This window comes from Pseudomonas sp. NPDC087358 (assembly GCF_044900785.1).
Taxonomy (GTDB): Bacteria; Pseudomonadota; Gammaproteobacteria; order Pseudomonadales; family Pseudomonadaceae; genus Aquipseudomonas.
The window spans coordinates 409,264-517,295 of sequence record NZ_JBJDOA010000003.1 but is presented as its reverse complement, the minus strand read 5'-3'; the positions used below and the strand labels follow the sequence as shown (position 1 = coordinate 517,295).

Genomic DNA, 108,032 nt, shown 5'->3' with positions numbered 1-108,032 from the left:
GTCATGCAGATGCTTTTGATTCTGCCCGCAGGGCGTAGGAGCAAGCTTGCTCGCGATCTGCCGCGCAGCGGCAGCCAGGCCATTCACCTGCGCCGCATCAGGAATACTCTGCTCACCAAATTGACTACCGCTTCGCGGCAGATCGTCGACAAGTCGGACTCCCACGGGCTACGCCCAGAAGCGATGGGTTATTCACTATGAATCTGCCGGGGTCATGCACGCGCTTTGGGTTGTTCACGGCTGAATCTGCCGGGGTCATGCACATGCTTTGGGTTATTCACTGCAAAATCTATGGGGGTCATGCAGATGCTTTTGATTCTGCCCGCAGGGCGTAGGAGCAAGCTTGCTCGCGATCTGCCGCGCAGCGGCAGCCAGGCCATTCACCTGCGCCGCCTCAGGGATACTCTGCTCAACGAATTGACTACCGCTTCGCGGCAGATCGTCGACAAGTCGCACTCCCACGGGCTACGCCCAGAAGCGATGGGTATTCACTGCTAAACCTGCCAGGGTCATGCACGCGCTTTGGGTTATTCACTGCTGAATCTGCCGGGGTCATCCCTGACAGGGGTCGCGATCAACCTCGCGGTCGGGTTGAAGGCAACGGCGGTTGCGGTTTCACCCCGGAGGAATCGTCGCCAGCATGCCGATGCCGATGGTGATGGCCAGGAAGCCCAGCAGGAAAATCGTCATCTTGGCCATGAGGCCTCCTCTCAACGACAGGTTGGCGGTGCAGATCAATGCACCTCGCACTCGCACTCTGACCAGCCTGGGTTGAAGGCTGGGACTGCGGAGCATTGTGCGGCCGTGGGCTGTTCCAATACAGCGCCAGGTTTGGCTAAAAAATACGGATCAGATGGGTCAGACGCGCTCGCACCCTTGCGCTTGAGCGCAGCGCGGCACCGGGGAGCGACGGCTCGACTGGGGAAACAGAACGCCTCCATTCGGAGGCGTTTTGTTGTACAGCGACAAAAAGCTGGCTTAGCTTGCAGCGACGTCGAATCTGTCCAGGTTCATGACTTTGGTCCAGGCGGCGACGAAGTCCTTGACGAATTTCTCGTGCGCGTCCGCGCTGCCATAGACCTCGGTCAACGCCCGAAGCTGGGCGTGGGAGCCGAACACCAGATCGACCCGGGTGCCCGTCCACTTGACCTCGCCGGTCTTGCGATCGCGCGCTTCAAAGGTGTCGTTGGCCGCCGAAGCGGCTTTCCATTCCACGCTCATGTCCAGCAGGTTCTTGAAGAAGTCGTTGGTCAACGCTTCGGGGCGCTGGGTGAAAACCCCGTGCCTGCTCTGTCCGACGTTGGTGTTCAAGACCCGCATGCCGCCCAGCAGCACCGTCATTTCGGGGGCAGTCAGGGTCAGCAGTTGCGCCTTGTCGATCAGCAGTTTCTCGGCCGAGACCTTGTATTGGCCCTTGAGGTAATTACGGAAACCGTCGGCGATTGGCTCCAGAAAGCCAAACGATTCGACGTCGGTCTGCTCCTGCGATGCATCCGCTCGCCCCGGCGTGAACGGCACGCTCAGGCTCTGGCCGGCATTTCTTGCCGCCTGTTCGACGCCTGCGTTGCCGGCGAGGACGATCAGGTCGGCCAGCGAAATCTTCTTGCCGCCGGTCTGACCGCCGTTGAACTGCCCCTGAATGCTCTCCAAGGTCTGCAGCACACTGCCCAGTTGTTGAGGCTGATTGGCAGCCCAGTCCTTCTGTGGAGCAAGCCGCAGCCGCCCGCCGTTGGCGCCGCCGCGCTTGTCAGAACCGCGGAAGGTGGAAGCCGCCGCCCATGCCGTGGAGACCAGTTGCGAGACGGACAGACCCGACTCGAGAATCTTGCCCTTGAGCGCCGCCAGGTCGCTGTCATCGACCAGCTGATGATCGACATCGGGCAGCGGGTCTTGCCAAAGCAGTTCTTCACCTGGCATTTCCGGCCCCAGATAACGCGCCAGCGGGCCCATGTCGCGGTGAGTCAGCTTGAACCAGGCCCGGGCGAAGGCGTCAGTCAACTGCTCGGGGTTGGCCAGAAAGCGTCTGGAAATCTGCTCGTAGGCCGGGTCGAAGCGCAGCGCCAGGTCGGAGGTCAGCATGCGCGGCTCCTGTCGTCTGGCCGCATCATGGGCGTGCGGAATCTTGCCTGCACCCTCGCCGTTTTTCGGCTTCCATTGATTGGCGCCGGCCGGGCTCTTGCTCAGTTCCCAGTCGAAGCCGAACAGGTTTTCCAGGTATTCGTTGCTCCATTGGGTGGGCGTCGAAGTCCAGGTCACCTCCAGACCGCTGGTGATGGTATCGCCGCCCTTGCCGGTGCCGAATCTGTTGCGCCAGCCAAGACCCTGCTCCTCCAGGCCCGCCGCTTCCGGTTCCGGCCCGACGTTGTCGGCAGGGCCTGCGCCGTGGGTCTTGCCGAAGGCGTGTCCACCGGCGATCAGCGCCACGGTCTCCTCATCGTTCATGGCCATGCGGCCAAAGGTTTCACGGATATCCCTGGCCGAGGCGGCAGGATCGGGGTTGCCTTCAGGGCCTTCCGGATTGACGTAGATCAGCCCCATCTGCACCGCTGCCAGGGGGTTTTCCAGATTGCGCTCGCCGCCTTCGGTACGGCTGTGCTCTTCGCCGTGTTTGGCCGGCTCAGCCACCAGATCGCCTTGGCCCGGCTGCTCCATGTCCTTGTGCGCACCGTAGCGTTCCTCGCCACCGAGCCAGGTGGTTTCCGCGCCCCAGTAAATATCTTCGTCAGGCTCCCAGACGTCCGCACGCCCGCCGGAAAAACCGAAGGTCTTGAAGCCCATGGACTCCAGTGCGACGTTGCCGGTGAGGACGATCAGATCGGCCCAGGAAATCTTGCGCCCGTACTTCTGCTTGACCGGCCAGATCAGCCGCCGGGCCTTGTCCAGGCTGACGTTGTCGGGCCAGCTGTTGAGTGGCGCGAAGCGTTGCTGCCCTGCACCTGCACCACCACGCCCGTCAGCGGTTCGATAGGTCCCGGCACTGTGCCAGGCCATGCGCACGAAAAACGGCCCGTAATGGCCGAAGTCCGCCGGCCACCAGTCCTGGGACCGGGTCATCACGTCCAGCAGGTCCTTCTTCACCGCTTCAAAGTCCAGGCTCTTGAACTCCTTGGCGTAGTCGAAGCCTTCGTCCATCGGATCGGACAGCGTCGAATGCTGATGGAGGATTTTCAGGTTCAGTTGGTTCGGCCACCAGTCGCGGTTCGTCGTGCCGCCGCCAGCAGCGTGGTTGAACGGGCATTTCGATTCAGTTGACATGCTTGATCTACCTTTGGTCGTGTACATCCGGCCGTTCCGCCGCGTGGCGCGGCAGACAGCAATGAGTAAACTCAGGAGCGCAGGGTGCGGGACTTGCCGCATGATCGAAGCGATCACACCGGCGGGATGAAACTCTGGGTATCGGCAGTCGAACGGCCGGCCCCGGAGTCCACGGCGGGCACTGTGAGCTTGAGCTCATTCTTATTTCCTTGTCAGGTTGCAACTGCACGGCCTTGGCCGACGCCAGATCAAGACTAGTCGGCTTCGGCCAGAGGTCTAATAGTCAGAGCATTGCCTGGCGATAGAGTCACTCTGTCAGCCGGACGCAGGCCAGGCGCGCCGCCAGCCGACACGCCGCTGTCACGCTGTGCATCGCTCGGCTCTGCTAACCTGCCTGACCCGAACAGCCACCGGACTGTCCCGCAATGCTTAATATTCGCGTCATGACGATGGACGATTACGACGCAGTCCTCGCACTCATGAGCAAGACCCCTGGTATCTCCTTGCGCGACGCCGATTCGCGCCAGGCCACTGCTCGATACCTGGAGCGCAATCCCGACATGAGTTTCGTCGCCGAGTCTGGCTCGGGCCTCTGCGCCTGCGTGATGTGCGGGCACGATGGCCGTCGAGGCTATCTGCAGCATCTGCTGGTATCGCCTGAGTTCCGGCGGCAAGGCATCGCCAGGGCACTGGTCATGCGCTGCCTGTCGAAGCTGGAGGCACTGGGCATCCACAAATGCCACCTCGATGTGCTGAAAACCAACGACGCCGCCGCGCGCTATTGGCAACGCCAGGGCTGGCAACTGCGCGAGGATATCGATCGCTACTCATTTACCCGGCCGGGTAACGCCAACGCCTGAGCGACCTGCTGGTCAACGTCTGAAGGTTCAAGCGTCGCAGTTTCAGACTTTTGCGCAGACCTGAGCCGCGGTTTCGACCAGCAACTGACGGAACCATTGATGCGCCGGGTCGTTGCGATAGCGCACGTGCCAGGCGATGTCGACCGGGAAGGTGCCAAGATCGACCGGTGACGCCAGCACCTTGAGCCGCGGATCCCTGGCGATCTGATCGCAGATCAGCCGCGGCAGCGTGGCGCAGTAATCGGTGACCGCGATGATTTCCGGCACCGCCAGAAAATGCGTCACGGAAATCGCCAGTTCGCGTCGCAATCCTTGCCGTTCGAGGGACTGGAACAGCCCCACTCTGAGGCGACCCGGGGGCAGGACGTTAACGTGGCGCAGCTGTTCGTACTGCTCACGGGAAATGCTGTCGGCGATATCCGGATGGTCGATGCGCACCACGCAGGCGAGCCCATCGTCCATCAGATGCCCAACGATCAGGTTGTCGGGCGGATCGACCATGCGCCCCAGGGCCATGTCGGTCGCGCCCGAGCTCACCCCGGTCTCAGCCACGTCGGTGCCGAACGGGGTCAGCGACACTTTTATGCCCGGAGCCAGTTGCCCGAGGCGGGCAATGACACTGGGCATGAGCACGATTTCGACGTAGCTGTTGGGGGCGATGGTGAACTGTCGGGTCGAGGTCGCCGGATCGAAATGTTGCTGCCCAAGGATGACTTCATCCAGTCGGGCCAGGGTCTGGGCGATGACCGGGGCGATTTCCTCGGCCAGTTGTGTGGGTTTGATGCCGTAGCGCTCACGGATGAACAGCGGATCCTGCAGCGTGTCGCGCAAGCGGTTGAGCGCATTCGACAGCGCTGGCTGCGTGATGCCCAGGCGCACGGCGGCACGCGTGACACTGCGCTCCTCCATCAGGGCGATGAAGACCGGCAGCAGATTGAGGTCGTATCGCATACTTATAACGCTCTGTGAATATCTGCAATCAGACAAATAAATTTCTTGAATATCTGGGCGTGGCGCAAAGTTAGCCCATCCACAGGGATTCACCAAGTCCCTTGCCGCATCAGCCCCTACCTGAGGAATTTGTCATGAGCATCAAGCACGTCCTGTTCATCCTGACCAATGCCGCGCAAATCGGCCCGAACCAGCGTCCTACCGGGTATTTCTTTCCCGAGGTGGCTCACCCTTACGATGTGTTCGCCCAGGCCGGGGTGGCGGTCGAATACGCTTCGCTGCTCGGTGGTACGCCACCGGAAGACGGCTACGACGAAAGCGATCCTGCGCAACTGGCGTTCCGCAACAGCGCTGCCATCCGGCGCATGAGCCGCAGCCGTAAATTGTCCGAGGTCGACGTGCTGGATTACGACGCGGTGTTCTTCCCCGGCGGCCTGGGTCCGATGGTTGACCTCGCCCACAATCCCGAAATCAAGGCGGCGGTTGAACGCGCCTGGAATGGCGGCAAGATCGTGGCGGCGGTATGCCACGGTCCAGTGGCATTGCTCGGTGCCACGCTTGACGACGGCAGCGCACTGATCAGTGGCCGCAAGCTGACCGGCTTCTCCGACGACGAGGAAATCGGCTACGCCCAGGCAGACGTCCCGTTCTTGCTGGAGACTGCCTTGCGCGCCGAGGGCGCCGAGTATTCGTCGGCCGATGCCTGGCAGGTGAAGGTCGTGGTCGATGGCCGCCTGATGACTGGCCAGAACCCGGCCTCAGCCGGTCCGCTGGCCGAGGCCATGGTCCAGGCGTTAGGCTGAGATCACACCCATGCCCGCCTGATGGCTGCAGTCACTCCTGCGGTCCTCAGGCCGGGGCCTGCTCTACGCGCGCGTCGTGCGTTCAGCTCTCATCGAGGAGACCAATATGTCCGCTTATGTCATTTTCATCCGCGAAAACACCCTTGATCCTGCGCAAATGCAGGAATACGCAAACCAGGCGCCGGCCGCCCGCACCGGTCACGACATCACCCGCCTGGCTTTCTATGGCGAGTTCGAGGCACTGGAAGGTCCATCGGCCGAAGGCGTGGCCATCCTGCGCTTTCCCGACATGGACGCGGCCCGCGCCTGGTATCACAGCCCTGCCTATCAGCAGGCGCGTGAGCATCGCCTCAAGGGTGCCGACTACCGGATGCTGCTGGTCGAGGGTAGCGACGTCTCGCCAGCCTGAGCGTGATGAGCAACGGCAGTGAGGCCTGCCCAGCATCGCCGGCGAGTTGAGCTGTAAAGCCAATGTTCAGCTCGCTGTTCAGAGCACCTTGAGCACGATTTTGCCGACGTGCTCACCCTCCTCCATCCGTCGATGAGCGCCAGCAGCCTCGGCCAGCGGGAACACCCGGTCAATGATGGGCAAACAATGCCCCTGGTCGAGCAACGGCCAGACATAGGCTTTGAGCGCCTGGGCGATCTCGGCTTTTTCCTGCGCGCTGCGCGACCGCATCATGGAACCTGTGACCGACGCTTGCTTGTCGATCAGCGCTGGCAGGCTGAAGTCCTTCACCGAGCTGCCGCCCAGGAAACCGATGATCACCAGACGCCCACGTCGCGCCAGTGCACTGACGTTGCCGTTGAAGTAGCTGCCGCCCATGATGTCGAGGATTGCATCCACCCCCTTGTTCTCGGTCTTGCGGGCGATGACCTCGGCGAAATCAGCCTCGCGGTAGTTGATCGCTTCGCCGCCCAGGGCGCGGATCTGCTCGCATTTATGATCGCTGCCCGCCGTGGCGAACGCTCTGATGCCCAACGCCTTGCACAACATCAATGCGGTGGTCCCGATGCCGCTGGTGCCGCCATGGATCAGCACCGTAGCGCCCTCGCGCGCCTGACCGAGTTCGAACAGATTGGCCCACACGGTAAAGAACGTCTCCGGGATCCCCGCCGCATGGATCATGTCGACACCTTGCGGAATCGGCAGCGTCTGGGTCGCAGGCACGGCGCAATACTCGGCATAGCCGCCGCCGTTGGCCAGCGCGCAGACCTTGTCACCGACCTTGAACCCGGAAACCGCCGCACCCATCGCCACCACTTCGCCCGCAACTTCCAGACCGGGCACCGGGCTCATGCCGGGTTTCATCGGGTATTTGCCCGTGCGCTGGATCACGTCGGGGCGATTGATACCGGCAGCATGCACCTTGATCAACACCTCCTGGTCAGCCGGTTGCGGGACTGCGGTTTGTGCCAATTGCAGGACCTCTGGCCCACCCGGCCGGGTAATCTCGATGTAGTTCATACGGTTCTGCGCATTCATGGCTGCAACCCTCATGGCAAATATAGGTACAGCCTGTGACAACGCCCTGCCCAGGGCATTCCGGGAAATTCGCCGGGGCGTGGGGGCGCGCGGATCGCGTTGCCAGGGATTGCTTTCGTTTCGCGCCAGTTCGTCTGGCAGATTTGAAAGCTGTCGGCACTTTCAAGAAGCCGGCGTGCTGGCGAACGCGGTGGGTCAGTTCTGATAACCGTTGCTGACAGTCCGCGTTCGCCACGGTCGCACAGCTCCAGCAGCTCGCACGGCGATATCTCATCGTTCCCGCGTCTGTCCATTGCGGCTCGGCCCGCAGGGCTTGGGAGCCTGGTTTGCCGGCGAGCGGCCGGGCACCGGCAGCACCCTTAGAGGCCTTTGCCCGTTGCCGCCAGCCGGCATTTCTGCTGGGATGCAGCATTGATTATTGGAAAAGAGCGATCAGCATGACTTCGTACAAGGAACTCTTGGACATCGGAGAAGATTTCGAATCCTTCGTCGGCCACGGCCTGCCAGCGGAAATCAGCGCCATCCGTACCCTGCAGGCCAGGCTGGCCGAGCCTGAGGTCATCAGCGCGGTCAGCCAGCAGCGACTGGGCGCAGTCCGGCGCCGTTATCACCTGCTGGTGGCCGGGGAAATGTGGTGCCCGGATTGCCAGATCAACATCACCGTCATGGACTACCTGCAACGCAGCCAGCCGAATATCGATCTGGCAATCATCACCAGGGGCCGCGCCGAAAATCAGCTGGAACAACGCCTGACCCTGGAGCGCATTCCGATCCCGTTGGTGGTGGTGCTCGATGAGCAGTTTCAGCCGGTCGGGCGTTTCGTCGAACAACCGCAACAGGTCGCTCTGGGAGGAGATGCCGTCAAACCCGATTACCGGGCAGGCAAGTATCTGGAAAGCACCGTGCAAGAATTGCTGGATATTTTCGAAGCGTGCCAGGCGCAGACTTGAAATACCCCCCCGCTCGCCCCTTTGCTCAGTGAATACGCCGTCTGGAGCCATGAATTTTCTTCAACGCGCTTGTGTTTTCCAGCCAGTGAGCCTAACTGCTTAGTGTGCGAAGCCGACAAGCGACTCGCGTCTTAATCACCGCGCAACGCTCAGGAGATTTTGACATGGCTACTGCAATTTCACTGGCCCCACTGCTGCGTCAATCGGTGGGGTTTGACCGCTTCAACGAACTGTTGGAGACGGCGCTGCACAGCGAAACAGCGACCTGCTACCCACCTCACAACATTGAACGATACGGCGAAGATCATTACCGGATCGTCGTCGCCGCCGCGGGGCTCACAGCGGACGACCTGAACCTGCAAGTCGATAAAGGCGTGCTGACGGTCTGCGCAGGCGAACGGCAAGGCGACGCGGGTGCGACCTACCTTTACCAGGGCATTGCCCACGGCGCGTTCCGTCTGGTGTTTCATCTGGCCGAGCCCATTGAAGTGCAAGGGGCGACCTTCGAAAACGGCTTGCTGATCATCTTTCTGCTGCGGGTCGTGCCCGAAGCCGCCAAGGCCCGACGGATCATTATCAGTCCAGCGGGCGGACCCGATCGACGGCAGCTCAATCGGCACTGAGCCGGCGGTCCCTGAGCAGGCGTCGTTCGACGGGGTGGCGCTGTGGATGTCAGACGGCCAGGTTGCGGCAAAGCTCGATGGAACTCACCGGAGAATTTCAAGCCATATACCTGTACCCCTCTGGAACACTGCTCAGGCAGAGGGCAGGCACAGACAGCCAACCGTTGTCTCTTGGAATCCACTCGCTGACAGGTGATGCATTGAATACCTTTATCCCGCTGGAAAAACTCGATGACATTAATTTGGAAGATTATTTTGAAGTTTGGCTGACGAACTCCGAACGCTGGCCGCAAGACCCTGAGATTGATAAACGTGAATGTCTGTGGCGCTCGCGGCGGGTGCTCACTGGCGACGTGGAAATCGATGCGGCCTTTTTCCAGAACCTGGCCAAGCTCTGGCTTAAAGTTGACGATCTGCAGGATAAAGCCGCCGTCAAAATCATCGAGGACGCACTCATCGCACGGCTCGAGGAATTGCAGATTCCCGGTGATTTTTTCCCCGGGGAAACCCAGAGAGTCCCCAGCGAGGACAAGCACACCGATCTGAGAAGCTGATCCCGGGAATGCCAGTGGCAGCGGATGATTTCGGCTGCCATCGCCGCACTGCGACGCTGCGTTACCCGTCGGAGTCGGTCATTGGCCCAAGGCTTCCAGAAAGTCCGATGAGGGGACGAAGAATAACGTCCCGCTGACCGCCTTGCTGAAGTCCAGCAGCCGGTCATAGTTACCCGCAGGCCGGCCAACGAACATGTTCTCGAGCATCTGCTCAAGAGACTCCGGCGAGCGCGCGTAGCCAATGAAATAAGTGCCGAATTCACCCGACCCCGGGCGACCGAAAGGCATGTTGTCGCGCAGGATCTTCACCTCTTTGCCGTCTTTTTCAATCACCGTCAGCGCACTGTGGGAATTGCTCGGTTTCACCGACTCGTCAAGTTCGATGTCCGACAGCTTTTTGCGGCCAATGACACGCTCCTGGGCCTCCACCGTCAGGCTGTTCCAGGCGCTCATGTCATGCAGGTACTTTTGCACGATCACATAACTGCCACCGGCAAAGGTCGGGTCTTCGTCGCCTACGATCGTGGCATCGACGGCACGTTGTCCCACCGGGTTTTCAGTGCCGTCGACGAAGCCGACCATGCTGCGCAAGTCGAAATTGCGAAAGCCGTGGACTTCATCGATCACCACTACCGCCGCGCCCAAGGGCAGGAGCAACTGCGTGGCCAGCTCGAAGCACAAATCCATTCGGTCGGCACGGATATGCATCAGGATATCCCCGGGCGTGGCGACGGCCCGGCGCCCTTCTACTCCGAACTCGCGAAAGCTGTGCAACGATGCCGGACGCGTGCTGCCGAACAGCGAATCCCATGCATTGAAGCTGAAACCACACACGCAGGACAGATTACCGTCCGGCACGCGCTTGCCGACTGATCGAACCCGCCCGGCAACATCGGCGCACCAGGCTTTGACCTTTTCGACGTTGTCATCACCTGGGGCAATCGTCGCCACCATGAAAATCGCGCTGCTGGTAACGGGCGTATCGATGCCTTGTGGGTAGGGGGTGTTTTTCATCATGAGCCGACAAGATCCTTCGCGATTCGAGGAAAAGCTGAGCGAGCAAACCGATGCTGCGCCGCAATGGGGACTTACGGCGCGCAGCAGATCCTGAAATACGTCGCTCAGTCCAGATCGGACGCCTGATGGCGTTCGGGCACTTGCTGGTCCTCGTCACCCCAGGTGCGGTTGACCCGCAGACCACGGATGACCGCCGGGCGATTGGCGATTTCCTCGGCCCAGCGCTGCACGTGGGTGTACGCCTCGGCGGCCAGGAACTCGGCGGCCGAATACACATTATTGCGCACCAACTGACCGTACCAGGACCAGACGGCAATGTCGGCGATGGAGTAGCTGTCACTGCCCAGGTAACGGCTTTCGGCCAGGCGGCGATCCAGGACATCGAGCTGACGCTTGGCTTCCATGGTGTAGCGGTTGATCGCGTATTCGATTTTTTCCGGCGCGTAGGCGTAGAAGTGCCCGAAGCCACCGCCCAGTAATGGCGCCGCGCCCATCTGCCAGAACAGCCAGTTCAGGGTTTCGGTGCGGCCGGCCGCGTCGGTGGGCAGAAACTCGCCAAACTTTTGCGCCAGGTACAGCAGGATCGAACCGGATTCGAACACGCGAATCGGCGGCTCGACACTGCGATCCAGCAGCGCCGGAATCTTGGAATTGGGGTTGATGTCGACAAAACCACTGGAAAACTGATCGCCTTCGCCGATGCGGATCAGCCACGCATCGTATTCGGCGTCCTTGTGCCCGAGTGCCAACAGCTCCTCGAACAGGATGGAGACCTTCACACCGTTGGGCGTGGCCAGCGAATAGAGCTGGAACGGATGCTTGCCGACCGGCAGCGTTTTCTCATGAGTAGGACCTGCAACCGGACGGTTGATGCTTGCGAACTGGCCGCCAGATGCGGCGTCGTTTTTCCAGACCTTGGGGGGAACATAAGCTGCTTTAGTCACGAAACGAACCTCTTGGTGGGTCATTACGGGCGATCACTGCAATCACCCGTAGCGCAGTGAGACGTAGGGTGGTCAGGATGAGACCGGGCGCGAGTCAGAGCGGTTCAGAGTATGTGTTTACCGGGCGGCGGCTCAAGCAGATTTCAATCACAGGTCCGGTGCTGGCCGGGCATCGCAGTCGCGACTCACAAGCCAAGCTGCGTCTGGATCGCCGCCTTGTCGATGATCGAAAGCACATTGCCGATACGCCCGGCGCTGAACTCGTAGAACACGTTTTCGCTAAACCTGACCCGCCTGCCATTGACCGGCAGGCCGAACAGCTCGCTCACGGGCGTGCAGTCGAAGCAAAGCCGGGCGGCGATATGCGGCGGTTCGGCCACCAGCAGATCGATGACGAAGCGCAGATCGGGAATGGCCCGAAAATCGTGCTCGAGCATTTCCCGGTAACCGGCCAGTCCGATGAGTCGGCCGTTGTAACGGACCTCCTGATCAACGAACTGCCCCAGCGCTGGCCAGTCCTGGCGGTTCAGACAATCGATATAACCGCGATACAGATCGCAGAGTTGTTGAGGGTTCACGAGCGCACTCCTGCAGCGGCATCGGCAAATCCGGGTATGGGCCTGTCAACTTAGTTCAAGCTCGACACGCGTGCCACCTGGGCAGCGCCAGGGCGTCCCGGCGGCGCACGGTCACGCTTAAGAACCTGCGCCAAGCGGCGGCGCCCCAGCCCCCCCAGCGTCTATTATTACCAATCACACAACAGTGTTTATCCCGCCGCTCAGAGGACAATTTGCCGCAGGCAAAGCAATTTTTGCTATCGTTGCACAATTAACTAACTGGTTAATTATGCTGTCGACATTCCCCGAATCCGGCGGAATTGCCGACTGACATCCTGAATAACCGTCCTCCCCACCACCGTTGAGCGTTCGCACACTGCTCAGCGTCAGCAGGATCACGCAACATGACTACGTCTCGACCTACGGCATCCGCCAGTCGCTGGCCCATCTGGGTCGTCGCCCTCGGCGTGCTGGTATTTGGATTACTTTTCGCAGCGGGTGGCGGTTATCTCGTCACGCTGGGTGGCAGCTGGTACTTCCTGCTTGCCGGTCTTGGCTTGATCGCATCGGCGGTTCTGTTGTTCAAGCGACGCGTGGCCGGTGCCTGGCTGTTCACGGCGGTGATGGTACTGAGCCTGATCTGGGCGCTGGTCGATGCCGGACTGGTGTTCTGGCCGCTGGTGTCGCGCCTGTTCGCCCTGGCGGTGCTGAGCCTGTTGGTGGCGCTGGTGTACCCGACCCTGCGCAAGGCCAATGGCCTGGCCGGTGGTCGTGGCGGCTACGTCGTGAGCGCTGTGCTGGCCATTGCCATGGTCGCCGGCTTCTGGGGCATGTTCCAGCCTCACGCCTCGGTCGCCCCGACCGGTGACGGTCCGGCGCTGACCAAGGTCGATCCGGCCAAGGCGCAAAAGGACTGGGCACACTACGGTAACGACGAAGGCGGCAGCCGCTTCGCCGCCCTGGATCAGATCAACCGCGACAACGTTGCCAAGCTGGTGCCGGTCTGGACCTATCACACCGGCGATATCGCCATCAGTGACGGCAACGGTGCCGAAGATCAGATGACCCCGCTGCAAGTCGGCGACAAGGTGTTCATCTGCACCCCGCACAACAACGTCATCGCGCTGGACGCCGACACCGGCAAGCAGTTGTGGAAAAACCAGATCAACGCCAAGTCGGCGGTCTGGCAGCGTTGCCGTGGCCTGGCGTACTTTGACGCCACTGCTGCCGTGGCCTCCCCGACCGATGGCAGCACCCCTGCGGCACCGGTGACCTTGCCGGCCGGCGCCAATTGCCAGCGCCGCCTGCTGACCAACACCATCGATGCGCGGCTGATTGCGGTCGACGCCGACACTGGCGAGTTCTGCCAGGGCTTTGGCAACAATGGCCAGGTGGACCTCAAGGCCGGTCTGGGCAAGGTTCCTGATTCCTACTATCAGCTGTCGTCCGCTCCGTTGATGGCCGGCACCACGGTGGTCGTCGGTGGCCGAGTCGCCGACAACGTGCAGACCGACATGCCCGGTGGCGTGATCCGCGGCTTCGACGTGGTCACAGGTGCAATGCGCTGGGCGTTCGACCCGGGCAATCCCGAGGACAAAAAGGCCCCCGCCGACGGCACCACCTACGTGCGCAGCACGCCCAACAGCTGGGCGCCGATGTCCTACGATCCGTCGATGAACACGGTATTTCTGCCGATGGGCAGCTCGTCGACCGACATTTATGGGGTGGAACGCACCCAGCTCGATCACACCTATGGCGCCTCGGTGCTGGCATTGAACGCGACCACCGGCGTGCAGAAGTGGGTTTATCAGACCGTGCACAACGACCTGTGGGACTTCGACCTGCCGATGCAGCCGAGCCTGATGGATTTCACCAAAGCCGACGGCAGCAAGGTCCCGGCGGTGGTGATCGGCACCAAGGCCGGTCAGATCTACGTGCTGGATCGCCACACCGGTCAGCCGCTGACCGAGGTCAAGGAAGTACCGGTCAAGGCCTCCAACATCCCCAACGAGCCCTACTCGCCAACCCAGCCCAAATCGGTAGGCATGCCGCAGATCGGTGCCCAGACCCTGACCGAGTCTGACATGTGGGGCGCCACGCCGTTTGACCAGTTGCTGTGCCGCATCTCGTTCAAGAAGATGCGTTACGACGGCTTGTACACAGCGCCAGGCAGCGACATCTCGCTGAGCTTCCCCGGGTCGCTGGGCGGTATGAACTGGGGCAGCCTGTCGACTGATCCGGTACACGGCTTCATCTTCGTCAACGACATGCGCCTGGGTCTGTGGAGCCAGATGGTGCCGCAACAGAAAGATGCGGTAAGCGCCGCTGGCGGCGAAGCACTGAACACCGGCATGGGCGCGGTGCCCCTCAAAGGCACGCCTTATGCGGTGAACAAGAACCGCTTCCTGTCAGTGGCGGGTATCCCTTGTCAGGCACCGCCGTTCGGCACCCTGACCGCCATCGACATGAAGACCCGGAAAATCGCCTGGCAGGTGCCGGTCGGTACCGTGCAGGACACCGGTCCCATGGGCATCAAGATGCACCTGCAGCTGCCTATCGGCATGCCGACCCTCGGTGGCACCCTGTCCACCCAAGGCGGCCTGGTGTTCATCGCCGGTACCCAGGACTACTACCTGCGCGCGTTCAACAGCGCCAATGGCGAAGAAGCCTGGAAAGCCCGCCTGCCAGTAGGCAGCCAGGGTGGTCCGATGACATTTGTCTCGCCCAAGACCGGCAAGCAGTACATCGTCATCACCGCTGGCGGCGCACGCCAGTCGGCTGACCGTGGCGATTACGTGATCGCGTACGCACTGCCCGACGGCAAGTAAGCCGGCCACAGAAAAAACCCGCTGTCACCTTTTGCGTGGCAGCGGGTTTTTTTCTGGGCGGACTGCATGCAGGATCAAGAGAAGAGCAAGGTCGACAGCCGGTGACCTCAGTTGCCCGCCACCTGGGCCACTTCACCGGAAGTCACCAGCGCCTTGAGCGACATGTCGAACTGCTTGAGGGCATTGATCTGCAGATCGCGCTGCTGGTCAATCTGTGCGGCAATCTCAGGGGCAGCCTTGTCGTGGACCCAGACCGAGGTCAGTTCCTTGGCGCCCAGGCCTTCGGCCTTGCCGATGTATTGCAGGTTCGAATCATAGAACTTGGCGACGAAACGCGCTTCGACCTGGCTGTTGCGCTGAGTGACCAGGCGGTTGTAGGTGTCGAGCATCACCACCACATCGGGCCGCGCCTGCATCAACGCATCGAGGTTGTCGTAGACGGTGACCGAGGCGAACTCTTTCTTCAGCGAACCTTCAAGCCAGTCGATCGCCAGTTTCGGATCGGAGCTGTTGATGAAGGCATCACGGATACGAGAATCCAGTGCACCGTTCTTCACGCCTTTGAGTGCAACCGAGTGGTAATGCTCAAGGTATTGAAGCGTGGCAACGGTGTTTTCACTGTAGAGCACACCGACAGATTGAGAACGCTTCAAGGCAAAGCCGCTGTCAGCAACCGGCATGAAGTGGCAAGACTGTTCTCTGGAAACGTAGTCCGAGGCGTACGCCGGAACAGCGGCGGCAGTTGCGCCAGTCAGCACAGCGACAAGAGCCAGCAAAGTTGAAATTCTCATCGCGCACTTCCTTTCTAAAGCCAGTTCGGTATGGCTCTATCCTGCTCCTTTGCCGGGAAAAAAGAACTCTCGATGGATGATGTTAACTATCGATTTCGCGAATGGTATGTAGGCGAAGAAAGTCTGTTGCGTTTTCCTGAATAAACCCGACTTTCAATATGCATATCCGGACTAAATCACCAGGCATAGTGATCGATGACCTGGCGAACTTTATGCAGCGCTTGATCAAGCGCCGGCAATGGCAGCGACCCCAGCGCAAGGCGAATCGCGTGGGGGGCCGGACTTGAAACAGCAAAGGGCTCAGCGGTTGACACTGCGATATCCAGTGCCAGCAACGCCACCGCCACCTGATCGGCGCGCACCTCTTCGGGCAACGGCAGCCAGAGAAAGTAGGACGCCGGATGGCCAATGGCATTCAGCCCCTCCAGCACTTTGCGGGCCAAGGCCTGGCGGGTCATCGCATCCTCGCGCTTGTGCGCCTCCAGGCGTGCGACCGTGCCATCTTCGATCCAGCCACAGAGCAATGCCGTCATCACCCCCGCTGTGTTCCAGGTGGTCGCTCTGATCGCACGTTCGATCGCAGGCACCCAGGGCACGGGCGCCACCACATAGCCCACCCGCAACCCGGTGGCGACATTCTTGGAAAACCCCGAGACGTACACCGTCAGCTCTGGCGCCAGCACCGTGAGCGGCACAGCAGGTTTGTCGGCGAGAAACGCATAGGCTGCATCCTCGATCAGCATCAGCCCATGTGCTCGAGCGATGCCCACCAGACGCTGGCGCCAGGCCAGGTCCATGACCCAGCCCATGGGATTGTGCAGGGTCGGCATCGCATAGACCGCCTTGATCCGCCGTTTGCGACAGAGCTTTTCCAGGCCGTCCAGATCAGGTCCATGCTCCGTCAGCGGGATAGCCACCAATTCCAGGCGCTGCGCCTGGGCGAGCACCTTGAACCCGGAATAGGTCAGCGCGTCCACCGCCACCACATCCCCCGGCTTTAGCAGCGCCATGACGGTAGTGGCCAGCCCATGCTGGGCACCGCTGACGATCAACACCTGTTCGGCCTGTACCGATAGCCCGCGATCCAGCAGATGCCGGGCAATGCAGACGCGTTCATGGCCGCGCCCGGCGTGCGGCTGGTAGCGCAACAACGCCTCCAGATCCCCCGACAACGCCAGCTGGCGTAGCCCGCTGCGCAACAACTCGGCCTGACCCGGTAACGACGGGTAATTGAAGTTCAGGTCCAGCACGCCCGCGGCCGTCGCCTGCTGGTCGACGCCATGACTCAAGGGCAGCGCAGTCTCCCGAACGAAGGTGCCGCGCCCGGTTTCGCCGCTGATCAGGCCCATCGCCTCAAGCTCGGCATACACCCGGGAGGCGGTCACCAGCGCCAGTCCCTGCTGCTCGGCCAGTTGTCGGTGGGTGGGCAGCCGCGTACCCGGGGGCAGCACGCCTGAGGCGATGTCACCGGCCAAGATGTCGACGATGGACTTGTAACGGGCACGGGGCATGGGCGATGTATCCATGACAATTTTTTGATTGTATTGATTCTGCGCCTCAGGATTGCGCTGATACAACACGCGATTGCTCGACGCGAAAAACCTGCGCAGCGAGCCTTGCCGATCAGCCAGCCATCAGCCTTGAGTCTTGCGCAATGGAACATGCATCGAACCTGCAACACCGCAGCACGGAAAAAACCTTCAGCGGCTGGATCAACGGCCTGATCGGCGTGCTGATCTTCAGCGGCTCGCTACCGGCCACGCGCATCGCCGTCCAGGAGTTCACACCGGTGTTCCTGACGGTCGCCCGCGCCTCGATTGCCGGCGCCGTAGCGTTGTGCCTGCTGGTGCTGCTCAAGGAAAAACGACCGACGAAACAACAGCTGCTGCCGCTCCTGATCGTCGCCATGGGCGTGGTCGTCGGCTTTCCCCTGCTGACCGCGCTGGCCCTGCAATACGTGACTTCGGCGCATTCGATCGTCTTCGTCGGTTTGCTGCCGCTGGCGACCGCCGCCTTTGCCGTACTGCGCGGTGGCGAGCGGCCTGGCCCGGTGTTCTGGGTGTTCTCGACACTTGGCAGCGCACTGGTGGTGGGCTTTGCCGTGGCGCAAGGGCTGAGCGCATCGGCCAGCGGGGACCTGTTGATGTTGCTGGCGATTGTTGTCTGCGGCCTGGGTTACGCCGAAGGGGCCAGGCTCTCGAGAACACTCGGCGGCTGGCAGGTGATCTGCTGGGCGCTGGTACTGGCGCTACCGGTGATGCTGGCGCTGAGCGGGCTCACTGCGCCGACGTCATTGGCGCCCGTCACGTTGCCCGCGTGGATCAGCCTGGGCTACGTGTCACTGTTCAGCATGCTGATCGGCTTTGTCTTCTGGTATCGCGGGCTGGTTCAGGGCGGCATTGCTGCGGTGGGCCAGTTGCAACTGCTGCAACCCTTCTTTGGTCTGGCGCTTGCCGCGACCTTGCTGCACGAGCCGGTCAGCCCCGGCATGCTGCTGGTGACTGTCGCCGTCATTCTGTGTGTCGCCGGGGCGCGGCGGTTTTCTCGCTGATCGCTGCGCTACCTGTGCTCAACCGGACAGCACGGCGGTCGGGCGCCGTGCATAGACCACCAGTCCGCTCAGGCAGATCAGCACCATGCCCAGCACCGATGACATGACGGGGTAGCCACCAAACAGCAGCACACCATAGCCTGCCGCGAAGACAATTTGCAGATAGCCCAACGGTGCCAGCACGGACGAGGAAGCATAGCGATAGGAAGTAGAGATCAGAAAGTGCGCCGACAGGCCCAGGCTGCCGAGAACCACCAGCAACAGCCACTGAGTGGCGCTGGGGGTCGCCCAGTAGAACGGCACCACCAGGCTCAGAATCAAGGTACTGAACACCCCGACATAGAAGCTGCACACCGATGGGCTGTCAGTTTCACCGGCCAGTTGTGTCAGCAGTTGATAGATCGCAAAAAAGAATGCGGTCGCTAGGGGAAACAGCATCCACAGGGAAAACCCGTCGCTGCCGGGATTGATCACCACCAGGACCCCGACAAAACCGACGATCACCGACAGCCACTGCAAGCGGTCGGCCTTGATGCCGAATAACAGCGGCGACAGGAGGGTGACGAAGGCCGGAGCAAGAAACACCAGTGCCGTGGACTCGGCCAGCGGCACATGGGTCAGGCCAAACAGAAACGTCAGACTGTCGCACAGCAGGACCACGGCTCGCAGCAGATGCAGCCATGGGCGTCTGGTGTGAAAGATCTTCTCGCGCCTGTTGCGCAGGCTCACCGTGGTCACGATCAAGGTGTGGACCAGGTAACGCGCCCAGGCAACGAAGATCACCGGCAGAGAAAGGATCAGGGTCTTGGAAATGGCATCGTGACTGGCGAATGCCAGGGCAACGCTGGCCATCAACCACATACCGATGACATGACTGCGTGCGCGGGTTGAAGAATTCATCGGGCCGCCCGGTGAGAGGAAGGTTGTCTGCAGGATCTGCGAAGTACACCACAGCAGCGTCCCGGATCCAACGCCCTGCCCGTACCCTGCACAGGACGAGGCTGAATCAGAGCATTGCATCCCTTGCACGCCCCCTTTAGCAGCGCGGTTTGTCGGCGGTGACGCACTCGCCATCGCCGCCGGCAACCGGACTGCTAAAGGCCAGGTTCAGGACCCGACACAAGGCTCACTCACGGGTTGCGGCTGACCCGCCAGACCTTGTTGCCGACATCGTCGGCTACCAGCAACGCGCCCTGACGATCGAGAATAACGCCCACCGGACGCCCCTGGGCTTCGCCTTCGGCATTCAGGAAACCGGTGAGGAAGTCCATGGGGACACCGGACGGCTGGCCATCCTTGAAGCCGATGAACACCACCTTGTACCCCGCTTGCGGGTTGCGGTTCCATGAGCCGTGCTCGCCGATGAAGACCCCGTTGGCAAAGTTTTCCGGCATCCCGCGGGCGTCGGAGAAGGTCAGGCCCAAGGGGGCGACGTGGGTGCCCAACGCGTAATCCGGGGCAATGGCCTTGGCCACCTGGTCAGGCCGGGGCGGCTGCACGCGGCTGTCGACGTGGTTGCCGTAATAACTCCACGGCCAGCCGTAGAAAGCGCCGTCCTTGACCGATGTCAGGTAGTCGGGCACCAGGTCGCTGCCGATTTCATCGCGCTCGTTGACCACCGTCCACAGCTCGCTGCTACCTGGCTTCCAGACCAGGCCGTTGGGGTTGCGCAGACCGCTGGCGAACAGACGCTTCTGGCCACTTTTGGCGTCGACCTCCCAGATCGCTGCACGGCCCTCTTCGGCTTGCAGCCCGTTTTCGCCAACATTGCTGTTGGAACCCACCGTCACGTACAGCTTGCTGCCATCACTGTTGGCGACGATGTTCTTGGTCCAGTGATGGTTGATCCCGGCCGGCAGGTCGGTGACTTTCACCGGCGTGGCGCTGATCCGGGTCTGGCCTTCGCTGTACGGCACTTTCACCACCGAGTCGGCGTTGGCGATGTACAGCTCGTTGCCCACCAGCGCCATGCCAAAGGGTGAGGTCAGGCCACTGATGAACACCGTCTGCACTTCGGCCTTGCCGTCGCCGTCGGCATCGCGCAGCAAGGTGATGCGATTGGCACTCGGTGCTTCGGCGCCGACCCGGCTCATGACGATGCCCGATGCCGTGCGCTTGATCCACGCCATCAGCCCGGTTCCACCATCGGTGGTGCCTTCGGGTTTGGCCGGGGTGTTGCTCTCGGCGACCAGCACGTCGCCATTAGGCAGGCTGTACAACCAGCGCGGATGTTGCAGGTTGTCCGCCAGCGCCTGCACCTTGAAGCCGTCCGGCGCCTTGGGCGTATCGCTGCCACTCCAGCCCACCGCCTTGGAGACCTTCAGGGTCGGAATCAGGGAACTGCTCGGTTCAGGCAATTGCGGATGGGGTCCGACCCCCGCCTGAAACGGCAACTTGGAAGATTCACCACAGGCGCTGAGCAACGCGGCAGCGGACATCAGCAGTGCAAATCGGCGCAACACAATCATCGGTGTACCTCACGACGGCCATCCATGGGCCAGTTTCTGGATATACAAAGTCTGCCGAAGTATCGCCATGTCGCTTAACAGCAAACAGCACAGGGGGCACAAATGACATTTGTTCTGCAGGCACGAATCTACCGACCGCGCCAGTCGCGAAAGGGTTCACTCAGGGGCTGGATCTGCGGGACTCACTGGCCATGACTCAGCTTGCGACTCAATAACGCCTCCCTGAGCAATCGGGCCGCCGGCGAGTCGGGCACACTTTTGCGCGAAACCAGCTCGTAGGGTTCGCTGCGCGAGGTGATCGGCAACGCCAACGTGGTGGTGAAGCCATACGCAGAACAGAAATTGGCGACATCCGTGGACACCAGCGCCACCAGGCTCGGATTTTCCTGAAGCAACGACAAGGTGGCGAACGCCGATGTGGTTTCCAGCAGGTGCACCGGGAAGCGCTGGTCAGCCTCGTGGAATTCGCGCTCCAGCAACAGACGCATCGGCATGTTGGCGCGGTACACGACCCAGCGGTAATCGGCGAGGTCCTTGAGCGTCAGCCGTCTGGCGTAGGCAAACGGATGCTTGGTGCTGGCGATGACGGCCAGGGTTTCATCGACCAGCACCGCACTCTCATACAGATAAGGCGTGGTGCTGACCGTGGTGCGACAGATCGCCAGGTCCAGCCTGCCAGCATCCAGTTGCGCGAGCAGCGCGGCGCTGGTGTCCTCGACGATCTCCACCGACATCTGCGGGTTGTCGGCGATCACACGACTGATCGCGGTGGTCAGCAGCGGCACGGCACCCATGATGGTGCCCACCGACACCCGACCACCCTGCCCGCTCATGATGCCGTTGAGCTCCTCGCGCAGGTGCGCAAGGTCGGTCTGGATCAGCCGCGCGTAGCGGATCACCGAGCGGCCGGCATCGTTGGGCTCAAGCCCACGGTTGGTCCGGGTGAACAACGAGGTGCCAAAGGTGGTTTCGATTTCCTGCAGCGCTTTGCTCGCGCCCGGCTGGGTCAACGCCACCTGTCTGGCCGCGCCCAGCAGCGACCGGTGCTCGTCCAGGGCGATCAGCAGACGCAGCTGTTTGACGTGCAGGCGGGACATGATCGAGTTGAGGGATGGGGTCATCTGGATTAACTAAAAGTTATAGGGGTATCGAAAGTCGTCAGTATCGGACGTGTTCATTGCGGACCTATAGTCAGCCCCACAACCAGGCAATGCAATGGGTTTGCACGCCGGGACGAGGTCCTCGCAGCGCTGACCGATTGTGACAATAACAATCCTGTATAACTTGTGGTGAAGCATGTCTCTGATCAATTACGTAACCAAGATCCAGTTCGGCTATGACAGCCTGCAGACCCTCGCCGACGAAACCGCACGTGCCGGGATCAAGCGCCCGCTGATCGTCACCGACGCAGGCGTGCGCCGGGCCGGCATTGTCGACAAGGTCATCGCCGCCCTGGGCGTCAGCACCCCACCGGCGATCTTCGACGCCACCCCACCCAACCCCAACGAAAGCGCGGTGCGTGCCGCGGTTGCGCAGTACCTGAGCGCCGAATGCGACGGCATCATTGCCGTCGGCGGCGGCTCGTCGATCGACCTGGCCAAGGGCGTTGCGGTGTGCGCCACCCACGACGGTCCTTTGCAGAGTTTTGCCGTGATCGAGGGCGGCCTTGAGCGGATCACCGCCGCTACCGCGCCCTTGATTGCCATTCCCACCACTGCCGGCACCGGCAGCGAAGTCGGACGCGGTGCGATTCTTATCCTCGACGACGGCCGCAAGGTCGGAGTGATCTCGCCTCATGTGATCCCCCGCGTGGCCATCTGCGATCCGGAACTGACCCTCGGCCTGCCGTCGATGCTGACCGCCGCCACAGGAATGGACGCCATCGCCCACTGCATCGAAACCTTCATGGCCCCGGCTTTCAATCCGGCGGCAGACGGTATTGCCCTCGATGGTCTGTGGCGCGCCTGGCAGCACATCGAGCGCGCCACCGCAGAACCGGGCGACCGCGAAGCGCGGCTGAACATGATGAGTGCGTCGATGCAAGGCGCGCTGGCCTTCCAGAAAGGCCTGGGGTGCGTGCACAGCCTGTCCCACGCGTTGGGCGGGATCAATCCAACGCTGCACCACGGCACCTTGAACGCGATCTTTTTGCCGGCGGTTGTGCAGTTCAATGCCGACTCGCCGAGCGTGCGCGATGAACGCAAGCTCGAACGCCTGCGCCACGCCATGGGCCTTGCCGGGGATGCCGACATCGGTGCGGCCATCGAAGACATGACCCGACGCCTGGGCCTGCCGACCCGCCTGAGCGACATCGGTGTCGATGAAAGCCTGTTCGCCGGGATCGTCGAGGGTGCGCTGCACGATCACAGCCACAAGACCAACCCGCGCGAAGCCTCACCCGCCGACTACCGGTCGATGCTCGCGCAATCGCTGTAACGGCCGCACGACACACCCCACGCCTGACCACAATAATAAAACAGGAGGCACCGTCATCGGCGCATCGGCTCAGGCCGGGCGACGATGGCTGACCCAAGATGAAGCCCACCGTCCTTATCGAACGGCAAGACTCGATTGCCATCGTCACCCTGAGCAACCCGGAAAAGATGAACGCGCTGACCCTGTCCATGTGGCAGGACCTGCGTGACGTCATGACCGAGGTGTCCGCTGATCTCGACCTGCGCTGCGTGGTGTTGCGCGGCGCTGGCGAGCAGGCGTTTGCCGCAGGCGCCGACGTCAGCGAATTCCCGATTGTGCGTGGCGACACCGCCCAGGCGCGAAGTTATGCCGACGTGACCTCGGCCGCCATGCGCGCTATTGCCGAATGCACCCACCCGGTGATCGCCATGATCCATGGTGTCTGCGTCGGCGGCGGGCTGGAAATTGCCGCCTTGTGCGACCTGCGCATCTGCGGTGAGTCCAGCCGTTTCGGCGCACCGGTCGGCAAGCTCGGGCTGGTGATGTCCTACGACGAAATGGCCGGACTGGTCGCGCTGGCCGGACGCTCCACCACCCTGGAAATCCTTCTGGAAGGTCGCATCCTCGATGCCGCCGACGCCTACGTCAAACAGCTGGTGACCCGCGTGGTGGCCGACGATCACGTTGAAAACGAGAGCCTGGCCTGCGCCCGACGCATTTGCGCCGGCGCACCGCTGGTTGCCCGCTGGCACCGTCAGGCGGCACGGCAACTGGAAGCCGGCAGAGCGCCCAGCGCCGAGCAGATCGACACCAGTTACTTCTGCTACGACAGCGAAGACTTTCACACTGGCCTGAGTGCTTTCATCGATAAAGCCCGGCCACAGTTCAAGGGGAAATGACATGGGACCGTTGACAGGAATGCGCGTGGTTGAACTGGCTCACATCATGTCCGGGCCGGTGTGCGGCATGATGCTGGCCGACATGGGTGCCGATGTGGTGAAGGTCGAGAAAGTGCCCGATGGCGACGACTCGCGGCGCTTCTCGCCGATCATGGACAGCGGCGAATCGGCAGCCTTCATGGTGGTCAATCGCAACAAACGCGGCATCGGCCTGAACCTCAAGACCGAGGGTGGCCGCGATGTCCTTCGCCGCCTGCTGCAGGACGCCGACGTGGTCACGGAAAACTACCGCGCCGGGACCATGGAGAAATTCGGCCTGGGGTACGACACCCTCAAAACCCTCAACCCGGGACTGATCTACTGCGCGATTTCCGGCTACGGGCGCAGCGGGCCGTTTGGTGACAAGGGCGGTTTCGACCTGATCGCCCAGGGCATGAGCGGCATGATGAGCATGACCGGTGAAGCCGGACGCGAGCCGGTCAAGGCCGGATCGCCGGTGGCCGACATCAATTCCGGGATCCTCGCCGCCTTGGGCATCTGCGCCGCTTATGCCGCCAAGCAACGGACCGGACTGGGGCAGATGGTCGACACCTCACTGTTCGAAGCCGGGCTGCAACAGATGTACTGGCCGGCGGCGTCCTACTTTGCCGACGGCACCATCCTGCCGAAAATGGGTTCGGCCAACTCCACCAGCGCGCCGTATCAGGTGTTCCGCACCGCGGACGGCTGGATCAACATCGGCGCGGCCAACCAGGCCAACTACGAACGCCTGGTCGAAGCCCTGGCAGTGCCGCAACTCAAGGCTGACCCGCGTTTCGCCAGCAACGCCCTGCGCCTGCAGCACCGCCCGGCGCTGGTGGAAATTCTCAACGAGGTGCTGGTCGCCCGCACCACCGATCAGTGGATGGTGCTGTTCGATGGCCTCGGCCTGCCCGCAGGTCCTGTGCTGGACATCGCTGCCGCCGTCGCCCATCCGCAAACCCTGGCGCGCGGCATGGTGGTGGAAACCGACCATCCCACCGAAGGCCGGGTGCGCGGCATGGGCCTGCCGATTCACTTCTCCGACATGGACCAGAGCCAGGACAAGCCTGTCAGCCGCCCCGCTCCGCTGCTGGGCGAGCACACCCGCGAGGTGCTCAGGGAGAGTGGTTACGCCGAGGACCAAATCAACGAGTTGATCAGCAGCCAGGCCGTGCTCGCGCGCAGTGCCTGAGCGGCGGGTGTCAGTCGCCGTCGATCACCCGGACAGATCATCAAAACAAGAACAACAAGGTGAACATCATGAGTCGCATCCTGACCGAAGGCGTAAGCCGCCGTTCATTCCTGATCTCGGCCGGCGCGGCCACAGGCGGGGCGTTCGCCGCCAGCCTGTTGCCGTCGTGGGCCTTTGCCGCCACCAAGCCCATCGTGCTGCGCTACACCAGCAGCCTGCCCGACACCCATCCGCTGAACCAGCAGATGAAAGCCGCCTCGCAGGCGATCGGCAGCGAGACCAATGGCGCCGTCGACCTGCAGGTGTACGCCAACGCCTCGATGGGCGGCGACACCGACATGTTGTCCCAGGTCCGCGCCGGCGCGGTGGACTTCATCCCCTTGCCCGGCGCGATCCTGTCGACGCTGGTGCCGATGATGTCGATCGAAAGCATGCCGTTCGCATTCAAGGACTACGACAGCGTGTGGGCCGCCCTTGACGGCAAGCTGGGTGAGCACGTACGCGCCCAGACCGCGAAGACCGGACTGATCGCCATGGACAAGGTGTGGAATAACGGCTTCCGCCAGATCACCAGCTCGACCCGTCCGATCAACACGCCCCAGGATCTTGCCGGGTTCAAACTGCGGGTATTGGTCAGCCCGTTGTGGACCTCGATGTTCAGCGCCCTGGGCGCCTCGCCGACCGGCATCAGCATCAATGAAACCTATTCTGCCTTGCAGACCAAAGTGGTCGATGGCCAGGAAAACCCACTGGTGGTGGTTGAGTCGGCGCGCTTCTACGAGGTGCAGAAGTTCTGCTCGATGACCGACCACATCTGGGGTGGGTTCTGGATGCTCGCCTCGGGCAAGACCTGGCCGAAGCTGCCCGCCGACGTGCAGGAAATCGTCGCCCGGCAGATCAACGCCGCAGCGCTGGTGCAACGCCAGCAAGTGATCGACCTCAATGCCAGCCTGGAACCTGCGTTGACTGCCAAGGGGGTGACCTTCAACAGGGTCGACCGCTCGCTGTTCCGCAACGAGCTGCAGAAAAAGGGTTTCTACGCCCAGTGGAAGAACAAGTACGGCGATGAGGCCTGGGCCCTGCTTGAACAATACGCAGGTCAACTGTCCTGAGCCGGAGGCATGGTCATGAAAAACGAGATCCCCGTGGCACCGCTGTCTGTGCCCAAGCTGTCCATGACGAACAGTAGTCGCGCTGAAGGACTCAGCCCGCGCCACGCCATTTTCCGTCTGGGGCGTGCCCTGGACACTGTCCTGCGCTGGACCACCGAAGGCAGCGCCGCGCTGCTGGTGGTGGTCGAAGTGGTCCTGCTGTTCGGCAACGTGTTTTGCCGCTACGCGCTCAACCAGCCAATTGTCTGGGGGGATGAAATGGCCTCGCTGCTGTTCCTCTGGCTGGCGATGCTGGGCTCGGTGGTGGCCATGCGCCGAGGCGAGCACATGCGCCTGACGTCGTTCATTGCCCACTTGCCTGCGCCCAAACGCGCCTTCGTCGACACCTTCGGCGCGGTGATCGTCATCACCTTCATCGTCATGCTGTTTTCCCCGGCGTGGGAATACGTCAGTGACGAATGGATCATCACCACCGCTGCACTGGAGATTCCCAACGCGCTGCGCGTCTCGGCGATCGCCGTGGGGCTGAGCCTGATGCTGATGACCTGCGTGGCGCGGCTGATGACTACCGCGCGGCTGATCGATTTCGTGGTGTCGGTGGCCATTCTCGGCTCGGTGGCGGCGCTGTTGTGGAGCGCTGAAGGTGTCATGCAGCTGATGGGTAACTGGAACCTGATCGTCTTCTTCCTGGTTGGCGTGATGACCATGATCGTCATGGGCGTGCCGATCATGGTGGCGTTCGGGCTGGCGACTGTCGCCTACCTGTCGACCATGACTGATACACCGCTGACGCTGGTCGTCGGGCGGATGGACGAGGGCATGGCGAGCCTGATTCTGCTGGCGATTCCGCTGTTCGTGTTCCTCGGTGCGTTGATCGAGGCCATGGGCATGGCCCGGGCCATGATCGCCTTTCTCTGCTCGCTGATCGGTCATGTCCGCGGTGGACTGTCCTACGTCCTGATTGGCGCCATCTACCTGATTTCCGGCATTTCCGGCTCCAAGGCCGCCGACATGGCAGCCATCGCCCCGGCACTGTTTCCAGAAATGAAGAAGCGCGGCGAGGATGAAAACGAATTGGTGGCGATGCTCAACGCGTCCGGCGCCATGTCCGAAACCATCCCGCCAAGCCTGGTACTGATCACCATCGGTTCGGTGACCGGCGTGTCGATTTCCGCGCTGTTTACCGGCGGTTTCATGCCCGCGGTGGTCGGAGCCATCGCCATGGCGGCGGTGGTCTGGTGGAAGAACCGCAAGCGTGATGCCTGCGAGGTCAAGCGCGCCAGCGTCCGGCAGATCGGTCGTTCATTGCTGATCGCCCTGCCCGCCCTGGCCCTGCCGTTCGTGATTCGTACAGCGGTGGTCGAAGGCGTGGCCACCGCCACGGAAGTGGCCGCCATCGGCGTGGCGTACACCTTCGTTGCCGGCCTGCTGTGTTACCGCTGCTTCGACTGGCGCCGGCTGTACCCGATTCTGGTCAGCACCGCATCGTTGTCGGGCTCGATCCTGATCATCATCGGCAGCGCCACGGCCATGGCCTGGGCCCTGACACAGTCAGGCTTCTCCCATCAGCTGGCACAACTGATGTCAACGGTACCCGGCGGCGCCCTGGGTTTTCTGATCATCTCGGCTTTGGCCTTCATTGTCCTGGGCAGCTTCCTGGAAGGAATTCCGGCCATCGTGCTGTTCGGCCCGCTGCTGTTTCCGATCGCCCGAGCGATGGGTATCAACGACGTGCACTACGCCATGGTCGCGATCTTCGCCATGGGTCTGGGCCTGTTCGCCCCGCCCTTCGGTGTGGGCTTCTACGCGGCCTGCGCCATTGCCAAGGTCGACCCTACAGGCGCCATGCGCCGGGTCTGGCCGTACCTGGGCGCGCTGGTACTGGCCCTGGGCGTGCTGATCGCCGTGCCCTGGGTGTCCATCGGCTTTTTGCCGACGCGTTGAACCCCAGCTGACTTTCAATGCCGCTGGACACTGGCTCGGCGGCTCACGCTCCATTCATTGCGCAAGAGGTTGCCCATGAACTTCTCCACCCTGAACACCGGCGATTACACCGAGCGCCAATTGACCGTCGACCGCGAACGCACCATCTCGTTTCTCGGCGAAGACCTGCGCATTTACGCAACGCCACGGCTGGTGGATGACATCGAACAGACGTGCCTGGACTACCTGCTGAACTTCCTCGACGAGGGTGAGAACAGCGTGGGAGCGGCGGTCGACATCCGCCATGTCGGCGCCACGTTGTCGGGCATGTCGGTCAGCATCGTCGCCAGCGTCACGCGGATCGAGGGGCGTAGCGTGACCTTCAATATCGAAGTCCGCGACGAGGTCGAGTTGGTGGCCACCGCGGCCCACACCCGCGTGGTGATCAATGTCGCCAAGTTGCGTGCGCGGGTGCAGGCAAAAGCGGCGTCGGCGCTGACGAGTGATGCCCAAGACGTCGCCCTGAGCACCGCGCGTCTGGCGACGTCACGTTGAAGCAGGGAGCCGGCGCCATGATTACCCTGCATCAACACAACGGTCTGCCCAGCCTGGCGCCTGAAGGTGCGCTGCCGGTTGTCGATGCCCACCATCATCTGTGGGATCTGTCGGCCGGTCGCTACCCGTGGTTACAGGATGATTATCACCACGAGTTTTTCCTCGGCGACTACCGCTCGCTGTGCCAGGATTTCTTGCCGCAACAGTTTCTTGCCCTGACCCGCCAGCAACGGCTGATCGGCACTGTGCATGTCGAAGCCGAGCGCGCGCGCGACCAACAGCTGGCCGAAACGTTATGGCTGGAACAGGTGCATGCCCGCTTCGGTTTCCCCAACGCCATCGTTGCCCACGCCTGGTTCGATCGCGACGACAGCGAGCAGATGCTCGCCGCCCAGGCGGCGCGGCCATTGGTCCGCGGCATCCGCTCAAAGCCGGTGACTGCGCCCTCGCCAGAGGAATCGCTGCGCGGCGTACCCGGGACGATGCAAGACCACAAGTGGCTTGAAGGCTTTTCTCGCCTTGAGCATTACGGCTTGTCCTGGGATTTGCGCGTCCCGCCCTGGCACCTGATCGAAGCGGCAGCAGTGGCTGCGATGTTTCCCAATATCCAGATCGCCCTGAACCACACAGGGTTCGCCTGGGATCGCAGCGAAACCGGCATGCGTCGCTGGCGCAAAGGACTGGAGGCGCTGGCATCGCAGCCTAACGTGCACATCAAACTGTCCGAATTCGGCCTCAAGGACTCGCCATGGCGCTATGAAGACAACCGCGTGGTGGTCAGCCACGCGCTGGAAACCTTCGGCCCAGAGCGTTGCATGTTTGCCAGCAACTTCCCGGTCGCCGGACTGCGTGCCTCCTATGACACGATTGCCAACGGCGTGGCGCAGATGCTCGAACCCTGGGGCCGGGCAGTGCAGGAAGCGGTATTTGCGGGCAATGCCCAACGCTTTTACCGCCTGCAACTGCCGGCGTCTGGAGCGTCGGCATGACTGACTTGGCCATCGACTGGCGCGCACGCTTTCTCGCCAGCGGCGACGACGCTGATCTGCCCATCATCGACCCTCATCAGCATTACTTCGACATCGAGCAGCACTACTACCCGTGGCTCAATGACCGGCCATTGCGCGCCTTTCGCTATGGCGATTACAGCTCCATCTGTCGCAACTTCCTGCCCGCCGATTACCGGCGCGCCGCGGGTCGCCATCGAATTGTCCAGACCGTGGTCATAGAGGGTGAATGGGACCCGGCGAGCCCGGCCAGCGAAATGCGCTTCATCGAAACGCTGGCAGCCGAGGAGTCGACCCTGGCGGCGATGGTCGGCCAGGCCTGGCTGGATCGTGAAGACGCTGCCCAACTCTTGCGTCACTACGGCGCCCATCCGTTGCTGCGCGGCGTTCGCCACAAACCGACGGTGACCGAGCGTAACCGCTGGCGCGATGACTTCGCCGCGGCCGGGTCCATGCGCGATCCGCGTTGGCGCGACGGCTATGCACTGCTCGGCGACAACGATCTGCACTTCGAGCTGCAAGCCCCTTGGTGGCATCTGGCGGAAGCCGCCGAGCTGGCGCGCGATTTCCCTGACGTGACCATCGTGCTCAACCACACAGGGCTGCCCTCGGACCGCTCTGCCGAAGGCCTGGCCGGATGGCGTCAGGCGCTGGCGACCCTGGCCGGCGAGCCCAATGTGGCGCTGAAGATCTCCGGGATCTGCATTCCCGGTCAACCGTGGCCGATCGCGTCGAACCGAAGCATCGTCAATGACGCCATTGCCATCTTTGACCTCAGCCGCTGTGCGTTTGCCAGCAACTCCCCGGTGGACGGCGTGGTGAACGGCATGAGCGAAATCTATGACGGTTTCAAGACCATCGTCGGCGACAGGCCAGTGCTTGAGCGTCTGGCGCTTTTCCATGACAACGCCCGGCGTATTTACCGACTGCCCTGAGCGTTCTCATCTACCTGTCCACATGCCTGCCCGCCGCTGCATCGGGCCCTTGAAGGAGTACTTATGTTTGAAGTTTCAGGTCACAACTACATCGCCGGCACCCGCTCGGCCCAAGGTTCGCTCACCCTGCCGAGCCATGACGCCAGCAGCGGCGAGGCCCTGCCCTATGGGTTTCACGCGGCCACGACCAACGAGGTGAACCAGGCGGCACAGGCAGCGGCGAGCGCCTACCCGGTGCTGCGCAACCTGCCTGCCGAGCGTCGCGCGCAGTTCCTCGATGCCATCGCCATGGAGCTGGATGCGTTGGACGAGGCGTTCATCGCGCTGGTCTGCCGTGAAACCGCATTACCCGCCGCACGGATCCAGGGCGAGCGCGCGCGCACCAGCAGTCAGATGCGTTTGTTTGCCCAGACGCTGCGTCGCGGCGATTTCCATGGCGCCCGCATTGACCGCGCCCAGCCCGATCGTCAGCCGCTGCCACGTGCCGATCTGCGTCAATACCGCATCGGTCTGGGACCGGTGGCGGTGTTTGGCGCCAGCAATTTTCCGCTGGCGTTCTCCACGGCCGGGGGCGACACCGCAGCCGCCCTGGCTGCCGGCTGCCCGGTGGTGTTCAAGGCGCACAGTGGGCACATGGCGACCGCTGACTACGTCGCCGACGCTATCGTGCGTGCCGCCGAAAAAACCGCAATGCCCAAAGGCGTTTTCAACATGCTCTACGGCAGCGTCGGCGAGGCATTGGTCAAGCATCCGGCGATTCAAGCGGTAGGTTTTACCGGCTCGCTGCGCGGCGGTCGCGCACTGTGCGACATGGCAGCCGCGCGCCCGCAACCGATCCCGGTGTTCGCCGAGATGAGCAGCATCAACCCGGTGTTGTTGATGCCAGAAGCGCTGAAGTCACGCGGCGACAGGATTGCCGCCGAGCTGACAGCATCGGTGGTCCTGGGTGCCGGTCAGTTCTGCACCCGTCCGGGCCTGGTAATCGGTGTTCGCTCGCCTGAATTCACTGCCTTCCAGCTACGTTTCGCGCAACTGATGAACGAGCAGGCGGCGCAGACCATGCTCAACAGCGGCGCCCTGAAAAACTACTGCCACGGCCTGGAAAACCTGGCGGCCCATCCAGGCCTGACGCACCTGGCTGGCGCCAAACAACAAGGCAACCAGGCTCGGCCCCAATTGTTCAAGGCCGATGTGAATCTGCTGCTTACAGGCGATGAATTGCTGCAGGAGGAAGTGTTCGGCCCCACCACGATCCTCGTCGAGGTGAACGACAAGGCCCAACTGATACAGGCGCTGCACGGCCTGCGCGGTCAACTCACCGCGACCTTGATCGTTGAGGACACTGAACTCACTGATCTGGGTGAGGTGCTCGCCTTGCTGGAGCAGAAAGTCGGCCGGGTGCTGTTCAACGGCTATCCGACAGGCGTCGAGGTGTGTGAGGCGATGGTCCATGGTGGGCCTTATCCTGCGACCTCGGATGCCCGCGGTACCTCGGTCGGCACGTTGGCCATCGACCGCTTTCTGCGCCCGGTCTGCTATCAGAACTGCCCGGACGCCCTGCTGCCTGACGCGCTGAAAAACAGCAATCCGCTGGAGATCGCCCGCTTGCTGGACGGTGTCAGCAGCCGCGCGGCGTTATAAACCGCACAACCCTTTGGCAGTGAGCTTGCTGGCGAATGCCAACGGTCAGAGACGTATTTTCAACTCAGGCCCACGTCAGCAAGCCGGCTCGCCAGGGAAACTCATGATCGACCGAACCAGCCCCGCGCCTGTTGCGAATCAGGCGCTGGATGCGTTCGCCCCGAATGTCGTCGCACCTACCCTTAAAACAAAAACAGAGGAAGTTCCATGCTCGTCAAACCACGCCCGCTACCCCGTCTGATGCTCGTACTCGGTGGGGCGCTGCTGCTCAACTCGGTCAACCTGCCACTGGCCGCTGCCAACACCTTACCCGCCGCGACGCCGGCGCCCATGCAATGCGCAACCGAGTCCACCCCGCGTTACAACAAAACCCCGACCGGTTTTCTGATGGTCCTGCGCCAGGGCGACAATGCCTTCAAGGAACTGAGCAGACTGGCCATCGCCGAGAAGATCCCCAGCGCTTCGATCAGCGGCATTGGTTTTGGCAACGTGAAGTTCGGGTTCTGGAACAAGGACAGAAAGGATTTCGACACCCGGGTCTACAGCAACATGGAGATGGCCAGCATCACCGGCTCGCTGGCGTGGAAAAACGATCAGCCGTCCATCCACATGCACGGCGTGGCAGGCGATGCGTCGTTTCAGGCCTACGGCGGGCATATTCTGGATTTTGACGTGACCACCGGCTCCATGGAACTGACCGTAATCGTGCACCCCAAACGCCTGGAGCGCGGCATCGATCCGTGTATCGGCGCCAACGTGCTCGGGCTCTGACCGACCAGGCTGCCCGGGTCTGGACATCGCCGTCGCGGTCCGGGCGCCGCTTGGTCTTATTCGCACGGCGCCTTGGGCCGTTCGCCATGCCGCAAGGCTGTGTCGGACTGCAATCACGGGCCTGGGCTCAGGAACACAAGCCGACTTCCTCGGGTCTGCTGTCAATGAGGACGGCACATGACTCTTTTCGATCGACGACACTTCATTAAAGGTGCACTGGTTTTCGGCGCGGGTGCCATTGCGCTGCCGACCGGTTTCGCCAGGGCGGACAGAATGCGAACTCCACAGACACGCTTGCTGCAACGCAACGACTGGGTGCCGAACAACCCGCGCCTGCCGGTGCTGCATTACACCGATGTGATCAACGAGGGCGACGTCGCTTCGGCGATGGAAGCGCTGTTCACGCAAAACGGCTGGAAGCCGGCATGGCGCGATGGCGTGTTTGACTATCACCACTATCACTCGACTGCCCATGAAGTACTCGGCTTCGCCGCAGGCAGCGCACGCCTGATGCTGGGCGGGCCGGGTGGGCATGAGGTGACGGTCAACAAGGGCGACGTGGTGCTGCTGCCCACCGGCACCGGCCATTGCCGCCTCTGGGCAAGCGAGGACTTGCTGGTGGTCGGCGGTTATCCGCCTGACCAGCCATGGGACATCTGCCGCCAGGCGCCCAGCGCGGCGATGCTCAAGCGCATGGCCGCGCTGCCGTTTCCGGAAACCGACCCGGTGAGCGGAAGACAACCGCCGTTGACCCAATACTGGCCGGTGGGGTGAGAATCGATTGGTAGGCAACGCATCACCAATCCAGCGTGATCCGGCTTTCGAACACCCGCTCCTGCCCCGTCAGCGGATCGATGAATCGCAGCCCCTGGGCCAACAGTTTCAAGGGCTTGTCATACTCATCCAGCGCATCCTTGATCACATCCGGATAAAAAGGATCGTTGCAGATAGCCGCGCCCAGCGCGGCCATGTGCACTCGCAACTGGTGTTTCTTGCCCGTCACCGGATAAAGCCCGTAGCGCCACAGATCGGCAGTGCGCTCACGTACCTCGATCCGCGTTTCGGTGTTGCTCGGCCCTTCGCCTTCCTGCATGCGAAAAAACGGCTCGCCATCGATCAGCCGGCTTTTATGCACGCGGGGGAAGTCCAGGTCAGGCAAAGGACGGGCGATGGCTTCATAGCACTTGTCGATCTTCCGGGTCGGAAACAGTTGCTGATAGGCCGAACGGCTCTGCTTGTTCGCTGAAAACAGCACCAGGCCTGCGGTATGACGATCAATGCGATGCAGCGGCACCAGGTCCGGGTTATCCAGCGTGCGGATCAGGCGCCGCAGCAGTGTCTGCTCGATATATTCCCCAGCCGGGGTCACCGGCAGAAAATGCGGTTTATCGGCGACCACCAGGTGTTCGTCGGCGTAGAGAATCGTCTCCTGTACCGGTATCGGCGTCTCGTTGGGCACCTCGCGAAAATAGTGGATGCGCAACCCCTCGCGATACGCCAGATCCACTTGGATCGGCTGCCCCTCGCCGTCCAGCACCCGGCCACGGGCGATACGGTCAAGCCATTGCTGGCGGCTGATGGCGCTGAAGCGCTCGCACAGACAATCGAGCACGGTCAGCCAGGGGCCAGGCGGCAGATACAAGGTACTGGCCTGATGATGGGCGGGGGTGAAAGCGGATTCGGACATGGGCAACTCAGGATCGGCAATGGCGGATGCGAACAGCGGCGCGATTATCGCTCAGCGTCGCCGCCCTGTGCGAACAAAGGCGGCTGCGATGTGATTGCAATGGCGACGACGGCCGTCACCTTCGTTCTCAACTGCCCACTGATCCCGATAGCAGCACCGCTTGGCGGCGGCGAAGTCCCTGAGCTACTGGCAAGCTGAAGTGTTGCGCAAGCGACTGGCACTCCAGCGCGTGACGATTTGCCGCAGCGTTTAGATGTACCAGTTGTCAGACATCTACATGACAGCAGTAGATGCGGAAAATGATTTGTTCTAAAATGTTTCCAAATCGGCAAGCAGGCGCGAAACCGAACGCACATGAAGCTTTTCATGAGCAACCTCGAAAACGCCTGCCAGACCTGAACTCATAAAAAGAAAGCCCGTCCTCGACGGGCTTTTTTCGTTTTCAGCGTTTGTACCGCGCGTCAGGCGCGATTGCCGGGACTTTCACGTCGGCACCCAAGGCTCAAGTATCCGAAGTCTTGCACTGCCCACGACAGATTTTCTCTTTCAAACTTTGAGGTTACGCCATGCTCGGTCAACTGTTTCAATGGATCAAACGCCTGTCCACCGGTACCTCCGCCGAGAACGACGAAAGCTATTCGCAGTCGTTCTCCGACGAAGAGCGCGATGTCGGTCGCTGGACCTTCATGTCGGTGTTCATCGTTTTCACCCTGAGCCTGTATGTCGTCGCCGGCCTTGGCTACTACGCCAAAGTCCACGTCTGGGACGGCATGAGCGATGCGCAGAAAGAAGCAGTGGCCAAGGCGATGGTGGTGGACACTCAGTATCTCTGAGCGACAGGTTCGAGGCCGGATTCAAGCGTAAGTCGACGGGTCTCAGGCGGCTAGTCGCGCAAGAACATCACCACCTGATCGGTGTCGAACGGCCAGTCCAGTTCGGCACCGGTGTCCGTGCGTCGCAACACCGGAATGCGCAGGCCATAGGCCTCACTCATGGCCACGCTCTCTGCGATATCGATCAGTTCGATCAACAGGCCATGCTCCACCAGGGGCATCAGTTCGGCCTCGGCGACTTCACACAAATGACAACCCAGGGTGCCGAGCAGTTGGCATTCCGGTGGCATGACGTGGCCCTCTGATCACGGGTTTTCTGCGCTGTGCGGTGTGCCAGTTTATGCCCGCCCGGAAATCGCGTCGAGCCTGAAACGCCGTCTGGAAAAATCGTTGGAACGGTCAAGCACCGGTTTCTCGAAACAGCGATAGCCGACCCAGCCGTAACACAGGACTGCCACCAGCATCAGCATCGAGAACAGTGCGTTGTCCAGCAGGCTGTCTGGCCGGTTGCCGAGGATCTGCCAGGCGCGCCCGACGACGCCCAGCACCAGCAAATGCGAGAGATACACCGTGTAGGACATATCCCCGACTGCCACCAGAAACGCTGGCATGCGTATGTGCCTGCGCCGCTCGAGCAGCGCCAGGCCGAAGATCAGCGTGCCGAATACCGCCGCCACGGCGACCATTCGCAGCATGCCCTGCTCATCGAATAGCCGGTAGTAGCCGATCAACCCGATACCCGGCAGCAACGCCGCAAGCAACGCTGCGCAAATCACCGGGGTCGCAATCCGCGCGCTGTGGCGACTGTAAAACAGCAACGCCAACGCCACACCGGCGATGAACTCCAGCGCGTACGGGTGCAGCATGATCTTCAGCGCCGAGTTGTAATCCTGCCAATCGGCAAGGCTGTTGAACAGCAGCAGGATCACCGCCCACCCCGCCAGAAACGCCGGCAGCCAACGCTCGCGAAAAGCCATCAGGCCGGTGAACACCAGGTAAAACCACAACTCGAAAAGCAGCGACCAGGCCACCATCACCAGCAGCACGCGATCGTTGGGCAGCAACAACAAGGACATCAGCAGATTGGACGAGCCGTGACTGCTGTTGACCATGCTCGGCTGGACCAGCACCACCGCCAGCGTCAGCAGGTAGTACAGCCAGTAGGTGGGATAGATCCGCGACACACGGTTGAACACAAACCGCTTGGATTCGGCACGGCTCTGAAAACGTTCGCGGCTGACGATCACCATCACAAAGCCACTGATGATGAAGAACAGGTCGACGCCCAGCTGGAAGAAATCCACAAGCGGCGGCAGCAGGACGTCGCCGCCGGAATATTTGTGCTCCACCGCGCTCATGTGGAACAGCACCACACCCAGCACGGCCAGCCCCCTCAAACCCTGCAGGGAATAGATACGCTCCATCGACCGCTCCTACAGCAGACGCCATCACCGGGATCGCGACAAAATCAGGAATATCGGGGGATGTGCATCCGCAAGCGCTGCCGCCGGCCATGCCTGCCCGTTCGCCGATAAGCATAGCCAAGTGCGTCCATTGCGCTTCAGTCGTGGCTGACGGCACCGATCTTGTGGATCGACAGGTCGGCGCCGTAATACTCCTGCTCCTGGCTCAAGCGCAGCCCCAGGCACAGCTTGATCGCGCCATACACGGCAAAACCGCCGGCCAGCGCGACCAGCACGCCCAGGGCGCTGCCGATCAACTGACTGATCAGGCTGACCCCGCCCATGCCGCCCCAGGCGGTCTGGCCGAAGATACCGCAGGCGATCCCGCCCCAGACCCCGCACAAGCCATGCAACGGCCAGACACCCAGCACGTCGTCGATTTTCCAGCGCACCTGCGCTGCGGTAAAGCACCAGACGAACAGCGCCCCGGCGATGATGCCGGTGACCAGCGCACCCACCGGATGCATCAGGTCGGAGCCGGCGCATACCGCCACCAGCCCGGCCAGCGGGCCATTGTGCAGAAAGCCCGGGTCATTGCGCCCCACAAGCAGCGCCGCAACGGTGCCCCCGACCATGGCCATCAACGAATTGACCGCCACCAGTCCGCTGACCCCATCGAGGGTCTGGGCGCTCATGACGTTGAACCCGAACCAGCCAACGATGAGGATCCAGGAGCCGAGCGCGAGAAACGGAATACTCGACGGCGGATAAGCCACCAACTTGCCGTCGCGATAACGGCCGTTACGTGCGCCCAGCAGCGTCACTGCCGCCAGCGCCAGCCAGCCACCCATGGCGTGCACTACCACCGATCCTGCGAAGTCATGAAAGCGTGCGCCAAAGGTGTTCAGCAGCCAGGCCTGCAACCCGAAGTTGCCGTTCCACACCATGCCCTCGAAGAACGGATAGACAAACGCCACGATCAGCACCGTCGCGCACAGTTGCGGGGCGAAGCGTGCGCGCTCGGCGATGCCGCCGGAAATAATGGCCGGGATCGCGGCGGCAAAGGTCAGCAGAAAGAAAAACTTCACCAGCCCATATCCATGATCGGCAGCGATCACCGCTGCTGGCTGGAGAAAACTGACCCCGTAGGAAATCCAGTAACCGACGAAAAAGTACGCCAGGGTCGAGACGGCGAAATCGCTGAGGATTTTCGATAACGCATTGACCTGGTTTTTCTGCCGGACCGTGCCGACCTCCAGGAAAGCGAAACCGGCGTGCATGGCCAGGACCATGACTGCGCCGATCAGAATAAACAGGGTATTGGAGCTATGGACCAGGGTGTCCACCGCGCTTTGCACATTTTCCATCGAGAGGCAGGCCTGCAAGTCATGAAAAGCACCAAAGCAAGACAAGACTTCAGCCCGTTCGCAAAAACAGCACCATCGAGGCGCAAAGCGAAACCGCCGCGACCTGTTTTGGCGCACGACGATAGGCAGAAATATTGAAAGCCGGGGCGCAGTTCTCGGTTTTATGGTTTGGGATCAAGGTCTGGGCTTATCGGCCGACCTTCGCGCTCTGCATTGGAGCGCTACACCTCCCTGGCGCACCATCACAAAGCAAAAGCTGTACCAGGCCGACCGCACACACTTTGCAGCAATTGGAATGAACCTTCGGTAATGAGCCATACTCGAAAAACCAATTGCCACTTAGACGGAGAACACCAATGGCTCGCCCAACCGCAGAGAAAGCCCAGGATATTTTGATGGCAGACTTCCAGACACTGGTTGCCGACACGGAAAAGCTACTGGCACACACGGCATCTCTGGCCGGTGAACAAGCTGACGAGCTGCGCGGTCAGATCAACGAAAGCCTGGTGCGCGCCCGCGAGACCCTTTCGCTGGCAGAAGAAACCCTGCGTGAACGCGGCAAGGAGGCGGTGGTTGCAACGGAAGAATACGTTCAGAACAACCCGTGGCAGTCGGTGGGTATTGCAGCTGGCGTTGGCTTCCTGCTGGGCTTGCTGGCAACAAGGCGCTGATCGATATGACGTCGGGAACAGGTCCATCCGAGACCGATAACAGCTCTTCGCCGCGTCGCCTGGGAGCCGCATTTCTGGGTCTGTTGCACAGCCATGTCGAATTGTTCGGCATCGAGCTGCAGGAACAGAAAGCGCGGACCGTCAGCCTGTTGCTGTTCGCCGGGCTGGCGCTGGTGTTTGCGCTGCTGCTTCTGATCGGGCTTTCCGCGCTGCTGCTGGTACTGGTGTGGGACAGCTATCGCCTCACCGGGATCATCGGCCTGTGTGGGTTCTACACCTTGGCGGCGTTGTTTTGCGCACTGCGTCTGAAGGCCGCGATCTTCGACGAGTCCTCCCCCTTCCATTCAACGCTGGAAGAACTGGCCAACGACCGCGAGCGACTGATGCCATGAGTACCCCTGATTCGCCCCAGACCCATAATCGTCGCGAACTGCGCAAGGCGCTGATCCGTCTGCGCATGGAGATGCACCGCCAGGAGATTCGTCACGAGTCAGCGCAGCTGATGCGCCCGCTGCACCGCATGCGCGGGATGGCCCATGACCTGCCCGGTTCGCTGGGGATCAAGCACGCGCCGTTGTGGGGTGTCGGCGCTGTTTCTCTGCTGGGTTTCCTCACCGGTAAAGGCGCTCGCAGCAAACGCACCGGCAATATCGGCCGACTGATCAAACTCAGCGCCAGCGTCTTGCCGCTGATCAGACTGGTCATGCAAGGGGCGTCCCGCCGGCCCTGAGATGGCCATTTGGCTGCATTCTTGCAACAAACCTGCGCCGTGCCTTTTTCCAATGGTTCACATTGGTCCAGGGCGCGGCGTTTGCGTTTGATAATCATGCCAATAACCAATTGAGGAGGCCATGTGATCGATGGGCAACCGCTAGCTTGTTTTCAGCCGTTCATCGATACCGCCACGGGGCGTATTGCCGGAGTAGAAGCGCTGGGACGTCTGCGTCAGGAAGATGGTCGACTGCAGTCGGTCGGGCCGCTGTTTGCCGACCCCAGGAGACCGGCTGCCGAACTGCGCCGCCTGGATCGACTGATCCGCGACGATGCTCTGGGACGCCTGCATGAGGCCCCCGCCGACTGGTTCCTGAGCCTGAATATTTCTCCACGCTGGATCAGCCGCCTCAGGCCGGGCCAGCCGCTGCCCAGCCTCAAGCAATTACAGGAACACGGAATTGCCCCGCAGCGGATCGTCTTCGAGATCACGGAACTGGGCGGCGACAGCCAGCGCCTGAGCGATGTCGTGGCGCGTTATCGGCAGGCCGGCGCGCGAATTGCGATCGACGATTTTGGCGCCGGTTATTCGCAACTGGACCGGGTCCTGGCGCTGCAACCGGACATCCTCAAGCTCGATATGCGCCTGTTCCAGGCAGCTGCCCGTGGAGGGCCGAGCAGCGATGTGGTCAAGGCCCTGGCACAGATGGCTGAAAAGACCGGCTGCTGGATCATTGCCGAGGGCGTGGAAACCGAAGCAGAGCTGGATTTCGCGCTCGAATGTGGTTCGCGCTACGTTCAGGGCTTCCTCTTTGCCCAGGCGGAACGAGATTTTTTCGCCGCCAACGCGTTCGTCGAGCGCTTTGCCAGGCTGCGTGATCGCTACGTAATGCAGAAGGTCGACGAGCGTGAGCGGCTGATGAACCTGCGCAAGCGCCTGAGCCAACTCATGCTTGGCCTGCAGACCTGGGCCGAAAGCAATGCGCCGCTGAGCGATCTGCCGAAAGTGCAGGACTACCCCTGGCTGCTGCGCTTCTACCAATGCGATCGACATGGCACGCAGCTCACGCCCAACCTTGAATGGCGCAATGGGGAATGGATCGCCGACACCCGCTACCTGGGTCACAACTGGTCGTGGCGCCCGTACTTCTATCACTTGCTCGCCGAGGGCTGGCATGAGCGTCGTCTGACGCTGTCCAACACCTACCGCGATGCCACCAGCAATCAGTATTGCCTGACGGCGGGGCAGTTCTTCGACAACGGCCAGCGGCTGCTGTTGATCGACGTCGATGCCGTCGGTTTTTGATTCACTCGCCCGACCATCTTGTGCTTGCAGCCCGGTTGACGAACCGGGAAGCTAGTCCGGTAATCACCCGATGGAGTACCGGCCTTGGATTGGCAAACCCTGCTTACCCGCGAGCGCCTTGGCAAGACCCTGCACAGCCCTGAAGAGCTGGGCCGCAGCCCTTTTCACAAGGACCACGACCGAATCATTTTCTCAGGGGCATTCCGGCGCCTGGGACGCAAGACCCAGGTCCACCCGGTGACCAGCAACGATCATATTCATACCCGCCTGACCCACTCGCTGGAAGTCAGCTGCGTAGGCCGCTCGCTGGGCATGCGTGTCGGCGAGACCTTGCGCAGCGCCCTGCCCGACTGGTGCGACCCGGCGGATCTGGGCATGGTCGTGCAATCGGCCTGCCTGGCGCACGACATCGGCAATCCGCCGTTCGGGCATTCCGGCGAAGACGCCATCCGCAACTGGTTCAAGCAGGCCGCAGGGCGTGGCTGGCTCGACGGCATGAGCGAGGTCGAGCGCAACGACTTCCTCAATTTCGAAGGCAACGCTCAGGGGTTTCGCGTCCTGACCCAGCTGGAATATCACCAGTTCGAAGGCGGTACCCGGCTGACCTATGCGACCCTTGGCACCTATCTCAAGTACCCGTGGACAGCTCGGCATGCCGACTCCCTGGGCTACAAGAAACACAAGTTCGGCTGCTACCAGAGCGAGCTGCCGATCCTTGAGCAGATCGCCCAGAAACTCGGGCTGCCACAACTGGAGGAACAGCGTTGGGCCCGGCATCCATTGGTGTACCTGATGGAAGCGGCCGATGACATCTGTTACGCGCTGATCGACCTTGAGGACGGGCTGGAGATGGATCTGCTCAGCTATCCGGAGGTCGAATCCCTGCTGCTGGGGCTGGTGGGCGATGACTTGCCTGAGACCTATCGCCAACTGGGGCCAGGCGACTCACGACGACGCAAACTGGCCATCCTGCGCGGCAAGGCCATCGAACACCTGACCAATGCCGCCGCCCGCGCTTTCGTCGAACAACAGGACGCCTTGCTGGCCGGCACGCTACAGGGGGATCTGGTCGAACACATGCACGGCCCGGCCAAGCGCTGCGTGCTGAACGCCAAGGACATGGCGCGCAAGAAGATCTTCCAGGACAAACGCAAGACCCTCCACGAGATTGGCGCCTACACCACCCTGGAGATCCTCTTGAACGCCTTCTGCGGGGCGGCTCTGGAGCAGTTCGGCGGCCACACCCCCTCGTTCAAGAGCCGCCGCATCCTCGACCTGCTGGGCAATAACGCACCCGATCCGCAATGGCCGCTGCATACCTCGTTTCTGCGCGTCATCGATTTCATTGCCGGCATGACCGACAGCTATGCCAGCGAGATGGCTCGGGAAATGACGGGGCACTCAAGCCCGGTGTAGAGGCGTCAGTCCCAGGCAAAAGCCCGAAATCCGTCAGGAGCTCGGGCTTTTCTTTTCATGCATTCCGGAAAAGAAAACCGGAGCTTCAGAAACGTCCTACCCGCTATCCAGAAATAACCTATCGCCGCCCTCCTACCTCTACCGAATAATCCGCCAGCTCGACAACACTCACCAGCCCGCATCCTCACCAGCCTGCAACGTCTTGCCCACACAGGCTCGAGGCGCGCACGACGCGCTGCCGATGGCCCATCCGCCCCTCATCGCCCAATCTGGAAACCTCGATGTTCAGACAAAAGCTTCGCATCCTGCTGGTAGAGGATCACCCGTTCCAACTCATCGCCGTGCAGATCCTGCTCAATAACCACGGCCTCTATCTGCTGACGCCGGCAATGACCGCGGCGGAGGCCATCAGCGCCCTTGAGCGCAGCGCCGAGCCCTATGACCTGCTGCTGTGCGATCAGCGTCTGCCGGATATGGGCGGTGTCGAACTGATCGAACTGGCAAGCCAGCGCGGGTTGATCCGCCAGGCTGTGCTGTTCAGCGGCCTGGACACGGCCCAATTGCTCGACATCGAGCGCCGGGCCCGACATAGAGGGCTTCCATTACTCGGTTGCCTGAACAAGCCCCTGAACACCCTGGAGCTTTTGCGCCTGGTCACGCCGAACGAGTGAACTCTGATATCCGACCCCTACTCTGACTTGTCGGCGAACAAATAACGAGGGCGTTTCACCGCCCGGTTATCACACTCGCAACTCGCTCGGCCGCATGGAAAAACTTCAAAGGTTTAACTACGTAGCCTGAACCTTACTCAACCGTAGGACTATTCCCATTCGAAATAAACGCCTTCCTCTTGATAACTTTTCTCACAGCGGCGAGCCTCGACTTTTTTAAACATTTATGAACTTCCTGGGCATTGACGTACGTCAATACGCTAATTTTTGTAGGATTTTTCCTATATATGGCCGCGAGCCCCTTCTGTTCATGCGCGCCTTCGAGCATCTGAGATAAGGTGCGCGCTTTCTTCGCAGCCTGTTATGGATTGAATTATGAACTCAGTTTTTATCATCGACGATCATCCGGTCATTCGCCTGGCCATCCGAATGCTGCTGGAAAATGAAAATTACGAGATCGTCGGTGAGACCGATAACGGTGTGGATGCGATGCAAATGGTGCGCGAATGCATGCCGGACCTGATCATCCTCGACATCAGCATCCCCAAGCTTGACGGGCTCGAAGTCCTGGCCCGCTTCAACGCGATGAATCTGCCCTCCAAGATTCTGGTGCTGACGGCGCAGGCGCCGAGCCTGTTTGCCATTCGTTGCATGCAGTCGGGTGCGGCCGGATATGTGTGCAAGCAGGAAGACCTCAGCGAACTTGTCAGCTCGGTCAAAGCAGTATTATCCGGCTACAATTATTTCCCGAGCCAGGCCCTCGGAGCACCCAGCGGACAAGACGGCGACCCGAACGAACTCGAGCGCTTCAAACTGGTCAATGATCGGGAACTGATGGTATTGCAATTATTTGCTCAAGGGCGAACAAACAAGGAAATCGCCAAGGGCATGTTTCTCAGCAACAAGACCGTGAGCACTTACAAGACTCGCTTAATGCAGAAACTGAAAGCCAAGACTCTGGTAGAACTTATCGAGATGGCAAAACGCAATTCGTTAGTGTGAGAGATAGGATGTCGAAGGCGTTAAGGGACTATTGGATAGCCGCCGTACTTGTTTGCCTGAGTAGCACCGTGCGGGCCGAGTCGCCGGCGGCCGAGCGTTACAACCTGCTCAGCCGCTCCAATCCGGCGCATATGGACGTGACCCTGGACCGCAGTCAATGGCAGTGGGTACGCAACCGGCGCGAGCTGATTCTGGGGACGTCCGCCCCGGACTATCCCCCTTTCGACATGACCCTCACCGGTCATGACTACGAAGGCTTCACCGCCGACTATGCCGGCATGCTGGCGCGGGCGCTGGATCTGCCGATCAGGGTCCTGCGCTATGAAACCCGAAGCCAGGCCATAGACGCGCTGATCAGAGGTGACATCGACCTGCTGGGCAGTGCCAACGGCTACGAAGCAGCCGCTCAGAACCTCAAGCTCTCGGCGCCCTATGCGATCGATCAGCCGGTGCTGGTGACACGTGTGGGGGAACCGCGCCTGGTGACCGACGGCCTCGACGACCTGCGCCTGAGCATGGCCTATCACTATCTTCCCCCTGATGAAATCAGCGCGCTGTACCCCAAGGCCCGCCTGCAGACCTTCCCTTCGTTTCAGAGCGCAATCAACGCCGTGGCCTTCAATCAGGCCGACGTCTTCCTGGGCGACGCGATTTCCACCCATTACGTCATCAGCAAGGGCTACCTGAACAATGTGCAGATGGCCAACTTCGGCAAGCACGAACCAAACGGCTTCAGCTTCGCGATGCGCGCGGACAACACCGAGTTGCTCGATATCGTCAACCTGATCCTCAAGGGCATCCCGATCGAGGAACGCATCGCCATTTCCAAACGCTGGGGCGCGGGCTCGGACCTGATGCTCACGGATCAGAAACTGCAACTGACTCAACGCGAGGAACGCTGGATCGCCCAGCATCCAACGGTGCGGGTGGTGATCAACGACGCCTACGCACCGTTGACGTTTTTCGATGCCAGCGGGAATTTTCGAGGGGTCACCGCCGATCTGCTGGACCTGATCAGGTTACGCACCGGCTTGCGCTTTGAAGTCAGCCATGCACCCGGCATGGGCGACATGATGAACCGGCTTGCCCAGGGCCAGGCCGACCTGATCGGCGCGATGATCCCCAGCGACGAGCGGGAGAACCGCTTCAGCTTCAGTCGTCCGTACATGGACAATGCCTTTGTGCTGGTCACCCGCAAACAGACTTCCAGCCCCTCCAACCTCGACCAGCTGGAGGGTAAGCGCGTGGCCCTGACCCTCGGCAGCCCGGTCCTGTCGTACCTCAGACAAGCCCACCCGAGCATCTACCCGGTAGAAGTCGACAACCCGGCCCAGGCTTTGGACATGCTCGCCCACGGACGTGTGGAAGGGGCAATCACCTCACTGTTCAGCGCGAGTTATTTCCTCTCATCGCGCGCGCTGCACGACGCCTTGCAAATGCGCGTCACGGTGGGCCAGGTGCCTGCACGTATCGCCATGGCCACTTCGCGCAATGCCACGGAACTGACTGCCATCATCGACAAGGCCTTGTCGAGCATCGCCCCGGAAGATCTGGCCGTGATCAACAACCGCTGGCGCACCTACATGCCGACCGGGCGCGGTGCCTGGAAAGACTACCAGTTGCTGGTGTACCAGATCATCGTCGGTGCGGGGCTGTTGCTGCTCGGCTCACTGGCCTGGAACGCCTGGATGCGCCGTCAGATCAAGCAACGTGAACGCGCAGAGCGGGCCTTGAGCGACCAGTTCGAGTTCATGAGTGCGCTGGTCAACGGCACGCCTCACCCGATCTACGTGCGTGACTGCGACGGCTTGCTGCAGATCTGCAATGACAGCTACCTGACCGCCTTCTCCGCCCGGCGCGAGGACGTGATCGGCAAGAGCATTCTCGACAGTGCGCTGAGCGACCCGCAGGAGGCACGGCAGTACGTCGACGATTACCGGGAGGTGATGGCCAGCGACACGCCGCTGATCCTCGACCGCTCGCTGCGTATCGGCGACCAGTCCCTGACCATCTATCACTGGATCCTGCCGTTTCGCGATTCGCTGGGCCAGGTCCAAGGCATCATTGGTGGCTGGATCGACATCAGTGACCGGCGCCAGTTGATCGAAGACCTGCAGTCGGCCAAACAACAGGCCGACGACGCCAACCGCGCCAAGAGCACCTTCCTGGCCACCATGAGCCACGAAATCCGGACCCCGATGAACGCCGTGATCGGCATGCTCGAACTGGCCCTCAAGCGCGCGGATCAGGGCCAGCTCGATCGTCCGGCCATCGAGGTGGCGTACAGCTCTGCCAAGGATCTGCTCGAACTGATCGGCGATATTCTCGACATCGCCCGAATCGAATCGGGGCGGCTGGCCCTGAGTCCGGAGCGGGCCAACCTGCGTCAACTGGTGGAGTCGGTGGTCAGGGTGTTCGACGGCCTTGCCCGGCAAAAGAGTCTGGCCTTGCAACTGGAGCTGGACAGCCGGATCAACATCGACGTGTTGATCGACCCGCTGCGGTTCAAACAGATCCTCTCCAACCTGATCAGCAACGCCATCAAGTTCACTCAGCAAGGACAGGTGCGTATCAGCCTGCAAGCCGAGGATTCGGCCAATGAGCAGCAGATCAGGCTGCAAGTGGTGATTCAGGACAGCGGGATTGGCATCACCGAGGACGACCAGGCGCGCCTGTTTGCGCCATTCGCCCAGGCCGACAACAGCGGACAGCTGGCCCGGACCGGCGCCGGCCTGGGCCTGGTGATCTGCCGTAGCCTGTGCGAGATGATGGGCGGGACGCTGACCCTGGACAGCCAGCCTGGTGAAGGCACTCGAGTGCAAATGCTGTTCGAGCTGACGTCCCTGGACCCCGTGGCCAACCTTCCGGCGCCTCGTGACGCCGCTGATCAGCACACGGCGACCCTGGATATCCTGGTCGTCGACGACCATCCGGCCAACCGCTTGCTCTTGTGCCAGCAACTGGAATTCCTGGGGCATCGATGCGTCGTTGCCGAACAGGGTGCCCAGGGTCTTGAGCACTGGTTGGCGGGTCACTTCGATCTGGTGATCGTCGATTGCAACATGCCCGTGATGAATGGCTACAACCTGACCCGGGCCATACGCGCCCATGAGGGCGAGCACGCACAACAGCCCTGCACCGTGCTGGGGTTCACCGCCAACGCCCAGCCCGAAGAAAAACAGCGCTGTCGCGAGGCGGGGATGGATGATTGTCTGTTCAAGCCGATCAGCCTGACGGCACTCAATGACAAGCTTTCGCGCATCGGCACTCGGCAACACCGCGCAGCTCAGCCCAAGGACAGCGCTCTTTTCGACATGGGCAGCATCGTGACCCTGACCGGGAACCGTCCGGAAATGATCCAGCAACTGATCGGCCAGTTGATCAACAGCAGCCGGGACGATGCCAGGGAGCTGGCGCAGACGAGCGCACGGGGAAACCGACAGGACATTCTCGACATCGCCCACAAGATCAAGGGCGCGGCACGGATCATCAGCGCCAGCGAAGTCATCGGCCTGTGCGAGCTGCTCGAACAGGCCTGTGAGGAGGATGCCCCGGCCACGGTGACGGTCGGCTATGCGCAGGCACTGCAAGCGGCCATGGCCGCGCTGGAGCAGAAGCTGCTGCGCCACCGGCAACCGCCGGTGTAGCTTCTGCCAAACCCGCTTATCAATGCTCAGAAACAAAAAAGGGAAGCGGGCTCAATGCGCGCTTCCCTTCTTGCAACTCGACGGCACTCAGGCAGTCGGGTTGATTGCCTTTTCCGGGTACCAGGCGTCCATCAGCGGGCTGACTTCAGCCTTGATCACTTCATCACGCGCCTTCAACCAGCTTTCGACGGTTGCGCGCTGCTCTTCGGTGACCGAACCACGTTTGACGGAGCAGACCAGACCGTAGTCATCGCCGCCGACGTAGTCCAGGCCATTGGCATCCATAGCGTCGGTCAGGAAAGCGTCGAGGAAAGCGTCGATCGCCGCGTCGTCCAGGTCTTCCTTGAACTCCAGGTTCAGTTCGAAGCCCAGCTCCTGGAATTCATCCACGCAGAGCTTTTTGCGCAGACGGCGGGAACGGTTAGTCGCCATGAAAACAATCCTCAAAAGTAAATATCGGCCGGCACTCTACCAGCTTGGGCGCCCAAAAGCCCGAAAACCGCGCAGCCGTCCGGCGACGGTGTACAGAAAAATGCGGTTTATGGGGCCAATCGGAGAAAATTTGCAAAAAATAGCGCTGTTTGACGGCCGTCCCCCGGCGCAAGTCACGAAAGCTTGGGGCATAATGCCGCTTTGGCAAAAGGCCTGGTTTGTCAGCCCGCAGGCGAAATTTTTGGGCTGTTTTCACGTCGTGAGGGAATCCATCCCCTCTCTGTTCCCCCTCTTTTTGCAGTAGGGTTTTATTGAATGATCAAGTCTTTGCGTCCGCTGTTTTTTGCCACCCTGCTATTGCCGATCTCATTGTCTGTTGCCGCAGCACCCATCAACACCGCCTTGCCTCCCAAGATCCAGGAAGCCATCAAGGCCAGTAAGCTGGATAACAATGCCCTGTCTCTGGTCATGCTGCCGGTGACCGGTCCCGGTACACCCACGGTCTTCAACGCTGACGTTTCGGTCAACCCCGCCTCCACCATGAAGCTGGTCACCACTTACGCGGCCCTGGAAATGCTCGGCCCGACCCACCAGTGGAAAACCGAGTTCTACACCGACGGCACCCTGAGCAACGGCGTGTTGCGCGGCAACCTGTACCTCAAGGGTGGCGGCGACCCGAAGCTGAACATGGAGAAGCTCTGGCTGCTGATGCGCGATCTGCGGGCCAACGGCGTGCAGCAGGTCACCGGCGATCTGGTGCTCGACCGCAGCCATTTCATCCAGCCGCAGCTGCCGGTGTTCGACGATGATGGCAACGACAAGAACAAGCCGTTCCTGGTTCGTCCCGACTCATTGATGGTCAACCTCAAGGCCCTGCGCTTCGTGACCCGCAATGACGGCGGCAAGATTCTGGTTTCCGTAGAACCACCGATTGCCGCGATTCACATCAACAATCAGGTCAAGGCGCTGTCGTCGAACAAATGCACGGGCGATGTGCTGTACAACCCTGTTCCCGAAGCCGACGGCGGCATCACCGTGACCGTATCCGGGCAATTGGGTGATGGCTGCAACTCGCAGACCTATCTGTCACTGCTCGATCACCCGACCTACACCGCTGGCGCCGTGCGCGCCATCTGGCAGGAACTGGGCGGCACCATTCTGGGCAAGGACCGGCTGGATGTGGTACCGGGCAGCGCCAAGCTGCTGGCCAAGGCCTACTCGCCGGATCTTGCGGAAATCATTCGCGACATCAACAAATTCAGTAACAACACCATGGCTCAGCAACTGTTCCTGAGCCTGGGCTCGGAATTTCGCAACGAAGCCGATGGCGACGATGCCAAGGCGGCGCAACGGGTGATCCGTCAGTGGCTGGCGAAAAAAGGCATCACCGCGCCGCACCTGGTCATGGAAAACGGCTCGGGCCTGTCCCGCGCTGAACGCGTCAGTGCCCGGGAGATGGCGCAGATGCTCCAGGCAGCATGGAACAGCCCGTACCAGGCCGAGTTCATGAGCTCGTTGCCGCTGGCGGGCATGGACGGCACCATGCGCAAGCGCCTCAAGCGCACAGCCTTGCGCGGCGAAGCCCACATCAAGACCGGCACCCTGAACACCGTGCGCGCCATCGCCGGTTTCAGCCGCGACAGCAATGGCAACACCTGGGTGGTGGTTGCGATCCTCAACGACCCTCGCCCATGGGGCGCCTCCTCGATCCTCGATGAAGTGCTGGTGAACATGTACAACCAGCCGAAGCTGGCCAACACCACCGTTTCATTGCAGCCATAGCTATCGCGGCACTTGCGCGCTGTCGCCTATCGCGGCACGCGCAGTTGACCTGCAGACAGCCTCTGCGTCAGTGCGGCAAATGCCCTGCCTCCGTCTTCGCTATACCCTGCCCCCTGCCTTGCGCGACCTGCATTTCTGACAGACTCGTCATCATCGTCGGTCGCGGACGGCGCTATGCTGTGGACTCGAAACGACCCCAGAGGACAGCGACCGCCATGAACAAGACAACAGGCAAGCGACTGCGCAACACCTTGCTGATTTCCAGCCTGCTCGCTTCGGCGTTGATGCTCGCCGGGCCGTCACAGGCCGACGATGTCAAGCCAACCCGGGTGCGCGGCGCGATCACGGCAGTCGAAGGCGATCTGCTTAAGGTCCACAGCAATCGCGGTGAAGACCTGCAGATCAACCTGACCAAGGACACCCAGGTGCGCGGCGTGACCCTGGCGCAGGTGTCCGAAATAAAGCCGGGAAGCTACATCGGCTCGGCCGCTGTTGCGCAGCCTGACGGCACGCTCAAGGCGCTGGAGGTCCACGTGTTCCCGCCGCAGATGGCTGGCACTGGCGACGGGCATCGCGCTTTCGATCTGGGCAAGGACAGCACCATGACCAACGGTTCAGTGGGTGACCTGGTGACGAGCAACGGCCGCACCATCACCGTGAACTACAAGGGCGGGCAGAAGAAAATCCTGATCCCCGATGACGTCCCTATCGTCAATCTGGTGCCGGGCGATCGCAGCCTGCTCCAGCCCGGGGTCAAAGTCGTGCTACAGGCGCAGAAAGCCGCAGACGGCAGCCTCAGCGCGCAGTCGATTTCTGCTGGGGAAAATGGCCTGACACCGCCGATGTGAGCGGCGCGCCATCTGACGCGCCCGCCACTGGGGTGCCATGCAAACCTACAGGCAGGTAGCCAATACCGCGCCACGCCGGTCGACGGCCTTGGCGCCTGGTTTGGCGTAGAAGTTGATGGTGGTGGCAGCGCCCTTGCCCAGGACGTCGGCAAAATACTCGCCTTCGGTGGTGTAGACGGTCAGCTCACCTGCACTGCCCTTGTCCATGAACACGTCGGCGACATCACCGAACAGCTGCGTATTGGCCCAGGTCACCTTGATGCATTCGGCAACCGCAGCGGCGGGCTTTTGGCTGGCGTAAACCTGCGCAGGCCCCGCTGAGCGCGTCTGGTTCAAACTCATGCAACCCGCCAGCATCGCCAGCGCTACAGCTCCCGCCCAGTGTTTCATGACAGTCCTTTCAATCAAAAAGGAGCGATATTAACAGCAAGGCCAAGCAAGCCCTATTCCGGCGATGCTGTGCGCACAGCACAGGGCAAGACCGGGGCCTGGGCCTCACCCGCTGCCAGAGGCCGGTCAGTCATCGAGCGCAGCCGGCGGCGCTGCAGGCGCGGCCTTGCCCGGCTTGCCTGGTTTGCCGGGTTTACCTCCCTGCGCCGCAGATTTGGGTTCTGCGGCAGGCGCGACGGGTGCAGGGGCCGCTGCTTCCTTCTCGGCCATGGGCATCTGATCGATGGTGTTGAAAATTTCCTTGAGCTCGATAGGTCCGTTGTGAGTCAGTTTCTTGTCGCCATCCTTGCCCACCAGGATCACCTGCGCCTGACCACTGGCCTGCGCCCCCAACGCCAGCCCGCGGATCAGGGCCATGGTGGACTGCGGGTCCATATCCTTGTCTTCCCGCTTACCGATCATGTTCACAATGGTGTACAGCACCATGTTGCGTTTGGCGAAAGCGTCCAGGTTGGCCGGATCCTTGAGGCTAGCCTTGAGAGCGACCAGCGTCGGATCCACCGAGCTTGGCGCAATGATGATCAGCGGACGAGTCCTGCCACGCTCCTGCGCCAGCGGGGTATCGCTGTCAGCTGCCAGCAGGGGGCTGGAAACAGCAAACAGAACGGCAAGGGCCAGTGACCGACTTAACATACGCACCTCCTTTCGATATTCATGCACTGATGATCGTGCATCGTGGCAAAAGGTCCAGGCGATAGCTTGAAAAATCAGGATTTTTTTCTCGCCCGGGCCTGACGACCGAACGGGCAGGCGCGTGACGACAGCGTGAGAGTGGCGCCGCTGCTGCACAAGGCGTGACCGGCAGTAAATCGCGGACGACAAAAAAGGGCGAATCTTTCGATTCGCCCTTTCGGTACCGCCCAGCAGAGCGGATTTTGTTTGGTAGGCGCGATTGGACTCGAACCAACGACCCCCACCATGTCAAGGTGGTGCTCTAACCAACTGAGCTACGTGCCTGCTGTGGGTCGGCATTTTACGGATATTCAACTATGTGTCAACGTCTTTTTTGCGCACTAAGCCTATGAATATGCGAATTTTTTGCAGCCCCGGCCAAGTGTCGCCACGACACCGTTGCAAGCGACCTGGCCAGCCCCGATGTTTTCGCTGCCTATACTGGAAAGACCGCTGGCCAGGGTATCCGGCAGCAGCGGACCGATCAGCCGACACCCCCAAGGCACCGGCACCATGAACGTGCGCGCCCTGATCATTGCTCTGATGGTGACACTGGCGAGCTGCGCGTCCGCCTCCAAACCTGTGCCTGCTGCGGTGCAGGTATCACCCACCACCTGGCATCAGGTGGATCAGGAGATCCTCGCCGCATCGAAGTCGGCCACCACGCCGGCCCGGCGCTACGCCACGCAAACCATGGACAGCTGGATGGACAGCGTCTACCAGCGCACCGAATCGGATTTCATTCCGTGGTTCACCGGCTACTGGACCCAGCAATGGCTGACACTCAAGGTCAGCTGGTACAAGGTCAGCAGTCAAAAACCGGCCCAGACGCCAGCGCAGCGCCTGGATGGCTATCTGCAAGAGCAATACCGCGAGCGGGTGCTTGTCCCGGTGTCCCGTCAGATCGACCCTGAAGCGGTGATGGTTCAGGCGACGGCCTATTACATTCAGCTGCTCGACCAGCAACTGCCGCCCATCGCCCAACGCTACAACATTGCGGCCGAGCAGTTTGACGCCCACCTCAATGCGATCCCGGCCATCTCCCTGGCAGCGCCACCGAACGGCAGCGCGACGCTGTACCAACTGATCCATGCCGAACCGTTGGCGAAGATGCCCGCCTACGTCGCCCTCATCGAGCAGATTCACAAAGCTGCCACCGGACCCGATGCCGGCAGACCCGACGCCGGTATTTCTTCGGTGGCCATCCACTCCAGTGAAAAGCTCGAAGCCAGCCTTGCCCCGCGCGGCGCAGCCAGCGCGATTGCCGCCGCCGTCGGGCGAGTGGCCGGGCTGATGATCTCGGTCGGCATGGCTGGATTCGGCGCGATCACCCATCAGCACGAACGCGCCGAAATGGAACAACAACTGCGAAGCAGCCTTTCATCTGCGCTCAATGACAAAAAACGCAGCTTGATCGACAACCCGGATTTCGGTGTCCTGGCCGGGGTGTATGCCATCGCCGGACAAATCGAAGGCAGCCTGGGCGATGCTCCACTGCTGCCGTCATCGCTCGACAGCGCCGAGGCGCAATGAACCGCGCTTGTGCAAGCGAAGCCGCGCAGCCGCAACGCACATCGACACAGCCGCTCGTCGCCATCGCGGCACTATGTGCGAGGTCGGGCAGCCCAACATCAAGTTAGGACTAAGACATGGAGATCACCTGATGAAAAGCTCACTTGCGGCACTGGCGCTCGGTTGCGCCCTGACATGCAGTTCGCTGGCAGCACTGGCCGGTTCAGCGTCCCCGGAAATGGGTGCGTCGCCCTCGCAATCCGGCGTGGATCCGAGGACTCAGGGCAACGACACGCAAAGACAGGGTGTCGATACCGACCCTGGTAATGGAGCAATGGGGATACGCCGTGGCATGAATACCGGCTCGATGAGCAACGGTACTGGCGGCAATAATGATGCGGACTTGCCGGGAGGCAGCACCAGCGGCAGCGGCTCTACCGGCAGCAACTCCAAAGGTTCTTCCGGCAGCTCATCCAGCGCAGGTGGGGCAGGCGGTTGACACCAGCCCTCGCTTCGCGACCCTGTCAATCGTCACCAGCCAAGGCCAGACCGATCGAAAACCGGCGTATCATAGGGTTGTTTTGAAGCGTTGCTGGATGAAGGGCGACGACTGCTGTCAGTCCCGCCCTTTCGGTTTTTCAGGGAGCACCATCGTGGGTATGAAGAAGTCAGCGCTGGAACTCAAGCGCGAACTGAACACAATCGCCGGCAATCTGGAACGTACTGCCGGAGAGATCAGCCGGCTGGCAGAGCGCATCAAGGATGTCGATGTCGTCGCGGTACTGCATCTGATGAATCAGCAATACAAGGACGCTGACCGCCTGCGCGCCTACGCTGACGAGATCAAGGCAGGACGCATCACTCGCGCGAAGCTGGAATAAACGGTTCCGGGCGACGATCAAGTGACAGACAGGCACAGCAAAAAGGGCGACCCTCTCGGGCCGCCCTTTTCGTTACCGCCCAGCAGAGCGGATTTGTTTGGTAGGCGCGATTGGACTCGAACCAACGACCCCCACCATGTCAAGGTGGTGCTCTAACCAACTGAGCTACGTGCCTGCTGTGGGCGGCATTCTACTTATATTCAACAGGCTGTCAACAGGGCTGTTTCGATAACTCACTGAAAGTTATTGCCTTTTAATATACGGAACGAGTAAGTGGCACATATTTAAGACACTAAAACCTCTCCCCCTGCTGGTTACGGGCCTACATCTCGGGTAGGATCGCCGCACTCGTAAAGAATATTAGACAGGGGCCTTTAGCATGACCAACACCGCATACCCACAGTCTTACTATGCCGACTCCGCGAATCCGGTCCCTGCGCGTCCGGCACTGCAAGGTGAAGTGGAAACTGACGTCTGCATCATCGGTGCTGGATATACCGGGCTTTCCAGCGCCCTCTTCCTCCTCGAACATGGCTTCAAGGTCACCGTGCTTGAAGCGGCAAAAGTCGGCTTCGGCGCGTCGGGGCGCAACGGCGGACAGATCGTCAACAGCTACAGCCGTGACATCGACGTCATCGAGCGCACCGTAGGCCCCGGTCAGGCCCAGCTGCTGGGTGAGATGGCATTCGAAGGCGCACGTATCATTCGCGAACGTGTCGCCAAATACCAGATTCAATGCGACCTGAAAGACGGCGGCGTGTTTGCCGCCATCACCCGCAAACAGATGGACCATCTGGAAGCGCAGAAACGACTCTGGGAACGCTACGGCCATCAGCAGTTAGAGTTGATGGACCAGCGCCGCATACGCGAAGTGGTGGCCAGCGATCAATATATCGGCGGCATGCTCGACATGAGCGGCGGCCACATCCATCCGTTGAACCTGGCCTTGGGCGAAGCCGCCGCCGTGGAATCGCTGGGGGGCGTGATCCATGAGCAATCCGCTGCGATCCGTATCGAGCGCGGCGCAAATCCTGTGGTGCATACCGAGCAAGGCAAGGTCCGTGCGAAGTTCATCATCGTTGCCGGCAACGCCTATCTAGGCAATCTGGTGCCGGAACTGGCGGCCAAATCGATGCCGTGCGGTACTCAGGTCATCACCACCGAGCCTCTGAGCGAAGAACTGGCCAGCACCTTGCTGCCGCAGGATTACTGCGTCGAAGACTGCAACTACTTGCTCGACTATTACCGCCTTTCCGGGGACAAGCGTCTGATCTTCGGCGGTGGTGTGGTGTACGGCGCGCGCGATCCGGCGAACATCGAGGCGATCATCCGGCCAAAAATGCTCAAGGCATTCCCACAGCTCAAGGACGTGAAAATCGATTACGCCTGGACCGGAAATTTCCTGCTGACCCTGTCGCGCCTGCCGCAGGTGGGACGCTTGGGCGATAACATCTATTACTCGCAAGGGTGCAGCGGCCACGGCGTCACTTACACGCACCTGGCGGGCAAAGTGCTGGCTGAGGCGCTGCGTGGCCAGGCCCAGCGTTTTGACGCGTTCGCCGGGCTGCCGCATTACCCTTTCCCCGGCGGGCAGATGCTGCGCACGCCGCTGACGGCGATGGGCGCGTGGTATTACAGCCTGCGTGACAAACTGGGGTTTTAAGCGCAGCAGCCCCAGGCGGTCAACGCACGTTATTGATCGCCTTCACCGCTTCACCTGCGGCCTGCTCCTGACCGGCCTGAGCCAGGTCATTGGCCGCCTTGAGCCAGCGCTCGCGATCTACCGGCACGGGCAGCTGCCGAGGGCTTTGCACCAGCACTGCCCAGTTACCGGCGTTGCCCCAGTCTGAGGTGAACTCCTCGAAACTCACGGTCAGGCGACCCATCCCGGTGTAAATCAACACCGTGCGCTTGTTCTGGTTGAATCCCACCAGCACGCCGTAACGCTGATCCTTCCACCACAGCGAGCCTTCGGAGAAGCGCAGCAGCACCGGGTAACCTGCCGAGACCTGCGCCAGCAGATCGGGGAACTGGCGGTCGACCGGGTAGACCACAAAGCCGTATTCACGGGCAAGATTGAGCATGTTGCGCTCCAGTTGCTCTTGGGCACCGGGCAACTTCAACGGCTTTTCCAGCAATCCCGGTGTGGTCTGTACCCCGTGCACGCTCAGCATGCTGGCCAGGGCGAATGGCCCACTCTGCCAGGCCCTGCCCCTGAAAAACGGCACCGAGTTGATCTCCACCCGGTCCGGCAGGCGCTTGTACTCCGGCGGATAGCCGGGTTTATAGCCGTGAGAGTCAGCGCAACCTGCCAAGGCCAGCACCACGATCAGGGCCAACCAGTTCCGTTTGCCGCCAGAGACGTCCGATAGAGACACGTTTTTCACTCACTTGTCTGGTGCCGGGCAACCCGCGACCCGGCCTGGACGCCGATCATAGAGCCGCCAACGCCTGGGGTATAGCCTCATTGCACAGTGCGCGTGGCTGGATAGAACAAATCGGTCATGGGATTAAGACCATCGGTCAATTTTCAGAAACAACAGCCGTACTAGACTGTCGATCATAGGGAGACGAAAAGTGAAGTAGCCGGAGGAAAGCATGAGCCTCGGAATGACCATTGTGATGTTGATCGCTGCGTGGCTGGCTGTTGCCGGCGCCATGTTGTGGGGTGTGATGCGGATTTCCCGTCGCCATCACCCCCACTATCGCAGTACTGAAGCAGCCAGATCGTCGCGCATCCCAGTGCGCAAACCGCGTCACGCCCCTGCGCACTGACGCCCGTCCTTTCACCAGGTGCACATGGCAAAACGGTCGGTGATGGAGTCCCCATCCCGACCGTTTTTCGTTGAACGCCCTTGATCAGGCTTTGTGCGCTTGTGCCTCGGCTTCCAGCTTTCGCTGTCTGGCGCGCCGAACCAGCATGTTCAGACCCTCGATCAACGCCGAGAACGCCATGGCGGTGTACACGTAACCCTTGGGCACATGGGCGCCGAAGCCTTCGGCGATCAAGGTCATGCCAATCATGATCAAAAAGCCCAGCGCCAGCATGACCACTGTCGGGTTGTCATTGATGAACTTCGCCAGAGGCTCGGAAGCGACCAGCATCACGATCACGGCGGCAATCACGGCGATGATCATGATCGGCAAGTGCTCAGTCATGCCGACGGCTGTGACGATGCTGTCGATGGAGAACACCAGGTCCAGCAGCAGGATCTGACCGATCGCAGCGGCCATGCCCATGACCACGGTGCTGGATACGGCTTTTTCCTCATCGCTCTTGATGTCCACGCTATGGTGGATCTCGGTGGTCGCCTTCCACACCAGGAACAGGCCACCGGCGATCAGGATCATGTCTTTCCAGGAGAACGTCTGGCCCAACACGTCCACCACCGGCTCGGTCAGCTGGACGATCCAGGCCACCGTGGTCAACAGGCCCAGGCGCAGGAACAGCGCCATGCTGATACCGATGCGGCGCGCCCGGGTGCGCTGATGCACCGGCAGTTTATTGGTCAGGATCGAGATGAAGATCAGATTGTCGATCCCCAGCACGATCTCCATCACCACCAGCGTCGCGAGCGCCACCCAGGCGGTGGGGCTTGCCGCCAGTTGCAGAAGATATTCCATAAGCCTGTCGTCCGAAGTCAGTTCGAGGAGATAGGGCCGCATTCTAGAGACGAGCACACTTCAGGAAAATTCGTATTTTCAAGGCGTATACTTCGGTTTTAACGAACTATCGGATCACAGGAACCCTATGCTGAACTATCGCCAGCTGCATTATTTCTGGGTCGTGGCCAAGACCGGCAGCATCGTTCGCGCCTGCGAGCAGCTGAACCTCACGCCGCAGACCATCAGCGGGCAGATCAGCCTGCTGGAGCAGACTTACGGCGTTGAGCTGTTCAAGCGGGTCGGGCGGCAGCTGGAGCTGACCGAAACCGGCCGCCTGGCCCTGCCCTACGCCGAGCAGATGTTTCAATTGGGCGGGGAGCTGGAAGCGCTGCTGCGCACCCAGCCGGATGAACAGCAGATCCTGTTTCGGGTCGGCGTCGCCGACGTGGTGCCCAAGTCCATTGTGTATCGTCTGATCGCCCCGACCATGGCGCTGAGCGAGCCGGTGCGCATCACCTGCCGGGAGGACCAGCTCGAACGCCTGCTGGCGGACCTTGCAATTCAACGTCTGGATCTGGTGATCTCCGACAGCCCCATGCCTTCGCATCTGGACATCAAGGGTTTTAGCCAGAAACTGGGGGAATGCGGCGTGAGCTTTTTTGCAACGAGGGCCTTGGCAGCGGTCTATGGGCAGGACTTTCCGCAGGGCATGCAGGGCGCTCCCTTATTGATCCCGGGTCAGCAGACGGTGGTGCGACACCGTTTGATGCGCTGGTTTGCCGAGCAGAATGTGCAGCCCAGAATTGTCGGCGAGTTCGACGACAGCGCTTTGATGAAGGCTTTTGGCAAGTCCGGCAGCGGGATTTTCATCGCCCCCAGCGTGATCGCCGATGAAGTGATGGAGCAATACGACGTCGAACTGATCGGCCAGACGGACGCGGTGACCGAGTCGTTCTACGCGATCTCGGTCGAGCGCAAGGTCAAGCACCCCGGCATCGTTGCCATCACCGAAGGCGCCCGACGCCAGTTATTCACTGATTAGGCGTTGCAGCAGGCTTGCTTGGGCTTGGCCGCCATCAGCACCAGCGCCAGCAGGATCGACAGCACAATGATGCCGGCCGCGGCAAAGCCCAGATTGCCCAGCCCAAGGTGATCGATGACGCGCCCGCCGATGATTGCGCCGATGCCGATCCCCAGGTTCGCCCCGGCGATGTTCAGTGACGCGGCGAACGCCGGAGCCTGGGGCGCGGCCTTCATCAGGCGTACGTGGCTGACCAGGAACAGAGCTGCCTGGGTCACGCCCCAGACCGCCAGAGCCAGCGCCAATGCTGGCAATGAATGCATGCTGGGCACCACCATCACCATGCCGCCGACCATGAAGATGCAGAAGGTCAGGCTGGCGATCAGCGGATGACGGTCCACCAGCCGCCCACCCAACGAATTGCCCAACAAGCCGACAGCGCCAAAGCCCATCAGACTCCAGCCCACCACCGTCCCGTCGAAACCGGCCAGTCGCTCAAGCATGTCAGCCAGATAGGTGTAGGCGGTGAACATGCCGCTGAAGACCAGCACCGACAGCAACACGTGACCTTGCATGAGGCGGCTGCGCAGGATGCTGAATTGACTGCTGAACGAGGCCTGATCCTTGTGCACGCTTGTCGGCAGGTAAATAAACAGCAACAGCGCCTTGGCGAAGGCCACCACGGACAGGATCGCGAAGGCGCTGCGCCAGCCGAACGCATCGGAGATCAAGGTCCCGACCGGGATGCCGAACACCGTGGCGCAGACGATGCCGAAGCCGATCTTGGCAATCGCGCGGCCGGCGTGATCCGGTCCGACGATGTCCACTGCGGTCTCGCTGGCCAAGGCCCAGAACACCGGCAGGCCGAGCGCCGGAATCAACCGCGCGACCGCCATCACCCCGATATTCGGCGCCACGGCCGCCACCGCATTGGCGACACCAAACATGATCAGCACAGAGATAAACAGGCGCTTGCGTTCGAAGCGCGAGAAATAGGCGGTCAGAAACGGGCCGAAGCACGCCACCGTGAACGCGAACAGGGTCACCAGCAGCCCTGCTTGAGGGATAGTGACAGCCAGATCACGGGCAATCGCCGGCAGCAGGCCGACAATCACGAATTCTGTGGTCAGCACGGTGAAACCGGCAGCCGCCAGCAGATAGATGGGAAAAAACATCAAAACTCCAGAACGACGAAACGACCAGTCCTTGCGGAGTGGTCGGTCGGGATGCAAATACAGGAACGCGAATGGTAACAGACAGCGGCACGGCACAGGCCGGGCACGCAGACAAAAAGCACAACCGCCGACCGAGAGAGATCAGACGGCGGTGCGCATCAGGGGTTCAATCCGATCACAGATGCAGGCTGGTCGATCAGTAGGCGCCCATGTAGTCACGCTTGCCGACTTCCACGCCATTGTGGCGCAACAGGTCATACGCAGTGGTGACGTGGAAGAAGAACTGCGGCAGCGAGTAATGCAGCAGGTAGGTCTGGGTGCTCAGACGCTTTTCCTTGTCGGTGCCCGGACGCAGAACGATTTCGCGCTCTTCGTTGCCGTTGACCTGCTCTGGGGTAATGGTCTCGATAAAGGCCAGCACCTTTGTCAGCAACGCTTGCAGGTCCGCGAAGGTGGTTTCGCTGTCTTCATACTTCGGTGGCTCGATGCCGGAAAGACGCGCGCTGGCGCCTTTGGCGAAATCCACGGCAATCTGCACCTGACGCACCAGCTGGAACATGTCCGGGAACAGACGCGCCTGCAGCAGGGCATCTGGCTGGATGTTTCTGGCGGTGGCGTGGGCTTCACCTTTGGCCAGCACGGCGCCGAGGGCGGTGAGCATTTGCTTGAAGACAGGAATGGAGGCGGCGTACAGGGAAATAGTCATGGCAGTTCCTGATGGGGTAAGTCGCATTGATGAGCATCGACAGTATGCGAACGCGGCTTGTCTTTTACCTCATCCGGCCCCTACCCTCATAGCCTTTTCAACGCCTGGGGAAAGCGCCATGTCTACCGAGCAAGATTTCGACAACACTGCCGAGCCGGCAAACGCGCTGCAATTGAACAGCACCGAAGTGCGCATTCTGGGCTGTCTGATCGAAAAACAGGCGACCAATCCCGAAACCTATCCACTGACTCTCAACGCGTTGGTATTGGCCTGCAATCAGAAAACCAGCCGCGAGCCGGTGATGACCCTCACGCCCGGTCAGGTCGGGCAAAGTCTGCGGGCGCTTGAAGGTCAGCAGTTGACTCGACTGGTCATGGGCAGTCGCGCCGATCGCTGGGAACATCGGGTCGACAAGACCCTGGAACTGGTCCCGGCGCAGATGATCCTCATCGGTTTGCTGCTGTTGCGCGGCCCGCAGACGGTCAATGAGCTTTTGACCCGCAGCAACCGCATGCATGACTTTGACGACGCTGACGGCGTGGTCCATCAACTGGAGCGCCTGATCGGTCGCGGCCTGGCGGTGCTGATCCCAAGACAGGCCGGCCAGCGCGAGGACCGGTACATGCACGCCCTGGGCGATCCGGCGGACATGGAAGCGATCCTGGCGGCGCGGCAGAACCCCGCGGAGCGCCCCACGGGCGGCAGCTCGGCGCTGGCCGAGCGGGTCGAAGAGCTGGAGGCGCGCATTGCGTCGCTGGAGGAGCGGCTGGCCAGGCTGGAGGGATAGCGCCCGAAACTGCCTGCCCACCTTCTGTAGCAGCCCGGCTTGAGCAGCCCGGCTTGCCGGCGCTGACAATGTGGACAAGATAGCGCCAGCAGACGGCCCTGCTACAGGTGCTGATCAGCCACGGGGAACACTTCAGTCTCCCCGAGCAAACGCCGCAGCTGCCTGGTATTGCGCCTGGGTCGGGGTCACGCCGGTGTACAGGATGAACTGCTCCAGCGCCTGAATCGCCGCCACCTGATCCCCGCTGATCAGGCGCTTGCCGAGTATTTCGGCATGCACGATAAATGGCGTGCGCGCCGGGGTGGCGACCACATCGAAAGCCGTATCGGCGGCTTCGATGGCATCCACCTCGAACGCCAAGGCGTCAGCCTGATCCCCTGCCATCCCCAGAGGCGTGACGTTGACCAACAGCGGCGGCCTCTCGCCGCCCAGTTCCGCCTGCCACTCAAAGCCGCAGCTCATGGCCAGCGCCCTGCCCGCGGTTTCATTGCGCGCCACGATCAGGCCATCGGTAAATCCGGCATCGCGCATGGCGCAGGCCACCGCCTTGGCCATCCCGCCGCTGCCGCGCAAGGCAAAGCGGGTGCGGGTCACCGCGTGGCTGTCGAGCAATTGCGCCACGGCGATGTAATCGGTGTTGTAGGCCTTCAGGTGGCCGTTGGTGTTGACGATGGTATTGATCGATTGGATGGCAGCCGCCGAGTCGTCCATCTCATCAACCAGCGCGATACATGCCTCCTTGAACGGCATCGACACGCCACAACCGCGAATGCCCAGCGAACGCATGCCGCTGATCGCCGCTGGCAGGTCGCTGGGGGAAAAGGCCTTATAGTAGAAGTTCAGGCCCAACTGTTGATACAGATGGTTATGAAAGCGAACGCCGAAGTTGCCGGGACGGCCGGCCAGGGACATGCACAACAGTGTTTCCTTGCTTGCAGTAACGGACATGAAATCTCCTGAACGGTATTAGGTATACACCTGAGCAAAGGCGTAGAATTCAATTGCTTGCAGCGGTCAACAGCGCAATTGTCATCAATGTTGTCCGATACCTTACACAAAATTTACGCAACGGCTTCGCAGATATCTCGAAAGTCGTTGTCTGATCAGTTATCCCGTGGCAGTGCCTGAGCGTAACGCAGGCTCGCGACAACGGGACTGAACACCGAGGAACAGTCATGATTCGTCACATCCCCAAGGTTGCCTTGTTGTTAGGTGCCCTCGCCATCGCAGGCCAGGCTCAAGCCCATGGCGGCGGTCCAGGCTGGGGTGGAGCGGCAGTAATCGGCGCAGTCGTCGGCGGCGTGGTTGGCGCGGCAGTGGCTTCAGGTCCCGTGTACGCGGCACCGCCTCCGGTATATGTCGCGCCAGCGCCTGTTTACTACGCGCCGCCACCGCCACCGCCGGTCTACTACCAGCCAGCCTACGTGGTTGAACGTCCGGTGGTCTACGGCCCTGGCTACTACGGCCCGCCCCGCTACTACGGCCCGCCTCACGGCTACTACCATGGCGGCGGCCGCTGGTAAGTACCGGCTGTCAACATCGAGACCGCCGGTCACTGGCCGGCAACTCTCCACATCCCAGACCCCGCCCAACAGGCGGGGTTTTTGTTTTCTGGCGGCTGGCGTATGTGCCGGTTATGGTGCAAGGCTCGACACAGATGAAACTTTCGTCATGTTCCGGACAGTTTGAACGAACATGACAACGTCGCGCCCGGAACAGTGCAAATCAAATAACCCGGCCATACTGGCGCTGCATGCACTTGCTGTCGCCATTGCATTAATCATCAATAAAAAAGGGGCGCCCATGCCGACACAAAACCCGCACCGTACTGCCGGGCTCTGCACTTCCAGCAAGGTTTACAACGCCCTCACCGAACTCAAAAGCCTGGAAGGACATCGTGCGGCGAAGTTCGTATCGTTGCTGGCCCAGAACCTTGTCGACAAAGGCCTGATTTCCGAACATGAGGTCATTGCCATGCTCGATCAGGTCGTCGATTGATCCAGCACGGTCCGCTGGCGCCTTGGCGGGCTGCGGGGGCACGCGCGTTGCAAATCGTCATCAAGCCAGACTTCTGAAGTGCGCACCCTGTAGCAACGTGATGCACAACACCGTTGCATTACCTTTTCTTTTCAATAGCAGACCTCTGGCTCATCAATGACGACTATCGAGAGCGGTGATTTCTGCAGAGGGAAGGCACGCCTTAAAGTAGCCCCATAGATTGATGGAGGCACTTATGACCAAGGTTCAAATCATGTCGGTAGTCGGCAGCGCAGTCCCCGCGCAGCTCCGCCAGCGCGGCCTGCTGGCATGTTGGTATCTGATGCACAACGGCGAGCCCGTCAGCGGGCCGCTTGTCTCTCTGCCAGCGGCGCAAGCGCTGTCGCAGCAGATGCAGACCCGCACACTCAATAGCTGAACCGAATTCGCTGTTTCTCTGAATCGTGCGTTGCTCCGCACTTACCTTTAGCCCGCATCCCCTGACGCGGGCTTTTTTTTGCCCGCGATTCGGCGCGGCCCGATCAGACTCGCTCGGCCATCGTGGCGTTGACCTGACAGCGGTGAGCCAGCTTCTGCAGGCGTTTTTCCAGCGCGCCAAGTACCACCCGGTCAGAGCGCCCGGTTTCCAGTTCATCGATCAGCTCATTGGCGATCAGGCGCAGCTCATGGGCGATTACCACGCGGTCATCGTTCTGGTCCAGCTTGTGGGATTCGAACAGCCGGTGCAGGTAATCCTCCAGCGTGCGTTGCAGACGGTGACGATCGGTTGCCCGCAGGTGCACCAGGTTGACCGTGATTTTGCCCAGCAGCTCATTGAGCTCGGCGCACAGGTACTGCATGCGCCGGGCATAACCGGTCTCGCGATCACGTACCTGCTTTTGCTGGGCGGCCAGGTCCTGACGTCGCTGGATCGCTGGCACCGTCACCGCCATCATCAGCCCGACGATCAAGCCGATGGCCTGAATCCAGCCAGCCCAGTCGGAAGGTTTCACAAACAGGCCGGTGAAAAGCAGAAGCACCGCGACGATTGCCGCCGCGAACACCAATGCGGCGTAATCCCTGCTGATAAAACCCTTGGGCATTGCGCAACTCCTGACTCGATTCGAATGATGGTTATCAATGGCGTGGAATGCTAATCGGTGACCGGCACAAGTGCCACGAATATTGATGCCACCGGGTTAAATACAGGGTTTTTTCGCAGCTAACCTGAACGAATGCCGAACGCGCTGCTTTTATTGCACAAACGCCTCTGTTCCCCCATCGACACAGCTGGAAACTTGCTCATAAAATGCGCCGATCTTGTTGTCGTGCTTGAATAAAGACCGACCCTCCACGCTGTCTACAATCAATAAGTGAGCTTTGCTCTTGAAAATTCGCACATCTCTCATCGGCCTATTATTTGCACTTACAGGCTCGGCGCTTTCCACCGGCGCCCTTGCGAACGAACCTGCTGCTTTCAACCGCGACCCTGCCAATCTTCATCTGGCCTCCGGCAGCGCAATGATCACCGATCTGCAAACCGGTCAGGTGTTGTATTCGAGCAATCCGGATATCGTCGTGCCCATCGCATCGGTCACCAAGCTGATGACTGCCATGGTCACGCTGGATGCCAAGTTGCCGATGGATGAGATGGTCAAGGTCGACATCTCCCAGACCGCTGAAATGAAAGGCGTGTTCTCTCGGGTCAAGCTGGGCAGCGAACTCAATCGTCACGACATGCTGCTCATTACCCTGATGTCCTCGGAAAACCGCGCCGCCGCCAGCCTGGCTCACAGCTATCCGGGCGGCTACCCGGCGTTCATCAAGGCGATGAACGCCAAGGCCCGCGCCCTGGGCATGAGCCACACCGTGTACATGGAGCCGACCGGGCTGTCAGTGTTCAACGTTTCGACGGCTCGCGACCTGACCAAGCTGGCGCTGGCCGCGCGCAACTACCCGATGCTGCGCGAGCTGAGCACCACCCCGGAAAAAACCGTGACCTTCCGCAAGCCCACCTACACCTTGGGTTTCAGCAACACCGACCACCTGGTGCGCAAGTCCAACTGGGACATCAAGCTGACCAAGACCGGCTTCACCAACCAGGCGGGTCACTGTCTGGTGCTGCTGACCAGCATGGCCAATCGTCAGGTGTCCGTGGTGATCCTGGATGCGTTCGGCAAATTTACCCATTTCGCCGATGCCAGCCGCATGCGCCTGTGGATGGAAACCGGCAAGAGCGGCCCGGCGCCGGAAGTGGCGCTGCAGTACAAGAAGGAAAAGAACTTGGTCATGAAGCAGAAAGGGCTTCAGGCGTCGGAGTGAACCATGATCGTTCCCACGCAGCGCGTGGGAACGATCAGTCATGTCGTTTTTGCACAAGCACAACCCCAACGACCCGCTAAGCTTGATCTGTTGACGCTTGCTTTAGACATGCTCGGGGGAGTTGAACCATGCTCATAAAATGGGTAGTGGCTGCGTTGCACTTGTTGGCTTTCGGTTTTGCGTTGGCGGCGGTGTTGGCAAGGGGACGGGCCTTGCGACGCTTGCGCAGCGATGACCCACGCTCTTTTCGCGATGTGTTCGTGGTCGACAACATCTGGGGCGTTTCGGCGGGCATCCTGCTGATCACCGGCGCCTTCCGGGCGTTCGGCGGGCTGGAAAAAGGCTCTTACTACTACCTGCATCAACCGCTGTTTCATCTGAAAATCACCGCCTTCGTCGCCATCCTGGCGCTTGAGGTGGTACCGATGTTCGCCCTGATCAAATGGCGCATCGCGTTCAAGAAAAACCAGCCCATCGACACCTCACGCTCACGGCGCTTTGCACGGATCAGCCACATGGAAGCGGCGCTGATGGTCATCATCGTCATCGCCGCCACCGGCATGGCGCGGGGAATCCTGTTGAGTTGAGTCGAGCTGCGGTGCGAATCGCTTCTGCCCGGCGGGGTGTGAGAACCGTTCAATCCAGCTGACCCGCCGCGCTCTATTGTAGGAGCCGGCTTGCTGGCGAATGCGCAGGGTCAGTTACCCATAGGTCGACCGACGTAGCGCGTTGGCCTGCAAGTCGGGCCGCTACAACAGGCCCGATGTGCCCGACAGCATCAATTGAGCCAGAAAAACATCAACGTCAGGTTCGCCGCCGATATCAACCCGAACAGCCCCCAGGCCAGGGTCTTGGTGAGGATGTTGTTGGCAAACGGCCCCATCAGCTGTTTGTCGCTGGTGAAACGGATCAACGGCCACAGCGCAAAGGGCAGCTGCAGACTGAGCACCACCTGGCTTAGCACCAGCATCTTGCCCACCGCCCCGTCACCGAACCAGATCACCCCGATCAGCGCCGGGATCAGTGCCAGCCCGCGGGTGACCAGCCGCCGTTGCCAGCAAGGGATCCTGGCCTTGAGAAACCCTTCGAGTACCACCTGGCCGGCGATGGTGCCGGTAAAGGTCGAGCTTTGTCCTGCCGCCAGCAAGGCAACGCCGAACAGCACGCTGGCCAGCGTGCCACCCACCAGGGGGTCGAGCAGGTGATAGGCGTCCTGGATTTCCACCACGTCCGCATGGCCTGTGCCGTGAAAGGCCGCCGCTGCAAGAATCAGGATCGCGGCGTTGATCACCAGGGCCATGCTCAGCGAGCCGATGGTGTCCACCCGGGCAAAGCGAATCGCGCTGGCCTTGCTCTGAACCGAGGTGCCATTGACCCGGGTCTGCACCACAGACGAGTGCAGGTAGAGGTTATGTGGCATCACCGTCGCACCCAGAATGCCAATGGCGATATACAACGGCTCCTGCTGGCTGAGCACCGCCCATGACGGTTTCAGCCCGGCTGCCACGTCCGGCCAGAACGGCTTGATCAGCACCAGTTCGATGAAAAAACAGGTGGCAATGGTCACGATCAGGCCCAGGACGATCGCCTCCAGACGGCGGAAGTTGGCGCCCTGCAACGCCAGCACGATCACCGTATCGAAGGCGGTCAAGGCCACACCGGTGGTGATCGAGACGCCCAGCAACAGGTGAAAGGCCAGCGCAGCGCCCAGCACTTCGGCCAGGTCCGTGGCCAGAATCGACAGCTCGGCCAGGATCCACTGGCCCATCCCCACCCGACGGCTGTAACGCTCGGCGGACAATTGCGCCAGGTCGCGGCCGGTGGCGATGCCCAGCCGCGAACAGAGATTCTGCAGCACCATGCCCGACAGGCTGGCCAGCACCACCACGAACAGCAACGCGTAACCAAAACGCGAGCCCGCTTCGATGGCGGTGGCCCAGTTGCCGGGGTCCATGTAGCCGATGGAGATCAACAAACCAGGGCCTACGAACAACATCATCTTGCGCAAGAACGATGCATTGGCAGGAATGGCGACGCTGTCAGTGACCGCCGAAGGGCAGAAAGGAGCGGTAGCGGTGGTCGGGAGTATGTATTTCACGGGAGTCCGGCAATGATATTAATCAGCCACGAAGCTTAAACTCGCAGAAATGTTTTGTCTTGAAACTCTGCAAAAGCTCTACCATGCGTCGTCCCACGGAACCGGAAAACAATAATGTCCTCCCCTTCTCATACCCATGTCCCTTCTGATGCACTGCTTAAGGACGGCGACGGCGTCGATCCGATCCGCGCCGCGCTCATTTCCGCCCGCATCGACCGTCTGCCCGCTGTGGCGACGCTGTGGAAGCTGGTGGCCTTGCTGTCGATCGGCGGCTTCTTCGAGCTGTATGACCTGTTCCAGACCGCCTATATCAGCCCCGGACTGATTCGCGCCGGGCTGTTCGCCACCGGCAGCGCCGGCGTATTCGGTTTTTCCGATCAGGCCGCGTTCGCCTCGGCGACGTTTCTGGGGCTGTTTCTCGGCGCCAGCCTGCTCAGCCCCATCGCCGACCGCTTTGGCCGCCGCGCGATTTTCACCTTCGCCCTGATCTGGTACACCGTCGCCACGGTGTTGATGGGCATTCAGACTTCGGCGCTGGGCATCATCTGCATGCGTTTTCTGGTGGGCATCGGTCTGGGCATCGAGCTGGTAACCATCGACGCCTACCTGTCGGAGCTGGTGCCCAAGCGCATGCGCAGTTCAGCGTTCGCCTTCGCCTTTTTCGTACAGTTTCTGTCGGTGCCTTCGGTGGCGCTGATGTCCTGGTGGCTGGTGCCACAGGATCCGTTCGGCATCGCCGGCTGGCGCTTTGTGGTGCTGGCCAGCGCGGTGTTCGCGCTGTTTATCTGGTGGCTGCGTTCGCGCCTGCCCGAGTCGCCGCGCTGGCTGGCCCAGCACGGGCGCTTCAACGAGGCCGAGCAGATCATGGACGACCTGGAAGCGCGTTGCGTGAAGGATCACGGCCAGGCGCTGGATGAACCCGAGACCCACAACGTCGCGGTTGAAGGCAAAGGCCGCTTCGCTGACATCTGGCAACCGCCCTATCGTCGCCGCGCACTGATGCTGATCGTGTTCCATGTGTTTCAGGCCATCGGCTTCTTCGGCTTTGGCAACTGGCTGCCTGCGCTGCTGTCCGGTCAAGGCGTGAGCGTGACCCACAGCCTGGGGTACGCCTTCATCATCACGTTGGCCTACCCACTGGGCCCGCTGCTGTTCGTCAAATTCGCCAATCGTTTCGAAAACAAATGGCAGATCGTCGGGTCGGCGCTGGGCGCGATGGTCTTCGGCACCTTGTTCGCCCAGCAAAACACCGCGTTCGGGTTGATTTTCTGCGGGGTGATGATCACCTTCTGCAACGCCTGGTTGAGTTTTAGCTATCACTCGTACCAGAGTGAGCTGTTCCCCACCAATATCCGTGCACGCGCAGTGGGCTTCTGTTACTCGTTCAGCCGTTTGTCGACGGTGTTCAGCAGCCTCCTGATCGGTCTGTTCCTGGATCACTTCGGCACACCGGGGGTGCTGACGTTCATTGTCATCAGCATGCTGATCGTGATGATCACCATCGGCGCGTTCGGGCCCAAAACCCGCAACCTCGCGCTGGAGGATATCGCTCACCGTTGACGGCCCGGTTGCATCGCTGCGCCGCTCATCCAGTTGTTTGAACGCCGACCGGGGTGGTTTCTCCAACTCACATCACCCCTTGGCAGGAGAAACATCATGAGCGGTACACGTCCTGAAAACCCTGATGCGGCAAAAGATGAGGTGACCTTCCCCGAGACCGTCCCCGACCCCGATCCTCGGGAAGACCTGATCAACGAAGGTTGCGATCCACGGACGGGCTTCGAGCCGGGCACCGAGATGGTCCCGGAGAAAGGCGACTTTCAGACCGAATCCTAGCGCTGACATCGCAGCGCCGGGCACCTCGGCACCCTGACAACATACAGGCAGCACGGCTTGCCGGCGGTCGCGATGTCCCGACCGTTGCCGCCTGCAAGCCGATTGCCATGCAGGCGACGGAGTTAAGTCAGTGCACGCCAACGGGTCTTGCGCTCAGCGGATTCCCAGCCGTTTGGCCAACCGGCTGAGGTTGGCCCGGTCCAGGCTCAATTCCCGCGCCACTTCGGCCCATTTGCCCTGATGGCGTTGCAGCGCATCGTTGATCAGCACCGTCTGAAACGCATCGAGCGCCTCCTTGAGCCCCTCCCCCGGCTTGACCACAATGGCTGCGCCCGGCAGCGTCGGGGCCGCCGCCGTCACGGCCGCCACCTGCACATCGCTGTCCAGTCCCAGCGCCTGGGTTTCGATGGTCAGGATACGCGGCCGCTCAGGGTGCGCCGACAGCGCCTTGAGCACCGCGCGGCTGATCAGATGCTCAAGCTCACGGACATTGCCGGGCCAGGTGTAGGTCATCAGGCTCTGTTGCGCTTCGGGGCTCATGCGCAGGCTGCGCAGCCCCATGCGTGCGCGGTTTTCTTCGAGGAAATAACCGGCGAGCAACACGATATCCCGACCCCGCTCTCGCAATGGCGGCACCACCAGGGGGTAGACGCTCAAGCGGTGATACAGGTCGGCGCGAAAGCGCCCGGCGCGCACCTCTTCGGCCAGATCGCGGTTGGTCGCGGCAATGATGCGCACGTCCACTCGGTGCTCCTGGTCGGAGCCTACCCGCTGCAACTGACCGCTCTGCAGCACCCGCAGCAGCTTGGCCTGCACCGGCAACGGCAATTCGCCGACTTCGTCGAGGAAGATCGAGCCGCCGTCGGCCAGCTCGAACTTGCCGCTGCGCCCGCTCACGGCGCCGGAAAAGGCGCCTTTGACATGACCGAACAACTCGCTTTCAACCAACAGCTCCGGCAGCGCTGCGCAGTTGAGGCTGATCAGAGGCTTTTGTGCACGTGGCGATTGCAAGTGGATGGCCTCGGCGACCAACTCTTTGCCAACGCCGGTCTCGCCGGTGATCAACACGGTCAACGGGCTGTTGCCCACCAGCTGGATTTCCTGCTGCAAACGTCGATGCACCGGGCTTTGCCCGATCAGCTCACGTGGCGCGCGCCCTCCCGCCGCGCGCTTGTAGACCTCGGCCAGTTGCCGCTGGTCCTCGAAGCTGCGCGCCAATTGATTGATCCGCTCACTGGCCATTACCGTCGCCGCTGCCAGGCTGGCAAACGCCTGCAGGTTATCCAGATCGACACTGCCAAAACTCGATGGGTCCAGAGAGTCCAGGGTAATCAGCCCCCACAGCTTGTCCTGGACAAACAACGGGCAGCCCAGACAGTCGTGGACTTCAAGGTGCCCGTGCAACCCGTCCACCAGCCCGTCATAAGGATCCGGCAAATCGCAGTCGGTGGAAAACCGGGTCGGTTCGCGGTTCTGCGCAATGATGTCGAGCCGGGGATGCTCGCCCAGCTTGAAGCGCCGACCGAGCGTGTCCGGGCTCAGGCCCTCTACGGACAACGGCACCAGCACATCGTTTTCGAGTCTGAGCAAGGCCACCGCGTCGCACGGCAACAGCTGGCGCAACGAGCGCAGCAGACGGCGGTAGCGCTCCTCATCGGGCAGGTCACGGGACAGATCGGCGACAAGGGGCACCAGCGCCAGCAGCAAGGGATTGGTCATGAAGACTCCAGATGCAGCGATCCAGATCGAGGGGCGAAAAGCGCGGTCATTATGACAGCGACCAAGGTTAAAACGACAGCGACCCGAACAGGTCGTTATGACTCGGACATCGCAACTCCTTGATTAAACGTCATATTTAAATTGGCACGGATCCTGATATAGCTCTCAGTACCGGTAAAGGCAGCGCGCCCAAGCCCTACTTAACAGGAGTCACCGCCATGTTTGATTTCTTCCTCAACCCCGTCAGCGTCCTGCGCCTGTCCTCGCGTGTTCTGTGGGCCGGTCTTGCCATGCTCCTGACCGGCATCGTCGGCGCCTATCTGCTGGACCTGCAATTGACCCTGCCCGCCCTGGTCAGCCTGCACGCCATGACCATCCTCGGCCCGACCCTGCTGAAGATCGGCTACGTCATGCGGCTGCTGTCGCAACACAACTTGCGCAAACTGCACGCCACGCCGGTTTACAGTCATCCGTTAATGGTCAAATAACCGACAGCGACTGTTTCAGAACTGAAACGTTCTGCCGTGCAAGCCGCTCAATGGACCAACGTTTTATTCTGGCGCCAAGTGCTCGGCGTTCAGCCAAAGGCTCTTTAATTTAAATGAAGTTGTAGAAAAACTATTTTGTTTATAGTCGAGTCAACCCCCGGAAGGAGTACTCGACATGGCAAGAATTCAGGGACGAGTTGAAGAAACTTTCCCCCCCTTGGTTGTTGATCTGGATGGCACCCTGCTGCGTTCGGATCTGCTGATGGAGACCGCGATGGCCTTCGTCAGAAGCACGCCACTGAAGGTCTTCAAGATGCTCGGCTGGCTACTCAAAGGCAAGGCGGCGCTCAAGGAAGGTCTGGCGCTGGAGTCGCAGATCGATGTCTCGGTCCTGCCTTATGACCCGCAGATCATCGAAATGATTCAGACGCAAAAGGCCACCGGGCGGATGATCGTGCTGGCCACGGCAAGCCATGTAAGTCTGGCTGAACGTATTGCCGAGCATCTGCAATTGTTTGATCTGGTATTGGCCTCCAATACCAATCGAAACTTGTCCGGTAATAACAAGCGCGACCTGTTAGTTGCTCATTATGGCGAAGGTGGTTTCGATTACGTCGGCAACTCCAAAGACGACCTGCCTATCTGGAAAGTGTCCCGTCAGGCCTATGTGGTCAACCCTGAGCGAGGCGTCGAAGGTCGGGTAACGGCGATGACCCAAGTCGAGCCCACGCTGCGCACCAATACCTCGGGGGTGCGTGACTGGCGCAAGGCGATGCGCATGCATCAGTGGCTGAAAAACGCGCTGATCTTCGTGCCGCTGCTGGCCTCCCACCGCTTCACCCAATTCGACCTGATGCGCGACGGCGTCTTTGCCTTCTTCTGCTTCGGCCTGTGTGCCTCCAGCGTTTATATCCTCAACGACCTGCTGGACCTGGGCGATGATCGACACCACAAGAGCAAGTGCAATCGCCCCTTTGCCAGCGGCCGGCTGTCGATCAAGGCCGGACTGGTGTTCGTACCGACCCTGCTGCTGATCGCCTTCGGCGCAGCGCTGGCGCTGTTGCCCTGGCAGTTCTCGGCGGTGATGGCGACCTATTACGGCCTGACCCTTGCGTATTCGTTGCAACTCAAGCGCCAGATGGCAGTAGACGTGATCGTGCTGGCGATGCTCTACACGGCACGGATCATTGCCGGGGTCGCCGCCTTCAACCTGACGCTGACGTTCTGGATCCTGGCGTTCTCGATGTTCATCTTCCTCAGCCTGGCAATGGTCAAGCGCTATGCCGAGCTGCGCGATGCACGGGTGCGTGACGTCACCACCCTGGCCCGCGGACGCGGTTACTACCCCGGTGATCTGGACATGATCGCGTCGCTGGGCGCGTCTTCAGGCTACCTGGCGGTGATGGTGCTGGCGCTGTACATCCAGGACACCCAGACCACCGCGTTGTACGGCACCCCGCATGTGATCTGGCTGGCCTGTCCGCTGCTGCTGTTCTGGGTCACCCGGGTGTGGATGCTGACCCATCGCGGAATGATGAACGAGGATCCGGTGGTGTTCGCCATCCGCGACCGCACCAGCCAAATGATCGGCGCAGTGTTTCTGCTGATGTTCTGGATCGCCGCATGAGCACGCCGTTGTATTCCTGGGGACGCTTCCCCCGCAGTCCGCAGCGTGGCCATGGTTGTGTCTGGCTGGACGAATTGCCGGCACAGCGGGACCGGGTCATCGACGATCACCACACCAGTCTTCCCTATGGCAATGGCCGCAGTTATGGCGACAGTTGCCTGGCCGCCAGCGACCAGGTGTTGCACATGCGCTCGCTCGACCGCCTGATCGAAGCCGACTGGACCCGCGGTGTGCTCAAGGTCGAAGCGGGTATCACCCTGGCCGAGGTGCTGACGGTGGCCATCCCCCAGGGATGGTTTCTGCCGGTGACACCGGGGACCCAGTTCGCCACCGTGGGCGGCGCCATCGCCAACGATGTGCACGGCAAGAACCACCATGTACGCGGCACGTTCGGACGCCACGTCCTCGGTTTCGGCCTGCTGCGTCATGGCCAGCCTGAGCTGATCTGCTCGCCCGACGCCAATGCCCCGATGTTTTCGGCGAGCATCGGCGGCCTGGGGCTGACCGGGGTCATCAATTGGGCGCAGATCCAGCTGATGCCGATCCGCGCCAGCCAGATCGACACCACCACCGTGCGCTTTGCCAATCTGGCCGAGTTCTTTTCCCTGGCTGACGAACTCGACGACAAGCATGAGTACAGCGTGGCCTGGATCGACTGTCTGGCCAAAGGCGCCGACACCGGGCGCGGCGTGTTCATCGTCGGCGATCATGCGCACTACGGCAGCCTGGAGACCGGCCGCGGCGCCCGGCTGAGCATGCCGCTCACCCCGCCCGTGTCGCTGATCAACAAGCTGTCGCTGAGCGCCTTCAACAACCTGTACTGGCGGGTGCACCCCAGCCAGCGCAAACAGGGCCGCAGCGCCTTTGAGCCGTTCTTTTATCCCCTTGACCGGATCCTGCACTGGAACCGCATCTACGGCCGCCGAGGGTTTCAGCAGTATCAATGCGTGATCCCGACGGCCAACGCCGAGACGGCCATGGGCGAGTTGTTGAGGGCCATTGCCGATGCCGGGCAAGGCTCGTTTCTGGCGGTGCTCAAACGTTGTGGCGACATCCCCTCGCCGGGCCTGCTGTCGTTCCCGATGGCCGGCACCTCGCTGGCCCTGGATTTCCCACAGAGCGAACACCTGGAAGACGTTGTATTCCCGCGCCTGGACGACATCGTCCGGGCTGCCGGAGGCCGCTTGTATCCGGCCAAGGATGCCCATATGAGCGGCGCCGACTTTCGCCGGGCGTACCCCGCCTGGGAGCGTCTGGAAGCGCTGCGCGATCCCTCTTTGATGTCCCGTTTCTGGAGCCGCGTGATCTTATGAAAACAGCCATGAAAAGAGTCCTGATCATCGGTGCCACCTCGGCCATCGCCAGTGCCTGTGCCCGTCTATGGGCCAGCGAAGGCAGCGATTTTTTCCTCGTTGCGCGCAATGTCGAAAAACTGCAGCAGACGGCCGCCGATCTCAAGGCGCGGGGTGCGAAGAACGTGACCCTGCACGAAATGGACGCCAACGACATCGATGCCCATCCACTGATGCTCAGTCGCTGCCTGACCGCGCTGGGCCAGATCGATATCGCCCTGATCGCCCACGGCACCCTGCCCGATCAGAAAGCCTGCGAGCGCGACGTGCATCTGGCGCTGCGCGAATTCGCCAACAACTGCACGTCGGTAATCGCTCTGTTGACGGGGTTGGCCATGCAATTCGAGACCCAGCGCTGCGGCAGCCTGGCGATCATTTCCTCGGTGGCAGCAGACCGCGGCCGGCCCTCCAACTATCTGTATGGCAGCGCCAAGGCGGCGGTGTCGACTTATTGCGAAGGCCTGCAGGCCCGCTTGTTCAAGGTCGGGGTGCATGTCACGACGATCAAGCCCGGTTTCGTCGACACGCCCATGACCCAGGGCCTGTCGTTGCCTGCCGCGCTGCTGGCGCAACCGGCACAGGTCGCCGAACGCATCGTCAAGGGCATCGCCAACAAGGTCCCCACGCTCTACGCGCCCGGCTTCTGGGGTTTGATCATGCTGATCATCCGCTCGATCCCGCAGCCGGTGTTCAAGAGGCTCAACCTGTGAGCGAGTCACTGCACCTGTCCGGCTGGCGCTACCGGGCGGTTGTGTTGTCGGTGGTCGGTTCGGCGCTGGGCTATCTGGGATTCTCACTGTGGGGCGGCTGGCACGCGGTTGGCGCTGCGGTCGGCGAAGTCGGGCTGGTCGGCATCGTCATCACGCTGTTGATGTCGTCGCTGAACTATGGCCTGCGTTTCATGCGCTGGCAGTCCTACCTCAGGGTGTTGGGTCATCCGATGCCGTGGCGCCCGAGCCTGAACATCTATCTAGCCGGGTTTGCCCTGACCACCACGCCCGGCAAGGCCGGTGAAGCGCTGCGTGGCGTGCTCCTCAAGCGCTGGGGCGTGCCCTATCCGCAGAGCTTCGCGGCGTTTTTCAGCGAGCGCCTGTCGGATCTGTTCGCGGTGGTGCTGCTGACCCTGTTCGGGCTGTCGCTGTACCCCGAGGCGTTGCCGATGATCGTGGTCGGCGTGGGCCTGGTGCTGGTCGGATTGCTGGTGCTGTCGCAGCGTCGATTGCTGGAGCGCCTGACCTTGATGGTGCCCACCGAGGGCGGCAAGGTCATCGGCCTGTTGCGTCATCTGCTGCAGGTGCTGGTGCACGCCCAGCAATGCCATCGCCTGCGCCTGATGCTGGGGTTGACCCTGCTCAGCGTGGTCGCCTGGAGCGCCGAAGCGGTGGCCTTCGACTGGATCCTGCATTGGATGGGCGCCGATATCCCGCTGACCTTTGCCGTGTTTGTGTATGCCCTGGCGATGCTCGCGGGGGCCGTGAGTTTCATGCCCGGCGGCCTGGGTGGCGCGGAAGCGGTGATGGTCGGGCTGCTGGTCTGGAAGGGCATGAACAGCGCCGACGCGGTGGCCGCCACGGTCCTGATTCGCCTGGCGACCTTGTGGTTCGCCGTGGCCATTGGCGCGGTGATGCTGTTCAAGCTCAAGGGCGAAACCGCCCCTCAGAGCCAGCCGGTTCAATAACGTTTTTTCCAAGTGGTAAAGGGACAGGAGTGCAAGTCATGGTGGAAGCAGTACGTTCTCGAGCATCGATTCTGATTCCCCTGCTGTTGGTGATCGGGGCAATCATCGCCAGTTTTCTGGCCTCGAGCGGGCCGATCCAGTGGATGGACAACGGCATGTTCCTGGCCGACGCAACAGAGGGTCAGTATTTCAGCCAGACCCTGGGCCCGCTGGACCATCCGCTGTACCTGTTTTTCACCACTGCGCTGTACGCAGGCTTCGGCTCGCATGTGCTGAGCCTGATGAACTCGCTGTTGCTGATCCCGCTGGCCTGGGCGATCTACCGGCTGGCCAGGGGTGTGGGCGCGACGGCGCAAACCGCGTTGCTGTCGGCGGCGGCGGCGATCCTCTGTCATTGCGTGTTCTGGATCTCGACCAAGGCCGAGGTGTATCTGCTGCACACGCTGCTGGTGACCCTGGCGTACATGGTCCATTTCGATGCGAAATCACGCCTGGGCGCTCTGCAGAAACTGTTTCTCATCGGCCTGCTGACCGGGCTTGCGGCGGCCATCCATCAGCTGACTTTCATCGTTCTGTTTCCGCTTTATGTGCAGCTGCTGTGGCAGCACAGGGCACGTACGCTGATGACCCTGCCCGGCTTCCTGCTGGGCTTTGCGGTGGCATTCCCTGGCATCGTCAACGAAATGCGTGGCGGCCTGGGGCTGATCGACATCGGTCACCGCTACCTGATCGGCATCCCCGACAAAACCACCGAGCAAAGCTGGCAAGGTGCGCTGTTCCGCTTCGATGACATGTGGCACGAAAAGAACTCGGTGGTGCTGCTGGTGCTGTCACTGATCGGTCCGCAGATAGTGGGGCTGGTGCTGTTTCCGAAAAACCCCGGGCTGCGGCTGCTGTGGTGCGCGGCGATGATGAATTTCGTCTTCGCGATCTCCTACGATGTCACCGACCGCTTCACGTTTTTCCTGCCTGGGGCTGTGCTGGTGAGCATCATCGGCGTGATGCAATTGCACAGGCTGCTGCCGCGCAGCGCTACCACCGGCGTATTGAATGCTTCGCCGCTGGTTGCACCGGTGACCATCCTCGGCGTATTCGCCATCTATGCCAGCGGCATAATCGGACTGCCGGCGCACAAGGAGCCGTTGCCGTTTCGTGATGACATCCACTACTTCATGGCGCCCTACTTGAGCGACCGCTCGGCCGAGGAGTTCGTGCGCAGCTACGAGCAATCCGCCCCACAAGGCGCGCTGATCATCGCCGACTGGACGCCTAACGGTGCCCTGCGCTCGGCCCAGGCCAGCGGCCTGCTCAAGGGCCGCACATTCGAGTCCTGTGACGAGGTCAAGGACATCGATCACTACCTCCAGGGTCCCGGCGCCTTCCTCGCCCGCACCAGCTACTGCGGGATGATCGCCGACCGGTTCACGTTGGAGACGTTGCCGGTAGGGTATGAGTTGCGGGCGAAGTGAATACCACGTCCTGAACTGCCAGCAGTTTTCTCACAGGAGCACTGTGCCAGCGCTGAGGAACTCAGAGCATCTCAATCACACGACTGCCTGCACGGTCATTTTCGAACGGCAGGCAGTGATACTCGTAAAGTCTTCAGGCGAATTCCATCTACTTAGTCAGCCTCAAATCATCAATTTGAAGTGTCATATAATCCTGTGCTGCATAGTCTACACTTCCATGCCTCAAAACAAATCTCAGAGATTTTATCTCCCCCTTGCCGGGAGAGCCAAAAGTCGGATTGAACGTTGCTGAAGGTGGACACTGAACGGTTTGTATCACCACTCCGCTCTGATTTAAAGCCTCGATCTTCCCATTACCATTTCCTGCGGCTACGCTATTACCCCAGAAGGTTATTTCGGAATAAAGTTCGTTAAACGTCATCTCCAAGGCGGTATCGAAGTAATAAAATAGAGAGTTCGCGTTAGCATAGAGTTGCAGGCGCCGAGGAACATTCGTTATTTGCGCAGGGGTCCAAAAAGCATAAGAACCACCTGTAACTGTGACGACGCCGTTAAAATAGGGGCGTTGAATTGTGCGAAAAGCGCCAACTGGCGCGTCTTCGAAATCATCGAGATGAGTGGGCGGTTGGATATCCAGGACCCACGCCGCGGCGGTTTTTCCCTCATAGTGGGCGGTAAAGCTATGTCGACCAATTGGCAGGCCCGTAGCTGGATAACTCCATTCTCCACCTATCAACGCTGCTGACCCGACCTTAACACCGTTGTCGCGAACTTCTACCTCATCCACCTTTGAATCAACCTTCCTGGCACTCTTGGCATTGATCATGTCCGTCATCCTTAAACGTTATTGACGCGCCCCATTATTGGACGCGGACCAAGGATGTCAACCTACCACAATCAACTCGGCATCAGCATACCTGCAACCAGCTTCGTCGTTCCCCCGATTTTCATATACTTAACGCACCCTGTTTAATTGTTCGCTATAACGCTTATCGCCAATTAATCTAACTATACGACGGCACTGACAATGGCAAGGCGACTATGGAAAACATAGATAGCGTCATTGGTCCCGATAACCGGTGGCCAGAACAGGGGCGGTATGTTGTGGCTATACCTTCTCCAACGCGCCTTCCTTGTGCATCGCCAGATGCCCGGTCTTGTCGCTTTTGACTTCGTACTGCGGTTCGTCTTTGGAGGCGGTGCGGTGTCGGCCCATGAATTCGCAATCCTTGACATGAACCTTGGTGACGGTTCCGACGACGTGGCCGACGTCGGAATTCCAACGCACGTGGTCGCCGGTCTTGAAGGCATGGGCCATGTTTACTCTCCTGTTTTCAGGGCTGCCAGAGGGTCTGGCCGCCTTCGAGTTTGCGATCCAGAAAATTCGCCGCGCTGATCAATGCCAGGTGGCTCAGCGCTTGCGGTGTATTGCCCAGATGATGCCCGTGGACGTCGAACTCTTCGGCGTACAAGCCCAACGGGCTGGCGTAGCGCAGCAATTGCTCGAACTCCAGGTGCGCCTGCTCGACCCGCCCTGCGCGCGCCAGGCACTCGACGTACCAGAAAGAGCAAGCGACAAAGGCGCCTTCTTCACCGTCCAGACCGTCGCCGTGTTCGTCGTCATTGCGATAGCGAAACACCATGCCGTCGCGCACCAGTGTCCGCTCGATGGCTTCAAGGGTCGACAGCCATTTGGGATCACTGGCGCCGACGAACCTCACCAGCGGCATCAACAGCATCGAGGCATCCAGGTTCTTGCTGCCGGTGTGCTGGACGAAATGCTCGAGCTCAGGGTCCCAGAAGTTCTCCCAGATATCGTCATGGATGGCCTGGCGCTCCTTGTCCCAACGCTCGAAGGGCGCCGGCAGCGAACGTTTCAGAGACAGGCGCAAGGCGCGATCCAGTGCCACCCAGCACATCAGCCGCGAGTGCAGGAAATGCTGGTCATCGCCGCGCATCTCCCAGATCCCAACGTCCTTACTGCGCCAGTTTTCGCAAAGTTCATTGACCAGCCGGGTCACGTGTTGCCAGCCATTATGGGAAATCGCTTCGCCGTATTTGTTGGCCAGGTAGACCGCATCCATCAACTCGCCATAGATGTCCAGCTGGGTCTGCTTGTAGGCCTCGTTGCCGATGCGCACCGGGGTCGCGCCGCCGTAGCCGGACAGATGCGTCAGGTCTTCTTCGGGCAGCTCTTCGCGGCCGTCGAGGGCGTAGAGGATGCCAAGTTTTTTTGCGTCGTCGCAGCAGTCGCCCATGCGGTCGCGCACCCACTGCATGAAGTCATTGGCCTCATCGGTGTAGCCCAGACGCATGAATGCATACACGGTGAACGACGCATCACGGATCCAGGTGTAGCGATAGTCCCAGTTGCGCCCACCGCCCTGCTCTTCGGGCAGGCCGAAGGTAGCCGCGGCGACAATACCGCCGTGCATGCGCGACGTCAGCAGCTTGAGCGCCAGCGAGGAGCGGTTGACGACCTCACGCCAGCGGCCGCGGTAGTTCGAATGCCGACTCCAGCGTCGCCAGTACGACAGCGTGCTCTTCAGATCACGGTCGCACTGGCTGGCCTTGACCCGTTCATCGGCCGCGCAGCCGAGCATGAACTCGACCATCTCGCCCTGTTTGAGCGCAAACTCGGCAACCGCAGCCTGACCATCGATTTTCAATTCGGTGGTCGCCGACAGACGCATCGCCGGCTGGCCGTCTGCCTCGAAACAGACATCCTCACCGTCGGCTCGCGCGGTGGTCTGCGCGCGACTGTAGTCATGCCTGACCCGACACAGCATGCGCACCCGGGTGGTGCCATGACGCACGTGGATCCTGCGCACCAGTCGGGGTAGATCTTCGACATTCTCGGCAATGGGCATCAAGTCCGTGACTTCGACCACCGCATCCCGGGCGATCCAGCGCGTCATCAGCACGTTGGTCTGCGGCAGATACAGCTGCTGGCGACGGGCGTCCGGCAGGATCGGCGACAACTGGAAGATCCCCGCGTCCGGGGTGTCCAGCAGCGCGCTGAAAATGCTCGGGCTGTCGAATTCCGGCCAGCAACAGAAGTCGATGCTGCCAGTGTCCGCCACCAGTGCGGCACTGCGCATGTCGCCAATGATGCCGTGGTTCTCGATGGGGTTCTGCGCCTCATTGCGCGGGTCGTCCTCAAGGGGACGCGAGTGCTCAGCCATTGTGACGGAACTCCGGATACAGGCTCATGCCACCGTCGATGAACAGCGTGGTGCCGTGCACATAGTCGGAGGCATCGGATGCCAGCCAGACCACTGCGTTAGCCACATCCTCGGACTCGCCGACGCGGCCATAGGGGATCAATTCCAGCAGCTTGCTCTGGGCGTCGCCGCTGGTGGCCTTGGTATTGATCGCCGTGCGAATCGCCCCGGGCGCGATGCTGTTGACCCGGATCTTCTGCTCGCCGACTTCCTGCGCGATGCTGCGCATCAACAGATCGACCCCGCCTTTGGAGGCCGCGTAATTGACGTGGCCCGCCCAGGGGATGACCTGATGCACCGAGCTCATGTGGATGATCTTGCCCAACGCGCGGGAGATGTCGGGACGGATCTGCTGGGTGGCGAACTGGCGCAGTGCGGCGCGAGCGCAGAGAAACTGGCCGGTCAGGTTGACGTTGATGACGGTGTTCCAGTCTTCCAGGCTCAGTTCGGCGATCGGCGCGTCCTTCTGTAGCCCGGAGTTGGCGATAAGGATGTCCAGCCTGCCGAAAGCCTTGAGGGTTTCGGCGAACAGCTTTTCAACCTCTTGCTCCTTCGAGACGTCGGCGCCGACGGCAATCGCCTGGCCACCCGCTTTGAGGATTTCATCCACCAGCTTCTGTGCAGGCTCCGGCTGGGAATGGTAATTGACCACCACCGCCGCTCCGGATGCCGCAAGCCCTCTGGCCGCTCCAGCACCCAGCCCGGAACTGGCGCCTGTCACCAGCGCGACCTGGCCTTTCAAGGAAATCAGCATGGCATGTCGAGCCTCATGGTGAACGTTTAAATGCTGACTGACGCGGCTGGCTGGAAGTTCAGTGTGGATCGGCCAAGGTTGCGCGGACCCTGCCGGCATTCGTCCAGCCAGGCACCCGCATGAACCAACCGGTCCGCGAAACATGCGGTTACGCTGGACGCCAGCCAGGCGCGCTCCATAAACTGTCGCCGATCATTCGCCGGTTTCTCTCACACGCAGGGGCCGAATGCTGGGCAACGGGGACGCTTTATGAATCGCAATGAGCTGCGCAAGGCCGATATCAACCTGATGGTGGTGTTCGAGACCTTGATGCAGGAGCGCAACGTGACCCGTGCCGCCGAGAAGCTGTTTCTCGGTCAGCCCACCATCAGCGCCGCGCTCAACCGCCTCCGGGCACTGTTCAACGATCCCTTGTTCATCCGCGTGGGTCATCGTATGGAGCCCACCGCCCGCGCCAACGAAATCATTCATCATCTGTCGCCAGCGCTGGACGCGATGTCCGTGGCCTTGAGCCTGACCCGTGAGTTCGATCCGGCCAGCAGTGACATGACGTTTCGCATCGGCCTGTCCGATGACGTCGAATACAGTCTGCTGCCGCCGCTGCTGCGGGCCATACGCGAGGAAGCGCCCGGCATCGTGCTGGTCATCAAGCAGGTCAATTACTGGAATGTCTCGGACCTGCTCATGTCCGGCGAGATCACCGTCGGCGTGTGCCTGACCCGCGAGCTGCCGGCCAATGCCAAGCGCAAGTTGCTGCGCAGCGTGCAGCCTATGGTGGTGCGCGCCGACGCCTCGCCCGAGCCGATCACCCTGGATGAATACTGCTCGCGACCGCATGTGGTGGTGTCGCATGTCGCCAACATCTCAAGCTTCGCCGATGAATGGCTGGCGGCGATCGGGCGCAAGCGTCAAGCCGTGCTGTCGGTCCCTCAGTACAGCACGCTGCCGGCGCTGATGGCCGACACGGACCTGCTGTGCAACCTGCCGGACCACCTCACGCTGGCGATGAACAAGAGCGGCTTGCTGCGTGGCGAGCCGCTGCCGTTCATCACCCCCAATCTGGAGCTGTCGATGGTCTGGCTGAGCGTGATGGATACCGATCCTGCAGAACGCTGGATGCGCAAGCGACTGGAGCAGTTCATGGGCGATCACAGCGCGATCCCGCGCGCGCCGCTGGCCTGACGGCGGTCACCAGACTGCACATAGCTGCAGGCAGCTGATCGCCGCCCGTGACGCTCTGCGTCACGCAACGGGCGACGCGGAGCGTCGAGGGAGGTGCTACCACGCGCAGCGTAGGAGCGATCAAAGCACGCGGCGCAGGAGATGGAATCTGCCCCGGGTTGCGCGTGCAACCTTAACCCTGAATCAGCCAAACCGACCGGTGATGTAGTCTTCGGTCTGGGTCTTGGACGGCTTGGTGAAGATGGTGTCGGTGTCGCCGTGCTCGATCAGCTCGCCCATGAACATGAACGCGGTGTAGTCCGAACAACGGGCTGCCTGCTGCATGTTGTGGGTGACGATGACCACGGTGAATTGCTCCTTGAGCTCGGTGATCAGCTGTTCGATGCGACCGGTGGAGATCGGATCGAGTGCCGAGGTTGGTTCGTCCAACAGCAACACTTGCGGGCGCAAAGCGATGGTGCGGGCGATGCACAGACGCTGCTGCTGACCACCGGACAGGCTCTGGGCACTCTGCTTGAGCTTGTCCTTGACTTCATCCCACAGGGCGGCGCCGCGCAGCGCTTCTTCGACCCGCTCTTCCATCTCGCGACGGGAGAGTTTTTCGTGGTGGCGCACGGCATAGGCGATGTTGTCGTAGATCGACATCGGGAACGGCACCGGCTTCTGGAACACCATGCCGACATGGCTGCGCAGGCGGTTCATCGAATAGCCGGGCGCCAGGATGTTCTCGCCATTGAGCAGCACTTCGCCCCGCGCTTCCTGCTTGGGGTACATCGAATAGATGCGGTTGAACACGCGCAGCAGGGTCGACTTGCCGCAACCCGATGGCCCGATGATCGCGGTGATGCGCTTTTCCGGGATGTTCATGTCGATGGACTTCAACGAGCGGTTGTCGTTGTAGAAGAATTCGAGGCCGCGTACCTGGATTTTGGTTTTTTCATCGGCAAGGGAAAGGTTATTCATCAGGACGCCCTATTGCGCAAAAGGAGAAGACGGGAACACAGGCTGAGGATCAGCACGAACAAGGTCAGAATCAGGGCACCGGCCCAGGCCAGGGAATGCCAGTCATCGAACGGGCTCATGGCGTACTGGAAGATCACCACGGGTACGCTGGCAATCGGCTTGAGCACATTGCTGCTCCAGAACTGGTTACCAAAGGCGGTGAACAGCAGCGGCGCGGTTTCGCCGGTGATGCGCGCCAGCGCCAGCAGCACGCCGGTGACCACCCCGGCCTTGGCCGCGCGCAGGACGATCTGCAGGGTCAGCTTCCACTGCGGCACGCCCAGCGCCAGCGCCGCTTCGCGCATGGTCGATGGCTGCAGCTGAAGCATCTCATCGGTGGTGCGCACCACCACCGGGATCACCAGCAGCGCCAGGGCCAGCGCACCGGCAAGCGCCGAGAAGCCGACCTGATGGTTGGTCACGGCACTGAGCGGCAGGATCACCGCGGTATACACGAACAGCCCCAGCACGATCGACGGCGCCGACAGCAGGATGTCGTTGATGAAGCGAACCGCGTTGCCCAGCTTGGTATGGCGGGCGAACTCGGCCAGCCAGATCCCGGCCATGAGGCCGATCGGCGTGCCGATCACAAGACCCATGCCGGACATCAGGAAGCTGCCGTAGAACGCGTTGGCCAGCCCGCCTTCGGAACCCGGTGGCGGGGTCATCTCGGTGAACAGGCGCAGGTTCAACGCCGCAAAACCATTGACGATGGTGGTCAGCAGTATCCACACCAGCCACAGCAGGCCGAACGCCGTAGCGCCGCAGCTCAGGACCATGGCGATCATGTTCTTGATCGCGCGGGCCCGGTACAGGTTTTCGTTATCGGCCTTACTCATAGACCCTCCTTGCGCGACAGACGAGAGAGCATCAGACGGGCAATCGCCAGCACGATGAAGGTGACGACAAACAGCAGGAAGCCCAGGGCAATCAGCGAAGAACGGTGCAGGTCGGTGTAGGCCTCGCTGAACTCGTTGGCGATGACCGAGGCGATGGAGCTGCTGGGCATCATCAGCGACGCGGAGAAGTTGTGCGCGTTACCCAGCACGAAGGTCACGGCCATGGTTTCACCCAGCGCCCGGCCCAGGCCCAGGAAAATACCGCCGACCACCGCCGAGCGGGTGTAGGGCAGCACGATGTCCCAGACCACTTCCCAGGTCGTACCGCCCAGCGCATAGGCCGATTCCTTGAGGGCGATAGGCACGCTGCGAAATACTTCGGTCATCACCGAGGTAATGAAAGGCGTGATCATGATTGCCAGCACGATACCGGCGGTGAGCATGCCGATGCCCAGCGGCGGGCCCTGGAACACCGGGCCGATCAGCGGCAGAGCGCCGAGGTTGTCGTTGATCCACGGGGCCATGTTTTCGGCCATGAACGGGCCGAACACGAACAACCCCCACATGCCGTAGATAATCGAAGGAATGCCCGCCAGCAGCTCGACCGCCGAGGCAATCGGCATGCGCAACCAGGGCGGCGCGACTTCAGTCAGAAAAATCGCGATACCGAAGCTCACCGGAACGGCGATCAGCAGCGCGAGAAAGGATGTCACCAAGGTCCCGTAGATCGGCACCAGTGCGCCGAAATGACCGTTGACTGCATCCCATTCGGTACTGGTAAGAAATTCGAAACCAAAGGTCTTGAACGCCAGAGCTCCGCCCCAGAGTGTCGAGCCGGCGATGCTCGCCAGCAACAGCAGCACCAACAGAGCCGCTCCCAGCATCGCGCGCCGGAACCAGGCGTCGTGTCGGTGATCGCGGGCCGCGCGTTTTTCGCTCTCGGATATCACATCCGGAATCACAGCGGACATGTATTGGGTGTTCTCAGTCATGGTGGGTCCACTCGCAAGGAAACCCTGTCACCGAGCGCTCGGTGACAGGGGTAAGCCGGATAACGTCGAGTTACTGGGTGAACTCGGTTTTCCAGTAGTCTTCGATCTTGCTGACCAGCGATTTAGGCAGAGCGACGTATTCCAGCGACTCGGCCTGGGTCTGGCCTTTTTCCAGGGACCATTTGAAGAAGTCGAACGCAGCCTGGCTCTTCTCGGCATTCTTCGGCTGCTTGTACATGATGATCCAGGTGGTCGCTGTGATCGGCCATGCAGCGTCGCCCGGGGCGTTGGTCATGATCAGGTTGAAGTCCTTGGCGCTTGCCCAGTCGGCGGTATCAGCGGCAGCAGCGAAGGCTTTGGCGTCAGGCTTGATGAACTTGCCTGCAGCGTTTTCCAGTTGGGTGTAAGCGATTTTGTTCTGAGTGGCGTAGGAGTATTCAACGTAACCGATCGAACCCTTGATCTGTTTCACGTACGCCGACACGCCCTCGTTACCCTTGCCGCCCACACCGACGGGCCATTGCACGGCCGAACCGGTACCCGGGCCGGACTTCCAGGCGTCGCTGACCTTGCTCAGGTAGCTGGTGAAGTTGAACGAAGTACCCGAGCCGTCCGAACGGTGAACCACCGTGATCGCGGTTTCAGGCAGCTTGACGCCGGCGTTCAGGGCGACCAGTGCAGGATCGTTCCACTTGGTGATTTTGCCCTGGAAGATGTCAGCCAGTACCTGACCGCTGAGCTTCATGCCATTGGCGCCGATGCCTTCCAGATTGACCACCGGAACGATACCGCCGATCACGCTTGGGAACTGGCCCAGACCCGCGGCCTTGAGGTCATCGGCAGACAGAGGAGCGTCGGAAGCACCGAAGTCAACGGTAGCCGCCTTGATCTGAGCGATACCACCGCCCGAGCCGATCGACTGGTAGTTGATGCGATGCGCAGCGTCCTTGCTGTAGTCCTGCGACCACTTGGAGATAACCGGGAATACGAAACTGGAGCCTGCGCCGGTGACGTCAGTAGCGTGTGCCATGCCGGTCAGGCACATCGAAGCCAGCAGAAGCGACAGGCGTTGTTTAGTCAGCAGAATCACGGCAATACCTCAACAAGAGAATTTGTGTGTTTGTGGTCACAGTTGAAGACCCGAGGCAGATTTAAAACCGGAAACATTTCTGTTTGATGACAGTCTCTCGACAGGCCGTGAATCCCGGCGATTTTTGTAGGTGATTTCCTACAGCCTGTAAAAGCAAAACCCCCGGTTTCATTGAAGAAACCGGGGGTTGTCTAGTTTTGGAGAATTTAATGTCAATGAGCCATGGTCGGGGCCCTGACGCTGACCTTGGCCTCAATTGAAGCGACGGAAAGGGTCGTCTGGCGACAAGGCTCACCCAGCGCCGGCTTCCTAGGCGTTGGTGCCAGCGGCCCGCAGCGCGGCTATCCAGAGTCCAGCCACGCTAAACCTTTCGAGCAAACGGCATGTGCCTGGCGCCCTTCGCAACCTGCAGCCGAAGGTTATTTGGCGATGGCCTCCTTGCGCTCAAGTGTGTCGAAATTTTGCGCGGACTTTTTTTCATCGGCCACGAACGGTTTTTCCGGCTTCATGGTGAAGGTCAGCAGCACACCGCAGGCCATGATGCCGATGGACACCAGGAAGGTGATGTTCCAGTTGCCGGTCTGGTCGATCAGGTAGCCGGCCAAAACCGGGCTGACGATGGCGGCGGTAAAACCGGTGCCGCTCATGATGCCGCTGGCAGTGCCGGAGCGGTCGTAGGCGATGTCCATGGGGATAGCCCACATCGGGCCGATGGTCATCTCGTTGAAGAACATGGCCGCGCCCAGGCACAGCAACGCGTACATCGGCTCATGCAGCACCAGCACAGGAATCAGCGACAGCCCGGTCAGCGCCATGCAGGTGGCGACCATGTAACTGCGGGCAATGCGCAGGTTGCCGGTGCGGCGCAGCAGACGGTCACTGATCATCCCGCCCACCAGGTCCCCCACGACCCCGGCGAAGAACACGCCGGAGGTGAAGATCACCGCGCTTTTGATGTTCAGGTTGAAGTTGTGCATGAAGTACAACGGCATCCAGCTGAGCATCAGCCAGAGAATCCAGTTGTAGCAAAAGTACACGCTGGACACCGGCAGCATGCGCTTGTACAACCGCGCCCAGGTGCCAGGTACATCGACCGGGTGAATCTTCGGCTCCGGCAATACACGCAGTTCTGCCTCGGTGATGCGCGGGTGGTCAGCGGGCTTCTCGGTGTAGGTGACGTACCACAGCACCAGCCAGCTGAAACTCAAGGCGCCCAGCAAGTAAAACGCGAAACGCCAGTCATAGGCACTCATCAACGCCATCACCAGCACCGGCGCCACCGCATTGCCCAGGCGTGCCGCCGAGTGGGTGATGCCTTGGGCCATGCCGCGCTTGTCCTTGGCCACCCAGGACGCCATCGCGCTGGTGGCTGCCGGGAAGGTCGCACCCTCCCCCAGCCCCAACAGCAGTCGCGCCAGCACCAGCGAGACAAAGCCCCCGGCCATGCCGGTCAACGCGGTGGCAATCGCCCAGATGAAAGCGCAGGCGATGAGCGTACGTTTGGCACCGAAGCGGTCACTGACCCAGCCGCCGATGAACTGGAAAATCACGTACGGGTAGGCGAATGCGGAAAAGATGAAACCCAGTTGCGTGTTGCTCAGCCCCAGTTCGGAACTGAACTGGCTGGCCGCGGTGCTGATGTTGACCCGGTCGACGTAGGTGATGAAATACATCAGGCACAGCATCACCAGCACGGTGGTGGTGGCCTTGAGTTTTAGCCTGTTCATGGTTGCGGTCCTCAGTGTCTTTTTTGTAGTTGTTCACTAATGCGCTCGTGGGGGGATGGCGGTCACAGCTCCAGGATCGCGCCCTCGCGACGCAGCGCTGCAATCTGCCCGGCGTCAAAGCCGTACTCCGTCAGAATCTCCAGGGTGTGCTCGCCCAGCAGCGGCGACGGCCGGCTGACCTGTTTCGGGGTTTGCGAGAAACGGATCGGCAAGGCAATGCTGCGCGCCGAGCCGGTCACCGGGTGGTGGGTTTCGACGATCATTTCCCGCTCCAGAATCTGTGGATGCTCCACCGCCTGGGAGATATCCAGCACCGCGCCCACCGGCAAGCCCGCCGCATCCAGGCGCCTGACCCAGTTGTCGGTGGTGTCATGGGCAAGACACTCGGTGATCAACGCAACCAGCGCTTCGCGATTGTTCATGCGCGATACGTTGCTGGCAAAACGCGGATCGTCGTTGATGTGCGGCGCGTTCAGCACCTGCAACAGGCGTTCGTAGTTGCCCTGGTTGGCGGCACCGATATTGATCCAGCCATCCTGAGTGCGAAATGCCTGATACGGCGTGCTGGTGGAGTTGGCCGAGCCCATCTTCGGCAGGATCACGCCTTCGGAGAAATAGTTGGCGGCCGGCCAGTACATCTGCTGGAAACCTGCCTCCAGCAACGAGGTGTCGACCACTTGCCCCTGCCCGGTCTTCTGTTTATGCGCGTAGGCTGCGGCAATGCCCAGTGCCGCCAGGATCCCCGCATTGATGTCGGCAATCGGCGAGCCGGCCTTGATCGGCGCCTGACCCGGCTCGCCGGTGGCGCTCATCAACCCGGACAGACCCTGGGCGATCAGGTCGAAACCGCCCTTGTCGGCATACGGCCCGGTGCGCCCGTAGCCGGACACCGAGCAGTAGATCAGGCCCGGATTGAGCTGCCTGAGGGTGTCGTAGCCCAGGCCGAGTTTTTCCATGGTGCCTTTGCGGTAGTTTTCGGTGACCACGTCGGCGTCGGCCAGCATGCGCCGCAGCACATCCTTGCCGCCCTCGGTCTTGAGGTTCAGGGCGATGTCGCGCTTGTTGCGGTTGAGGATCATGAACGAGGCGGATTCGCCGTGTTCCAGGATCGGCGCGAAACGCCGGCAATCGTCGCCGCCGTCCATCTTTTCGACCTTGATCACGTCGGCGCCCATGTCGGCCAGCATCATCCCGCAGATGGGGCCGGACATGATGTGCGACAGCTCGATGACTTTCATGCCTTGCAGTGGGCCGGCCATATCATTTGCCTCCAAAAACAGGGGTGCGCTTGGCCAGGAATGCCTGGTAGCCAATCTGGAAATCTTCGGTGCCGAAGCAATCGAACGCCTGATCGTATTCGGCGGCGCTCAAGGGCGCAGGATCGGTGCTGCGCTGGACGAACTGTTTGTGCCAGCGGGCCACCAGCGGTGCGCCTTCGGCGATGCGGCGGGCACTGTCCAGAGCGTGCTGTTCAACTTCAGCGTCGGCCACGACACGGCTGACGATGCGCTTTTGCAACGCTTCGCCAGCGCCAAAGACCCGTCCTTCGAGGAGCATTTCAAGGGTCACGTCGGGGCCGGCGATGCGCATCAAGCCCGACATTTCGTCGTGGGACATGGCCAGCCCGAGTTTGTTGACCGGCACGCCAAAACGGCTGGACTCACCGCAAATGCGGATGTCACACAGCGAGGCGATACCCAGCCCGCCACCCACGCAGATGCCGTGGATCATGGCCACCAATGGATGGCGGCAACGAGCGATGGCGCGCAACGCGCCGTGCATCACCGGGCCATAAAGACGCGCTTGCTCGACGTTGCTGCGATGGCTTTCGAATTCGGAAATATCGTTGCCTGGCCCGAACGCCCGGGTGCCCGCACCGCGGATGACGATGCAGCGGATCGTGTCGTCGGCGTCCAGTTCGCAGAGGGTCTGATCCAGAAGCTTCCACATCGGCATCGTGGTGGCGTTGAGTTTTTCCGGACGATTGAGGATGACAGTGGCGACAGCGCCATCGCGGTGCAGAAGGATTTCGGGCGCAGCCTGATGGCTGGATTCACGCTGTCCCGTGGTAGGGGAAACAGGGGTATTCATGAGAGCACCTTTATTATTTTTGGGATACCATTTCATGCGTTTGGTATCCCAAATATAGACATTGCTCTTTTTAGCGCAAGAGATTTTTTACAGAAAAATGAATGTTCGGACGAGCAGCACCGGCTGCTCCACCCCGTAATCATTGACTAACGGCTTTAAATCGGGGGTCGCATAGATAATTTCCGAATTCCCCCGGATAATCGCCCGGCAATTGGATAACGTTATGCGTGGAAATTCCGGGATACCGATGGAGAGGGCTGATGTCCGAGAACAATAATCTGGCGAACATCAACGAAGCCGCTTACGCCGCATTGCGTGAGCGCATCATCAGTGGCGAACTGCAGCCTGGTGCGCCGCTGTCGGAGCGGGCGTTATGCGAGGCGCTGGAGGTGTCACGCACCCCGCTGCGCGAGGCAATCAAGATGCTGGCGCGTGAGGGACTGGTGGAAATTTCTGCCACGCGTCGGGCGAAGGTTGCCAGTGTCACGCTGGATGAGGCGGCCAACATGCTGACATTGCTGGCCGCCCTGGAAGGGCTTTCGGGTGAACAGGCTTGCCAGAAAATCTCTGCGTCCGACATCGCCGAGCTTGAGGCGATGCAGGCGGCCATGCGCCTGTCCCACGAGCAGAACGACCTGAGCAGTTACTTCAATCTCAATCAACAGATTCACCTGAAAATCCTGCAGGTCGCGGATAACCGGGTGCTTTCGGAAATGTTCAACAACCTGAACGCCCGCCTGCGCCACGTCCGCCGCCGCCTCAACCCCACGCCGGGTCGCTGGCAGCAGGCGATCGCCGAACATGAACAGATGCTCACTTATCTGAAAAAAGGCGATAGCAAGAAGCTGCGTGCGCTGATGGAAGACCACCTGCGTAACAAGATCGATGTGTTCCTGGCGACGATGCTCGAGCACGGGATCGTCAGCGTGCAGCGTTCGGCGTAGCGCGCCCTTGGCAGTCACCGAAGCGAAGACCACGGCCTGCGCAAGCAGAAACGCAGTGCGCCGACTGGTGCTGATTCAACCCACACATTGACAGGGGCAACCGGCACATCTGTAGCAGTCCGGCTTGCCGGCGGCGGCGATCCCGAGAACGTCGCCGCCGGCAAGCAGCGCGGCTAAAGATAATGTGCATTGCGCTTTGATTCTGCCCACTGCGCGCAGGATCGCTGCGAGCTCATCAGTCCCCGTAAATATCGAAATCGAAATACTTCTTCTGGATCCTGTCGTACGTGCCGTTGGCGCGCAGGGTGGCCAGTGCCTGGTTGAAACGCGCTTGCAGCGGATCACCCTTGCGTACCGCCACACCGATACCGGTGCCGAAGTATTGCTCCTCGGTGAACGCCGGGCCGACGAAGGCGTAATCCTTGCCCTCTGGTTTTTTCAACAAACCCTCGTCGATCGCCACGGAGCTGGCCATGGTCGCGTCGATACGCCCTCCCAGCAGATCCAGAAACACTTCATTTTGCGATCCGTAGCTGACGATCTGCGCCCCGGCCGGGACGAATTTGTCGGTCACGTACCGCTCGAAGTTGGTCGCGCGCTGCACGCCGATGCGCAAGCCCTTGAGCTGCGCCGGGATGTCGCTGATGCCGCTGCTTTTACGCACCACCAGACGCGCCGGAATGCGGTAGTACCGGTCGCTGAAGTCCACCGATTTCATGCGTTCGGGGGTGATCGACATCGACGAGATGATGGCGTCGACCTTCTTTACCTTGAGTGCCGGGATCAAACCGTCGAACTCGTTTTCCTTCCACACGCACTGCACTTTCATCTCGGCGCACAGGGCCTGGCCGATGTCGTAGTCAAAGCCGACGATCTGGTTGTCCGCGGTCTTTGCCGCGAACGGCGGGTAAGCCGCCTCGATGCCCAGTTTCAGCTGCGGTTCGCCCGCGTGGGCGTTGAATGCCAGCAGCGCGGCGAGGGTCGTACTGCTGAAAAGCGTGGTGACGATGGTTCTGATGTTCATGCATGGCTCCGGACGATGTTGTTCAAGTCGGGCGCGCCCTCGGTAGGAGGAAAACGCCCGTTATGGCAGCAGCAATGTGAACGAGGGGTGGGCGCTCTTGAGTTCCGGCTTTCGGTCGAAAACCAGTGGCGCCCTGCCCTTGCGGCAATGGGTCAAACAGCAGCGGTGACGATGATTTCCACGAGGATCTCAGGGTCGTCGAACGTCACCTGGCAGGTGGCACGGGCCGGGGTCTGCGCGGCATCCACCCAGGCGCTCCAGGTTTCATTCATGCCGGCGAAATCGGCGGTCATGTCCTTCATCCAGATCTGCACGCTGAGCAGGCGACCCTTGTCGCTGCCGGAAGCTGCGAGCAGTTCGTCGACCCGCTGCAAGACCTGACGGGTCTGGCCACGGATGTCCTGGCTGCAATCGGCGGCGACGATGCCCGCCAGCCAGGCCACGCCGTTGTGGACCACGCTGCGGCTCAGACGTGGGTTGCTTTCGATGCGCTCAATGGCGTTACTCATGTGGGACTCCTTTGAAGGATGGGGAAACGGGTGGATCGAGTTCGCGCTCGCTGGCCAGTTGCGCCAGCGTGATCGGCTTGAGCGGCGGACGAATGCGGTAGTAACCCACCTGGGCGGGTGCGACCTGACGGTGTTCGGCGATGATTTCGGTCACGCTGAGGCCACACTGACGGCCCTGGCACGGTCCCATGCCGCAACGGCCGAAAGCCTTGGTCTGGTTCGGACCCAGGCAGCCGAGATCAACGTAACTGCGAATAGCGCCGGCACTCACCTCTTCGCAGCGACAGACGATGGTGTCGTCGTCAGGAATGCGGTTTTGCGCCTGCGGGCGATACAAGGCGTCGATCAACGGCCGTGCAGCGCTTTGTTGGCGCAGCAATCGGCGCCAGGGCCTGGCGAGGGCATGCCGTTGCGCATCGTCAATCTTCTGCAAGCGATGGGCGATGCTCAGCGCACTCAGCCGACCCTGGCTGCGCGCCACATGGGCGCCGCCGATTGCCCCGCCATCACCGGCGATGAAGATTCCCGGCACGCTGGTTTCGCCCCAGCTGTCGCGCCGGGCGACCCAGCACAACTGCTGCTCGCTCCAGTCGTGCACGGCGCGCAGCGACTGGCTGATCTGAATATTGGGCACCACGCCCTGATGCAGCAGAACCAATGAAGCCGGGAGCTGGTGTGCCCGTGCGCCGCTGTCAAAACACAGCGTTTCGGCGCGCTGTTCACCGTGCACGCGCAGGTTGCGCGCGCCCTTGAAGTGGCGCACCCCCGCACGCCTGAGCGTGGCCAGCAGCGACACGCCCTTGAGCAGATCGCGCCAGCCGGCCAGCGCTGAGCACAGGTGGCGCCAGTGACTGAACGCGTCGCCCGTGGCACTGGTATCGACCAACGCCTCAATGCGGATGCCGGCGCGCAGATACTGCACCGCGAGCAGGTACAGCAATGGCCCACAGCCCGCCAGAAGCACTGGACCCTGGGGTATCAGCGAGGCGCTTTTCAAGAGAATCTGACCGGCGCCCGCCGTCATCACGCCCGGCAAGGTCCAGCCGGGAATCGGCATCGGCCGCTCCATGGCGCCGGTCGCGATCAGCAGCTGTCGAGCCTGTAAAACACAGGCTTTGCCATCAAGCAGCAGATGCACCCGACGCTCATCGGTAACCTGCCAGACCGCCGCACTGGGCAGGTAGCGCACATCGCTGGCCAGCAGCGCCTCGACCAGTTCCAGACCCGCCGCGTAGTCGGCACCGAGCACCTGGCGGCTGCCTGCATCGGCCCTGGCCACATTGCGATAGATCTGCCCGCCCGGGTTGGCTTGCTCGTCCAGCAACACCACCGCCAGACCAAGCGCCGACGCCTGTAGCGCTGCGCTCATGCCCGCAGGCCCGGCGCCGATGATGATCAGATCGACGATGGATTCACTCATCATCAGCCTCCCCGGCCAGCAACTGGCGGGCACCGCGCTGGCGACGCACGCGCATGCCGTCCTCGACGGTGATCAGGCAGGCCTGACCATTGGCCTGACCGTCGACCTCGACCAGACATTCGAAGCAAACGCCCATCATGCAATACGCCGCACCCGGCCTGCCGTTGACCGCACTTTCCCGGGTCGGCCCGACCGCGTGGGTGAGCAATGCCGCGGCCAGTGACACCCCGGCCGGAACCGTCAACGGCGTACCTTCGAATTCGATCCGCACGTGGTGGCTGGCCGGTTGCAGGCGCCGAAACAATGCATCAGTGGGCATATCGCACCTCGCGTTTGCCGTTGAAACGAGCGAGGTTGAAAGGCGCTGTCGCAGGCTCGTCGGCTTGCCCGGCAATCCATGGCGCCAGACGCAGCGCATGCGCTGCGGCCAGGGTCACACCGCTGTGGCAGCTGATGACAAAGGCTCCGGGGCTGTCATGCGCCGCCTCGTAAATCGGATAACCATCAGCACTGAGCACGCGTAATGCACCCCAGGCGCGGACCATGCGCACCTGCCCCAGACGGGGAAAACACTGCACTGCGCGAGCTGCGATTTCGGACATGACCTGGCCGCTGGTGCGATCATCAAAGCCCACCGATTCCAGCGAATCGCCCAGTTGCACCGTGCCCTCGTCGGTCTGGCGCACATAAGTGGTGGGGTAATGCAAAAACGGTTGCAGCCGCTCGGTGACCAGGATCTGCCCGCGATTGGGCCGCACCGGCACATCCATGCCCAGCATCGTCCCCAGCGGGCGGTTGCCCAGGCCGGCGGCGAGCACCAGTTGCTCGGCATCGAAGCGGTGCTCTGCGGCGCGTACAGTGAATCCGCCCGCGCCCTGTTCGATGGCGTCCACGCTCAGGCCGTTGACGATGTTCACGCCACGCCGTTTGCAACCGGCATACAGCGCGCGCAGCAGTTTCAGCGGATTGACGTGACCATCCATGGGCGTATAGCAGGCGCCGACCACGCCCGCGCCCACACCAGGTAACCGTGCCTTGAGCTGTGCCGGATCGAGCAGCTCGAACGGGTAATCACCCTCGAATGCTTCTTGCAGCCAGGCCAGCCGGCGGGTTTCTTCGGACAGCTCCTCCTCGCTCAGGCACAGCTGAAAACCGCCAGGCTGGCGCAGGTGCAGTTCGATGCCGGTATCGCTGTGCAGTAACGCATCCAGTCGTGGCCACAACCCGACCGATTCGCGCGTCCAGCGGGCATAGGGGCTGTTCTGGTAACCCTTGCCCTGCACCCAGAGCAGGCCAAAGTTACCGCGAGCGGCGCGCAAGGCGTCGTCGCCTTCATCCAACAGGGTGACTTGACGTCCGAGCAACGCCAGCCCATAAGCTATGGACATACCTACCAGTCCGCCGCCGACGACGATCACATCAGTCTTGTGCATGATTCAATTCTTGGCCTGCATGGCGTTGGCTTTCATTGAACCGGATGCTAGTGCGCTGCCAAAGCCATGAAAAATGCTTTATTTTCGGCAGCTCATGTCTTTTTGTTATGGGACCGCACGATGAATTTGCGCCAACTCGAAGCGTTCAGGGCCGTGATCCTCGGCCAGACCGTCACCCGCGCCGCCGAGATGCTGCATATCTCCCAACCTGCAGCGACCCGCCTGATCGCAAGCCTTGAACAAGACATCGGCTTTGCGCTGTTCGACCGGATCAAGGGGCGGCTGCAACCCACCGCTGAAGCCATGACCCTGTATCAGGAGGTGCAGCGCTCGCTGGTCGGCGTCGAGCGCATCGCCCGTACCGCCCAGGATATCCGCCGGCTCAAGCGCGGTTCGCTGCACATCGCCTGCGCGCCGGCGATGGGGCTGATCTTCATGCCCAGGGTGATCGCCGCGTTCATGACCGAGCACGAGGGCGTGCAGATCTCGCTGGTGGTGCATTCGTCGGCGGAGGTCATTGATCTGGTGGTCGGTCAGCGCTGTGACCTGGGCATCATCGTCTTGCCCAATACCTACCCCAGCCCGCGCTCGGAAAAGCTGCTCGCCACGCGCATGCTCTGCGCGCTGCCTGCCGGGCACCGCTTGTGCGACAAACCGGTGATCGTGCCCCAGGACCTGCAGGGCGAAGCGTTCATTTCCTACCCGCACTCGATTGGCTCGCGCCAGCAGATCGACACGATATTTGCCGCCCACGGCGTGGAGCGCGAACTGCGGCTGGAAACCCAGCTGTCGCAACCGATGTGTGAGTTCGTCGAGCACGGCCTTGGAGTGGCGCTGGTGGATGCCTTGAGTGCGGTCAATTATCGGGGTGATGGCATCGTGTTCAAGGCCTTTGAGCCGGCGATCGAAATGGATTTCTCGATGCTGCTGCCGGTGCAGGGCCCCGCCTCGAAACTGCAGACGGCGTTCCTGGCGCACACCCAAGCCTACATTGCCAGGCATGTGCCGCAGGCTTATCGATTCTGAGTCGGCAAACGACCGTCTGTCGGCACAAGGGCACCTCCACGCTCGGCGCACGGACCAATGTGTATCCACGACAGCAAAGGGATTCACATCATGATCAAGACAAAACTCACTGCCCTGACCCTTGCCAGCCTGCTCGCCGTCGCGACCGGCTGCGCCTTTGCAGGTTCTACCGGCCCTACCGATCCGGTGGGCTCGAGCTCCAACACCACAGGTCCGCGCGACAGCAGCGCCGGTCCTCAGACCAATGGCTCACCTAAAACACCCGACAGCTCAACCCCCGGCACCAAGGGTATGGGCAGCTCTGACGGCAACGGCAGCAGCGGCCAGGGTGGCGGTGGAATGAGCAATGGCCAAGGCATGGGTGGTAATGGCGGCGGCACTGGTGGCGCTGGTGGCTCTAGCGGCAGCAAATAACCTGATCAGCCGCACCGCTCCCTTGCGCAGCATGGAGCGGGCGCCGCTTTAGCTTCCCCCTCGCCGGTGATGGCAGTTTCCTGATCGCCACCGCCGGCAAGCCGCGCTCCGCAACGGCTGCGCCTCATTCCTGCCCCGCCCCCCCTTTCTTGCAACCTTCGATGCCGCCCCCTCTTCCAGTGGTCTGCCCATTCGCCCGGGAATTGGTAACTGGCAATTGCGACGATGCCCACTACTATGGCAACGGATGGAATACGATCTTTCGTTGCGTTGGAGACATCAGCATGACCCAGCAAACCCGCAGCACGGTGCGTATTCACGCAGCCCACGGTCGTACGGAAGAACTGCACCTTTATCTACACTCAATCGTCGAACGACTGCCGCAGATTCCCGGCTGTCTGGCCAGCACCTTGAAACGTGATGAGCATGACAGCGACCTGTGGATCATCGACGTGAACTGGGAGTCCTGCGCGGCGATGTCGGCGCACTTTGCCCAGCCCAACAACGAGGGACTGAACGGACTATTGAGCAAACAGTTCGTCCGTCAGGTGGCCTTCGACAGCGATATTGAACGCTGCAACTTGCCAGAACTTTGAGGCCAATGGCCAGCTGCTTGAGGCCACTTGAAGAACTGCTTTAACCAAGCGGCTTAATCGACTGTTAACTAGACCAATCGTCTGAAAAACGGCGAATGCAGGGTTCATTGCGCCTTGAAAGTGGCGAAGTGAACAGCAGCGATTATCCTTTGCGTCTTGCGGGCTAGTGGGTGTTATCGCGTGGGACACGTGATAGCAAGCTGCCTCAATGACCTTAGAGGTAACCTCATCATGAGAGCGATAAGTCTAAGTCTGATCGCACTGGCGGTCTCGGCAGGGTATGTACAGTCGATAGAAGCACAAGCGTTTGTCGATGATCAGGCCGAGGCCAAAGGCTTTATCGAAGACGCCAAACTGGATGTACTGCTGCGTAATTACTATTTCAATCGAGACGGAAAAAGTGGCGCCGGTGATCGGCGCGACTGGTCGCAGGCGGCCATGGCCAACTTCAGCTCCGGTTTCACGCCGGGGACCGTCGGCTTTGGCGTCGATGCATTTGGCTGGTATGGCCTCAAGCTCGATGGCGGCGCCGGCCATTCCGGCACTGGCAACATTCCGGTAGACAGTAGCGCCAGCCCGGAGGAGCAATTCGCCACGGCGGGCGGCGTCATCAAGGCGCGGATCTCCAAGACCGAACTCAAATGGGGAACCATGCAGCCCACTGCCCCGGTATTCGCCGCCGGCGGTACCCGACTGTTTCCGCAAACGGCTACCGGTTTCAGCCTGCAGAGCAGCGAGCTCAAAGGGCTGGACCTTGAAGGCGGACACTTCACCGCAGGCAATGGCCCGCAACATACCAGCGCCAGCGGTGAACTCTTCGCCAGCTACGCCGGGGTGACCACTGACAGCGTTGATTTTGTCGGTGGCAAGTACGCCATTACCGACAGTCTTTCCGTGCAACTGTACGGCTCTGAATTCGAAGATATCTGGCGCCAGTACTACGGCAACGCCAACTATGTACTGGCCATGCCCAGCGATCAGTCAATGACCCTGGACTTCAATATCTATCGCACCAATGACCAGGGCCAGGCCAAAGCAGGCGACATCAATAACACCACCTGGTCGTTATCGGCGGCCTACAACTTCATGGCCGGTCACACCTTCACCCTCGCCTATCAGAAAGTGCATGGCGACGAGCCGTTCGATTATGTTTCCTTCGGCGATAACGGACCGGGCACCACCGGTGATTCGATCTTTCTGGCCAACTCCATCCAGTACTCGGACTTCAACGGGCCGGGCGAGAAATCCTGGCAGGCGCGTTATGACCTGGCGATGAGTACCTATGGCGTCCCGGGGCTGAGCTTTATGGCGCGCTACGTCAACGGGCGCGATATCGATGGCAGCAAGATGGCCGCCGACAGCCCGTACAGAGCCTACGGCTACGGCGAAGACGGCAAACACCACGAGACCAATCTGGAGGCCAAGTACGTGGTCCAGGGCGGTCCGGCCAAGAACCTGTCGTTGCGCATGCGCCAGGCCTGGCACCGGGGCAATGCCGATCAGGCCGAAGGCGATCAGGACGAATTTCGTCTGATCGTGGACTATCCAATTTCCATCCTGTAAGGCAGTCCGGGGCGAAATTGGCCTAACGTTCTTTCCCTGGATTGGGAGTGTGACGCGTGCAGGCGCAGGCATAGCTTGTCATCTGTCACTCCCCTTCCAGAAGGAACGATCATGAAATCCCTGAAGCTGCTTGCCACCGCCTTTTCCTGCGCCGCCCTGTTCATCTGCTTCGGCACCCAGGCTCACGACGCCGAACACGAAAAGGTCACGGTGCTCGAGACCCACCCGATGCTCAATGCCCCGGGCAAAAAGGCCATGGTGCTGACGGTCGAGTACAAGCCGGGGCAGGTGTCCATTCCTCACAGCCACAGTGGCAGCGCGATTGCCTATGTGCTCGAAGGTGAGGTTATTTCCCGGGTCAACGACGCCAAGGCGATCACCTACAAGGCCGGTCAGACCTGGTACGAACCTGCGGGCTCCAAGCACTACGAATCAAGAAACGCCAGCGCCAGCAAACCTGCAAAACTGCTGGTGTTCATCCTGCTCGATGACAATGGCGAGATCCTTACCCCACTGCCCAAATAACGGCCGCAATCTGCAGCGTGCCGCTCTAGCGCGCGGCACCGTCGGTCCGGGCTTGCGCCGGTAAAACTAAATTTTCCGCCGTCACTGTCGATAAGCCATCAGTAGAGCCCGAATATCGGGCCGGACTTTGATGAGCGAAGGCACAGGTATGTACGACATTTATCTGCTGGTAGAACACGGTCGGGATCAGGGCGAAGTGTCCGTCCTCGGCTGGTTCGATGATGAAGGCGCGGCCAAAGACACCGCTGAAGCCATGGAATGGAAAGCCTATCGCGAACAGGCCAAGCGTCAGCATCAGTGGTCCAGCCAGCCGCTGTTGCCACCGGACCAGACGGCCCATCGGCGGTTCTGGGTCAAGGGCATTTCCAAGTTCAGCCATACCCCGGCGCCGCGTTCGTGGGCGGTGCATTGAGACACAGGTCATCGTATCGATCTGTTGTCGACTCCCGCCGCATGACGCACCTGTTGCAGCATGCGCCGCTACCCATGTAATGCCTGCGCCGCGGGCAATAACCTGCCAAACCTTGCGTAGCGCTCGCGCAACGCCGGCTGCACTGAAGCGTTCGGCTGATAACGGGTCTTGACTCGCATGCCCTGCTGCAACAGCGCCTCGCCCTGCCCGATCGCCAGAAATCCCAGCTTGGCCGCGCCAATGCAGGCGCTCAATTCGCTGCCGTGCAGGGTGTACAGTTCACGGTCAAGGATATTGGCCAGCAACTGCGCCCAGTATTCACTGCGCGCACCGCCGCCGACCAGGGCGCAGGCGTTGACCGTGGCGCCGGCCGAGAGCACCGCGTTCATCGCGTCGAGCAGGCCAAAACCGACCCCCTCCAGCACCGCATACCCCAGCATGGCCGGGGTACTGTCGTGCCCCAGACTCATGAAACCACCGCGCAACAACGGATCATTGTGCGGCGTGCGTTCGCCGGCCAGATAGGGCAGGAACAGCGGATGCGTGACCGGCACCGGCTGATCGACCGGCAAGCAGGCCTGCACCAGCGCCAGCAAGGCCTTTTCGTCCGCCTGACCCAGCAGGCGCGTGACCCAGCGCAGGCAACTGGCGCCGGCGAGCATGGCGCCCATGGTGTACCAGCGATCCGGCAGCGCATGACAGAAGCTGTGCACGGCGCTCGCGGGATTGCCCGCCGCATGATCGGTAATGGCCACAATCGCGGCGCTGGTGCCCAAGGTGACGAAAGCGTCCCCGGCGTTGATCGCACCGATGCCCAGCGCCGACACCGGGTTATCGCCGCCGCCGGCGGCAAGCGGTAAGCCCACCGTCAACCCCAGCAGCTGCGCGGTCTGGGCACTCAAAGCAGCAGAGAACTGATCGGCCTCCAGCAACCGTGGCATCTGCGCCCGGTTCAAACCACAGGCGTGCAGCATGGGCTCAAACCAGTCACGCCGGGCGACATCCAGCCACAGAGTGCCCGCCGCATCGGACATGTCGCTGACCCACTCGCCGGTCAGCAACAAGCGCAGGTAGTCCTTGGGCGACAGCACGCAATCGATCTGCGCGAAAACCGCTGGCTCGTGCTGCTGCAACCACAACAACTTCGGCGCGGTGAGCCCGGCCATCGCCAGGCTGCCGATGGCCTGCGCATAGGTCGGGAAATCCCGGTTCAGCTGTTCGGCCTCAGCGAGGGCCCGTGAATCGTCCCAGAGGATCGCCGGGTATAACACCTGCCCGGCCGCATCCAGCAGCACCGCCCCGTGCATTTGCCCGGACAACCCCAGGCACGCCACTCGCGCCCACACCTGCGGCTGTTCGGCGCGCAACTGCGCCAGCGCCAGCACACACGCCTGCCACCAGTGCGCCGGGTCTTGTTCAGACCAGCCGGGCTGCCTGCGCGAGAGGCTCAAACGGGCACCGGCCTGGGCCAGCACCTGGCCCCGGGCGTCGAGCAAAATCGCCTTGAGTTCCGAGGTGCCCAGGTCAATGCCCAGAGAAACGGCTTGGCTTATCAACGTTCAATTCCTGTCAGCGGGAGCACTCAAGGGCATCCACATGAATTTCGAATGCGCAACGTCGCAGCCAGACGCTCGGACAGCCTCGTACCGTCGGGTGTCTGGATGCGCTGCAGCAATAATTGCACCGCGCGTGCGCCCAGCGCCTGCACCGGCTGGGCGATCACACTCAAACGCGGGAGGAAGTAATCCGCCCAGTCAAAATCATCGAAACCGACCAGCGCCATCTGCTCGGGCACGGCAATCTGCGCGTCACGCAGTGCATGCATGGCGCCGATGGTCATCAGGTTGTTGGCGGCCAGGATCGCGCTGGGCGGTGCCGGCAACCCCAGCAACTGGCGGGCTGCCACTCGTGCGGATCCGCTGTTGGATTGGCCATTGACCAGCAACGCATCCTCGAAGACCAGGCCGGCATCAGCCAACGCCTGGCGGTAGCCTTCGATGCGCTCCTCGGTGGTACTGAGCCCCCGATGCCCGGCGATCATGCCGATCCGCCGATGACCGTGGCCGATCAGATGCGCCACCAGTTCGCGGGTCGACTCGCGGTTTTCCACACCGACCTGATCGAACCCCTCGAACGCCATCCGGTCCACCAGCACCGTGGGAATGGCGTTGGCTTGCAGATAAGCCAACGCCGCGCGCTGCGGATCGCTGGAAGGCGCCAGCAGGATGCCGTCGACGCGCCGATGATGCAGCGCCTGGACCACGCGCAGCTCTTGCCCGGGGTCGTCGTGGGTATCGACGAACAGCATCATGATGCCGTGGCGCGCGCACTCGGTCTCGATGGCATGCACGGTCTCGCTGAAGTAGTGATTGGACAGCGCCGAGATCGCCACACCAATGGTGTTGGTGCGTGACCGGGCCAGCGAGCGGGCCAGGGTGTTGGGGATATACCCCAACGCCCGCACCGCCTGCTGCACCGCCTCGATCGTTTGCGGGCTGACCTTGCGCGTGCCGTTGAGCACATGCGACACCGTCGAAGTCGACACCCGCGCCCGGCGCGCCACGTCCTCCATCTTGACCACTGCGCTCACTCCTGCTGCGCGACCTCTCAGTGCTTGCTCGACCAGCCGGTGTAGGAGCCGATGTTGTCACGGGTGATCAGTTTGGGCGTGAGCTGAGTCACGGCCTCGGCCGGTTTCTTGTCGTTGAGCAGATCGTTGCCGATCACCACCGCCTGTTGCGCCATGGCCCAAGGGTCCTGGCTGGCCGAGGCCTGAATCGACGATTCGGATTTGAGCGCATGCTCGATGTCCGGTGCGCCATCGACCGAGGTGATGACGATGCCGCTGCGCTTGAGCTGGCGGGCCGCCAGGTCGCTGCCGATGGCCTGCGGATCGTTGATCGCGAACAGGCCATCGATTTTCGGGAAGCGCGTCAGGTAGCCCTGCATCGCATTCAGGCCGCCGTCGCGCGAGCCTTTGGCGTCCTGATCATCGGACAGCACCTTGATCTGCGGCGCGGCGGCGAAGGCTGATTTGCAGCCGGTGACGCGGTCGGTCACGGCGGTGACTTGCGGGCCGTTCTCGATGATCACGTTGCCCTTGCCCGAAAGCTTGTCGACGATGAACTGACAGGCCAGCTTGCCCGCCTCGACATTGTCGGTCTGCACCGTGGCGTCTACGCCGGCGGCGCTGACATCGACCGCGACCACCTTGATGCCGGCGGCCTGGGCTTTCTTGATCGCCGAGGCGATTGCCTTGGGATCCACTGCGTTGATCAGGATCAGGTCGACGCCGGCGGCGATGAAATTGTCGATTTGCGAGAACTGCTTGCTCAAGTCGTAATCGGCAGACACCGAGGTGACCTTGACCCCGGGGTTGATCTCCTGCGCCTTGGCCTTGGCGCCATCGGCCAGGGTCACGAAATACGGGTTGCCCAGCGAACCCAGGCTGATGCCGACCGACTTCAGCTCCCGGGCCTGGACCCCGGAAGACAACAGCGCAGCCAGGCACAGGGAAACGACAGCAGGGAATTTGCGTTTGAAGTTCATGATTTCTCTCTTGTGATTATTGTCAGAGCCACTGTTTGAAACGCGTTCAGTCCAGGCGATGCATCAGGTGCGCGCACCGGACTGGCGATAGCGGTCAAGCGCCACCGCGCCGATGATCACGATGCCCTTGATGATGTACTGCCAGATGTCGGAGACGCCCAGCAGCACCAGGCCGTTGGTCAGTACCGCGATGATCAGCGCGCCGATCAGGGTACCGCCGATGGTGCCCACACCCCCGGTGAAACTGGTGCCGCCGAGGATCACCGCAGCGATGGCGTCCAGTTCGTAGGACTGACCCAACTGCAAGCCATTGGCGGCGAACAGGCGCGAGGCGCTCATCACCGCCCCCAGCCCAGCCAACGCGCCAGAGACCGCATAGACGAACAGCAAGACCTTCCACACCTTGATCCCGGACAAGCGCGCGGCTTCAGGGTTGCCGCCCACCGAGTAGATCTGCACCCCCATGACCGTGCGCCGCAGGACGAACCAGGAAACCGCGATCACCGCCACCGCGATGATCACCAGCCACGGCACGCCAAGCACCGAATCGTTGCCGATGAAGGCGAACGGCAAGTCCGGGTTGAACACGGTCTTGTCGTCGGCCAGCAAGCGTGCGAGCCCGCGCATGGCGGTCAGCGCGCCGAGGGTGACAATGAAGGGTGGCAGGCGCATGAAGGCGATCAGACCGCCGTTGACCAGGCCCAGCAACAGACCGAAACCGACACCGGCGAAGATCCCCAGCATGCCGAATTGCGGCGACATCGAGGCCTGCAACGCCACTACCGCCGAGGCCGCGAGAATCGCGCCGACCGACAGGTCGATGCCGGCGGTGAGAATCACGAAGGTCATGCCGGCCGCCAGCACCACGTTGACCGAGGCCTGCTGGGTGATGATCGACAGGTTCTGCCAGCTCATGAAGCTGTCGGTCATCAGCGCAAAGCCCACCAGCAGCAGGACCAGCACCGGCAGCATGCCGATGGTGCGCATCAGTTCGCGCACGCGTTCGCGCTTGCTGACAGCGGCGACGGTCGGCGAGTTTTCCAGGGTCAGACTCATGGCCTGGTTTTCCTTTTTTTTGTTGTAGAAAATTATATGAAGCCTTTTGCAGATCTCTTGTAGGAGTGAGCTTGCTTGCGAGAGGCCAGTGCATCCGATAGATCCGCGTCGGTCATGCCAGCGCATCGCGAGCAAGCTCACTCCTACAGGTCATCCGGCGCCTGCAACAACCTGTGCACCCCCGGTCGCCAGCGCAATGATCCGTTCCTGGGAAATCGCCTCGCCCGACGCGCCGCCGACTTCGGCCACCAACTGCCCTTCACGCATGATCAGCACGCGATCGCAGGTGCCGATGATCTCCGGCAGCTCGCTGGAAATCACCACGATGCCGACACCGGCCTTGGCCAGTTCATTGATGATCCGGTAGATCTCCGATTTCGAGCCGATGTCCACGCCGCGGGTTGGCTCATCGAGAATCAGCACATGCGGCTTGACCTCCAGCAACCGCGCCAGCAAGACCTTCTGCTGGTTGCCGCCCGACAGCGCGCCGACGTTGACCTTGCCCGACGCCACCCGTATCGACAGCGAGCGGATCGCCTCGACCGCCCGTTGCGCCCCGCGCCCGCGATCCAGCACTCCACCGGTATGGGCGTCAGGCACGCAGGCACAGACATTGATGTTGTCGCGCACGCTCATGTCGAGAAACAGGCCCTGGGCCTTGCGATCTTCGGTCAGGTAGACCACCCCTGCGCGAATCGCATCAGTGGGGTTGCGCAATGGGCTGATTGCCTGTCCGGCGACTTCCAGGGTGCCGCCGGTGCGCGCGTCAGCGGCGAAGATCAACCGCGCCAGCTCAGTGCGCCCTGCCCCGACCAGCCCGGCAATGCCCAATACTTCACCGGCATGCAGATCGAAGCTGCACGGTTTGACGCGCTTGCCGTCGGCCATGTCGCGCACCCGCATAACCACCTCACCGGGGTCATACGGCGCATGTTCTTTCTTGTAGAAGCCGGACAGATCGCGGCCCACCATCATCTTCACCAGCGCGTCCGCCGACAGCCCGTCGCGCTCGAGCATGCCGACATACTCGCCATCGCGCAGCACCGAGACCCGGTCGGACAGCTCGTAGATTTCCGCCATGCGGTGGCTGATGTAGATGATCGCCAGGCCCTGATCGCGCAGTTGCTTGATCAACGCGAACAGGCGATCGGTCTCGCGTGACGACAGCGGCGTGGTTGGCTCGTCCATCACCAGAATTTTCGCCCTGGCGTGCAATGCCCGGGCGATCTCCACCAGTTGCCGCTCGGCGATCGACAACACGCTGACCCGGGTCGAGGGTTTGAAGTCGGCGCCCAGGCGCGCCAGCACATCGACACAGCCAGCCTCCATCGCCTTGCGATCGATGCTCCAGCCCCGACGCAGCTCACGGCCCAGATAGATGTTCTCGGCGACGCTGAGGTTCGGGCACAGGCTCAACTCCTGATAGATCACCGCGATGCCTTGCGCCTTGGCGGTCAACGGATCGAACGCCGCCAGGGTCTGGCCGCCGACACGTATCTGTCCACCGGCATCGGCCTGATAGGCGCCGGAGAGGATTTTCATCAGGGTCGATTTGCCCGCGCCGTTCTCGCCCATCAGCGCATGGACTTCACCGGCATAGACTTTCAGGGCAACGTTTTTCAACACGCGCAGGCCATTGAAGGTCTTGGAAATGGCGTCCATTTCCAGCACCGGTACAGGCGATGGGTGAAGTACGGCGCTCATGACCGAGCATCCGTGATACGCCGCAAAGGCACATCGGGCGCAAGAGAAACGTGCGTACAGAGAGCAGGCAGGCTGTTCATGGGAATCCTCGATGTTTCTTGTTTTTATACCTGCGCCGCCTCGTTTTCGGGCGTCGCTCGGGAATCACTTCGAAACACTCTAGATCAGCTGAAACGATTCACGCAAGCGCTTGCCTTTGGCCATCAGCGAAAGAGGCGGTGTGGGTGGAGCCTTCCCTTGAGTCACGCGAGCGGTCATGTATCCGCGCGCTGCCCCACAGCTGCGTGGCTGTCCAGGGTTCCAGGCGCAACTCCAGAGCGCCGGCTCTTGCTATAACCCCCCGTTATCCAGGGGTCTCAAATACTCATTGGTTGGATATCCCGGCAACCTCCATATTTGCAGGCATAACAACAAGCCAGTCATTGAGGCCATCGTCATGCCCTTCCCTACCCTGTTCTTTTGCACCCCTGCGAGCGGGGCATGAACGCCGACCGCCGCGACGCTCGCGCCATTGAGGTGATCGACGCTCATCACCACTGTTGGGATCTTTCCCAGGGCAACTATCCGTGGTTGCAGCAGGCGTATCTGGGCGAGCAATTCTTTCTCGGCGGCTACGAACAACTGCGGCGCAATTACCTGCCCGACGACTATCGCGCCGACACCGAGGGTTATCGCATCGTCGGCACCGTGCACAT

109 protein-coding genes and 2 tRNA genes (1 of these 111 running past the window's edge) are annotated in these 108,032 nt (G+C 61.3%); 61 read left to right on the top strand and 50 right to left on the bottom strand.

Annotated features, from left to right (window positions below; genetic code table 11):
- Nucleotides 1–201 (top strand): hypothetical protein (locus ACI2KS_RS09165; protein WP_404619260.1); only part of this gene is annotated, 201 nt, incomplete at its 5' end.
- A 105-nt stretch (nt 202–306) separates the two neighbouring features.
- On the top strand, nt 307–498 hold the full coding sequence (locus tag ACI2KS_RS09160; RefSeq protein WP_404619259.1) for a hypothetical protein: 192 nt from the start codon (nt 307–309) through the stop codon (nt 496–498).
- 117 nt (nt 499–615) lie between these two features.
- Here ACI2KS_RS09160 and ACI2KS_RS09155 read toward each other — a convergent pair whose 3' ends face one another.
- Both ACI2KS_RS09155 and katG read right to left on the bottom strand, forming a co-directional pair.
- Nucleotides 616–756 carry a hypothetical protein gene (locus tag ACI2KS_RS09155; RefSeq protein WP_404619257.1) on the bottom strand — a complete coding sequence of 47 codons (141 nt, stop codon included), beginning with the start codon at nt 754–756 and terminating at the stop codon, nt 616–618.
- 222 nt (nt 757–978) lie between these two features.
- Complete coding sequence (gene katG, locus ACI2KS_RS09150; RefSeq protein ID WP_404619255.1) at nt 979–3,255, bottom strand: catalase/peroxidase HPI; 2,277 nt, start codon at nt 3,253–3,255, stop codon at nt 979–981.
- Between the two features lie 425 nt (nt 3,256–3,680).
- Here katG and ACI2KS_RS09145 point away from each other — a divergent pair, with 425 nt between their 5' ends.
- A complete protein-coding gene (locus ACI2KS_RS09145; RefSeq protein WP_404619253.1) occupies nt 3,681–4,115 on the top strand; it encodes a GNAT family N-acetyltransferase in 435 nt (144 codons plus the stop codon).
- 42 nt (nt 4,116–4,157) lie between these two features.
- On the opposite strand, the gene ACI2KS_RS09140 is transcribed toward ACI2KS_RS09145, so the two are convergent.
- Nucleotides 4,158–5,066, bottom strand: a complete 909-nt coding sequence (locus ACI2KS_RS09140) for a LysR family transcriptional regulator (RefSeq protein WP_404619251.1) — start codon at nt 5,064–5,066, stop codon at nt 4,158–4,160.
- Between the two features lie 134 nt (nt 5,067–5,200).
- Here ACI2KS_RS09140 and ACI2KS_RS09135 point away from each other — a divergent pair, with 134 nt between their 5' ends.
- Nucleotides 5,201–5,869, top strand: coding sequence for a type 1 glutamine amidotransferase domain-containing protein (locus ACI2KS_RS09135; protein ID WP_404619249.1), 669 nt, complete (start codon nt 5,201–5,203; stop codon nt 5,867–5,869).
- Nucleotides 5,870–5,975: 106 nt separating this feature from the next.
- Nucleotides 5,976–6,278 carry a DUF1330 domain-containing protein gene (locus tag ACI2KS_RS09130; protein ID WP_404619247.1) on the top strand — a complete coding sequence of 101 codons (303 nt, stop codon included), beginning with the start codon at nt 5,976–5,978 and terminating at the stop codon, nt 6,276–6,278.
- Between the two features lie 78 nt (nt 6,279–6,356).
- Here the strand turns inward: ACI2KS_RS09130 and ACI2KS_RS09125 are convergent, their stop codons facing one another.
- Nucleotides 6,357–7,355: an NAD(P)H-quinone oxidoreductase gene (locus ACI2KS_RS09125; protein WP_404619245.1), complete on the bottom strand. Its 999-nt coding sequence runs from the start codon at nt 7,353–7,355 to the stop codon at nt 6,357–6,359.
- Nucleotides 7,356–7,792: 437 nt separating this feature from the next.
- Here ACI2KS_RS09125 and ACI2KS_RS09120 point away from each other — a divergent pair, with 437 nt between their 5' ends.
- The 3 genes from ACI2KS_RS09120 to ACI2KS_RS09110 all read left to right on the top strand — a co-directional run bounded on the left by ACI2KS_RS09120 (nt 7,793) and on the right by ACI2KS_RS09110 (nt 9,482).
- Nucleotides 7,793–8,305, top strand: a complete 513-nt coding sequence (locus ACI2KS_RS09120; protein ID WP_404619243.1) for a thioredoxin family protein — start codon at nt 7,793–7,795, stop codon at nt 8,303–8,305.
- Between the two features lie 164 nt (nt 8,306–8,469).
- Nucleotides 8,470–8,928 (top strand): Hsp20 family protein, encoded by a 459-nt coding sequence (locus ACI2KS_RS09115; protein WP_404619241.1) that lies wholly within the window; start codon nt 8,470–8,472, stop codon nt 8,926–8,928.
- A gap of 77 nt (nt 8,929–9,005) precedes the next feature.
- A complete protein-coding gene (locus ACI2KS_RS09110) occupies nt 9,006–9,482 on the top strand; it encodes a hypothetical protein (protein ID WP_404619239.1) in 477 nt (158 codons plus the stop codon).
- 78 nt (nt 9,483–9,560) lie between these two features.
- On the opposite strand, the gene ACI2KS_RS09105 is transcribed toward ACI2KS_RS09110, so the two are convergent.
- From ACI2KS_RS09105 to ACI2KS_RS09095, 3 genes are all read right to left on the bottom strand, one after another.
- Nucleotides 9,561–10,499, bottom strand: coding sequence for a Dyp-type peroxidase (locus ACI2KS_RS09105; protein WP_404619237.1), 939 nt, complete (start codon nt 10,497–10,499; stop codon nt 9,561–9,563).
- Nucleotides 10,500–10,603: 104 nt separating this feature from the next.
- Nucleotides 10,604–11,443: a glutathione-dependent disulfide-bond oxidoreductase gene (gene yghU / locus ACI2KS_RS09100; protein ID WP_404619235.1), complete on the bottom strand. Its 840-nt coding sequence runs from the start codon at nt 11,441–11,443 to the stop codon at nt 10,604–10,606.
- Nucleotides 11,444–11,628: 185 nt separating this feature from the next.
- Entirely contained in the window at nt 11,629–12,021 is a 393-nt protein-coding gene (locus ACI2KS_RS09095) for an ester cyclase (RefSeq protein ID WP_404619233.1), read from the bottom strand.
- 383 nt (nt 12,022–12,404) lie between these two features.
- Between ACI2KS_RS09095 and ACI2KS_RS09090 the strand changes: the two genes are divergently transcribed.
- On the top strand, nt 12,405–14,828 hold the full coding sequence (locus tag ACI2KS_RS09090; protein WP_404619231.1) for a glucose/quinate/shikimate family membrane-bound PQQ-dependent dehydrogenase: 2,424 nt from the start codon (nt 12,405–12,407) through the stop codon (nt 14,826–14,828).
- Nucleotides 14,829–14,935: 107 nt separating this feature from the next.
- Here the strand turns inward: ACI2KS_RS09090 and ACI2KS_RS09085 are convergent, their stop codons facing one another.
- Both ACI2KS_RS09085 and ACI2KS_RS09080 read right to left on the bottom strand, forming a co-directional pair.
- The gene (locus ACI2KS_RS09085) at nt 14,936–15,619 is read right to left on the bottom strand and encodes an ATPase (RefSeq protein WP_404619229.1); all 684 of its coding nucleotides are present in this window, start codon (nt 15,617–15,619) and stop codon (nt 14,936–14,938) included.
- A 176-nt stretch (nt 15,620–15,795) separates the two neighbouring features.
- Nucleotides 15,796–17,130, bottom strand: a complete 1,335-nt coding sequence (locus ACI2KS_RS09080; RefSeq protein WP_404619227.1) for a PLP-dependent aminotransferase family protein — start codon at nt 17,128–17,130, stop codon at nt 15,796–15,798.
- 143 nt (nt 17,131–17,273) lie between these two features.
- On the opposite strand from ACI2KS_RS09080, the gene ACI2KS_RS09075 reads away from it, so the two are divergent.
- Nucleotides 17,274–18,170, top strand: a complete 897-nt coding sequence (locus tag ACI2KS_RS09075; RefSeq protein WP_404619225.1) for a DMT family transporter — start codon at nt 17,274–17,276, stop codon at nt 18,168–18,170.
- A gap of 18 nt (nt 18,171–18,188) precedes the next feature.
- Here ACI2KS_RS09075 and ACI2KS_RS09070 read toward each other — a convergent pair whose 3' ends face one another.
- The 3 genes from ACI2KS_RS09070 to ACI2KS_RS09060 form a co-directional block, all read right to left on the bottom strand.
- Nucleotides 18,189–19,070: a DMT family transporter gene (locus tag ACI2KS_RS09070; RefSeq protein ID WP_404619223.1), complete on the bottom strand. Its 882-nt coding sequence runs from the start codon at nt 19,068–19,070 to the stop codon at nt 18,189–18,191.
- Nucleotides 19,071–19,300: 230 nt separating this feature from the next.
- Entirely contained in the window at nt 19,301–20,638 is a 1,338-nt protein-coding gene (locus ACI2KS_RS09065; RefSeq protein WP_404619222.1) for a PQQ-dependent sugar dehydrogenase, read from the bottom strand.
- A gap of 182 nt (nt 20,639–20,820) precedes the next feature.
- Nucleotides 20,821–21,759 carry a LysR substrate-binding domain-containing protein gene (locus ACI2KS_RS09060; protein WP_404619220.1) on the bottom strand — a complete coding sequence of 313 codons (939 nt, stop codon included), beginning with the start codon at nt 21,757–21,759 and terminating at the stop codon, nt 20,821–20,823.
- 175 nt (nt 21,760–21,934) lie between these two features.
- On the opposite strand from ACI2KS_RS09060, the gene ACI2KS_RS09055 reads away from it, so the two are divergent.
- From ACI2KS_RS09055 to ACI2KS_RS09005, 11 genes are all read left to right on the top strand, one after another.
- Nucleotides 21,935–23,074, top strand: coding sequence for an iron-containing alcohol dehydrogenase (locus ACI2KS_RS09055; RefSeq protein WP_404619218.1), 1,140 nt, complete (start codon nt 21,935–21,937; stop codon nt 23,072–23,074).
- 98 nt (nt 23,075–23,172) lie between these two features.
- Nucleotides 23,173–23,952: an enoyl-CoA hydratase-related protein gene (locus ACI2KS_RS09050; RefSeq protein WP_404619216.1), complete on the top strand. Its 780-nt coding sequence runs from the start codon at nt 23,173–23,175 to the stop codon at nt 23,950–23,952.
- Nucleotide 23,953: 1 nt separating this feature from the next.
- The gene (locus ACI2KS_RS09045) at nt 23,954–25,165 is read left to right on the top strand and encodes a CaiB/BaiF CoA transferase family protein (protein WP_404619214.1); all 1,212 of its coding nucleotides are present in this window, start codon (nt 23,954–23,956) and stop codon (nt 25,163–25,165) included.
- Nucleotides 25,166–25,233: 68 nt separating this feature from the next.
- On the top strand, nt 25,234–26,277 hold the full coding sequence (locus ACI2KS_RS09040) for a TRAP transporter substrate-binding protein (RefSeq protein WP_404619212.1): 1,044 nt from the start codon (nt 25,234–25,236) through the stop codon (nt 26,275–26,277).
- Between the two features lie 15 nt (nt 26,278–26,292).
- The gene (locus tag ACI2KS_RS09035) at nt 26,293–28,221 is read left to right on the top strand and encodes a TRAP transporter large permease subunit (protein WP_404619211.1); all 1,929 of its coding nucleotides are present in this window, start codon (nt 26,293–26,295) and stop codon (nt 28,219–28,221) included.
- Nucleotides 28,222–28,296: 75 nt separating this feature from the next.
- Nucleotides 28,297–28,755: a thioesterase family protein gene (locus ACI2KS_RS09030; protein WP_404619209.1), complete on the top strand. Its 459-nt coding sequence runs from the start codon at nt 28,297–28,299 to the stop codon at nt 28,753–28,755.
- Between the two features lie 17 nt (nt 28,756–28,772).
- Complete coding sequence (locus tag ACI2KS_RS09025; RefSeq protein ID WP_404619207.1) at nt 28,773–29,744, top strand: amidohydrolase family protein; 972 nt, start codon at nt 28,773–28,775, stop codon at nt 29,742–29,744.
- Complete coding sequence (locus tag ACI2KS_RS09020) at nt 29,741–30,697, top strand: amidohydrolase family protein (RefSeq protein ID WP_404619205.1); 957 nt, start codon at nt 29,741–29,743, stop codon at nt 30,695–30,697. Before ACI2KS_RS09025 ends, ACI2KS_RS09020 begins: the two co-directional genes overlap by 4 nt.
- Before the next feature lie 63 nt (nt 30,698–30,760).
- Nucleotides 30,761–32,338 (top strand): aldehyde dehydrogenase (NADP(+)), encoded by a 1,578-nt coding sequence (locus ACI2KS_RS09015; RefSeq protein ID WP_404619203.1) that lies wholly within the window; start codon nt 30,761–30,763, stop codon nt 32,336–32,338.
- 207 nt (nt 32,339–32,545) lie between these two features.
- Nucleotides 32,546–33,109, top strand: a complete 564-nt coding sequence (locus tag ACI2KS_RS09010; protein WP_404619201.1) for a PPC domain-containing DNA-binding protein — start codon at nt 32,546–32,548, stop codon at nt 33,107–33,109.
- A gap of 177 nt (nt 33,110–33,286) precedes the next feature.
- Nucleotides 33,287–33,883: a cupin gene (locus tag ACI2KS_RS09005; RefSeq protein WP_404619199.1), complete on the top strand. Its 597-nt coding sequence runs from the start codon at nt 33,287–33,289 to the stop codon at nt 33,881–33,883.
- A 22-nt stretch (nt 33,884–33,905) separates the two neighbouring features.
- Here ACI2KS_RS09005 and ACI2KS_RS09000 read toward each other — a convergent pair whose 3' ends face one another.
- Nucleotides 33,906–34,796, bottom strand: a complete 891-nt coding sequence (locus ACI2KS_RS09000; protein ID WP_404619197.1) for a pseudouridine synthase — start codon at nt 34,794–34,796, stop codon at nt 33,906–33,908.
- Between the two features lie 566 nt (nt 34,797–35,362).
- Between ACI2KS_RS09000 and ACI2KS_RS08995 the strand changes: the two genes are divergently transcribed.
- Complete coding sequence (locus tag ACI2KS_RS08995; protein WP_404619196.1) at nt 35,363–35,629, top strand: hypothetical protein; 267 nt, start codon at nt 35,363–35,365, stop codon at nt 35,627–35,629.
- A gap of 50 nt (nt 35,630–35,679) precedes the next feature.
- Here the strand turns inward: ACI2KS_RS08995 and ACI2KS_RS08990 are convergent, their stop codons facing one another.
- The 3 genes from ACI2KS_RS08990 to ACI2KS_RS08980 form a co-directional block, all read right to left on the bottom strand.
- A complete protein-coding gene (locus ACI2KS_RS08990) occupies nt 35,680–35,919 on the bottom strand; it encodes a glutaredoxin family protein (RefSeq protein ID WP_404619194.1) in 240 nt (79 codons plus the stop codon).
- 48 nt (nt 35,920–35,967) lie between these two features.
- Nucleotides 35,968–37,053, bottom strand: a complete 1,086-nt coding sequence (locus ACI2KS_RS08985) for an acyltransferase family protein (RefSeq protein ID WP_404619192.1) — start codon at nt 37,051–37,053, stop codon at nt 35,968–35,970.
- 137 nt (nt 37,054–37,190) lie between these two features.
- Nucleotides 37,191–38,399 carry an ammonium transporter gene (locus ACI2KS_RS08980; RefSeq protein ID WP_404619190.1) on the bottom strand — a complete coding sequence of 403 codons (1,209 nt, stop codon included), beginning with the start codon at nt 38,397–38,399 and terminating at the stop codon, nt 37,191–37,193.
- 356 nt (nt 38,400–38,755) lie between these two features.
- Between ACI2KS_RS08980 and ACI2KS_RS08975 the strand changes: the two genes are divergently transcribed.
- From ACI2KS_RS08975 to ACI2KS_RS08940, 8 genes are all read left to right on the top strand, one after another.
- Nucleotides 38,756–39,070, top strand: a complete 315-nt coding sequence (locus ACI2KS_RS08975) for a YqjD family protein (RefSeq protein ID WP_404619188.1) — start codon at nt 38,756–38,758, stop codon at nt 39,068–39,070.
- A gap of 5 nt (nt 39,071–39,075) precedes the next feature.
- A complete protein-coding gene (locus tag ACI2KS_RS08970) occupies nt 39,076–39,462 on the top strand; it encodes a phage holin family protein (protein ID WP_404619186.1) in 387 nt (128 codons plus the stop codon).
- Nucleotides 39,459–39,800 (top strand): hypothetical protein, encoded by a 342-nt coding sequence (locus ACI2KS_RS08965; RefSeq protein ID WP_404619184.1) that lies wholly within the window; start codon nt 39,459–39,461, stop codon nt 39,798–39,800. Before ACI2KS_RS08970 ends, ACI2KS_RS08965 begins: the two co-directional genes overlap by 4 nt.
- 123 nt (nt 39,801–39,923) lie before the next feature.
- Nucleotides 39,924–41,087, top strand: a complete 1,164-nt coding sequence (locus tag ACI2KS_RS08960; RefSeq protein WP_404619182.1) for an EAL domain-containing protein — start codon at nt 39,924–39,926, stop codon at nt 41,085–41,087.
- A gap of 84 nt (nt 41,088–41,171) precedes the next feature.
- A complete protein-coding gene (locus ACI2KS_RS08955; RefSeq protein WP_404619181.1) occupies nt 41,172–42,503 on the top strand; it encodes a deoxyguanosinetriphosphate triphosphohydrolase in 1,332 nt (443 codons plus the stop codon).
- 281 nt (nt 42,504–42,784) lie between these two features.
- Entirely contained in the window at nt 42,785–43,174 is a 390-nt protein-coding gene (locus ACI2KS_RS08950) for a response regulator (protein WP_404619179.1), read from the top strand.
- Between the two features lie 375 nt (nt 43,175–43,549).
- Entirely contained in the window at nt 43,550–44,176 is a 627-nt protein-coding gene (locus ACI2KS_RS08945; protein ID WP_404619177.1) for a response regulator, read from the top strand.
- An 8-nt stretch (nt 44,177–44,184) separates the two neighbouring features.
- Nucleotides 44,185–47,823, top strand: coding sequence for a transporter substrate-binding domain-containing protein (locus ACI2KS_RS08940; protein ID WP_404619175.1), 3,639 nt, complete (start codon nt 44,185–44,187; stop codon nt 47,821–47,823).
- An 87-nt stretch (nt 47,824–47,910) separates the two neighbouring features.
- Here ACI2KS_RS08940 and ACI2KS_RS08935 read toward each other — a convergent pair whose 3' ends face one another.
- Complete coding sequence (locus tag ACI2KS_RS08935) at nt 47,911–48,255, bottom strand: YggL family protein (protein WP_404619173.1); 345 nt, start codon at nt 48,253–48,255, stop codon at nt 47,911–47,913.
- Between ACI2KS_RS08935 and ACI2KS_RS08930 the strand changes: the two genes are divergently transcribed.
- The 3 genes from ACI2KS_RS08930 (at nt 48,254) to ACI2KS_RS08920 (ending at nt 50,885) form a co-directional block, all read left to right on the top strand.
- On the top strand, nt 48,254–48,559 hold the full coding sequence (locus ACI2KS_RS08930) for a hypothetical protein (protein WP_404619171.1): 306 nt from the start codon (nt 48,254–48,256) through the stop codon (nt 48,557–48,559). The two genes, ACI2KS_RS08935 and ACI2KS_RS08930, sit on opposite strands and share 2 nt — an antisense overlap.
- An 11-nt stretch (nt 48,560–48,570) precedes the next feature.
- Nucleotides 48,571–50,037 (top strand): D-alanyl-D-alanine carboxypeptidase/D-alanyl-D-alanine-endopeptidase, encoded by a 1,467-nt coding sequence (gene dacB / locus ACI2KS_RS08925; protein ID WP_404619169.1) that lies wholly within the window; start codon nt 48,571–48,573, stop codon nt 50,035–50,037.
- 284 nt (nt 50,038–50,321) lie between these two features.
- Complete coding sequence (locus tag ACI2KS_RS08920) at nt 50,322–50,885, top strand: DUF5666 domain-containing protein (RefSeq protein WP_404619504.1); 564 nt, start codon at nt 50,322–50,324, stop codon at nt 50,883–50,885.
- Between the two features lie 45 nt (nt 50,886–50,930).
- Here the strand turns inward: ACI2KS_RS08920 and ACI2KS_RS08915 are convergent, their stop codons facing one another.
- From ACI2KS_RS08915 to ACI2KS_RS08905, 3 genes are all read right to left on the bottom strand, one after another.
- Complete coding sequence (locus tag ACI2KS_RS08915) at nt 50,931–51,275, bottom strand: 2-oxoacid ferredoxin oxidoreductase (RefSeq protein ID WP_404619168.1); 345 nt, start codon at nt 51,273–51,275, stop codon at nt 50,931–50,933.
- Between the two features lie 126 nt (nt 51,276–51,401).
- On the bottom strand, nt 51,402–51,968 hold the full coding sequence (locus ACI2KS_RS08910) for a DUF4174 domain-containing protein (protein ID WP_404619166.1): 567 nt from the start codon (nt 51,966–51,968) through the stop codon (nt 51,402–51,404).
- Nucleotides 51,969–52,215: 247 nt separating this feature from the next.
- Nucleotides 52,216–52,292 (bottom strand) — tRNA-Val (locus ACI2KS_RS08905).
- A 228-nt stretch (nt 52,293–52,520) separates the two neighbouring features.
- Here ACI2KS_RS08905 and ACI2KS_RS08900 point away from each other — a divergent pair.
- The 3 genes from ACI2KS_RS08900 (at nt 52,521) to ACI2KS_RS08890 (ending at nt 54,400) form a co-directional block, all read left to right on the top strand.
- Nucleotides 52,521–53,540: a hypothetical protein gene (locus ACI2KS_RS08900; RefSeq protein WP_404619164.1), complete on the top strand. Its 1,020-nt coding sequence runs from the start codon at nt 52,521–52,523 to the stop codon at nt 53,538–53,540.
- Between the two features lie 130 nt (nt 53,541–53,670).
- Nucleotides 53,671–54,018 carry a hypothetical protein gene (locus ACI2KS_RS08895; protein ID WP_404619162.1) on the top strand — a complete coding sequence of 116 codons (348 nt, stop codon included), beginning with the start codon at nt 53,671–53,673 and terminating at the stop codon, nt 54,016–54,018.
- Nucleotides 54,019–54,178: 160 nt separating this feature from the next.
- Entirely contained in the window at nt 54,179–54,400 is a 222-nt protein-coding gene (locus ACI2KS_RS08890) for a hypothetical protein (protein WP_404619502.1), read from the top strand.
- A gap of 98 nt (nt 54,401–54,498) precedes the next feature.
- Here ACI2KS_RS08890 and ACI2KS_RS08885 read toward each other — a convergent pair.
- Nucleotides 54,499–54,575 (bottom strand) — tRNA-Val (locus ACI2KS_RS08885).
- A 204-nt stretch (nt 54,576–54,779) separates the two neighbouring features.
- Here ACI2KS_RS08885 and ACI2KS_RS08880 point away from each other — a divergent pair.
- On the top strand, nt 54,780–56,063 hold the full coding sequence (locus ACI2KS_RS08880) for an NAD(P)/FAD-dependent oxidoreductase (RefSeq protein ID WP_404619160.1): 1,284 nt from the start codon (nt 54,780–54,782) through the stop codon (nt 56,061–56,063).
- 19 nt (nt 56,064–56,082) lie between these two features.
- Here the strand turns inward: ACI2KS_RS08880 and ACI2KS_RS08875 are convergent, their stop codons facing one another.
- Nucleotides 56,083–56,787 (bottom strand): cysteine peptidase family C39 domain-containing protein, encoded by a 705-nt coding sequence (locus ACI2KS_RS08875; RefSeq protein ID WP_404619158.1) that lies wholly within the window; start codon nt 56,785–56,787, stop codon nt 56,083–56,085.
- Nucleotides 56,788–57,259: 472 nt separating this feature from the next.
- Entirely contained in the window at nt 57,260–58,024 is a 765-nt protein-coding gene (locus ACI2KS_RS08870) for a TerC family protein (RefSeq protein WP_404619156.1), read from the bottom strand.
- 127 nt (nt 58,025–58,151) lie between these two features.
- Here ACI2KS_RS08870 and nhaR point away from each other — a divergent pair, with 127 nt between their 5' ends.
- Nucleotides 58,152–59,048 carry a transcriptional activator NhaR gene (gene nhaR / locus ACI2KS_RS08865; protein WP_404619154.1) on the top strand — a complete coding sequence of 299 codons (897 nt, stop codon included), beginning with the start codon at nt 58,152–58,154 and terminating at the stop codon, nt 59,046–59,048.
- Here the strand turns inward: nhaR and ACI2KS_RS08860 are convergent.
- Complete coding sequence (locus ACI2KS_RS08860) at nt 59,045–60,202, bottom strand: MFS transporter (RefSeq protein ID WP_404619152.1); 1,158 nt, start codon at nt 60,200–60,202, stop codon at nt 59,045–59,047. The genes nhaR and ACI2KS_RS08860 overlap by 4 nt on opposite strands.
- A 196-nt stretch (nt 60,203–60,398) precedes the next feature.
- Nucleotides 60,399–60,908 (bottom strand): DUF1993 family protein, encoded by a 510-nt coding sequence (locus ACI2KS_RS08855; protein WP_404619150.1) that lies wholly within the window; start codon nt 60,906–60,908, stop codon nt 60,399–60,401.
- A 118-nt stretch (nt 60,909–61,026) separates the two neighbouring features.
- Between ACI2KS_RS08855 and ACI2KS_RS08850 the strand changes: the two genes are divergently transcribed.
- Complete coding sequence (locus ACI2KS_RS08850; protein ID WP_404619148.1) at nt 61,027–61,695, top strand: YceH family protein; 669 nt, start codon at nt 61,027–61,029, stop codon at nt 61,693–61,695.
- 132 nt (nt 61,696–61,827) lie between these two features.
- Here the strand turns inward: ACI2KS_RS08850 and ACI2KS_RS08845 are convergent, their stop codons facing one another.
- Nucleotides 61,828–62,643, bottom strand: a complete 816-nt coding sequence (locus tag ACI2KS_RS08845) for a shikimate 5-dehydrogenase (protein ID WP_404619146.1) — start codon at nt 62,641–62,643, stop codon at nt 61,828–61,830.
- Between the two features lie 227 nt (nt 62,644–62,870).
- Here ACI2KS_RS08845 and ACI2KS_RS08840 point away from each other — a divergent pair, with 227 nt between their 5' ends.
- From ACI2KS_RS08840 to ACI2KS_RS08830, 3 genes are all read left to right on the top strand, one after another.
- The gene (locus ACI2KS_RS08840; RefSeq protein WP_404619144.1) at nt 62,871–63,218 is read left to right on the top strand and encodes a hypothetical protein; all 348 of its coding nucleotides are present in this window, start codon (nt 62,871–62,873) and stop codon (nt 63,216–63,218) included.
- Between the two features lie 280 nt (nt 63,219–63,498).
- Nucleotides 63,499–63,693, top strand: coding sequence for a hypothetical protein (locus ACI2KS_RS08835; RefSeq protein WP_404619500.1), 195 nt, complete (start codon nt 63,499–63,501; stop codon nt 63,691–63,693).
- A 235-nt stretch (nt 63,694–63,928) separates the two neighbouring features.
- On the top strand, nt 63,929–64,111 hold the full coding sequence (locus ACI2KS_RS08830; protein WP_404619142.1) for a hypothetical protein: 183 nt from the start codon (nt 63,929–63,931) through the stop codon (nt 64,109–64,111).
- Between the two features lie 103 nt (nt 64,112–64,214).
- Here the strand turns inward: ACI2KS_RS08830 and ACI2KS_RS08825 are convergent, their stop codons facing one another.
- A complete protein-coding gene (locus tag ACI2KS_RS08825) occupies nt 64,215–64,775 on the bottom strand; it encodes a hypothetical protein (RefSeq protein WP_404619140.1) in 561 nt (186 codons plus the stop codon).
- Between the two features lie 277 nt (nt 64,776–65,052).
- Between ACI2KS_RS08825 and pbpG the strand changes: the two genes are divergently transcribed.
- A complete protein-coding gene (gene pbpG, locus ACI2KS_RS08820) occupies nt 65,053–65,994 on the top strand; it encodes a D-alanyl-D-alanine endopeptidase (RefSeq protein ID WP_404619138.1) in 942 nt (313 codons plus the stop codon).
- Between the two features lie 128 nt (nt 65,995–66,122).
- On the top strand, nt 66,123–66,581 hold the full coding sequence (locus ACI2KS_RS08815) for a DUF2214 family protein (RefSeq protein WP_404619136.1): 459 nt from the start codon (nt 66,123–66,125) through the stop codon (nt 66,579–66,581).
- 191 nt (nt 66,582–66,772) lie between these two features.
- Here the strand turns inward: ACI2KS_RS08815 and ACI2KS_RS08810 are convergent, their stop codons facing one another.
- Nucleotides 66,773–68,083 carry an Nramp family divalent metal transporter gene (locus ACI2KS_RS08810; protein WP_404619499.1) on the bottom strand — a complete coding sequence of 437 codons (1,311 nt, stop codon included), beginning with the start codon at nt 68,081–68,083 and terminating at the stop codon, nt 66,773–66,775.
- 123 nt (nt 68,084–68,206) lie between these two features.
- Between ACI2KS_RS08810 and ACI2KS_RS08805 the strand changes: the two genes are divergently transcribed.
- Entirely contained in the window at nt 68,207–69,652 is a 1,446-nt protein-coding gene (locus tag ACI2KS_RS08805; protein ID WP_404619134.1) for an MFS transporter, read from the top strand.
- A 96-nt stretch (nt 69,653–69,748) separates the two neighbouring features.
- Nucleotides 69,749–69,928, top strand: coding sequence for a hypothetical protein (locus ACI2KS_RS08800; RefSeq protein ID WP_404619132.1), 180 nt, complete (start codon nt 69,749–69,751; stop codon nt 69,926–69,928).
- A gap of 153 nt (nt 69,929–70,081) precedes the next feature.
- On the opposite strand, the gene norR is transcribed toward ACI2KS_RS08800, so the two are convergent.
- Nucleotides 70,082–71,647 carry a nitric oxide reductase transcriptional regulator NorR gene (gene norR, locus ACI2KS_RS08795; RefSeq protein WP_404619130.1) on the bottom strand — a complete coding sequence of 522 codons (1,566 nt, stop codon included), beginning with the start codon at nt 71,645–71,647 and terminating at the stop codon, nt 70,082–70,084.
- Nucleotides 71,648–71,865: 218 nt separating this feature from the next.
- Here norR and ACI2KS_RS08790 point away from each other — a divergent pair, with 218 nt between their 5' ends.
- The 6 genes from ACI2KS_RS08790 (at nt 71,866) to ACI2KS_RS08765 (ending at nt 78,261) form a co-directional block, all read left to right on the top strand.
- Complete coding sequence (locus ACI2KS_RS08790; protein ID WP_404619129.1) at nt 71,866–72,135, top strand: transmembrane sensor/regulator PpyR; 270 nt, start codon at nt 71,866–71,868, stop codon at nt 72,133–72,135.
- A gap of 175 nt (nt 72,136–72,310) precedes the next feature.
- The gene (locus ACI2KS_RS08785; RefSeq protein ID WP_404619128.1) at nt 72,311–73,762 is read left to right on the top strand and encodes a UbiA family prenyltransferase; all 1,452 of its coding nucleotides are present in this window, start codon (nt 72,311–72,313) and stop codon (nt 73,760–73,762) included.
- Entirely contained in the window at nt 73,759–75,075 is a 1,317-nt protein-coding gene (locus ACI2KS_RS08780; RefSeq protein WP_404619127.1) for an FAD-dependent oxidoreductase, read from the top strand. The genes ACI2KS_RS08785 and ACI2KS_RS08780 overlap by 4 nt, the downstream gene beginning before the upstream one ends.
- A gap of 8 nt (nt 75,076–75,083) precedes the next feature.
- A complete protein-coding gene (locus ACI2KS_RS08775) occupies nt 75,084–75,824 on the top strand; it encodes an SDR family oxidoreductase (RefSeq protein ID WP_404619126.1) in 741 nt (246 codons plus the stop codon).
- Nucleotides 75,821–76,792 carry a YbhN family protein gene (locus ACI2KS_RS08770; RefSeq protein WP_404619125.1) on the top strand — a complete coding sequence of 324 codons (972 nt, stop codon included), beginning with the start codon at nt 75,821–75,823 and terminating at the stop codon, nt 76,790–76,792. The genes ACI2KS_RS08775 and ACI2KS_RS08770 overlap by 4 nt, the downstream gene beginning before the upstream one ends.
- 38 nt (nt 76,793–76,830) lie before the next feature.
- Nucleotides 76,831–78,261 (top strand): DUF2723 domain-containing protein, encoded by a 1,431-nt coding sequence (locus ACI2KS_RS08765; RefSeq protein WP_404619124.1) that lies wholly within the window; start codon nt 76,831–76,833, stop codon nt 78,259–78,261.
- Nucleotides 78,262–78,409: 148 nt separating this feature from the next.
- On the opposite strand, the gene ACI2KS_RS08760 is transcribed toward ACI2KS_RS08765, so the two are convergent.
- From ACI2KS_RS08760 to ACI2KS_RS08745, 4 genes are all read right to left on the bottom strand, one after another.
- On the bottom strand, nt 78,410–79,087 hold the full coding sequence (locus ACI2KS_RS08760) for a hypothetical protein (RefSeq protein ID WP_404619122.1): 678 nt from the start codon (nt 79,085–79,087) through the stop codon (nt 78,410–78,412).
- 282 nt (nt 79,088–79,369) lie between these two features.
- Nucleotides 79,370–79,579: a DUF2945 domain-containing protein gene (locus tag ACI2KS_RS08755; RefSeq protein WP_404619121.1), complete on the bottom strand. Its 210-nt coding sequence runs from the start codon at nt 79,577–79,579 to the stop codon at nt 79,370–79,372.
- 16 nt (nt 79,580–79,595) lie between these two features.
- Nucleotides 79,596–81,446, bottom strand: coding sequence for a glycoside hydrolase family 15 protein (locus ACI2KS_RS08750; protein ID WP_404619119.1), 1,851 nt, complete (start codon nt 81,444–81,446; stop codon nt 79,596–79,598).
- On the bottom strand, nt 81,439–82,239 hold the full coding sequence (locus ACI2KS_RS08745; RefSeq protein WP_404619117.1) for a glucose 1-dehydrogenase: 801 nt from the start codon (nt 82,237–82,239) through the stop codon (nt 81,439–81,441). The genes ACI2KS_RS08750 and ACI2KS_RS08745 overlap by 8 nt, the downstream gene beginning before the upstream one ends.
- Before the next feature lie 249 nt (nt 82,240–82,488).
- Between ACI2KS_RS08745 and ACI2KS_RS08740 the strand changes: the two genes are divergently transcribed.
- Complete coding sequence (locus tag ACI2KS_RS08740) at nt 82,489–83,421, top strand: LysR substrate-binding domain-containing protein (RefSeq protein WP_404619115.1); 933 nt, start codon at nt 82,489–82,491, stop codon at nt 83,419–83,421.
- A gap of 183 nt (nt 83,422–83,604) precedes the next feature.
- Here the strand turns inward: ACI2KS_RS08740 and pstB are convergent, their stop codons facing one another.
- The 7 genes from pstB to ACI2KS_RS08705 form a co-directional block, all read right to left on the bottom strand.
- Entirely contained in the window at nt 83,605–84,384 is a 780-nt protein-coding gene (gene pstB / locus ACI2KS_RS08735; protein WP_404619113.1) for a phosphate ABC transporter ATP-binding protein PstB, read from the bottom strand.
- Nucleotides 84,384–85,262, bottom strand: a complete 879-nt coding sequence (gene pstA, locus ACI2KS_RS08730; RefSeq protein ID WP_404619111.1) for a phosphate ABC transporter permease PstA — start codon at nt 85,260–85,262, stop codon at nt 84,384–84,386. Before pstA ends, pstB begins: the two co-directional genes overlap by 1 nt.
- Entirely contained in the window at nt 85,259–86,254 is a 996-nt protein-coding gene (gene pstC, locus ACI2KS_RS08725) for a phosphate ABC transporter permease subunit PstC (protein ID WP_404619109.1), read from the bottom strand. The genes pstA and pstC overlap by 4 nt, the downstream gene beginning before the upstream one ends.
- A gap of 70 nt (nt 86,255–86,324) precedes the next feature.
- Complete coding sequence (pstS, locus tag ACI2KS_RS08720) at nt 86,325–87,344, bottom strand: phosphate ABC transporter substrate-binding protein PstS (protein ID WP_404619107.1); 1,020 nt, start codon at nt 87,342–87,344, stop codon at nt 86,325–86,327.
- Nucleotides 87,345–87,763: 419 nt separating this feature from the next.
- Nucleotides 87,764–89,071, bottom strand: coding sequence for an MFS transporter (locus ACI2KS_RS08715; RefSeq protein ID WP_404619105.1), 1,308 nt, complete (start codon nt 89,069–89,071; stop codon nt 87,764–87,766).
- Between the two features lie 62 nt (nt 89,072–89,133).
- Entirely contained in the window at nt 89,134–90,330 is a 1,197-nt protein-coding gene (locus ACI2KS_RS08710) for a CaiB/BaiF CoA transferase family protein (RefSeq protein WP_404619103.1), read from the bottom strand.
- A gap of 1 nt (nt 90,331) precedes the next feature.
- The gene (locus ACI2KS_RS08705; protein ID WP_404619101.1) at nt 90,332–91,162 is read right to left on the bottom strand and encodes an enoyl-CoA hydratase-related protein; all 831 of its coding nucleotides are present in this window, start codon (nt 91,160–91,162) and stop codon (nt 90,332–90,334) included.
- 260 nt (nt 91,163–91,422) lie between these two features.
- Between ACI2KS_RS08705 and ACI2KS_RS08700 the strand changes: the two genes are divergently transcribed.
- Nucleotides 91,423–92,106: a GntR family transcriptional regulator gene (locus ACI2KS_RS08700; RefSeq protein WP_404619099.1), complete on the top strand. Its 684-nt coding sequence runs from the start codon at nt 91,423–91,425 to the stop codon at nt 92,104–92,106.
- A 235-nt stretch (nt 92,107–92,341) separates the two neighbouring features.
- Here ACI2KS_RS08700 and ACI2KS_RS08695 read toward each other — a convergent pair whose 3' ends face one another.
- From ACI2KS_RS08695 to ACI2KS_RS08675, 5 genes are all read right to left on the bottom strand, one after another.
- The gene (locus tag ACI2KS_RS08695) at nt 92,342–93,130 is read right to left on the bottom strand and encodes an ABC transporter substrate-binding protein (protein ID WP_404619097.1); all 789 of its coding nucleotides are present in this window, start codon (nt 93,128–93,130) and stop codon (nt 92,342–92,344) included.
- A gap of 152 nt (nt 93,131–93,282) precedes the next feature.
- A complete protein-coding gene (locus ACI2KS_RS08690) occupies nt 93,283–93,639 on the bottom strand; it encodes a RidA family protein (protein ID WP_404619095.1) in 357 nt (118 codons plus the stop codon).
- The gene (locus ACI2KS_RS08685) at nt 93,632–95,059 is read right to left on the bottom strand and encodes an FAD-dependent oxidoreductase (RefSeq protein WP_404619094.1); all 1,428 of its coding nucleotides are present in this window, start codon (nt 95,057–95,059) and stop codon (nt 93,632–93,634) included. The genes ACI2KS_RS08690 and ACI2KS_RS08685 overlap by 8 nt, the downstream gene beginning before the upstream one ends.
- Nucleotides 95,052–95,378 (bottom strand): (2Fe-2S)-binding protein, encoded by a 327-nt coding sequence (locus tag ACI2KS_RS08680; RefSeq protein ID WP_404619092.1) that lies wholly within the window; start codon nt 95,376–95,378, stop codon nt 95,052–95,054. The genes ACI2KS_RS08685 and ACI2KS_RS08680 overlap by 8 nt, the downstream gene beginning before the upstream one ends.
- Nucleotides 95,368–96,492, bottom strand: coding sequence for an NAD(P)/FAD-dependent oxidoreductase (locus ACI2KS_RS08675; RefSeq protein ID WP_404619090.1), 1,125 nt, complete (start codon nt 96,490–96,492; stop codon nt 95,368–95,370). The genes ACI2KS_RS08680 and ACI2KS_RS08675 overlap by 11 nt, the downstream gene beginning before the upstream one ends.
- 120 nt (nt 96,493–96,612) lie before the next feature.
- Between ACI2KS_RS08675 and ACI2KS_RS08670 the strand changes: the two genes are divergently transcribed.
- The 6 genes from ACI2KS_RS08670 (at nt 96,613) to ACI2KS_RS08645 (ending at nt 101,028) form a co-directional block, all read left to right on the top strand.
- On the top strand, nt 96,613–97,518 hold the full coding sequence (locus ACI2KS_RS08670) for a LysR substrate-binding domain-containing protein (RefSeq protein ID WP_404619088.1): 906 nt from the start codon (nt 96,613–96,615) through the stop codon (nt 97,516–97,518).
- A gap of 90 nt (nt 97,519–97,608) precedes the next feature.
- Nucleotides 97,609–97,932, top strand: coding sequence for a hypothetical protein (locus ACI2KS_RS08665; protein ID WP_404619087.1), 324 nt, complete (start codon nt 97,609–97,611; stop codon nt 97,930–97,932).
- Nucleotides 97,933–98,216: 284 nt separating this feature from the next.
- Complete coding sequence (locus ACI2KS_RS08660) at nt 98,217–98,528, top strand: putative quinol monooxygenase (RefSeq protein ID WP_404619085.1); 312 nt, start codon at nt 98,217–98,219, stop codon at nt 98,526–98,528.
- Nucleotides 98,529–98,759: 231 nt separating this feature from the next.
- Entirely contained in the window at nt 98,760–100,091 is a 1,332-nt protein-coding gene (locus tag ACI2KS_RS08655) for an OprD family porin (RefSeq protein ID WP_404619083.1), read from the top strand.
- 111 nt (nt 100,092–100,202) lie between these two features.
- Nucleotides 100,203–100,616, top strand: coding sequence for a cupin domain-containing protein (locus ACI2KS_RS08650; RefSeq protein ID WP_404619081.1), 414 nt, complete (start codon nt 100,203–100,205; stop codon nt 100,614–100,616).
- Nucleotides 100,617–100,764: 148 nt separating this feature from the next.
- Entirely contained in the window at nt 100,765–101,028 is a 264-nt protein-coding gene (locus ACI2KS_RS08645; RefSeq protein ID WP_404619497.1) for a hypothetical protein, read from the top strand.
- A gap of 68 nt (nt 101,029–101,096) precedes the next feature.
- Here the strand turns inward: ACI2KS_RS08645 and xylB are convergent, their stop codons facing one another.
- The 5 genes from xylB to ACI2KS_RS08620 form a co-directional block, all read right to left on the bottom strand.
- Entirely contained in the window at nt 101,097–102,581 is a 1,485-nt protein-coding gene (gene xylB / locus ACI2KS_RS08640; protein WP_404619495.1) for a xylulokinase, read from the bottom strand.
- A 29-nt stretch (nt 102,582–102,610) separates the two neighbouring features.
- The gene (locus tag ACI2KS_RS08635; protein WP_404619079.1) at nt 102,611–103,609 is read right to left on the bottom strand and encodes a LacI family DNA-binding transcriptional regulator; all 999 of its coding nucleotides are present in this window, start codon (nt 103,607–103,609) and stop codon (nt 102,611–102,613) included.
- Nucleotides 103,610–103,635: 26 nt separating this feature from the next.
- Nucleotides 103,636–104,577 (bottom strand): ABC transporter substrate-binding protein, encoded by a 942-nt coding sequence (locus ACI2KS_RS08630; protein WP_404619077.1) that lies wholly within the window; start codon nt 104,575–104,577, stop codon nt 103,636–103,638.
- Between the two features lie 63 nt (nt 104,578–104,640).
- Nucleotides 104,641–105,633 (bottom strand): ribose ABC transporter permease, encoded by a 993-nt coding sequence (locus ACI2KS_RS08625; protein WP_404619075.1) that lies wholly within the window; start codon nt 105,631–105,633, stop codon nt 104,641–104,643.
- Nucleotides 105,634–105,783: 150 nt separating this feature from the next.
- Nucleotides 105,784–107,337 carry a sugar ABC transporter ATP-binding protein gene (locus ACI2KS_RS08620; RefSeq protein ID WP_404619073.1) on the bottom strand — a complete coding sequence of 518 codons (1,554 nt, stop codon included), beginning with the start codon at nt 107,335–107,337 and terminating at the stop codon, nt 105,784–105,786.
- Nucleotides 107,338–107,817: 480 nt separating this feature from the next.
- On the opposite strand from ACI2KS_RS08620, the gene ACI2KS_RS08615 reads away from it, so the two are divergent.
- Nucleotides 107,818–108,032, top strand: partial view of an amidohydrolase family protein gene (locus tag ACI2KS_RS08615; RefSeq protein ID WP_404619071.1) — the start only. The gene runs 709 nt beyond the window's last position; 215 of the gene's 924 nt are visible here — the first part of the coding sequence; its start codon is at nt 107,818–107,820; the stop codon falls past the right edge of the window.

Bases quoted from the DNA above. Each gene is read 5' to 3' on its own strand.
- dacB (WP_404619169.1), top strand. From the start codon at position 48,571: ATGATCAAGTCTTTGCGTCCGCTGTTTTTTGCCACCCTGCTATTGCCG.
- ACI2KS_RS08870 (WP_404619156.1), bottom strand. From the start codon at position 58,024: ATGGAATATCTTCTGCAACTGGCGGCAAGCCCCACCGCCTGGGTGGCG.
- ACI2KS_RS09030 (WP_404619209.1), top strand. From the start codon at position 28,297: ATGAACTTCTCCACCCTGAACACCGGCGATTACACCGAGCGCCAATTG.
- ACI2KS_RS09000 (WP_404619197.1), bottom strand. From the start codon at position 34,796: ATGTCCGAATCCGCTTTCACCCCCGCCCATCATCAGGCCAGTACCTTG.
- ACI2KS_RS09105 (WP_404619237.1), bottom strand. From the start codon at position 10,499: ATGATGAAAAACACCCCCTACCCACAAGGCATCGATACGCCCGTTACC.
- ACI2KS_RS08755 (WP_404619121.1), bottom strand. From the start codon at position 79,579: ATGGCCCATGCCTTCAAGACCGGCGACCACGTGCGTTGGAATTCCGAC.
- ACI2KS_RS08625 (WP_404619075.1), bottom strand. From the start codon at position 105,633: ATGAGTCTGACCCTGGAAAACTCGCCGACCGTCGCCGCTGTCAGCAAG.
- pstA (WP_404619111.1), bottom strand. From the start codon at position 85,262: ATGAGTAAGGCCGATAACGAAAACCTGTACCGGGCCCGCGCGATCAAG.
- ACI2KS_RS09060 (WP_404619220.1), bottom strand. From the start codon at position 21,759: ATGACCCCATCCCTCAACTCGATCATGTCCCGCCTGCACGTCAAACAG.
- ACI2KS_RS09040 (WP_404619212.1), top strand. From the start codon at position 25,234: ATGAGTCGCATCCTGACCGAAGGCGTAAGCCGCCGTTCATTCCTGATC.
- ACI2KS_RS08680 (WP_404619092.1), bottom strand. From the start codon at position 95,378: ATGCCCACTGATGCATTGTTTCGGCGCCTGCAACCGGCCAGCCACCAC.
- ACI2KS_RS08750 (WP_404619119.1), bottom strand. From the start codon at position 81,446: ATGGCTGAGCACTCGCGTCCCCTTGAGGACGACCCGCGCAATGAGGCG.
- ACI2KS_RS08990 (WP_404619194.1), bottom strand. From the start codon at position 35,919: ATGCCACCGGAATGCCAACTGCTCGGCACCCTGGGTTGTCATTTGTGT.
- ACI2KS_RS09140 (WP_404619251.1), bottom strand. From the start codon at position 5,066: ATGCGATACGACCTCAATCTGCTGCCGGTCTTCATCGCCCTGATGGAG.
- ACI2KS_RS08900 (WP_404619164.1), top strand. From the start codon at position 52,521: ATGAACGTGCGCGCCCTGATCATTGCTCTGATGGTGACACTGGCGAGC.
- ACI2KS_RS09085 (WP_404619229.1), bottom strand. From the start codon at position 15,619: ATGAGAATTTCAACTTTGCTGGCTCTTGTCGCTGTGCTGACTGGCGCA.
- ACI2KS_RS08790 (WP_404619129.1), top strand. From the start codon at position 71,866: ATGTTTGATTTCTTCCTCAACCCCGTCAGCGTCCTGCGCCTGTCCTCG.
- ACI2KS_RS08655 (WP_404619083.1), top strand. From the start codon at position 98,760: ATGAGAGCGATAAGTCTAAGTCTGATCGCACTGGCGGTCTCGGCAGGG.
- ACI2KS_RS09020 (WP_404619205.1), top strand. From the start codon at position 29,741: ATGACTGACTTGGCCATCGACTGGCGCGCACGCTTTCTCGCCAGCGGC.
- ACI2KS_RS08945 (WP_404619177.1), top strand. From the start codon at position 43,550: ATGAACTCAGTTTTTATCATCGACGATCATCCGGTCATTCGCCTGGCC.
- ACI2KS_RS08675 (WP_404619090.1), bottom strand. From the start codon at position 96,492: ATGCACAAGACTGATGTGATCGTCGTCGGCGGCGGACTGGTAGGTATG.
- ACI2KS_RS09005 (WP_404619199.1), top strand. From the start codon at position 33,287: ATGACTCTTTTCGATCGACGACACTTCATTAAAGGTGCACTGGTTTTC.
- ACI2KS_RS09045 (WP_404619214.1), top strand. From the start codon at position 23,954: ATGGGACCGTTGACAGGAATGCGCGTGGTTGAACTGGCTCACATCATG.
- ACI2KS_RS08775 (WP_404619126.1), top strand. From the start codon at position 75,084: ATGAAAAGAGTCCTGATCATCGGTGCCACCTCGGCCATCGCCAGTGCC.
- ACI2KS_RS08890 (WP_404619502.1), top strand. From the start codon at position 54,179: ATGAAGAAGTCAGCGCTGGAACTCAAGCGCGAACTGAACACAATCGCC.
- ACI2KS_RS08975 (WP_404619188.1), top strand. From the start codon at position 38,756: ATGGCTCGCCCAACCGCAGAGAAAGCCCAGGATATTTTGATGGCAGAC.
- ACI2KS_RS08995 (WP_404619196.1), top strand. From the start codon at position 35,363: ATGCTCGGTCAACTGTTTCAATGGATCAAACGCCTGTCCACCGGTACC.
- ACI2KS_RS08920 (WP_404619504.1), top strand. From the start codon at position 50,322: ATGCTCGCCGGGCCGTCACAGGCCGACGATGTCAAGCCAACCCGGGTG.
- ACI2KS_RS09025 (WP_404619207.1), top strand. From the start codon at position 28,773: ATGATTACCCTGCATCAACACAACGGTCTGCCCAGCCTGGCGCCTGAA.
- ACI2KS_RS08650 (WP_404619081.1), top strand. From the start codon at position 100,203: ATGAAATCCCTGAAGCTGCTTGCCACCGCCTTTTCCTGCGCCGCCCTG.
- ACI2KS_RS08830 (WP_404619142.1), top strand. From the start codon at position 63,929: ATGACCAAGGTTCAAATCATGTCGGTAGTCGGCAGCGCAGTCCCCGCG.
- katG (WP_404619255.1), bottom strand. From the start codon at position 3,255: ATGTCAACTGAATCGAAATGCCCGTTCAACCACGCTGCTGGCGGCGGC.
- ACI2KS_RS08850 (WP_404619148.1), top strand. From the start codon at position 61,027: ATGTCTACCGAGCAAGATTTCGACAACACTGCCGAGCCGGCAAACGCG.
- ACI2KS_RS08805 (WP_404619134.1), top strand. From the start codon at position 68,207: ATGTCCTCCCCTTCTCATACCCATGTCCCTTCTGATGCACTGCTTAAG.
- ACI2KS_RS08785 (WP_404619128.1), top strand. From the start codon at position 72,311: ATGGCAAGAATTCAGGGACGAGTTGAAGAAACTTTCCCCCCCTTGGTT.
- ACI2KS_RS08690 (WP_404619095.1), bottom strand. From the start codon at position 93,639: ATGAGTAACGCCATTGAGCGCATCGAAAGCAACCCACGTCTGAGCCGC.
- ACI2KS_RS08910 (WP_404619166.1), bottom strand. From the start codon at position 51,968: ATGTTAAGTCGGTCACTGGCCCTTGCCGTTCTGTTTGCTGTTTCCAGC.
- ACI2KS_RS09090 (WP_404619231.1), top strand. From the start codon at position 12,405: ATGACTACGTCTCGACCTACGGCATCCGCCAGTCGCTGGCCCATCTGG.
- ACI2KS_RS08980 (WP_404619190.1), bottom strand. From the start codon at position 38,399: ATGGAAAATGTGCAAAGCGCGGTGGACACCCTGGTCCATAGCTCCAAT.
- ACI2KS_RS09065 (WP_404619222.1), bottom strand. From the start codon at position 20,638: ATGATTGTGTTGCGCCGATTTGCACTGCTGATGTCCGCTGCCGCGTTG.
- ACI2KS_RS08660 (WP_404619085.1), top strand. From the start codon at position 98,217: ATGACCCAGCAAACCCGCAGCACGGTGCGTATTCACGCAGCCCACGGT.
- ACI2KS_RS08665 (WP_404619087.1), top strand. From the start codon at position 97,609: ATGATCAAGACAAAACTCACTGCCCTGACCCTTGCCAGCCTGCTCGCC.
- ACI2KS_RS08935 (WP_404619173.1), bottom strand. From the start codon at position 48,255: ATGGCGACTAACCGTTCCCGCCGTCTGCGCAAAAAGCTCTGCGTGGAT.
- ACI2KS_RS08840 (WP_404619144.1), top strand. From the start codon at position 62,871: ATGATTCGTCACATCCCCAAGGTTGCCTTGTTGTTAGGTGCCCTCGCC.
- ACI2KS_RS09055 (WP_404619218.1), top strand. From the start codon at position 21,935: ATGTCTCTGATCAATTACGTAACCAAGATCCAGTTCGGCTATGACAGC.
- ACI2KS_RS08700 (WP_404619099.1), top strand. From the start codon at position 91,423: ATGTCCGAGAACAATAATCTGGCGAACATCAACGAAGCCGCTTACGCC.
- ACI2KS_RS08930 (WP_404619171.1), top strand. From the start codon at position 48,254: ATGAAAACAATCCTCAAAAGTAAATATCGGCCGGCACTCTACCAGCTT.
- ACI2KS_RS08760 (WP_404619122.1), bottom strand. From the start codon at position 79,087: ATGATCAATGCCAAGAGTGCCAGGAAGGTTGATTCAAAGGTGGATGAG.
- ACI2KS_RS08765 (WP_404619124.1), top strand. From the start codon at position 76,831: ATGGTGGAAGCAGTACGTTCTCGAGCATCGATTCTGATTCCCCTGCTG.
- ACI2KS_RS08965 (WP_404619184.1), top strand. From the start codon at position 39,459: ATGAGTACCCCTGATTCGCCCCAGACCCATAATCGTCGCGAACTGCGC.
- ACI2KS_RS09135 (WP_404619249.1), top strand. From the start codon at position 5,201: ATGAGCATCAAGCACGTCCTGTTCATCCTGACCAATGCCGCGCAAATC.
- ACI2KS_RS08645 (WP_404619497.1), top strand. From the start codon at position 100,765: ATGTACGACATTTATCTGCTGGTAGAACACGGTCGGGATCAGGGCGAA.
- ACI2KS_RS09115 (WP_404619241.1), top strand. From the start codon at position 8,470: ATGGCTACTGCAATTTCACTGGCCCCACTGCTGCGTCAATCGGTGGGG.
- ACI2KS_RS08835 (WP_404619500.1), top strand. From the start codon at position 63,499: ATGCCGACACAAAACCCGCACCGTACTGCCGGGCTCTGCACTTCCAGC.
- ACI2KS_RS09070 (WP_404619223.1), bottom strand. From the start codon at position 19,070: ATGAATTCTTCAACCCGCGCACGCAGTCATGTCATCGGTATGTGGTTG.
- ACI2KS_RS09035 (WP_404619211.1), top strand. From the start codon at position 26,293: ATGAAAAACGAGATCCCCGTGGCACCGCTGTCTGTGCCCAAGCTGTCC.
- ACI2KS_RS08895 (WP_404619162.1), top strand. From the start codon at position 53,671: ATGAAAAGCTCACTTGCGGCACTGGCGCTCGGTTGCGCCCTGACATGC.
- ACI2KS_RS08740 (WP_404619115.1), top strand. From the start codon at position 82,489: ATGAATCGCAATGAGCTGCGCAAGGCCGATATCAACCTGATGGTGGTG.
- ACI2KS_RS08620 (WP_404619073.1), bottom strand. From the start codon at position 107,337: ATGAGCGCCGTACTTCACCCATCGCCTGTACCGGTGCTGGAAATGGAC.
- pstC (WP_404619109.1), bottom strand. From the start codon at position 86,254: ATGACTGAGAACACCCAATACATGTCCGCTGTGATTCCGGATGTGATA.
- ACI2KS_RS08685 (WP_404619094.1), bottom strand. From the start codon at position 95,059: ATGAGTGAATCCATCGTCGATCTGATCATCATCGGCGCCGGGCCTGCG.
- ACI2KS_RS08970 (WP_404619186.1), top strand. From the start codon at position 39,076: ATGACGTCGGGAACAGGTCCATCCGAGACCGATAACAGCTCTTCGCCG.
- ACI2KS_RS08670 (WP_404619088.1), top strand. From the start codon at position 96,613: ATGAATTTGCGCCAACTCGAAGCGTTCAGGGCCGTGATCCTCGGCCAG.
- ACI2KS_RS09125 (WP_404619245.1), bottom strand. From the start codon at position 7,355: ATGAATGCGCAGAACCGTATGAACTACATCGAGATTACCCGGCCGGGT.
- ACI2KS_RS09075 (WP_404619225.1), top strand. From the start codon at position 17,274: ATGGAACATGCATCGAACCTGCAACACCGCAGCACGGAAAAAACCTTC.
- ACI2KS_RS08780 (WP_404619127.1), top strand. From the start codon at position 73,759: ATGAGCACGCCGTTGTATTCCTGGGGACGCTTCCCCCGCAGTCCGCAG.
- ACI2KS_RS08815 (WP_404619136.1), top strand. From the start codon at position 66,123: ATGCTCATAAAATGGGTAGTGGCTGCGTTGCACTTGTTGGCTTTCGGT.
- ACI2KS_RS08880 (WP_404619160.1), top strand. From the start codon at position 54,780: ATGACCAACACCGCATACCCACAGTCTTACTATGCCGACTCCGCGAAT.
- ACI2KS_RS08985 (WP_404619192.1), bottom strand. From the start codon at position 37,053: ATGGAGCGTATCTATTCCCTGCAGGGTTTGAGGGGGCTGGCCGTGCTG.
- ACI2KS_RS08710 (WP_404619103.1), bottom strand. From the start codon at position 90,330: ATGGCCGGCCCACTGCAAGGCATGAAAGTCATCGAGCTGTCGCACATC.
- ACI2KS_RS08715 (WP_404619105.1), bottom strand. From the start codon at position 89,071: ATGAACAGGCTAAAACTCAAGGCCACCACCACCGTGCTGGTGATGCTG.
- norR (WP_404619130.1), bottom strand. From the start codon at position 71,647: ATGACCAATCCCTTGCTGCTGGCGCTGGTGCCCCTTGTCGCCGATCTG.
- nhaR (WP_404619154.1), top strand. From the start codon at position 58,152: ATGCTGAACTATCGCCAGCTGCATTATTTCTGGGTCGTGGCCAAGACC.
- ACI2KS_RS08705 (WP_404619101.1), bottom strand. From the start codon at position 91,162: ATGAATACCCCTGTTTCCCCTACCACGGGACAGCGTGAATCCAGCCAT.
- ACI2KS_RS08745 (WP_404619117.1), bottom strand. From the start codon at position 82,239: ATGCTGATTTCCTTGAAAGGCCAGGTCGCGCTGGTGACAGGCGCCAGT.
- ACI2KS_RS08855 (WP_404619150.1), bottom strand. From the start codon at position 60,908: ATGACTATTTCCCTGTACGCCGCCTCCATTCCTGTCTTCAAGCAAATG.
- ACI2KS_RS08845 (WP_404619146.1), bottom strand. From the start codon at position 62,643: ATGTCCGTTACTGCAAGCAAGGAAACACTGTTGTGCATGTCCCTGGCC.
- ACI2KS_RS08940 (WP_404619175.1), top strand. From the start codon at position 44,185: ATGTCGAAGGCGTTAAGGGACTATTGGATAGCCGCCGTACTTGTTTGC.
- ACI2KS_RS09130 (WP_404619247.1), top strand. From the start codon at position 5,976: ATGTCCGCTTATGTCATTTTCATCCGCGAAAACACCCTTGATCCTGCG.
- ACI2KS_RS08630 (WP_404619077.1), bottom strand. From the start codon at position 104,577: ATGAACTTCAAACGCAAATTCCCTGCTGTCGTTTCCCTGTGCCTGGCT.
- ACI2KS_RS08860 (WP_404619152.1), bottom strand. From the start codon at position 60,202: ATGTTTTTTCCCATCTATCTGCTGGCGGCTGCCGGTTTCACCGTGCTG.
- ACI2KS_RS08825 (WP_404619140.1), bottom strand. From the start codon at position 64,775: ATGCCCAAGGGTTTTATCAGCAGGGATTACGCCGCATTGGTGTTCGCG.
- ACI2KS_RS09160 (WP_404619259.1), top strand. From the start codon at position 307: ATGCTTTTGATTCTGCCCGCAGGGCGTAGGAGCAAGCTTGCTCGCGAT.
- ACI2KS_RS08950 (WP_404619179.1), top strand. From the start codon at position 42,785: ATGTTCAGACAAAAGCTTCGCATCCTGCTGGTAGAGGATCACCCGTTC.
- ACI2KS_RS09080 (WP_404619227.1), bottom strand. From the start codon at position 17,130: ATGCCCCGTGCCCGTTACAAGTCCATCGTCGACATCTTGGCCGGTGAC.
- ACI2KS_RS09010 (WP_404619201.1), top strand. From the start codon at position 32,546: ATGCTCGTCAAACCACGCCCGCTACCCCGTCTGATGCTCGTACTCGGT.
- ACI2KS_RS09015 (WP_404619203.1), top strand. From the start codon at position 30,761: ATGTTTGAAGTTTCAGGTCACAACTACATCGCCGGCACCCGCTCGGCC.
- ACI2KS_RS08915 (WP_404619168.1), bottom strand. From the start codon at position 51,275: ATGAAACACTGGGCGGGAGCTGTAGCGCTGGCGATGCTGGCGGGTTGC.
- ACI2KS_RS09050 (WP_404619216.1), top strand. From the start codon at position 23,173: ATGAAGCCCACCGTCCTTATCGAACGGCAAGACTCGATTGCCATCGTC.
- pstB (WP_404619113.1), bottom strand. From the start codon at position 84,384: ATGAATAACCTTTCCCTTGCCGATGAAAAAACCAAAATCCAGGTACGC.
- ACI2KS_RS09120 (WP_404619243.1), top strand. From the start codon at position 7,793: ATGACTTCGTACAAGGAACTCTTGGACATCGGAGAAGATTTCGAATCC.
- ACI2KS_RS08800 (WP_404619132.1), top strand. From the start codon at position 69,749: ATGAGCGGTACACGTCCTGAAAACCCTGATGCGGCAAAAGATGAGGTG.
- ACI2KS_RS09110 (WP_404619239.1), top strand. From the start codon at position 9,006: ATGGAACTCACCGGAGAATTTCAAGCCATATACCTGTACCCCTCTGGA.
- ACI2KS_RS08695 (WP_404619097.1), bottom strand. From the start codon at position 93,130: ATGAACATCAGAACCATCGTCACCACGCTTTTCAGCAGTACGACCCTC.
- ACI2KS_RS09145 (WP_404619253.1), top strand. From the start codon at position 3,681: ATGCTTAATATTCGCGTCATGACGATGGACGATTACGACGCAGTCCTC.